Annotated in this window: 99 protein-coding genes, 5 pseudogenes and 5 riboswitches (1 of these 109 only partly in view); of the genes and pseudogenes, 62 read left to right on the forward strand and 42 right to left on the reverse strand. The window is 40.1% G+C overall.

Translation table 11 applies throughout. The features are described from left to right. Positions 1–355: pseudogene (locus ACZ9EE_RS17825) on the reverse strand (IS21 family transposase) (its annotated part extends 62 nt beyond the left edge of the window); the annotation flags it as partial. Positions 356–503: 148 nt separating this feature from the next. Between ACZ9EE_RS17825 and ACZ9EE_RS17830 the strand changes: the two are divergent. Both ACZ9EE_RS17830 and ACZ9EE_RS17835 read left to right on the forward strand, forming a co-directional pair. After that, positions 504–1,025, forward strand: a complete 522-nt coding sequence (locus ACZ9EE_RS17830) for a DUF6431 domain-containing protein (RefSeq protein ID WP_476029096.1) — start codon at positions 504–506, stop codon at positions 1,023–1,025. A 39-nt stretch (positions 1,026–1,064) separates the two neighbouring features. Then, a pseudogene (locus ACZ9EE_RS17835) lies at positions 1,065–1,976 on the forward strand (DDE-type integrase/transposase/recombinase); the annotation flags it as partial. 55 nt (positions 1,977–2,031) lie between these two features. On the opposite strand, the gene istB reads toward ACZ9EE_RS17835, so the two are convergent. Beyond that, positions 2,032–2,751: an IS21-like element helper ATPase IstB gene (gene istB / locus ACZ9EE_RS17840; RefSeq protein WP_476029098.1), complete on the reverse strand. Its 720-nt coding sequence runs from the start codon at positions 2,749–2,751 to the stop codon at positions 2,032–2,034. Beyond that, positions 2,748–4,253 (reverse strand): annotated as a pseudogene (istA, locus tag ACZ9EE_RS17845) (IS21 family transposase). The gene istB and the pseudogene istA overlap by 4 nt, the downstream one beginning before the upstream one ends. Positions 4,254–5,376: 1,123 nt before the next feature. On the opposite strand from istA, the gene ACZ9EE_RS17850 reads away from it, so the two are divergent. After that, positions 5,377–5,499, forward strand: a complete 123-nt coding sequence (locus tag ACZ9EE_RS17850; protein WP_476029100.1) for a hypothetical protein — start codon at positions 5,377–5,379, stop codon at positions 5,497–5,499. 94 nt (positions 5,500–5,593) lie between these two features. Here the strand turns inward: ACZ9EE_RS17850 and ACZ9EE_RS17855 are convergent, their stop codons facing one another. The 5 genes from ACZ9EE_RS17855 to ACZ9EE_RS17875 all read right to left on the reverse strand — a co-directional run bounded on the left by ACZ9EE_RS17855 (position 5,594) and on the right by ACZ9EE_RS17875 (position 9,733). After that, positions 5,594–5,857 (reverse strand): helix-turn-helix domain-containing protein, encoded by a 264-nt coding sequence (locus ACZ9EE_RS17855; protein ID WP_476029102.1) that lies wholly within the window; start codon positions 5,855–5,857, stop codon positions 5,594–5,596. 153 nt (positions 5,858–6,010) lie between these two features. Beyond that, entirely contained in the window at positions 6,011–6,238 is a 228-nt protein-coding gene (locus ACZ9EE_RS17860) for a helix-turn-helix domain-containing protein (protein ID WP_476029104.1), read from the reverse strand. Between the two features lie 274 nt (positions 6,239–6,512). Beyond that, positions 6,513–7,082, reverse strand: coding sequence for a competence protein ComK (locus tag ACZ9EE_RS17865; RefSeq protein WP_476029106.1), 570 nt, complete (start codon positions 7,080–7,082; stop codon positions 6,513–6,515). A gap of 457 nt (positions 7,083–7,539) precedes the next feature. Further along, a complete protein-coding gene (locus tag ACZ9EE_RS17870; RefSeq protein WP_476029107.1) occupies positions 7,540–8,892 on the reverse strand; it encodes a glycosyltransferase family 2 protein in 1,353 nt (450 codons plus the stop codon). A gap of 334 nt (positions 8,893–9,226) precedes the next feature. Next, a complete protein-coding gene (locus tag ACZ9EE_RS17875; RefSeq protein ID WP_476029109.1) occupies positions 9,227–9,733 on the reverse strand; it encodes a hypothetical protein in 507 nt (168 codons plus the stop codon). A gap of 472 nt (positions 9,734–10,205) precedes the next feature. Further along, positions 10,206–10,309: riboswitch (purine riboswitch) on the forward strand. 176 nt (positions 10,310–10,485) lie between these two features. On the opposite strand from ACZ9EE_RS17875, the gene ACZ9EE_RS17880 reads away from it, so the two are divergent. Continuing rightward, entirely contained in the window at positions 10,486–11,361 is an 876-nt protein-coding gene (locus ACZ9EE_RS17880; RefSeq protein ID WP_476029111.1) for a 5'-methylthioadenosine/S-adenosylhomocysteine nucleosidase, read from the forward strand. 256 nt (positions 11,362–11,617) lie between these two features. Here ACZ9EE_RS17880 and ACZ9EE_RS17885 read toward each other — a convergent pair whose 3' ends face one another. Both ACZ9EE_RS17885 and ACZ9EE_RS17890 read right to left on the reverse strand, forming a co-directional pair. Next, positions 11,618–11,803, reverse strand: a complete 186-nt coding sequence (locus tag ACZ9EE_RS17885; RefSeq protein WP_476029113.1) for a hypothetical protein — start codon at positions 11,801–11,803, stop codon at positions 11,618–11,620. A 349-nt stretch (positions 11,804–12,152) separates the two neighbouring features. After that, positions 12,153–12,806 carry a TerC family protein gene (locus ACZ9EE_RS17890; protein ID WP_476029114.1) on the reverse strand — a complete coding sequence of 218 codons (654 nt, stop codon included), beginning with the start codon at positions 12,804–12,806 and terminating at the stop codon, positions 12,153–12,155. A gap of 276 nt (positions 12,807–13,082) precedes the next feature. Between ACZ9EE_RS17890 and ACZ9EE_RS17895 the strand changes: the two genes are divergently transcribed. The 5 genes from ACZ9EE_RS17895 to ACZ9EE_RS17915 all read left to right on the forward strand — a co-directional run bounded on the left by ACZ9EE_RS17895 (position 13,083) and on the right by ACZ9EE_RS17915 (position 18,006). Continuing rightward, positions 13,083–13,832 (forward strand): IclR family transcriptional regulator, encoded by a 750-nt coding sequence (locus ACZ9EE_RS17895; RefSeq protein WP_476029116.1) that lies wholly within the window; start codon positions 13,083–13,085, stop codon positions 13,830–13,832. A gap of 17 nt (positions 13,833–13,849) precedes the next feature. Next, positions 13,850–14,809: a sugar kinase gene (locus ACZ9EE_RS17900; protein WP_476032997.1), complete on the forward strand. Its 960-nt coding sequence runs from the start codon at positions 13,850–13,852 to the stop codon at positions 14,807–14,809. A gap of 18 nt (positions 14,810–14,827) precedes the next feature. Then, positions 14,828–15,454: a bifunctional 4-hydroxy-2-oxoglutarate aldolase/2-dehydro-3-deoxy-phosphogluconate aldolase gene (locus ACZ9EE_RS17905; RefSeq protein ID WP_476029118.1), complete on the forward strand. Its 627-nt coding sequence runs from the start codon at positions 14,828–14,830 to the stop codon at positions 15,452–15,454. A gap of 23 nt (positions 15,455–15,477) precedes the next feature. Then, a complete protein-coding gene (gene dgoD / locus ACZ9EE_RS17910; protein ID WP_476029120.1) occupies positions 15,478–16,626 on the forward strand; it encodes a galactonate dehydratase in 1,149 nt (382 codons plus the stop codon). Positions 16,627–16,704: 78 nt separating this feature from the next. Beyond that, positions 16,705–18,006, forward strand: coding sequence for an MFS transporter (locus ACZ9EE_RS17915; RefSeq protein ID WP_476029122.1), 1,302 nt, complete (start codon positions 16,705–16,707; stop codon positions 18,004–18,006). A gap of 428 nt (positions 18,007–18,434) precedes the next feature. On the opposite strand, the gene ACZ9EE_RS17920 is transcribed toward ACZ9EE_RS17915, so the two are convergent. Together ACZ9EE_RS17920 and ACZ9EE_RS17925 are read right to left on the reverse strand one after the other, a co-directional pair. Further along, positions 18,435–18,713, reverse strand: coding sequence for a hypothetical protein (locus tag ACZ9EE_RS17920; RefSeq protein ID WP_476029124.1), 279 nt, complete (start codon positions 18,711–18,713; stop codon positions 18,435–18,437). Positions 18,714–18,934: 221 nt separating this feature from the next. Further along, entirely contained in the window at positions 18,935–19,123 is a 189-nt protein-coding gene (locus tag ACZ9EE_RS17925; protein WP_476032998.1) for a VanZ family protein, read from the reverse strand. A 515-nt stretch (positions 19,124–19,638) separates the two neighbouring features. Continuing rightward, positions 19,639–19,725, forward strand: a riboswitch (cyclic di-GMP riboswitch). A 549-nt stretch (positions 19,726–20,274) separates the two neighbouring features. On the opposite strand from ACZ9EE_RS17925, the gene ACZ9EE_RS17930 reads away from it, so the two are divergent. The 3 genes and pseudogenes from ACZ9EE_RS17930 (at position 20,275) to ACZ9EE_RS17940 (ending at position 21,296) form a co-directional block, all read left to right on the forward strand. Then, complete coding sequence (locus tag ACZ9EE_RS17930) at positions 20,275–20,802, forward strand: NUDIX domain-containing protein (RefSeq protein ID WP_476029126.1); 528 nt, start codon at positions 20,275–20,277, stop codon at positions 20,800–20,802. Between the two features lie 21 nt (positions 20,803–20,823). Further along, positions 20,824–20,961, forward strand: a pseudogene (locus ACZ9EE_RS17935) (type I phosphomannose isomerase catalytic subunit); the annotation flags it as partial. Positions 20,962–20,975: 14 nt separating this feature from the next. Next, a complete protein-coding gene (locus ACZ9EE_RS17940; RefSeq protein ID WP_476029128.1) occupies positions 20,976–21,296 on the forward strand; it encodes a hypothetical protein in 321 nt (106 codons plus the stop codon). Between the two features lie 192 nt (positions 21,297–21,488). Here the strand turns inward: ACZ9EE_RS17940 and ACZ9EE_RS17945 are convergent, their stop codons facing one another. Next, positions 21,489–21,629 (reverse strand): hypothetical protein, encoded by a 141-nt coding sequence (locus tag ACZ9EE_RS17945; protein WP_476029130.1) that lies wholly within the window; start codon positions 21,627–21,629, stop codon positions 21,489–21,491. Positions 21,630–21,666: 37 nt separating this feature from the next. After that, positions 21,667–21,751: riboswitch (cyclic di-GMP riboswitch) on the reverse strand. Between the two features lie 915 nt (positions 21,752–22,666). After that, positions 22,667–22,753, forward strand: a riboswitch (cyclic di-GMP riboswitch). A 22-nt stretch (positions 22,754–22,775) separates the two neighbouring features. Between ACZ9EE_RS17945 and ACZ9EE_RS17950 the strand changes: the two genes are divergently transcribed. From ACZ9EE_RS17950 to ACZ9EE_RS17960, 3 genes are all read left to right on the forward strand, one after another. Continuing rightward, a complete protein-coding gene (locus ACZ9EE_RS17950; protein WP_476029132.1) occupies positions 22,776–27,746 on the forward strand; it encodes a pectinesterase family protein in 4,971 nt (1,656 codons plus the stop codon). A 184-nt stretch (positions 27,747–27,930) separates the two neighbouring features. Next, positions 27,931–32,412, forward strand: coding sequence for a pectate lyase-like adhesive domain-containing protein (locus tag ACZ9EE_RS17955; protein ID WP_476029134.1), 4,482 nt, complete (start codon positions 27,931–27,933; stop codon positions 32,410–32,412). Positions 32,413–32,727: 315 nt separating this feature from the next. After that, positions 32,728–33,744: a DUF4236 domain-containing protein gene (locus tag ACZ9EE_RS17960; RefSeq protein WP_476029136.1), complete on the forward strand. Its 1,017-nt coding sequence runs from the start codon at positions 32,728–32,730 to the stop codon at positions 33,742–33,744. 91 nt (positions 33,745–33,835) lie between these two features. Here ACZ9EE_RS17960 and tagU read toward each other — a convergent pair whose 3' ends face one another. After that, entirely contained in the window at positions 33,836–34,768 is a 933-nt protein-coding gene (tagU, locus tag ACZ9EE_RS17965) for a polyisoprenyl-teichoic acid--peptidoglycan teichoic acid transferase TagU (protein ID WP_476029138.1), read from the reverse strand. Positions 34,769–35,015: 247 nt separating this feature from the next. Between tagU and ACZ9EE_RS17970 the strand changes: the two genes are divergently transcribed. The 4 genes from ACZ9EE_RS17970 (at position 35,016) to ACZ9EE_RS17985 (ending at position 37,846) form a co-directional block, all read left to right on the forward strand. After that, positions 35,016–35,546 (forward strand): hypothetical protein, encoded by a 531-nt coding sequence (locus tag ACZ9EE_RS17970; RefSeq protein WP_476029140.1) that lies wholly within the window; start codon positions 35,016–35,018, stop codon positions 35,544–35,546. Positions 35,547–35,752: 206 nt separating this feature from the next. Further along, on the forward strand, positions 35,753–35,899 hold the full coding sequence (locus ACZ9EE_RS17975; protein WP_476029142.1) for a YwzD family small protein: 147 nt from the start codon (positions 35,753–35,755) through the stop codon (positions 35,897–35,899). A gap of 242 nt (positions 35,900–36,141) precedes the next feature. Beyond that, entirely contained in the window at positions 36,142–37,551 is a 1,410-nt protein-coding gene (locus ACZ9EE_RS17980) for a fibronectin type III domain-containing protein (protein ID WP_476029144.1), read from the forward strand. Between the two features lie 139 nt (positions 37,552–37,690). Further along, complete coding sequence (locus ACZ9EE_RS17985) at positions 37,691–37,846, forward strand: hypothetical protein (RefSeq protein WP_476029146.1); 156 nt, start codon at positions 37,691–37,693, stop codon at positions 37,844–37,846. 173 nt (positions 37,847–38,019) lie between these two features. On the opposite strand, the gene ACZ9EE_RS17990 is transcribed toward ACZ9EE_RS17985, so the two are convergent. From ACZ9EE_RS17990 to yedE, 7 genes are all read right to left on the reverse strand, one after another. After that, complete coding sequence (locus ACZ9EE_RS17990) at positions 38,020–38,964, reverse strand: ABC transporter permease (RefSeq protein WP_476029148.1); 945 nt, start codon at positions 38,962–38,964, stop codon at positions 38,020–38,022. Further along, positions 38,957–39,889: an ABC transporter ATP-binding protein gene (locus ACZ9EE_RS17995; protein ID WP_476029150.1), complete on the reverse strand. Its 933-nt coding sequence runs from the start codon at positions 39,887–39,889 to the stop codon at positions 38,957–38,959. Before ACZ9EE_RS17995 ends, ACZ9EE_RS17990 begins: the two co-directional genes overlap by 8 nt. 136 nt (positions 39,890–40,025) lie before the next feature. Next, positions 40,026–40,409, reverse strand: coding sequence for a hypothetical protein (locus ACZ9EE_RS18000; RefSeq protein WP_476029152.1), 384 nt, complete (start codon positions 40,407–40,409; stop codon positions 40,026–40,028). A 100-nt stretch (positions 40,410–40,509) separates the two neighbouring features. Next, complete coding sequence (locus ACZ9EE_RS18005) at positions 40,510–40,731, reverse strand: helix-turn-helix domain-containing protein (RefSeq protein ID WP_476029154.1); 222 nt, start codon at positions 40,729–40,731, stop codon at positions 40,510–40,512. Between the two features lie 10 nt (positions 40,732–40,741). Next, positions 40,742–41,218, reverse strand: a complete 477-nt coding sequence (locus tag ACZ9EE_RS18010; protein ID WP_476029156.1) for a DUF2975 domain-containing protein — start codon at positions 41,216–41,218, stop codon at positions 40,742–40,744. A gap of 403 nt (positions 41,219–41,621) precedes the next feature. Then, positions 41,622–41,801 carry a sulfurtransferase TusA family protein gene (locus ACZ9EE_RS18015; RefSeq protein WP_476032999.1) on the reverse strand — a complete coding sequence of 60 codons (180 nt, stop codon included), beginning with the start codon at positions 41,799–41,801 and terminating at the stop codon, positions 41,622–41,624. Positions 41,802–41,870: 69 nt separating this feature from the next. Beyond that, a complete protein-coding gene (gene yedE / locus ACZ9EE_RS18020) occupies positions 41,871–43,091 on the reverse strand; it encodes a selenium metabolism membrane protein YedE/FdhT (RefSeq protein WP_476033000.1) in 1,221 nt (406 codons plus the stop codon). Positions 43,092–43,477: 386 nt separating this feature from the next. Between yedE and ACZ9EE_RS18025 the strand changes: the two genes are divergently transcribed. Continuing rightward, the gene (locus ACZ9EE_RS18025; protein ID WP_476029158.1) at positions 43,478–43,678 is read left to right on the forward strand and encodes a hypothetical protein; all 201 of its coding nucleotides are present in this window, start codon (positions 43,478–43,480) and stop codon (positions 43,676–43,678) included. A 589-nt stretch (positions 43,679–44,267) separates the two neighbouring features. On the opposite strand, the gene ACZ9EE_RS18030 is transcribed toward ACZ9EE_RS18025, so the two are convergent. After that, a complete protein-coding gene (locus ACZ9EE_RS18030) occupies positions 44,268–44,594 on the reverse strand; it encodes a winged helix-turn-helix transcriptional regulator (protein WP_476029160.1) in 327 nt (108 codons plus the stop codon). A 164-nt stretch (positions 44,595–44,758) separates the two neighbouring features. Here ACZ9EE_RS18030 and ACZ9EE_RS18035 point away from each other — a divergent pair, with 164 nt between their 5' ends. The 4 genes from ACZ9EE_RS18035 (at position 44,759) to ACZ9EE_RS18050 (ending at position 48,880) form a co-directional block, all read left to right on the forward strand. Beyond that, positions 44,759–45,685, forward strand: a complete 927-nt coding sequence (locus ACZ9EE_RS18035) for an aldo/keto reductase (RefSeq protein WP_476029162.1) — start codon at positions 44,759–44,761, stop codon at positions 45,683–45,685. Between the two features lie 57 nt (positions 45,686–45,742). Further along, positions 45,743–46,576 carry an aldo/keto reductase gene (locus tag ACZ9EE_RS18040; RefSeq protein WP_476029164.1) on the forward strand — a complete coding sequence of 278 codons (834 nt, stop codon included), beginning with the start codon at positions 45,743–45,745 and terminating at the stop codon, positions 46,574–46,576. Positions 46,577–46,658: 82 nt separating this feature from the next. After that, a complete protein-coding gene (locus tag ACZ9EE_RS18045) occupies positions 46,659–47,405 on the forward strand; it encodes an SDR family oxidoreductase (RefSeq protein WP_476029166.1) in 747 nt (248 codons plus the stop codon). Positions 47,406–47,662: 257 nt separating this feature from the next. Then, positions 47,663–48,880, forward strand: a complete 1,218-nt coding sequence (locus tag ACZ9EE_RS18050; RefSeq protein WP_476029168.1) for a DUF3298 and DUF4163 domain-containing protein — start codon at positions 47,663–47,665, stop codon at positions 48,878–48,880. A gap of 81 nt (positions 48,881–48,961) precedes the next feature. Here the strand turns inward: ACZ9EE_RS18050 and tatA are convergent, their stop codons facing one another. The 4 genes from tatA to ACZ9EE_RS18070 form a co-directional block, all read right to left on the reverse strand. After that, on the reverse strand, positions 48,962–49,174 hold the full coding sequence (gene tatA, locus ACZ9EE_RS18055) for a twin-arginine translocase TatA/TatE family subunit (protein ID WP_476033001.1): 213 nt from the start codon (positions 49,172–49,174) through the stop codon (positions 48,962–48,964). A gap of 162 nt (positions 49,175–49,336) precedes the next feature. After that, positions 49,337–51,046, reverse strand: a complete 1,710-nt coding sequence (locus ACZ9EE_RS18060) for a GMC family oxidoreductase (RefSeq protein WP_476029170.1) — start codon at positions 51,044–51,046, stop codon at positions 49,337–49,339. Positions 51,047–51,071: 25 nt separating this feature from the next. Then, positions 51,072–51,839, reverse strand: coding sequence for a gluconate 2-dehydrogenase subunit 3 family protein (locus ACZ9EE_RS18065; RefSeq protein WP_476029172.1), 768 nt, complete (start codon positions 51,837–51,839; stop codon positions 51,072–51,074). 607 nt (positions 51,840–52,446) lie between these two features. Then, on the reverse strand, positions 52,447–53,628 hold the full coding sequence (locus tag ACZ9EE_RS18070) for an N-acetylmuramoyl-L-alanine amidase (protein WP_476029174.1): 1,182 nt from the start codon (positions 53,626–53,628) through the stop codon (positions 52,447–52,449). Between the two features lie 291 nt (positions 53,629–53,919). On the opposite strand from ACZ9EE_RS18070, the gene ACZ9EE_RS18075 reads away from it, so the two are divergent. From ACZ9EE_RS18075 to ACZ9EE_RS18090, 4 genes are all read left to right on the forward strand, one after another. Continuing rightward, entirely contained in the window at positions 53,920–54,795 is an 876-nt protein-coding gene (locus tag ACZ9EE_RS18075) for an SH3 domain-containing protein (protein ID WP_476029176.1), read from the forward strand. Positions 54,796–54,931: 136 nt separating this feature from the next. Beyond that, on the forward strand, positions 54,932–55,594 hold the full coding sequence (locus tag ACZ9EE_RS18080) for a transglycosylase SLT domain-containing protein (RefSeq protein WP_476029178.1): 663 nt from the start codon (positions 54,932–54,934) through the stop codon (positions 55,592–55,594). Further along, positions 55,572–56,846 (forward strand): Ig-like domain-containing protein, encoded by a 1,275-nt coding sequence (locus tag ACZ9EE_RS18085; protein WP_476029180.1) that lies wholly within the window; start codon positions 55,572–55,574, stop codon positions 56,844–56,846. Before ACZ9EE_RS18080 ends, ACZ9EE_RS18085 begins: the two co-directional genes overlap by 23 nt. An 816-nt stretch (positions 56,847–57,662) precedes the next feature. Further along, positions 57,663–57,923, forward strand: a complete 261-nt coding sequence (locus ACZ9EE_RS18090; protein WP_476029182.1) for a hypothetical protein — start codon at positions 57,663–57,665, stop codon at positions 57,921–57,923. 163 nt (positions 57,924–58,086) lie between these two features. Here the strand turns inward: ACZ9EE_RS18090 and solA are convergent, their stop codons facing one another. The 4 genes from solA to ACZ9EE_RS18110 form a co-directional block, all read right to left on the reverse strand. Beyond that, on the reverse strand, positions 58,087–59,229 hold the full coding sequence (gene solA, locus ACZ9EE_RS18095; protein WP_476029184.1) for an N-methyl-L-tryptophan oxidase: 1,143 nt from the start codon (positions 59,227–59,229) through the stop codon (positions 58,087–58,089). A gap of 78 nt (positions 59,230–59,307) precedes the next feature. Further along, positions 59,308–60,144: a MetQ/NlpA family ABC transporter substrate-binding protein gene (locus ACZ9EE_RS18100; protein ID WP_476029185.1), complete on the reverse strand. Its 837-nt coding sequence runs from the start codon at positions 60,142–60,144 to the stop codon at positions 59,308–59,310. A gap of 81 nt (positions 60,145–60,225) precedes the next feature. Beyond that, on the reverse strand, positions 60,226–60,888 hold the full coding sequence (locus ACZ9EE_RS18105; RefSeq protein ID WP_476029187.1) for a methionine ABC transporter permease: 663 nt from the start codon (positions 60,886–60,888) through the stop codon (positions 60,226–60,228). Beyond that, the gene (locus ACZ9EE_RS18110) at positions 60,878–61,909 is read right to left on the reverse strand and encodes a methionine ABC transporter ATP-binding protein (RefSeq protein ID WP_476029189.1); all 1,032 of its coding nucleotides are present in this window, start codon (positions 61,907–61,909) and stop codon (positions 60,878–60,880) included. Before ACZ9EE_RS18110 ends, ACZ9EE_RS18105 begins: the two co-directional genes overlap by 11 nt. 76 nt (positions 61,910–61,985) lie before the next feature. Further along, positions 61,986–62,089, reverse strand: a riboswitch (SAM riboswitch). A gap of 654 nt (positions 62,090–62,743) precedes the next feature. Between ACZ9EE_RS18110 and ACZ9EE_RS18115 the strand changes: the two genes are divergently transcribed. From ACZ9EE_RS18115 to ACZ9EE_RS18135, 5 genes are read left to right on the forward strand one after another with little or no spacing between them, the layout of a single operon-like run. Beyond that, positions 62,744–63,322, forward strand: a complete 579-nt coding sequence (locus ACZ9EE_RS18115; RefSeq protein WP_476029191.1) for a biotin transporter BioY — start codon at positions 62,744–62,746, stop codon at positions 63,320–63,322. A gap of 44 nt (positions 63,323–63,366) precedes the next feature. After that, the gene (locus ACZ9EE_RS18120; protein WP_476029193.1) at positions 63,367–64,836 is read left to right on the forward strand and encodes an AMP-binding protein; all 1,470 of its coding nucleotides are present in this window, start codon (positions 63,367–63,369) and stop codon (positions 64,834–64,836) included. Continuing rightward, positions 64,832–65,926 (forward strand): acetyl-CoA C-acyltransferase, encoded by a 1,095-nt coding sequence (locus tag ACZ9EE_RS18125; RefSeq protein WP_476033002.1) that lies wholly within the window; start codon positions 64,832–64,834, stop codon positions 65,924–65,926. The genes ACZ9EE_RS18120 and ACZ9EE_RS18125 overlap by 5 nt, the downstream gene beginning before the upstream one ends. Continuing rightward, entirely contained in the window at positions 65,923–66,318 is a 396-nt protein-coding gene (locus ACZ9EE_RS18130) for a hypothetical protein (protein ID WP_476029195.1), read from the forward strand. The genes ACZ9EE_RS18125 and ACZ9EE_RS18130 overlap by 4 nt, the downstream gene beginning before the upstream one ends. After that, entirely contained in the window at positions 66,315–66,662 is a 348-nt protein-coding gene (locus ACZ9EE_RS18135) for a MaoC/PaaZ C-terminal domain-containing protein (protein ID WP_476029197.1), read from the forward strand. Before ACZ9EE_RS18130 ends, ACZ9EE_RS18135 begins: the two co-directional genes overlap by 4 nt. Before the next feature lie 285 nt (positions 66,663–66,947). On the opposite strand, the gene ACZ9EE_RS18140 is transcribed toward ACZ9EE_RS18135, so the two are convergent. Beyond that, positions 66,948–67,748, reverse strand: coding sequence for a 3D domain-containing protein (locus ACZ9EE_RS18140; RefSeq protein WP_476029199.1), 801 nt, complete (start codon positions 67,746–67,748; stop codon positions 66,948–66,950). 452 nt (positions 67,749–68,200) lie between these two features. After that, positions 68,201–68,395, reverse strand: coding sequence for a DUF2187 family protein (locus ACZ9EE_RS18145; RefSeq protein ID WP_476029201.1), 195 nt, complete (start codon positions 68,393–68,395; stop codon positions 68,201–68,203). A gap of 511 nt (positions 68,396–68,906) precedes the next feature. Between ACZ9EE_RS18145 and ACZ9EE_RS18150 the strand changes: the two genes are divergently transcribed. The 16 genes from ACZ9EE_RS18150 (at position 68,907) to kduD (ending at position 87,587) form a co-directional block, all read left to right on the forward strand. Further along, positions 68,907–70,175, forward strand: a complete 1,269-nt coding sequence (locus tag ACZ9EE_RS18150) for an ABC transporter substrate-binding protein (RefSeq protein ID WP_476029203.1) — start codon at positions 68,907–68,909, stop codon at positions 70,173–70,175. A gap of 62 nt (positions 70,176–70,237) precedes the next feature. Continuing rightward, positions 70,238–72,733, forward strand: coding sequence for a hypothetical protein (locus ACZ9EE_RS18155; protein WP_476029205.1), 2,496 nt, complete (start codon positions 70,238–70,240; stop codon positions 72,731–72,733). Continuing rightward, entirely contained in the window at positions 72,651–73,613 is a 963-nt protein-coding gene (locus ACZ9EE_RS18160) for a carbohydrate ABC transporter permease (RefSeq protein ID WP_476029207.1), read from the forward strand. The genes ACZ9EE_RS18155 and ACZ9EE_RS18160 overlap by 83 nt, the downstream gene beginning before the upstream one ends. Next, positions 73,610–74,437, forward strand: a complete 828-nt coding sequence (locus ACZ9EE_RS18165; protein ID WP_476029209.1) for a carbohydrate ABC transporter permease — start codon at positions 73,610–73,612, stop codon at positions 74,435–74,437. The genes ACZ9EE_RS18160 and ACZ9EE_RS18165 overlap by 4 nt, the downstream gene beginning before the upstream one ends. Before the next feature lie 15 nt (positions 74,438–74,452). Then, positions 74,453–75,571 carry a glycoside hydrolase family 88/105 protein gene (locus tag ACZ9EE_RS18170; protein WP_476029211.1) on the forward strand — a complete coding sequence of 373 codons (1,119 nt, stop codon included), beginning with the start codon at positions 74,453–74,455 and terminating at the stop codon, positions 75,569–75,571. Positions 75,572–75,627: 56 nt separating this feature from the next. Beyond that, on the forward strand, positions 75,628–76,632 hold the full coding sequence (locus ACZ9EE_RS18175; RefSeq protein WP_476029213.1) for a LacI family DNA-binding transcriptional regulator: 1,005 nt from the start codon (positions 75,628–75,630) through the stop codon (positions 76,630–76,632). 188 nt (positions 76,633–76,820) lie between these two features. Beyond that, a complete protein-coding gene (iolG, locus tag ACZ9EE_RS18180; protein WP_476029215.1) occupies positions 76,821–77,846 on the forward strand; it encodes an inositol 2-dehydrogenase in 1,026 nt (341 codons plus the stop codon). Between the two features lie 235 nt (positions 77,847–78,081). Continuing rightward, positions 78,082–79,083: a 5-dehydro-2-deoxygluconokinase gene (gene iolC / locus ACZ9EE_RS18185; protein WP_476033003.1), complete on the forward strand. Its 1,002-nt coding sequence runs from the start codon at positions 78,082–78,084 to the stop codon at positions 79,081–79,083. 27 nt (positions 79,084–79,110) lie between these two features. Next, positions 79,111–80,571: a CoA-acylating methylmalonate-semialdehyde dehydrogenase gene (locus ACZ9EE_RS18190; RefSeq protein WP_476029217.1), complete on the forward strand. Its 1,461-nt coding sequence runs from the start codon at positions 79,111–79,113 to the stop codon at positions 80,569–80,571. 517 nt (positions 80,572–81,088) lie between these two features. Further along, positions 81,089–83,008 carry a 3D-(3,5/4)-trihydroxycyclohexane-1,2-dione acylhydrolase (decyclizing) gene (gene iolD / locus ACZ9EE_RS18195; RefSeq protein WP_476033004.1) on the forward strand — a complete coding sequence of 640 codons (1,920 nt, stop codon included), beginning with the start codon at positions 81,089–81,091 and terminating at the stop codon, positions 83,006–83,008. An 18-nt stretch (positions 83,009–83,026) separates the two neighbouring features. After that, a complete protein-coding gene (gene iolE / locus ACZ9EE_RS18200) occupies positions 83,027–83,917 on the forward strand; it encodes a myo-inosose-2 dehydratase (RefSeq protein ID WP_476029219.1) in 891 nt (296 codons plus the stop codon). 15 nt (positions 83,918–83,932) lie between these two features. Next, positions 83,933–84,721, forward strand: coding sequence for a 5-deoxy-glucuronate isomerase (locus tag ACZ9EE_RS18205; protein ID WP_476029221.1), 789 nt, complete (start codon positions 83,933–83,935; stop codon positions 84,719–84,721). 68 nt (positions 84,722–84,789) lie between these two features. Next, on the forward strand, positions 84,790–84,984 hold the full coding sequence (locus ACZ9EE_RS18210) for a hypothetical protein (protein WP_476029223.1): 195 nt from the start codon (positions 84,790–84,792) through the stop codon (positions 84,982–84,984). A gap of 126 nt (positions 84,985–85,110) precedes the next feature. Beyond that, positions 85,111–85,941, forward strand: a complete 831-nt coding sequence (gene kduI, locus ACZ9EE_RS18215) for a 5-dehydro-4-deoxy-D-glucuronate isomerase (RefSeq protein ID WP_476029225.1) — start codon at positions 85,111–85,113, stop codon at positions 85,939–85,941. A gap of 32 nt (positions 85,942–85,973) precedes the next feature. After that, the gene (locus ACZ9EE_RS18220; protein WP_476029227.1) at positions 85,974–86,807 is read left to right on the forward strand and encodes a sugar phosphate isomerase/epimerase family protein; all 834 of its coding nucleotides are present in this window, start codon (positions 85,974–85,976) and stop codon (positions 86,805–86,807) included. Between the two features lie 24 nt (positions 86,808–86,831). Then, entirely contained in the window at positions 86,832–87,587 is a 756-nt protein-coding gene (gene kduD / locus ACZ9EE_RS18225; RefSeq protein ID WP_476029229.1) for a 2-dehydro-3-deoxy-D-gluconate 5-dehydrogenase KduD, read from the forward strand. Between the two features lie 64 nt (positions 87,588–87,651). Here the strand turns inward: kduD and ACZ9EE_RS18230 are convergent, their stop codons facing one another. Further along, on the reverse strand, positions 87,652–88,164 hold the full coding sequence (locus tag ACZ9EE_RS18230; protein WP_476029231.1) for a DinB family protein: 513 nt from the start codon (positions 88,162–88,164) through the stop codon (positions 87,652–87,654). A 955-nt stretch (positions 88,165–89,119) separates the two neighbouring features. Next, a complete protein-coding gene (locus ACZ9EE_RS18235) occupies positions 89,120–90,295 on the reverse strand; it encodes a glucose-1-phosphate adenylyltransferase (RefSeq protein WP_476029233.1) in 1,176 nt (391 codons plus the stop codon). A gap of 571 nt (positions 90,296–90,866) precedes the next feature. Between ACZ9EE_RS18235 and ACZ9EE_RS18240 the strand changes: the two genes are divergently transcribed. Both ACZ9EE_RS18240 and ACZ9EE_RS18245 read left to right on the forward strand, forming a co-directional pair. Further along, positions 90,867–91,400, forward strand: a complete 534-nt coding sequence (locus tag ACZ9EE_RS18240) for an NUDIX hydrolase (protein ID WP_476029235.1) — start codon at positions 90,867–90,869, stop codon at positions 91,398–91,400. A 15-nt stretch (positions 91,401–91,415) separates the two neighbouring features. Next, positions 91,416–91,722: pseudogene (locus tag ACZ9EE_RS18245) on the forward strand (type I phosphomannose isomerase catalytic subunit); the annotation flags it as partial. 125 nt (positions 91,723–91,847) lie between these two features. Here the strand turns inward: ACZ9EE_RS18245 and ACZ9EE_RS18250 are convergent. From ACZ9EE_RS18250 to ACZ9EE_RS18260, 3 genes are all read right to left on the reverse strand, one after another. Further along, positions 91,848–92,042, reverse strand: a complete 195-nt coding sequence (locus ACZ9EE_RS18250; RefSeq protein WP_476029237.1) for a DUF2187 family protein — start codon at positions 92,040–92,042, stop codon at positions 91,848–91,850. A gap of 162 nt (positions 92,043–92,204) precedes the next feature. Next, positions 92,205–92,342: a YjcZ family sporulation protein gene (locus tag ACZ9EE_RS18255; protein WP_215041678.1), complete on the reverse strand. Its 138-nt coding sequence runs from the start codon at positions 92,340–92,342 to the stop codon at positions 92,205–92,207. A 388-nt stretch (positions 92,343–92,730) separates the two neighbouring features. Further along, positions 92,731–92,862, reverse strand: coding sequence for a YjcZ family sporulation protein (locus ACZ9EE_RS18260; protein ID WP_476029239.1), 132 nt, complete (start codon positions 92,860–92,862; stop codon positions 92,731–92,733). Between the two features lie 303 nt (positions 92,863–93,165). Here ACZ9EE_RS18260 and ACZ9EE_RS18265 point away from each other — a divergent pair, with 303 nt between their 5' ends. Then, positions 93,166–93,690, forward strand: a complete 525-nt coding sequence (locus ACZ9EE_RS18265) for a type 1 glutamine amidotransferase domain-containing protein (RefSeq protein WP_476029241.1) — start codon at positions 93,166–93,168, stop codon at positions 93,688–93,690. A gap of 235 nt (positions 93,691–93,925) precedes the next feature. Next, positions 93,926–94,486, forward strand: coding sequence for an AAA family ATPase (locus tag ACZ9EE_RS18270; protein ID WP_476029243.1), 561 nt, complete (start codon positions 93,926–93,928; stop codon positions 94,484–94,486). A 60-nt stretch (positions 94,487–94,546) separates the two neighbouring features. On the opposite strand, the gene ACZ9EE_RS18275 is transcribed toward ACZ9EE_RS18270, so the two are convergent. The 3 genes from ACZ9EE_RS18275 to ACZ9EE_RS18285 form a co-directional block, all read right to left on the reverse strand. After that, positions 94,547–95,968 carry a LysM peptidoglycan-binding domain-containing protein gene (locus ACZ9EE_RS18275; protein WP_476029245.1) on the reverse strand — a complete coding sequence of 474 codons (1,422 nt, stop codon included), beginning with the start codon at positions 95,966–95,968 and terminating at the stop codon, positions 94,547–94,549. 196 nt (positions 95,969–96,164) lie between these two features. After that, positions 96,165–96,359 carry a hypothetical protein gene (locus tag ACZ9EE_RS18280; RefSeq protein WP_476029246.1) on the reverse strand — a complete coding sequence of 65 codons (195 nt, stop codon included), beginning with the start codon at positions 96,357–96,359 and terminating at the stop codon, positions 96,165–96,167. 575 nt (positions 96,360–96,934) lie between these two features. Then, the gene (locus tag ACZ9EE_RS18285) at positions 96,935–97,441 is read right to left on the reverse strand and encodes a hypothetical protein (RefSeq protein WP_476029247.1); all 507 of its coding nucleotides are present in this window, start codon (positions 97,439–97,441) and stop codon (positions 96,935–96,937) included. Positions 97,442–97,608: 167 nt separating this feature from the next. Between ACZ9EE_RS18285 and ACZ9EE_RS18290 the strand changes: the two genes are divergently transcribed. The 7 genes from ACZ9EE_RS18290 (at position 97,609) to ACZ9EE_RS18320 (ending at position 110,228) form a co-directional block, all read left to right on the forward strand. Next, positions 97,609–99,123 carry a response regulator gene (locus tag ACZ9EE_RS18290; protein ID WP_476029249.1) on the forward strand — a complete coding sequence of 505 codons (1,515 nt, stop codon included), beginning with the start codon at positions 97,609–97,611 and terminating at the stop codon, positions 99,121–99,123. Positions 99,124–99,140: 17 nt separating this feature from the next. After that, complete coding sequence (locus ACZ9EE_RS18295; protein ID WP_476029251.1) at positions 99,141–100,901, forward strand: sensor histidine kinase; 1,761 nt, start codon at positions 99,141–99,143, stop codon at positions 100,899–100,901. 176 nt (positions 100,902–101,077) lie between these two features. Continuing rightward, the gene (locus tag ACZ9EE_RS18300; protein ID WP_476029253.1) at positions 101,078–102,364 is read left to right on the forward strand and encodes an ABC transporter substrate-binding protein; all 1,287 of its coding nucleotides are present in this window, start codon (positions 101,078–101,080) and stop codon (positions 102,362–102,364) included. A gap of 307 nt (positions 102,365–102,671) precedes the next feature. Further along, entirely contained in the window at positions 102,672–103,601 is a 930-nt protein-coding gene (locus ACZ9EE_RS18305) for a carbohydrate ABC transporter permease (RefSeq protein WP_476029255.1), read from the forward strand. After that, the gene (locus tag ACZ9EE_RS18310; RefSeq protein WP_476029257.1) at positions 103,594–104,412 is read left to right on the forward strand and encodes a carbohydrate ABC transporter permease; all 819 of its coding nucleotides are present in this window, start codon (positions 103,594–103,596) and stop codon (positions 104,410–104,412) included. Before ACZ9EE_RS18305 ends, ACZ9EE_RS18310 begins: the two co-directional genes overlap by 8 nt. Before the next feature lie 486 nt (positions 104,413–104,898). After that, a complete protein-coding gene (lacZ, locus tag ACZ9EE_RS18315; RefSeq protein WP_476029259.1) occupies positions 104,899–107,919 on the forward strand; it encodes a beta-galactosidase, LacZ type in 3,021 nt (1,006 codons plus the stop codon). Between the two features lie 86 nt (positions 107,920–108,005). Then, positions 108,006–110,228, forward strand: a complete 2,223-nt coding sequence (locus tag ACZ9EE_RS18320; RefSeq protein ID WP_476029261.1) for an alpha-galactosidase — start codon at positions 108,006–108,008, stop codon at positions 110,226–110,228. Between the two features lie 352 nt (positions 110,229–110,580). On the opposite strand, the gene ACZ9EE_RS18325 is transcribed toward ACZ9EE_RS18320, so the two are convergent. Beyond that, entirely contained in the window at positions 110,581–112,014 is a 1,434-nt protein-coding gene (locus ACZ9EE_RS18325) for an MDR family MFS transporter (RefSeq protein ID WP_476029263.1), read from the reverse strand. A gap of 591 nt (positions 112,015–112,605) precedes the next feature. Beyond that, on the reverse strand, positions 112,606–113,172 hold the full coding sequence (locus tag ACZ9EE_RS18330) for an LOG family protein (protein WP_476029265.1): 567 nt from the start codon (positions 113,170–113,172) through the stop codon (positions 112,606–112,608). Positions 113,173–113,486: 314 nt separating this feature from the next. Here ACZ9EE_RS18330 and ACZ9EE_RS18335 point away from each other — a divergent pair, with 314 nt between their 5' ends. Beyond that, a complete protein-coding gene (locus ACZ9EE_RS18335) occupies positions 113,487–114,293 on the forward strand; it encodes an REP-associated tyrosine transposase (protein WP_476029267.1) in 807 nt (268 codons plus the stop codon). Positions 114,294–114,346: 53 nt separating this feature from the next. Then, the gene (locus tag ACZ9EE_RS18340) at positions 114,347–115,150 is read left to right on the forward strand and encodes a prohibitin family protein (RefSeq protein ID WP_476029269.1); all 804 of its coding nucleotides are present in this window, start codon (positions 114,347–114,349) and stop codon (positions 115,148–115,150) included. The last annotated feature ends 193 nt before the right edge of the window (positions 115,151–115,343 follow it).

Here is a 115,343-nt window from a genome sequence, read left to right on the forward strand (position 1 = left end):
TGATCTCCTTGTATTTCATTCTCGAATATCCAAGAACAATGACAAAAACTTAAAGTTTTTGCCTCTTACCATCGACCTCATGCTCTCCAAGTTCGCCCCAATCAATTTGAGCTTGCTTACCTGGAGGAGTTTCAAAATGAATACTGGACTGTTTATTTGGTTTTGCTCGGTAGGGGCTTATAAAAACTCCCTTAGGATAGTCATTTGTCCATCATAGCCCATTGCTTGAATCTCTTTCTAACAAAACAACACAATTAGTTTTTCCTTCTTTCAATCTCTTTTGTTTATGCCATCCCAAAATGACCAAAAGTTGACGGTGTTGCCTGTCCAGAATTAGACGGTTATAATGTCCATGTATACATATTTCGGAACATTTCGACATTTAATTCTGAAGAAAGGAAAAGACGTCTCCCAAAATGTATATTTGCGCCAACAGATATACGGGAGACGTCCCCTAAAAAACCATATGCTTATTGTATCAGATTATAAACTAATTGAAAATAATGGAGTTTTTGGTTAGAGGTGCGGGGAGGATTCCTTCGCCCTGTTGCGGGAAAAGCATGAGTGTAATTGGTACTAGAAAAAGAAAAGCAAAAGAAAATTCTGGAGACACAAAAATATATAATATTCGGCGATTAGGTTGTGATCAGTGCGGCCGGATTCATCATGAATTACCAGATTTCTTAGTTCCATATAAGAGATATAAGGCAGAGTGTATAGAGTCGGTTCTTTCGAACCCTTCTACACATGATGTTCCAGCTGATGAATCTACTTTATTTCGTTGGTTTGAATGGTTTAATTTTTTTGTAGATTACTGGGCTAATTGTCTCATATCTATTGTGCTTCGAACTAATCAGGATAAGGTCCCTTTGAATTTGGCGTCCGCAAATTCAGAGACTGCACTTCATAGAATAGGACGACTGGTGGGGAATGCCCCTAGATGGCTGGAGAGAATTGTCCGTCCGATTGTGAATATTAATTTATGGTTACATACCCGTTCTGCATTCTTGTCCGAAGAAAGCTGATTTACACTCATGATAATCACATATTGGAGGAGTGTTATCATGAGAGATCATAAAAAGGCAGAAGAAATCGCAGCACAAAGGTTCCAGCTCATTGCCCCTCTATTGGCGGAAGGGCTAGATGCTGGAAAAGCAAAGGAATTGAAAAACCATATATGTAAGACCAGCGGTCTTTCTGAAAGGACCATTAGACGTTACCTAGAGCAGTATCGTAATGAAAGTTTTGAAGGGCTAAAACCAAAAGGAATCACGGGAAAAATGAAAAAAGAAGGCATTCCCTCGCATTTATTAGAACAAGCCATTCTCCTTCGAAAAGAAGCTCCTACTAGAAGTGTTGCGCAAATTATTCAAATACTTGAGTGGGAGGGCTTGGCTAAACCTGGCCAGCTAAAACGTTCAACTCTTCAAGAAAAGTTAACTGAAAAAGGATACAGTTCTAGGCAAATGAGGCTCTACTCTCAAACAGGAATAGCAGCTAGACGGTTTCAAAAGCGGCATCGTAACCAACTGTGGCAATCGGATATTAAATTTGGACCTTATTTACCTATTGGACCAAATGGTACTAAGAAGCAGGTCTACTTAGTCGCTATAATAGACGACGCGACTCGATTTATTCTACATGGAGCATTCTATCCTACCCTTGATTCCAGGATTATAGAAGATGCATTTCGAAACGCCATACAAAAATACGGTGTCCCCGATGCCGTTTATTTTGATAACGGTAAACAATATCGAACCAAGTGGATGTCTCGTACCTGTTCCAAATTAGGGACGAGACTTATCTATGCAAAACCGTATGCGGCTGAATCAAAAGGCAAAGTTGAACGCTTTAATAGAGTTGTAGATTCTTTCTTAGGTGAAGCGGCCCTCGAAAAGCCAAAATCCTTAGATAGATTGAATGAGCTTTTCCAAGTATGGCTTTCAGAGTGTTATCAAAACAAACTGTATTTGGCAAGCTAAAAATGCATGTAACAGCAGCTAAAAATGTAACCACTCGCCAACTTTTTTCCTAGCTTTGTAATAATGATTCTTTATAGCGATGACTGTCACCGTTAAATACAACCAGATGAGAATGGTGAATCAGTCGGTCAATGACTGCCTCTGTCAAGATCGGATCACCGAAAACGTGGTTCCATTGACCGAACTGCAGGTTGGTGGTAATAATGATGCTTTTTGACTCATAACACATCGAAATGACTTGGAATAATAGCTCTCCACCTTGTTTATGCAAAGGGATATATCCCAGTTCATCTAGGATCAGTAAATCCAACTTTTCAATTTGCTTAAACAATTTGGGCAAAGTGCCTTTTTCGTTCGCATCAAGAAGCTTATTTACTAATCCTGCAACTGTAAAGAACTTAACGGACTTGCCAAACTTATGTATGGCATTTAAACCAATCAAAGTGGCTAAGTAGGTCTTTCCTGCACCTACTCCTCCATAGAAATTGTTATTCTCCTGCTTTTCTATGAATTCTCCATTCAACAGATACTCCTTTGTCATTCCTGCCGGAATTTGAACCTCGCTCCAGTCAAACGGCTTTCCTTTTACTTTCGGAAGTGTAGCCTGGTTTAACAGTAGGTTAACCTTGCGCTCTTCACGTTGCTGGATCTCTGCTTCAAAGAGCTTGAATAAATAATCCTGATTATTCGAGCCTTCTACTTCATGAAAATGTTCCTTAATCCAGCTCAACTTCAATCGCTTTGCATAGGTTTTAATTTGTTCATTCATTGTGCGCCCACTCCTTTATGGAGCTGGTCATAATGATTGAGACCTCGCGTCGCTTCCGGTAGTTTAGGTAGTGTTATGTTTGGCTTAATTTCACTTCGGATTCCGCGTCCGTTAATAAGTTGATAGAATACTTGTTTAATCGCATCCACGGAGGGATGCCCATGTTCTGAGGCAATTACCAGCGCTTTAGTAATAACACTGAAATCGTGGTCCTTCAAGATCACCGATAATAGTTTCAATGCCGCTGGTTTTTCGTCCACTGTTCAAGCCTCAAAAAAACTTTTCCATTCTTCCGGAAGCTGTTCATAGAAACTGGTATATTTAAGTGCCGTAGGCCGTTTGGCCATCAAATTCAGATACGGCTGCTATTTCATAGATTTTCTGTATTGGCCGTACAGTCTGGAATGGCTGACAACGAGTTGGTGATCATCGTTTAAAATTTCCACTTTACTATACGATATTTTCACTAGGACCTTGCTTAGCGCATATCTTGGCGAAGTTGAATATAGGTTAAGATCCAACTTTATATAACTGTATTTATGGGCTTTCAAGGTCTCATACCTTACACATTCATATTCTTTAGCTGGCAATAGGAGGAATGCTACCCGATCTTCTTCGAATAACTCTGAAATCGCCCAATCCTTTTGGTAATGCTTCCTTTCGCGATCTTTCTCCGCCTTGGCCCATAACTCTTTATTTAAATCATCTAGATTCAGGACTTGCAATCCTGGTAAGAGAAAGTTATTCCGGACATACTTGACCATCGCCTCTACATGACCTTTCTCGTTTCCGCTATTTGGATTGCAGAACTCACACTCGAAACCATAATGAAGAACGAAGTTCTGGAATTCCTCTGTTAAATGCCGTTCGCCATTTGGCAGTATTTTCTTAACGGCAGGTGATAGGTTGTCGAATCGTATGGCTTTTGGAACGCCCCCCATATGGTGGAACACTCTTCTCATCCCTTCAAGAAAACACTCTTTGTTTTGAGAAGGGAATACCTGAAAATAAAATGAATTACTAAATGGGAAGGAAACTACAAGGTATGGCAAAACGATATCTGTCCCTCCGTAAATAAATGGTGCCTCCCCGAAATCTACCTGTGCTGTCCTAGGGATAGATTCTAATGGAAGAGCAGCCTCATCTACCACGTTGAGGAACTCTTTTTTTCTCATAGAAACATACTCCCGAACCGTACGATCAGAGCCTTTAAAGCCATGGTTATCTTTTAACAAATCCCACATTCTCTTGGCAGTTCTACGAAACTTCTTTTTCTTTTTCATGTCCTCCTTGATCCATTCATCAATTATTTTCTTTACAGGCCCTAATACCGGAGCTATCCTAGTTTGCTTTTTCTTTGGCTCTTGGTTGAAATCCTCCATTTCTGCATACTTCTTTATAGTTCTTGGATCTCTTCCAGTTCTTTTTGCTACATCTGAATATGTACAGTCTTTATTGTTAACTTCATGTCTGATATAATTAATTTCGGCCACTGCCAACATCTCCTTAATACCTCCTGCGCTTGTTTGTCCCAACAGGAAGTGTATGTGTATTTTGGAATGTTGACAAGTGGTTTTTTTATTTGTTTAGCCCCTAGAAGCCAACACAAATTAGGTGCCATATCCTACATTTTTATGATGCCATAAACACATTGGTGGAATTAGGAAGTTTTTACCTTTCCCCAGGATCGACGACAGAGGAAATATTCTTGTTTGCTGCAGCCGGCTTAAAAGTTAGAGGATAGTGAACAAATTGAGCTGCATCATCTCACAATTAAAGAGTTGAAGGATCTGATCATTAAAGGTGAATTTAAGCACGGTGCAGGGCTTGTAGCCATTTTAAGATATAAGTTTATGACTAATTAATTCTTAAGATACAGCTGATGTAGGCTCTTGTATTTAGTATTTATTAAAAGAGTAGTGAATTCCTAGGACTTTTAGTGGGAGGAATTGTAAGATTAGGAAAGGCATAACCAAGCAGAACTTTTACTTAATTACGATTCTTTTAACGTGTTATAAAGGTTCATTTAAAACAAATAAAGGTAGAGTGCACTAATTAAATCTAAGTTCCCTTCTTAATTACCTTCAAAAAGATGTTTCAAAATCATATTTTGTGGTAATCAAAGATAGGGGGCGAGCTTATGCCATTAATATCTAAGATTCTATACCGTTGGCACTTAATAAAGAAAAACTATAATATATTGCTATTTGATAGTTGTATTGATCATCAATTTAAGGCTAAATTATTTCAAAAGGTTATATATCACGAAACTAAAATAAATAAGTGGATTAGATAAAGCCCTTCCTAGTTTTCTGGCACCCCTGTCAAGGACATATGAAGTTATGAAGCTAAAAGATGATTCGTAGTTCATTGAATAGGGGTATCTTTTTTTAATTTCATTGATAAATATAATTATTATAATAAATGAGTTTAATGGTTGCGGTCAAAAGAGGAGAACAAAATCTTACATACACACCACTGAATCTAGGGGTCAGACCCCCACTCAAAGGAGGAGGCCGTTAATCGTTTTTATATCAGAGCAGCTAAATCTGTGTTTTCATCTATACAGTTTTAATAGTATATCTTTTTTTAAAAGGTAAATATGATATCTATGGTACTTGAAGCATGGTTAATTTAATATTAACTATAGCAATTGGTATAGGTGTGCTTTATTTTGACTGGATTAGTAAAAAGGAAAAAAGTTTAAGTTGTGAAAGAACTTCTTCTCGTCAACTTCCTGAAGGATAAACATATTCCCTAATAATACCCTAATTCAGATATAACCATATTAGTAGTTCAGTCCCTCACTAATTTATAGCTATGAGGGACTGAACCAAGTTAGTTATTCGTCTTTTTCATCTCGAAATAAATCATCAATTAACCCCAGGTCTTCTATTTCTTTATAAAGCTCAGAGCCATCCATTCCTAGGGCTTGTGCAATTTTTTCGAACACAGGTAGACTTGGCAAGCTCTTTCCTGTTTCAATATTACTGATCGCTTTCCTTGTTTTCCTACAATTAAATGCCAGCTCATCCTGAGACATTTTTATGGCACGCCTTTTCTGTACGATTAATTCTCCAATGGACGATATATCATATTCATTCATGGGAAATTCCCCTTTTACCCCAATTACATAATTCGGGCAGGGAATTTGACACGTAGTGAACTACTCGGAAGTTGGCGTAATACAAAACGATAGACGAATTTGTCCACCTTTCTGAATCTATGAGTTCTTTTTTTAAATCAAAATACCTTTCATTTACATGTATTCTTCGATTGCTCTTACTAGCTCAGAGGCCTTTATATCAAGGCCGTCTGCAATTATGAAGATAGTGCTTAATTTTGGAATTTTCATATCGTTCTCTAGTAAACTGATATAGGAGGGATCGATGGAACAACGGTCCGCGAGTCCCCATTGTGTTAGATTCTTGTCATTTCTTAATTTCTTCAATGGAGCACCAAATAGAGCGATACGATTATTTTTCATATAATTCTCCTTAAGTTTATTAATGGCTTTATCCCTTTATTTGTTCATAACTTGTTCTTATTTGGAATTGCTAATGTTTGTTCAGTCTGTTTAGATGAACGTATGGTTGCGTTTACATATTTGTCTATTAAAGATTCATCACCTTTACTAGACAGCCTATTCAACATCAGACTAGTCATCTCTATCTCTATTAAATTGTGAAAAGGGCTTTATAACTATGGAATAGAGCAGGTAATACAACTATTTCGTCACATTTTAATGACATATAAGTCAGTTATCCGTTGAATTCTGATAAAGATTTAAACTTGTATTTACCTTCTTTTAGCTTGGTAGCCTGTTTCTGATTATCTGGTTCAGTAAAGTATGAGAGGGGATGCGGGTGGTTACCCCTTTCGCTGGTTAAGTTTTTCAACTGAAGAGCAGTTTGGATCTTGTTTATGAACAAGTGCCTCCTCAAATCAATAATGATGGAAACACCGTTGCTAAGTTCCACTTCCGTCTTGCTGCCGCGGACCTTGGTTTTGATAATATGATCAGGGTTAAACCATACACAATCTTCCTTACTGGAGGATTTATAGGGAAAAAGGCAAATGCCCTTATATGGGTTAATAATAATGGGATACATATAGATATTGCCAAGTATGTTTTTGGTTCCTTTAATAGCTCCTTTTAAATCGTATCCTATGTATTTCAATGTGTCATCCATCACTTGTAAGGGTGACCTGTTTATTAAAATGGTGTGCCCGCCAATCATCACTCTGGCACAAAGCTTTCCATATTGATTATATTCACCTGTCATTAAAACGACGTCCTCATCCAATAAATAAAACTGATCAATAGTCATAAAACATCTCCCGATTTGTTTTTTTGAAAAACTTAAATTAGATTAGCGCGAACTTGTTTGTGTGCAACTAAGTTGAGGTTTACTAGTATAGTTTTTGTACTCCACCTCTTTTGCTGCAGGTTCATCACCTGGTAGTATAGGTGCATTCGCCAATAGGATGATATGGAAATAGGATCGTAAACTTGGGAGTGACTTCCTCTAACATTATTTAAATATAATTAGAACCTTTAAGCCATGTACTAAAGTAAACAAAATTCGTCAAAGTTTGACATATTTGTTACAAAGTAGGGAGCACGGGGACGGTTCTCTTGCTTACTGTTACTGATTACGGCTAACTCATTACCAAACCGTTGAAAATTCCCATCACTATGCAGCTCGTGAGTTATATTCTTTTTTTTAGAATTAAAAATTAGCCCTACTCAATCGAGAGGGGCTTAAAATGGTAAGGGATTAATAATCACTTCCAGTTTCTTTCTAATTTAAAAATCTCTTGTATATATCCATAGACCGATACAGGAGACATAATCAATTGGTACCCAAGAATGAAAAATATAAAGCCTGAAAAATTTTTTCTAATTCTTAAGTCTAATCTCCTAAATACAACATTCCTTTGATAGAAATAAAGAATGCTATAACTGATAAGTGTTAAGGGCAATACAAGTAATGTCATGGGGCCCACAATCCAGTTATAACCGAAGAAGGCTAAAATAAGTCCCGGAATCCAGCATAGCGTATAGGTAAGGTCTAAATATGGCATGATCAGATTTATGCCTGTTAAATATTTAACGTAAACTTGAGGCTGTTTCCAAGGCTTTATTTCGTTCAATCCTTCAATCATGCCTCTTGCCCATCTGGCACGTTGTCGTACAAAGTGAATATACGTACTTGGAACTTCAGTAAACGAAACAGCCAATGGCTCAAAATACACTTTCCATTTTTTCTGAAGCAGACGCCAGGTTAACACAATATCTTCACCTATGGCATCAGGCCAACCGCCCACTTCTTTTATGCACTCAGTTTTATAAAGACTATAAGCTCCTTGGGCTACCAATGTCCCTTGGTACAAGCCTTGAAGCCTCTTAATGGATGCAATCCCTAAGAAGTAGTCCCATTCTTGAACTTTTGTCCATACATTCTCTCTGCTGTTTTTGGTTAGAACAGATCCTGCCACGGCACATACATCTTCAGGGCTGGATTTCATGCGAGCTACAAGATATCGGATAGAAGATGGATGTAGGAGAGTATCAGCATCAATCGTAATCACATAAGGAGTCTCAACCAATTCTAACGCGTGATTTAGGGCATTGAACTTTCCGGGTTTCTCTTCATTAAGTAACACAATTTCCATTGTTAATTCCCTTTTAGCCTTTACTACTTCAAGAACTGTTTTATCTGTGGAGCCATTATTGATAACAAATACCTTTAGTTTTCCTGAATAGTCTTGTTTATCAATGTAATGTAAGGTCTGAAAGATTTTGTCTTCTTCGTTATGTGCTGCTATGAGTATGGTAATCTCATCATTCGGATATTCATTCTTAAAGGCTGGTTGGCGATCAAGAATTAAGCTTATGACTAAAAAGGCATTCATATAGCCGGGGATGTAGGATATACCACCAATGATAAGCAAGGCTAGTGGAAACGACACGATTTTTGCAAGGTCTTCTAACCATGGAAGTGCTAGGTAGATAGAAAAACACATCCATATAAAAGCTGCTATGTGACTGATCCAAAACTTTGTTTTTATTGGTATATATTTTCTTTTGAACTCTTTCGGTACTTCGGAGCTAATAGGACTTAATATTGGTTTCATAGAACATTAACCTTTCTATTATGAAAAAGTAATAACATCCTATAATATCATTATTTTTACCAGAAGGAACGGAGGTTTTAATGTAAAATGAGGAGTAAATTGGAAGGAGCCATTATTTGTAATATGAAAAGTTTCTTTGGATAATTGTGTATTATTTGTTACATACCGATTTTTAATTGGACGTTTTCGGTGATACAAGATCAACAAGCAGTTATCACTCTGGCTCAAATTAATATTGAAAAATACAACGAGTAGATTATGATAGACCCATATAAGGACCGAACATCATAAAAAAAGCCATTATCTCTGTATCAGAAATAATGGGCTAATTATATTAAGGTATATATTGTTCTGTAATCTTTGTTACAACTCCATTTGTTATCTCTAGATGAAAAGGAATCTGATGGTGCTTATCCCGCTGATTCATGAAATTAATAAACTGACTTCTGGTTACTTTTTCATTCCATTTGATTTCGTATAAACTACGTGTTTGTAAGATATATTGGGCATTATTTGAAATGGTAAAGGTGCGTATCTTGGGATTAACGTTTCGTATCCAGTACCCGTCTGGGGCACCATCCATTTCTTTCTGGCATTTGCAATCCTTTAGGAATTCTCTATCAGCAGACTTGCCGAAATACCATTGGATATAATCAAATTTCCCTGCCCATTTCCCATTAATCTGTTGGAAGGAAGTTATGTAGGTGGTTGCTTTTTCCACCTTCGGGGGTTTTATAATGTTCGTTTTTGCATATGTTTGTGTACTCTGTGAGGGCAGTAATATCAATGTAAAAATCATTAATACAGGATAGAATATCTTCATTAATCTTTGTAACTTCATACAGATTTCCCCCTCGTATCACTTTTTCCTATAGTTTGATTGTAATAGGATTAAATTAAAACGTTGTCGATATTGGATACCCGGAAAATACTTTTTAAAACCAAAATCACTATATTGCGTTTTTACTACCGGCTTCCGAAACAAGCAGTAAATCAGATACTACAGCAGAAGCACAGCTAAATCGAGAGTTGACAGGAAAAGAAGTTAAATATATTCACCTGATGGCTGAAATGGATGCAGAAGCGTCCGAGGTATTTGAAAAACTATTCGAAGACATAGGTTCACAAGAAGGGGCCTGATGAATAAAGAACAAAGGTAATTGGTATAAAGAGCTAAAGAAGAATTAAATTACTGATAATGTACAAAAAGTGTTTTTTTAACCTTTAAAACACGAACATTATATTTATATTTTAAATTATTATTCACCTTTCCGCTTGTAAACCTATTGGATATTTGTTAGTCTAGTATAGTAATTATCTTAAATAGCATTACTCGTATATACTCAGAAATATGGTCTGAGCGTTTCTACCTGGTTCCCAATGTAAGAACTAGACTACGAGTTAAAGTATTGGCTGACACGCCATCTTTTTTATGGTTGCCAATGTATGTTTAGTAAGGAGTTATTTTAGCTAAACTATTGATACTTTGACTTTTCGTAGGTCTAGAAGGTAGAAGGGTTCTACTGCTCTAGACCTTTTTCTTTGGAAAGAACAACGAGTACATCCACAACAAGAGAAAAGGGGAAATACTTAATGAAAAAGGGATTCTTAAACAAATATGTTTCATGGGCAGCGATTGTGATCTTGCTCTTATCGATGCTCGCAGGCTGGAAGTCTTCGTTACTACATGAAACAAAAGTAGAAGGTGCGGCAAGACCGATTCTAATTGAAGGTCCAATGCCTATTGAGGCGGAGAATTTCGCAAAGAAATTAGAAAAAGTAAAAGTAGAAAAATCAGGAACCTTTGTATTCTATAAAGGAAAACTTGACGGTTACCCTGTTATTGTTGCAAAAACAGGCAAGGGAATGGAAAATACGGCAGCCGTTACAGCGCTGGCGATTGAAAAATATAAACCGATTGCGATTATCAATCAAGGAACATCAGGAGGACATGATCCGTCTTTAAACGTATTTGATATTGTATTAGGAAAAAGAGTAACGAACATCGGGTCATTAAAAACAGAAACGAAAAATGCTGGTGAGGGAATGGACCCTAGTCAATGGATTCCAATGGACTTAATGGCTTCTGAAGGAAGCGGAGCAGATGCGAATGCCGATAAGGTTCGTTACTATGAAGGGGATAAGGATCTACTTGCAGCGGCTAATGCGGTAGAGCACTTATATACGAAAGGTAAGGTTGTGGAAGGGACGATCGGGTCAGCAGACTTCTGGAACAATGAAGTGGACCGTATTAACTGGATTCATGAAAAGTACGGTACATCTGTAGAAGAGATGGAAGGTGCCGCGGCTGCACAAATTGCCGATGCGTATGATGTACCTTTCTTAGGTATTAGAATCCTCTCTAACAATAAAACAAACGGCGGGGCCTATAATCCTAATACTGCAGCAGCAAACCAAGAATATGTTTATGATGTTGTGAAACAATATATCTCAACAATAAAAAAATAAGGATGGGTGCTCCATTCTATAAAACGGCTTAGAGGTGAAACTCTAAGCTGTTTTCTTTTAAATGATGAAATACATCCAAATTTTTTACCATAATCCAGGGGAGTCTCATGCTTCTTTTTGTGACTAGAGGCGGATCTTGTTTCAAATCAGGTAACGCCCGGAGTTTGACGAACGGATGAGATTGTTTGCATATGTGTTGTATAGAGCAATAAATGAGAAAAGCACCCATATAGAGTGCTTCCCATCTGCTCCCTCTTTATTTTTGGAACAAACTTTTTACACCTTTATAAATTAAGACGAGTGAGAAGACAAGAACGGTTAGAATGCCAAGGACATTTGTTACAGGTGAAATACTTTCAAGAAATGAACCAGCTAAAGGAACCCTTATAAGTGCAAAACCAGATAAAATGGTAGCAAGAAACAAGAAAATCCGATTATCCATTGGTTCTTCCTCCTTCATAGGCGATTGATAAATAATATGACGTTGGGATTACAAATATGTCAACTTTGTAACAAGGGGATTGTTCATACAAATAAGGCCATAGGGACCGTTTATGTATTAATTTTTACCCAACAAAAAAGACAACAAATATTGTCGCCTTTTCTATAACTTTTAATTCCTCAAGAATATCTTCTCTTCCCAATAATAGGTTTTTGATTGTTTAAATGCATCAATAAATCTTTTAACTGTTTTTTCTCTTCTATTGAATTTGTCACTGTTCGGGGATCCATTAATTTAATTTTATATGAATAAAGCAAAGTTGAAAAAGATAAATTCAGTTCACTTTTTCTTAACTTTCTTTAGCTGTTTTTATCCTATTGGATAAGTATCCCCAACCGATAACAAGAAAGGTAATAGCAGTAGGAATCAATACATGTAAATCGTCTGGAAGAATATATTCGAACTTTGGTTCGCTAACGATCATTTCACCTGCTGTCCAAGCTACTATTCCAGCACCAGCATAAGAGATGATGGGGTACTTTTCCATTGCTTTTAATATGAATTGGCTGCCAAAAACAACAAGAGGAATACTAACAATAACTCCAATGATTATACCGGCTATATTTCCTTCAACCGCACCAGCAATAGCTAGGACATTATCAAGGGACATTATGGCATCAGCAGTAATAATGGTTTTAACAGCGGAAATTAAACTTGAACCGCCTTCCCTAAGATCGTTTTCATCATCACCAATTAGAAGTTTTATGGCAATATACACTAGAAGAAGACCGCCTATAAAAGTCACGAAAGGTAAGGCTAGTAGGTAAACAATGGCTGTTGCAAATAGTAACCGTAAAATAATAGCTCCAAATGTTCCCCAAAAGATTGCCTTCTTTTGTTGCTTTTTTGGAACATTACGTGATGCCATTGCGATTACAACGGCGTTATCCCCGCTTAATACAATATTGATTAAAATAACCTCCAAAAGAACCGCAAAAGACAAACCAAAAATCTCCAAAATGTTCACCTCTGAATATAAGCTAACTAAGTCATTATATTAATTTGGGGTTTAAAAAAGACCGCGATTTGAAAGAGCACAGGGACGGTTCTTGTGCTTCTAACCATGAGAAACCTCCCCTTAGCTATTTTTTGCTTATTTTCAAAAACGCTTCCAAAAGTAGTTGACGTTACGAACTCACGGTGCTATTATGTGTCTGTCTTAATCACATATGAGATTTTACATCACATATGTGATGTTGAATGTGTAAGGAGGGGGAGTATGTCGGTCAAGTCGGCTGAGCGTGTTCTTCAAATTTTTGAGTTATTGTCCCATAATCCTGAAGGACTGACGATTAAAGAAATTAGCGAAAATCTATCATTTCCACAAAGCAGTACTTCTAATCTAGCAGCGACGCTTATGGCAGCAGGTTATTTAAGTTTAGACCCAACGAAAAAATATAAGCTCGGCGCCAAGTTGATTCATATTGGAACGATGGCGATGGAAAACCTAGACATTTCGCTTGTTGCAAAACCGTATCTTGAAAAGCTGATGGAAAGTGTTCAAGAGACTGTATTTATGGCAACGTTGTCAGAAGAAGAATTAGTCTATCTTTTAAAGATTGATAGTAAACGATCGATTCGGACGACCGCACAGACTGGGTTCCGTAAGCCGCTTTATTGCACCGGGCTGGGCAAAACCTTTTTGGCTAACATGTCTGAACAAGAGCGGTTGAAGATTTTGGATCGAATTGAACTGGTACCGATTACGGCGAAAACAATTACCAACAGAGAAGAACTTGAAAAGGAACTCTATCAGTATTCGTTAATTGGGTACACCATCGATGATGAGGAAAACGAAGAAGGCTTATATTGTGTCGCGGCTCCTGTATTTGGTGCTGATCGAAAAATACATGCTGCGATTAGTGTAGCTGGTCCGAAGGAAAGAATGCTTGCGCAGCAGGCGGAGGTTGTCGAAAAGGTTCTAACGGCGTCCAAAAAAATCTCAGAAAGCATTGGATGCATTCTATAGAAGAAAAAGGTGAAGACATGGATGTTATTAGTATTGGGGAGACCATGGTATTATTCACCCCAAATACGATGGGTAAAATGCGTTATTCAAACCAGTTCACTTCCAGAATAGCGGGAGCGGAAACAAATACGCTCATCGGCTTATCTAGACTTGGGCATCGAACAGGATGGTTAAGCCAGCTTGGGAAGGATGAGTTTGGGGCACAGATTTTAACAACGGTCAAAGGGGAAGGGATAGACGTTAGTCAGGTTTCGATTAGTGAAAGTGCGCCTACAGGTGTGTTTTTTAAAGAAATTGTCAACCAGGATAATGTAAATATTTATTACTATCGTAAACAATCTGCCGCTAGCCAGCTCACACCTAATCAAATTAATAAAGACTATATCGCAAAGGCAAAGTTCTTGTATATCTCCGGGATCACTCCTGCTCTTAGCCTTTCTTGCAAGGACACCATTTACCATGCGATTGACCTTGCAAGGGAGACAGGAGTGAAGGTCGTTTTTGACCCCAATCTTCGCAGAAAGCTATGGTCTGAGACTGAAGCGCGGGAAACGTTGTTATCAATAGCTGCTAAGTCCGATATCGTGCTGCCTGGGATTGGTGAATGTGAGTTTTTATTTGGGACTCAAGATTATAAACAAGCAGCGGATGCCTTCCATGCTCTAGGGGCTGAAACGGTTGTTATCAAGCTTGGCGATAAAGGCGCCTACTATTCTACTAATGCAGGAGCAGATAAAGGACATGTAGATGGCTTTACCGTAAAAACAGTCGTTGACCCAGTCGGAGCAGGTGATGGGTTTGCCGCTGGCGTCCTATCGGGACTTCTCGATCAACTCACCGTTGGGGAAGCGATTAAAAGGGGCTGTGCCATCGGGGCCATGGTTTGTACCGTAAATGGAGATATTGAAGGCCTTCCTGATCGAGAGGAATTAAAGCATTTTACTAGTTCTAGTGCTGGAGATGAAGTAAAGCGCTAGCAAGGAGGAATGATACGAATGAACACGTTGCAAAAAATATTAGATAATAAATTAATTGCCATCGTTCGTGGGGCAAGACCAGAAGATACATTAAAAATTGTTCAATCGTTATATGAGGGTGGAATCCGAATAGTTGAAATTACCATGAATTCGCCGAAGGCTCTATCAGCTATTGAAATGGTTGCCGATGAATTCGGTGAAAGAATGGCAGTCGGTGCAGGAACTGTATTAGATTCAGAATCAGCTCGGAGTGCGCTGCTTGCGGGTGCACAGTTTATCTTATCACCTACATTTAAACCTGAGACTATTAAACTAACAAAAAGGTATGGAGCCGTCAGCATTCCTGCTGCTTTCACACCAACTGAAATTTTAAATGCCTATGAATTAGGCGGAGATATTATTAAAGTTTTTCCGGCCACGGCGTTAGGTCCGCAATTTGTTAAAGATATTCACGGACCTCTTCCTCATATCCCGTTGCTGCCAACCGGCGGAGTCGGCTTACATAATATTAAGAAATATCTTGAAGCAGGTGCAGCTGGCTTGGGAATTGGCAGTTCTTTGGTAAACACCAAACAAGAAGTGACAGAACAGTATTTAGTAGATTTAACCGAAAAAGCAAAGCAGTTCGTTCTTGCAGCACAATAATAAATCAAACGGAGTGAATTCTAATGAAAATTACAGGTTATGAATTGTTCCAAGTTCCACCACGTTGGTTATTTTTAAAGATAGAAACAGATGAAGGAATTGTTGGCTGGGGAGAGCCTGTCATTGAAGGTAAAGCCGCTACTGTAAAGGCAGCGGTTGAAGAGTTAATGACTTATTTAATTGGCAAGGATCCTTTGCGAATTGAAGATCATTGGAATGTAATGTATCGCGGCGGATTCTACCGTGGCGGCCCCATCCTGATGAGTGCGATTGCCGGGATTGACCAGGCGCTTTGGGATATAAAAGGAAAATTCTATAATGCCCCAGTCTTTCAAATGCTTGGCGGCGCCTGCCGTGATTCTATCAAGGTTTATTCCTGGATTGGCGGCGACCGTCCAAGTGATACAGCACGAATGGCTTTAGATTGTGTGGAAAGAGGATTCCAAGCGGTAAAAATGAATGGAACAGAAGAGTTACAGTACATTGATTCCTACGATAAGGTTGAGAGAGTAATCGAGAACGTAGCCGCAATTCGGGAAGCGGTCGGTAAACATATTGGAATCGGAATTGATTTCCACGGTCGTGTACATAAGCCAATGGCAAAGGTGTTAGTAAAAGAACTTGAACAGTTTAGACCGATGTTTATTGAAGAGCCTGTATTACCTGAGAATAATGAGGCGTTAAAGGAGATTGCTTCGTTAACCTCTACTCCAATTGCCACTGGTGAGCGGATGTTCTCAAGATGGGACTTTAAATCATTATTAGCTGGCGGCTATGTGGACATTATCCAGCCTGATTTATCCCATGCAGGCGGTATTACAGAATGCAAGAAAATCATTAGCATGGCAGAGGCCTATGATGTAGCTGCTGCGCCGCATTGCCCACTTGGACCTATTGCCCTTGCGGCATGCTTACAAGTAGATGCGACTGCACACAATGCCTTCATCCAAGAACAAAGCTTGGGAATTCACTATAACCAAGGCAGTGATTTATTAGATTATCTAATAGATCCGACCGTCTTCCATTATGAAAACGGTTATGTTAAGATTCCGCAGGGACCAGGACTAGGCATCGAAGTAAATGAAGAAAAGGTACGTGAAATGGCAAAAGTGGGCCATCAATGGCAAAACCCAGTATGGAGACATAAAGACGGCAGCGTCGCAGAGTGGTAAAAACAGTTCCGGGCGGTGACAGGCACCGCCCGAGTGATGTTACATTTTATAAATATATGATAAAGGGATTGAGGATCAATGAATAATAAAGCGACAAAGGTTCGTTATGGAATTGTTTTTATGTTGTTTATCACGGTAATTGTCAACTACATGGACCGAAGCAACATCTCAATTGCCGCTCCTTTTATAACAAAGGAACTGAATATTGATTCTGTTAAAATGGGATTAATCTTCTCTGCCTTCGGTTGGACATATTGTGTATTGCAAATTCCGGGCGGATGGCTGTTAGATAAGCTGGGTAACCGGAATACTCATACACTTGGGATCGCAGGATTCTCTCTTATGACTTTATTGCAGGGATTTGCAAGTGGTTTTTCAGGATTGATGTTCTTCCGCGTAGGCTTGGGTGTGTTTGAAGCTCCGGCATTTCCAACCAACAGCAAGGTGGCCGCTTCATGGTTCCCTGAGAATGAACGTGCTAGAGCGATTTCCATTTACACTTCAGGTCAGTTTATTGGCTTAGCATTTTTAACACCAACACTTATTTTCCTTGAGCAGACCTTTGGCTGGAGAGGATTGTTTATCATAGCTGGTATTATAGGACTTGCATGGTCTGTGCTTTGGTTCCTATTCTATCGTGATCCAGATAAGAGTAAAAAAGTGAATCAAGCAGAGCTTGATTATATCCGTGAAGGTGACGGTTTAGTTGCTGGTACTTCTGGGAAAGCGGTTACCTCTAAAATTAGTAAGAAGGATTTAGGACTTGTTTTATCAAGCAGAAAACTGTGGGGCATTTACATTGGACAGTTTGCGGTTAACTCCACATTATGGTTTTTCTTAACATGGTTCCCTACTTATCTAGTCGAATATAGAGGCATGGCGTTTATTAAAACTGGATTCTTGGCATCATTGCCATTTATTGCTGCGTTCGTAGGGGTGCTTGCTTCCGGATTTTTGTCTGATTTCTTAGTTAAAAAGGGTGTTTCCAAAAACAAGGCACGAAAAACTCCAATTATCACAGGTTTATTATTGGCGACTTCTATCATTGGAGCAAACTATGTAAATAGCCCGGCACTCATTGTATTATTCATGTCTATTGCATTCTTTGGAAACGGTTTCGCCTCTATTACGTGGGTGTTCGTTTCGCTGCTAGCTCCTAAACGCTTAATCGGTATTGCAGGCGGTGTGTTTAACTTTATCGGTGGTACGGCATCCATCATTATCCCTATTGTAATCGGTTATCTAGTTAAGGGAGGAAATTTTGCACCTGCACTTACATTTATTGCTTGTGTAACCCTACTAGGTGCATTATCTTACATCTTCCTAGTTGGAAAAGTAGAACGTGTTTCTGATCGTGATGATGTAAATAAGGCTGCTTAAGGAAGCATGGGAACGGTTCTTTTGCTTCATTTTTACAAAATGTAGGAAGACTAACTTGATTTATCTAGGTGTCTTATTAACTTCCAGTATAAAATACGAGCCATCCCATCAGGGGTGGCTATTTTTATTTCTCAATATGTTGGATGAATGGGGAGGGGGCTTTCCCTTCATATCTAATCTTTTACACAATGCGGAAAGATAATTTTGATTAACCTAGGCCCCAATCATTTTCATAATGCTAGCCACACCAAGGTGGGCTGTTTTAATGACTCAGGTTTGTTGATGAGGAAGTGTTTGAAATAAATCAAAACACCAATCCTCTATGGAATTGGTGTTTTAGCTCAAACCGGTTTTTTATGATTTTGCTGGATGATCACTTTAGAAGATTTTGATAATAGGAGTGATAAGATGATATAGGCAATTCCACTCTATAGTAAAGAAATAAAGGCTGTTGATAGGAAGGAAGCATAAAATTCAGTCAATAAACCCATCAAAGCTCCAAAGCCCCATGCAATAAAGACTTGCGCTCTAAAGGAAGAGGAGATATCGGCATTCTTCCGTAACCATAACTGATCCATAATGATGATGGCACCAATTGGCGGAACAATAATCCCTAATATATTTAGCCATTGAATGAAATGATTGTATGCTCCAGAAATCGCAATGATAATCCCAATAATTCCAAGGACTAAAGCCGTACTGCGCATTTTTTTACCAGTCAGGTTTGACCAGCAGACGGAGGCATTATATAAGCAATGAGAGCAAACACTCCCTAAATTTAAGAATAATAGAATGACTGAAATAATCGAAATGGCTCCACCTTTACCAGCAATATATTGAAAGAAATCAGCATTTTTATCATAAATTCAAGAAAAAAAAAGGCTTTTTTAGAACAATTGAGTAGCCTCAATTGCTTTTAATTTACCCTTTACTTAAACTTTTTAACTAACTTGCCCCCAATAAATGTACCCCAAGTATTTAAGATTACATCATTAATATCCGTCCATCGATTAGGGATAGTTAATTGGATACATTCAATCATGATGGATAAATAGAATCCAATGAAAGTGACTATGAAAGGGTTTCTTATTTTAGGAAACATAATGGGTAGGATGATTCTAAGAGGTTGATTTCTCCTTTACCCATTCCTATACCTAAGGAAGGTTCAGGCAGCATCGTATAACGGAATATAAAAACAAGTGACAAAATAAAAAGTAAACGAATAGGTATCTTTCTTTTCATAGGGGCTCCTAATAAGATTGTCTCAACTATTTGGAAGTTTTTGTCTTCTGTTATGACATAAAACCTACTCTGTTTGGTAGTATTATGAATCTATAAGCTCGTTTTTTTTTGGTTAGCCTAATTCCTTGAAGAAGTTAGTAAATGGAAGACTAGACGAAAAATGAAATATGCCGTTATCCATAAAGGAATCGATAAAAGGATACCCCATAGGCAGCCAAGACCAAAGTTTCTACCATCTGCATTTTCTTTCATTGATTACACTCCGCATCGATATCCATTTTATTAGAGAATTTAGATTTAGTACTGTTCACACAATAATTATATTTATTAGGTAAATATATCTATTAAATAGGAGAAAAGGATGGTACAATGACAAAAAACGACATAGTTCGTACGAACGGGCAAAGCCATTGAAAAGTGGTGGCGCAAAGCTAGAGGGGCTAAGGTTTTTATAAATGCTGCCAGCCAGTTACCGAATATGAATAGCCTTACGACGAATTAAGAATAATTTGGAGGTCCACTATGTTTATATTTATTGCAGGTTTATTAGTTGGCTCTTTTTCGATGCTTTTGATTATGAGTTTAATGGTTGCGGCCAAAAGAGGGGATCAAATCTTAAACACTCATCACTAAATGTATGCGCTTACCAAACAATCCTGTTTAATAGGATTGTTTTTTTAAAAGGAAGGATGTTACTGATTAAATAAGACGTACGATCATTTTAAGCCAGCCAAAGAAGGCAAACCACAATGGAATACTAAACGTTGTCCCCCATATTAAACCTATTAACAAGTTCCCTTGCTTTACCATGATATTCACCCCAAGAGATCCAACTAAATCATCTTTATCTCAATATGTAATAATCATATTATTCCCTAGTAGAGAGGAATTTAAGCTTATCTTTAAAATGGAAAAGATCTATTTTTATAAGACTATTCGGTAGTTTTACAAAAAATGTTATGATGGGAGTAAATTATCCTTTTAAGGAAGGATTTCGAATAAAAATGAATGTGGAGGGTGAATCAAATGGCTTGGAAGATTACGAATTCTAGTAAGAACAAGGTAGACCGTTTTGGCATTACAATCGATCAGGTGATTCTTCCGAACGGGGAAGAAAAGACTTTTTCCTATTTAGACTTTGCAAAGGGAGTTTGCATACTGCCTATTACGAACGATCATAAAGTGATCTGCCTAAGACAATACCGTCATGCGATTAAGAGTTGGGAATGGGAATTGCCTGCTGGGATGATTGATACAGAAGATGAGGGACCTATAGAGGTTGCAAAAAGGGAGCTGGAAGAAGAAACGGGAAATGTTGCCGAGCATTGGCTTGAGTTAGGAAGCTTTTATCCTTCTCCAGGTTCAACATCGGAGGAAATCTTCTTGTTTGCGGCAGCCGGTTTAACTCCGACTGAGCAAAAACTAGAGAATAGCGAGACACTTGAACTGCATGAGCTTACTATGGATGAGGTGAAAGACCTCGTCATTAAAGGGGAGTTTAAGCATGGTGCAGGGCTCGCAGCGATTTTAAGATATAAATTTATGACAGATTAACATTTTTGAGGGAGATTCCTTTTGGTACCGTTATTTTTAAAGCCCGTTTTTAAAGAGAGAATTTGGGGCGGGACAGCTTTACAGGACGTATTCTGGTATCAAATTCCAAACGAATACCCAGAGGAGTGCTGGGCAATCTCGGCTCATCCTCATGGGCCTTAAGGGCTCTTCATTTGGAGAAAGCCCTGGAAGTGACCACTGTTCCACATCAAGATGCGGTTAGTAGCTCAGTAGTGCAAGAGAATGGGAATACGAGAATAATTACCCATGTGGAATCTGAGTTTTTCTCCGTTTACAAATGGGAGGTCCGTGGTAGGTCTGGCTTCTCTTTTGATGATCGATACATGCTCTTTAGTATCATTAATGGGGAAGGAAAACTTTTTCTTAACCGGGTCGAATATGAATTCAAGAAGGGGGCTCATTTCATTATTCCTGTCGGTTTCGGTGAGTTTGAAGTGGACGGGAAATGCGAAATGATTGTGTGTCATACATAATTGGTTAAACGTTAAAGAGTTCCTATGTATTTTTAACTAAATTAAAGATAAAAAGAAGGGGTAAGGATAGTCTTTTTCTAACTATTCTTACCCCTTTTATTTATGTATAGTTAAATATGACCTTTATACTCTTTTTCTTTTTTGTAAATATAGTGAACGTAATAGTTCGTAGAGCGTATATCTACCAGTTATTTAATTGCTATTAATCCCTAAATCACTTAATTTTGCTTCTCTGCGCTTACTCTCATACCATTCAACAATTTTTCGTTCTTTAGCAGTCAAGTAACCTGATTTCACTCTTGGTGCATTTTTTCTCATGTTTTTTTTATTCATTTTTCTCCTCCACAAAGTGATCGTACGGAGGTTGGTATTCGGCAACTGGCAAGCATAGTCAAATGACCTTAGCCCCTATAGTTTTGCGTAACCATTTTTCAATGGTGCTGCCCTTTCGTACGATTGTATTTTTCTATAGTATAAAAGATTCCTGTCACTTTGTGAAGAATTATGTCTTATTTTATCGTTTTTTGTCGAATTTCATTTGCGTCGAATTCTAAGAAGTTATGAAATTGAGTGTTTGGCTTATCTTACATGATATTTATGAAAAAGTATTTCTACTACAAAACAAAATGTAATAGAAGTTTCATCCAACCGAAAACTGCAATCCATAACGGAACACTTAAAGACGTACCCCACAATAATCCAACTAATAGATTTCCTTGCTCGTCCATAATTATCCACTCCTATTAATAGTTGTAGACCTCCATTATGCATTTCCAATGTGTTTATACTACTATAAATGAAAACGGTTACAATATCAATGGGGTAAATTGTGGAATCTTGAAAATATTATTGTAGGATTTTGGGGAGCTAAGGGACGGTTCTCCTGCTTCTGAGCAGGAGAACCGTCCCTTAGCTTCGTAACTTAATTTGATTTTAATAGGAATTTAATAGTTTTTAATCTGTTAGTAATAGTTTGATAACATTCCTCCATTATGATTATTACCATAGCAATACGAGGAGGACTATTTGCAAATGATTAAATCTAAATTAATGGGGATAATTTGTTATCTCCGTAAACATCATAAATATAGCTACTATACAGATAAGTGTGTAACATGTGGAAAGACAAAAGATCATGAAATCCCACGAAACTAAACAAATTCAAATTCAAATAACTAGTACCACTGAGGTAAGTAATGTTAAAAGGAATTCCATTACTAAGTGGAATTAAAAAGCAGGCATAAAGGGTCGTTGAAATACGACTTTTTATGCCTGCTTTTTTTCAGTAGGTGTAAATTCTGCCAATTTCACATTCGACAAATCCCGACATGACAAATCTGTTAATATAACTTTGTTACTAGTACTAAAAGGTCGGAAAAAGGCAAACTATATCGAAAGATTGGGACGCAAAGTCACAGATCTAAGGTAATTTTTACTAGGATGGCTGGACTGCCCGGCAAGATAAGGGGAGACTTTTTAGTGTATAAGATTTTTAATGTTTTGTTGTGTGCACTGTTAGTAGTGCAGTTCATTCCTGGATTTGGAGGGACCATCGTTAAGGCATCTGCTGAAGCTGATCTCGTGAACGATGATTTTGAAGCTTCTGATTTGCCAAGCAGCCCAACCAATGTTGCAACAGGAAAAATTGGCAATTATAATGTGTCAATTACAAGTAACAAAGGGGCATCCTGGGTATTTAATCCTAGTGCCAACTATATACAGGTGGCAGATGACCCGCTGCAAGTGAACCACAAGGTTTTAAAGATAGTAGACAATCAAGGTAGTGCTTCCGACCAAGGTGGGTCCACCCGAATCTATAACAACAGTTTTACAAAGCAAACAACGGGAACTGTTGTGGTTGAATATGATTTTATGGGTGACACATTTGGTTCAGGTACTCCATCCAACCGTTTTAGATTGACAAACGCCGGTGTGAATACGGCGATGGTGTCACTTGAAACTTACGGAAACAAACTAATCTATCGTACGTCTGACTCTACTAATCAAACTCCGACTCTAGTAGAATCTTTACAGCCAAAAACTTGGTATCATGTAAAAATCCAGGCAGACCTGGATCAGCAAAAATATGATGTTTCAGTTAGCGGTGGTGCAAATGCTGAGCTTAAGGGCTTACCATTCTATCAATCTGTAACAGATTTTGGAAACTTCGATGTTAACACAGGAAATAGCTCTACATCGACGATCTACTTAGATAACGTTCATATTTATAATGTACCATCTATGACAGAAGTTTCGACTGTTCAAACTGTACCAGTTGCTCCAACCGGATTAGGCGCGTCTGCGGAAGATACAGCTGTTCATCTTTCGTGGAATCCCGTAAGCGATGCGGCTTCTTACAATGTGAAAAGAAGTACAAATGCAGCAGGTCCATTTGATACCATTCAATCAAATGTAACAGAAACGGCCTACCAGGATTCTAGTTTGGAAAATGATACTACTACTTATTATTATGTGGTTAGTGCTGTCAATGAAGCTGGTGAAGGAACAGAGTCGTCTGTCGCTTCTGTGAAGACCGGAACGGTGCCTGTTGAACCTCAACCGGAAGTAGCTCAGGAATATCTTGTCAATGATTCTTTTGATGGCTCTGAATGGCCTACTGCGCCAACGAGCACAACATCTGGGAATATTGGCAGCTATGCCGTTCAAATAACCAGTAATAAAGGTACTGCCTGGGTGTTTAATCCGAACGACAATTATGCACAAGTTGTAAGTGATCCACTAAAGTCTAGTAATCAAGCGTTGAAATTGGTTGACAAACAGGATGGTTCGACAACAAGTGGTGGTCAAACTCGAATCTCCAACAATAGCTTTCCAAAACAGACTCTGGATAAAACTGTGATTACCGAGTTTGACTTTATGGCACAATCCTTTGGTTCAAGTTCTCGATTCAGATTAACGAATTCGGGTGTGAACACAAGCTTGGTTTCTCTTGAAGTATCAGGGAATAAATTGATCTACCGAAATGCCGATGGTACTACTCCGGTGATCCTGGATTCGCTTCAACCAAACAAATGGTATCATGTAAAGGTTCAGACAGACTTATTGCTTGCTAAATACAATGTAACGATTAGCGGAGCTGATAACGCGGAAGTAAGAAATATTCCTTTTTATCAATCAGTCACAGACTATGGAAATTTTGATGTGAATACAGGGAACAGTACCACTTCGACTTTGTATTTGGATAATCTTCAAATTTATGTACCATCTATTGTTCCAGATGCTCCGGCCGGATTGAAGGCAGAGGCAGGTAATACACAAATTAAGCTTTCATGGAACCCAGTAGGCGGTGCCTCATCTTATAATATCAAAAGAAGCACTTCGCCTGAGGGTCCATTCACAAATGTACAAGGAAATGTCACAGACCTTACTTTTAAAGATTCTGGTTTAACGAATGAAACAACCTATTATTATGTTGTAAGTGGTGTTAACTCCGTTGGTGAGGGAAAGGATTCCACTCCATTAAGTGTGACTCCATCAAGTCAGATACCATTACCAAGTGCACCAACCGGAATAATTGCTCAAGAAAAGGATTCTTCAATTAGCTTGTCATGGGAACCGGTAGAGAGTGCTGATAGTTATACTGTTAAGCGCAGTACGTCAGAAGAAGGTTCTTTTGAAGTTGTTGCTTCCGGTGAAACTGATACCACGTTCTCAGATTTGAAGCTTAAGAATGGGACAACGTACTATTATCGTATTCAAGCTACTGGAATAGGAGGAGATGGTCCGGATTCAGTTGTGACTAGTGTACAGCCGAATGCTCCATTATCTAATCCTACTGACTTGGCTGCAGAAGCAGGTGACCATCAGGTTACATTAACATGGAGTAAGGTAGATGGTGCTGCATCTTATACTGTTAAGAGAAGTACAGTGAATGGCGGCCCATATACAGCGATTGCCTCTGATTTAACAGAAGCATCTTATACTGATACGCAAGCTGAAAATGGAACAACTTATTATTATGTTGTCACAGCAGTGAAGGAAAAAGCGGAGAGTATGATTTCTTCACAAGTGAAGGCTGTACCATCTTCATCTGTTGCAGGTACTCCTGTTGTACCAGCAGGCTTTGAAGCTAAGGCAAATGATGGTCAGGTTGACTTAAGCTGGAAGGCTTCCACCAATGCCAATTCTTATACTGTAAAGCGCAGTACTACAAGCGGTGGTTCTTATACGACAGTGGCAAAGGATGTAACTTCAACTTCCTATACTGATACGGATGTTGTTAATGGAACACACTATTATTATGTCGTGACAGCTTCAAACACCAATGGTGAAAGTCGTCCTTCTAATGAATTAGCAGTTATGCCTGCTATGTTGATTGTGGTTGCTCAGGATGGAACGGGGGATTTTGCATCTATTCAGGATGCAGTTGACTCAATTCCAACGGACAACAACACTCGAGTGGTCATTTTTATTAAAGATGGATTGTATAAGGAAAAGGTTTCTGTTACACAACCATATGTAAGTTTTGTAGGGGAAAGCCGTGAGAATACGGTTATTGAATGGGATGATTACGGCGGTACAGACGGTAAATCCGGCAACGTGGGCAGCACGTTTGCAAGCCAAACAGTGGGTGTTACGGGTAATTATTTCAATGCATCCAATCTTACCATCTCAAATAGCAGAGCTCCTCGCTCACAATACGGGACAGCCGTCGCGTTATCCGTAAAGAGCGACCAAGCTGTTTTTGAAAATGTAAAAATCTTAGGCCATCAGGATACTTTATATACCGGAACGGGCAGACAATACTACCACAACTCCTATATTGAAGGCGATGTAGATTTTATTTTTGGAGAAGCAACAGCTGTTGTCTTCGATAACAGTGAGATTCATAGTGTAGGAACAAACGGGTATGTAACAGCTGCGGCGCAGCCTAAAACATCAGATTACGGTTTTGTGTTCTTGAATTCAAAACTGACAAAAGATGATACTGCGACTAAGGTTTACTTGGGCAGACCATGGAAAAATTATGCGAAAACAACGTTTATTAACACATGGATGGATTCGCATATTGTCTCTGATGGCTGGTCCACATGGTCAGGAACGGATAATCATTTACGCGCAGGCTACGCGGAATATAACAGCTCAGGTCCTGGTGCGGATCCGCAAGATCGTGCGTCTTGGTCCAAGCAGTTAACGGCAGCGGAAGCAAGTGAATTCACGATTCCACGTATCTTTAACGGATGGGATCCATCTCAAACGGTGATTACACCAAATGCGTTAAAGCCTGTAGTGAATAAAGTGACAAAAGTCGATGTTAGTATGGATAAAGTGAGTCCCCAGCTAGCGGGAACCCCTATTACGATTAAAGCGAACTCTGAAGGAAGCAATAATCCAGAATATCGTTTCTTTGTTAGAGATAGTAACGGACATCTTACTACTCTACAGGAATATGGACCAAATGATACAGTCGTTTGGACTCCACAGGCAACCGGCAGCTATACCATCATTGTTCACGCCAAAGATAAGAGTCAACCAGGTACTAATAGCTTCTATGAAGCTCGGACTGAAACGACTTATAAAATCAACGGAGGAACGGTCACAAAGGTTAATGTCTCACTTGATAGTACTAGTCCTCGATTAGTAGGGTCGCCTATTACGATTAAAGCGACGTCCGAAGGCAGTGTGGAACCGGAATACCGTTTTATGGTTAAAAATTCTTTAGGCGAACTGATCACTTTGCAGGAATATGGTCCCAATGATATGATCACATGGGTTCCCTTAGAGAAGGGGAATTACACGATTATTGTCCATGCAAAGGATAAGAGTAAGTCGATTGTAGGTGCATACTTTAGCTATGAGGCACGCACTGAAGTCTCTTACCAAGCAGCAGCAGGGAAAGTGACAAAAGTGGATATGAGCATTGATCATGCTAGTCCTCAAACACTTGGTTCACCGATTTCCATTAAAGCAACATCTGAGGGCAGCAATCAACCAGAATATCGCTTTATGGTTAGAGATAGTAAAGGAAACCTTACCACCTTACAAGAATATGGATCCAATGACACGGTTACTTGGACTCCTTTTGTAGCTGATAATTATACGATTATAGTTCACGCCAAGGATAAGAATAAGAGTGGGGCAAACTATTCGTATGAAGCAAGAACGGAAATGTGGTATCAAATTACTGCAGGGAAAGTAACAAAAGTGGATGTAGCTCTTGGAAAAATCAGTCCACAAACCGTTGGAACTCCAATCACTATTAAGGCAGCATCTGAAGGAAGCCATGATCCTGAATATCGCTTCTTTGTGAGAGATAGTAAAGGAAACCTTCTTACTCTGCAGGAATATGGAGCTAATGATACGGTCACATGGACTCCATTGCTAAAAGGCAGTTATACCATTATCGTCCATGCGAGGGATAAGAGTAGATCAGGGACTAACTATTTTTACTATGATTCACGAACTGAATTGCCTTATTTGATAAATTAGTATGTAAAGAATGATCAAAAAAAGCGTCTCCCGCATGTGAGGCGCTTTTTTTCTAGGTTAAAAGTTCTTTATATTTGACTCTTCAATTGTGTTCAAGGGAGCTTTAAAATAGTAGTTAGTACAAAGTTACTGAAATCAAACATTATTAATCTATTGAGGGAAGTAAAAGGGAGAGTCATTCTACATGAAAAGGTTACTTTATAAAGGTTTAATGATTTGTATCATTTTATCCATTCAGTTAAGTGTTTCTGTGAAGGCAGCAGATATATCATCTGCTGTAGTAGTAAATACTGAAGATGAACTTGTTAAGGCATTGGCTGACGCTTCTATTCAATCAGTGGATATTGAATCTGATATTGAGATAACTAGTAGTTCTGCACTAGATATTAATGGTGATAATAAATTTATTAATGGAAATAGTCATGTATTACATTTCACGAATAGCGGAAGTATAACGAGTAATGTAAAAATAAAAGAGCTTACTGATTTAATCATTAACTCTAATAATGATATAAATTTGCTATTAAAATATGGTGGAAATATTGAAGGCTTAAAAGGGGAAAAGGTTAGTGTTACTAGTAATAGTAATGTAGACATATCTAAATCCAGTTTATTTTATGTCAAAGTTGAAAATGGATATGAGAGTAAAATAGTTGATTCGGAGATTAGTGGCCAAGGGATATATTTGAATAATTCCTCTAATACAATTATTGATAAGGTAAACATCGATTTAGGTGAAAGTTATGATGATGGAATCGTGTTATCTGGTAGGACAAGCTCTGATATTTCTAATACAACCATAAATGGTGGAGCATACGGAATATATTCATACATGAATGGCATGTCTTCCAACATAACGAATACCAAGATACAAGGAAGCAAGAATAATGGCATTTATAACAATGGTGATGTGAATGGAAGTGTATTAAATCTATCAAATGTTGAAATTTCTGAAACAGGCAGCTATGGAATCTATAACACAGGGACAAATTCTTCAGGGTTAATTACGATAGAATCAGGGACTGCTCTAACACTTAATACTGGAAATAACATTGGTATTTATCAGGAGTATGGATATTTAAACCTGTTGGGAGATGTTATTCATACTGGCGGTCAGTACACGCTTTTTAATAGTAGTAATTCTACACTTTACGATCCGAATGAAAAGATGAAATTGGTTTCACAGAATGGTTCCATTAGTTTATATAATTCCATTAATCGAACAGGTGATGATGTTGTCCAAACCTCTGTAAAAGTGGGAACAGAGGAAGAGTTGCGGAACGCATTAAAAGACGAGAAAGTAAATAACGTTCAGCTAACCAATAACATAGAAATTCTTAATTCATCCAATATTGAAGTGAATGGAATTCTTAAGAAGTTAAGTGGTGGAAATTTTAAACTGACATTCAGTGATAATATAAATCCACAAATTGTAGCAAACCAGTTTTTTGAAATTGAAGATCTAATGATTAATAATAATTTAACTGGGGGATTGACGCTTAATAAAGGTGGAACTCTTAGCAACTTTATTTCTCCGAAGATGGCGTTATATTCCGTTGGGGAAGCACATGTACTCAATAGTGAATTAGAAGGAACATCTATTAATAATGGTAACAATTCAAAAATAGTAAATTCTACTATTGGGATTTCTGGTATCTATTTAAGTCTTTGCCAGTACACAACGATAGACAAGGTAAATATAAATTTAGGTGACACCTCTAGTTATGGAATCATCTTATCTGGAAGAACAAGCGCTGATATTTCTAATACAACCATAAATGGTGGAGCATACGGAATATATTCATACATGAATGGCATGTCTTCCAACATAACGAATACCAAGATACAAGGAAGCAAGAATAATGGCATTTATAACTATGGTGATGTGAATGGAAGTGTATTAAATCTATCAAATGTTGAAATTTCTGAAACAGGCAGCTATGGAATCTATAACACAGGGACAAATTCTTCAGGGTTAATCACGATAGAATCAGGGACTGCTCTAACACTTAATACTGGAAATAACATTGGTATTTATCAGGAGTATGGATATTTAAACCTGTTGGGAGATGTTATTCATACTGGCGGTCAGTACACGCTTTTTAATAGTAGTAATTCTACACTTTACGATCCGAATGAAAAGATGAAATTGGTTTCACAGAATGGTTCCATTAGTTTATATAATTCCATTAATCGAACAGGTGATGATGTTGTCCAAACCTCTGTAAAAGTGGGAACAGAGGAAGAGTTGCGGAACGCATTAAAAGACGAGAAAGTAAATAACGTTCAGCTAACCAATAACATAGAAATTCTTAATTCATCCAATATTGAAGTGAATGGAATTCTTAAGAAGTTAAGTGGTGGAAATTTTAAACTGACATTCAGTGATAATATAAATCCACAAATTGTAGCAAACCAGTTTTTTGAAATTGAAGATCTAATGATTAATAATAATTTAACTGGGGGATTGACGCTTAATAAAGGTGGAACTCTTAGCAACTTTATTTCTCCGAAGATGGCGTTATATTCCGTTGGGGAAGCACATGTACTCAATAGTGAATTAGAAGGAACATCTATTAATAATGGTAACAATTCAAAAATAGTAAATTCTACTATTGGGATTTCTGGTATCTATTTAAGTCTTTGCCAGTACACAATGATAGACAAGGTAAATATAAATTTAGGTGACACCTCTAGTTATGGAATCATCTTATCTGGAAGAACAAGCGCTGATATTTCTAATACAACCATAAATGGTGGAGCATACGGAATATATTCATACATGAATGGCATGTCTTCCAACATAACGAATACCAAGATACAAGGAAGCAAGAATAATGGCATTTATAACAATGGTGATGTGAACGGAAGTGTATTAAATCTATCTAATGTTGAAATTTCCGATACAGGAAGCTATGGAATCTTTAACACAGGAGGGTATTCTCAAGGTTCTATTACTGTGGTTTCTGGGGCGTCCCTGAAACTTAATACTGGGAATAACATTGGAATTTTTCAGGAGAATGGAAACTTCAATTTGAATGGTACGATTAATAGTACAAAATATGGAACCATCATATCATCAGACTATAATTCGCAAACGAATGATTATAGTAATCAATTATTTTGCTTAAATCCTGATACAGACTCATACAAAAAATACGCACTTATAAATAATGGTATACCAGTGGTTTATGAGGTCAAAGTTACGGCCGATCTATCGGCTCCTCAAATAGCAGGCACATCAATTGTATTAACAGCAGCTTCCCAAGGAGGTACAGATCCCGAGTATCGATTCTATGCTCGAGATGAAAAAGGAAATTTAACCCTCCTACAGGAATATGGAAGTGCCAATACTACAACCTGGCAGCCGACTAAACCCGGGACTTACACCATCATTGTACATGCAAAGGACAAGAGTAAATCCGGTGCAAACTATTTCTATGAAGCAAAGGCGGAAATGGTGTATAAAGTAAATCCAGGGGTTGTCACGAGTGTGAATGTGCAGCCGGATCAGCCGTCACCTCAAGCAGCAGGTTCTACCATCACATTAAATGCGGCTTCCCAAGGAAGTGTAGAACCTGAATATCGTTTTTACGTTCGAGATGAAAAAGGTGTTCTGGCCCTTATACAGGAATATGGAAGTTCCAATACTGCAACCTGGAAGCCGACAAAGCCAGGTACTTATACCATCATTGTTCATGCAAAGGACAAAAATAAATCAGGTGCGAGCTATTTTTACGAAGTAAAGACAGAAAAGGTCTATAAAGTAAGTCCAGGAGTGGTAACAAGTGTGAATGTGCAATCGGATCAGCCGTCGCCTCAGGCAGCAGGTTCTACCATCACATTAAAAGCAACGTCCCAAGGAAGTGTAGAACCTGAATACAGATTTTATGTACGAGATGAAAAAGGTGGGTTGACCCTTCTACAGGAATATGGAAGTTCCAATACCTCTTCATGGAAACCGACAAAACCTGGAACTTATACAGTCATTGTTCATGCAAAGGATAAGAGTAAATCGGGTGCGAACTATTTTTATGAAGCGAAGACAGAAATGATCTATAAGGTGAGTCCAGGAGTGGTAACAAATGTGAATGTGCAGTCGGATCAGCCATCGTCTCAAACAGTCGGTTCTACCATCACATTAAAAGCAGCGTCACAAGGAAGTATCGAACCGGAGTACCGATTCTATGTACGAGATGAAAAAGGGGGCTTGACCCTCCTACAGGAATATGGAAGTTCCAATACAACTTCATGGAAACCGGCAAAACCAGGAACTTATACAGTCATTGTTCATGCAAAGGATAAGAGTAAATCGGGTGCGAACTATTTTTATGAATCAAAGACAGAAATGGTCTATAAAGTAAGTCCAGGAGTGGTAACAAGTGTGAATGTGCAGTCGGATTTGTCCTCACCACAGACAAATGGTTCAACTATTACATTCACAGCAGCGTCCCAAGGAAGTGTAGAACCGGAATATCGATTCTATGTTCGAGATGAAAAAGGGGATTTGACCCTCCTACAGGAATACGGAAGCTCTAATATTGCAACCTGGAAGCCGACAAAGACTGGGACCTACACCATTATTGTCCACGCAAAGGATAAAAATAAATCCGGACAAAATAACTTTTATGAAGCACGGGCAGACAGTATCTTTAAGATTAACTAACAAAGTAGAATTTGATAAATGTAATACCATGAATAACGGAGATAAATAGACAAAATTTAAAATATCAACCAGGTAGCATCTTACATGATAGATGAAGAGATAATTCTGATGGTTTTTTGAAGCAATCTTAGATCCTTTATCTTACTGGAATAAGGTTGCTTCTTTTCATGAAGTGCTCTTGATTACGAAATTAAATTTTTTGTAGGTATTGATAATAAATTAGGTCTTTGCAATAGACGACGGTTTTGTCTCATTCAAATAATGAGATCTACCAATTTATTGCGTTATATAATAGATAAAAGGGGTGGGGATATTATGGGATTTAAGTTTAGAAAAAGTATTAACCTTGGTGGCGGAGTTAGGATAAATGCTGGAAAAAACGGAATTGGTGTCTCTGCAGGAGTCAAAGGACTAAGAGTCAGTAAGGGAGCAGATGGGAAAACAAGAGTAACAGCTTCTATACCTGGTGCGGGGATTTCTTATCAAGAAACGATAGGGGGTACCAAGAAAATAGAACAAAAGAAAAAGCACAAGCCCACGGTTAACAAGAAATTGGATGAGAATAAAGTACTTTATTCGTTTCAAGGAATTATACGGGCAATACGTGAGGATGGAAGGCTAGTCTTTGATGAATTCAACCGTCATTTCTATAACGGAAACTTTACGGTTTTGTTTTATTTAGGTTCTGTTCATATGAAAGACCCTAATCGAGGAGAGCAGACACAATACACCTTTGTAGGGGATATTAAAATAAGTAAAAATATCGCCCTGACCGGTTTTTGGGTATTTAAAGGAAGTAGACCAGAATTAATAATTGAGTTAAATGGAGTAGAATATACATTTCAGGTCACTAGTGAAACCGTCGCAGACGGAGTGATTGCTTGGCACAGAGAATTTCTGAAACATTATCAGACATTAGTTGCCAGTAATATTGAGTTGGATGAATCGGAGAAACCTTCAACATATGGTTGGGATGAGGACAGAGAGGATGAACATCAGTTTGCTCAACTAAATGATGATGAGCCGCTTGTTATGTCGTGCGTGTATTGCTATACAAGGGATGAAGTCGAAGTATGGCAATTAAGAGTGGACGAAGAAACTAATGATACCATGATAGATTGTAAACATTGTGGTAAGGAATATGAATTCCAAGAATCTTTTGATTGGGAATCACAATTTCTTAACGATGAAGGTAATTATGCTTTCAATACAATGATGTGTGGTGATTGTTTTGAGGACATTTCACTAATTGGTGTGCCTTTTCAAGAAGGAATTGCCTATGTAAAATGTCCGAATTGTAAGTCAGAGATTATGATAACTCCTCCATCATAAACATATTCAGTTAGGTGGACTTAATAGTAATAGGTATATATATAAAACAGATAGAATAGAAAAAGCTGATTGATTTAATCAGCTTTTTCTTCTACTCACTTAATTCTAACTGAGTTTTCAATTCATTTTGTACTCTTTGCTTTTCAGCGTCAGATACTAAACCGTAATAAATACCACCGATTTTGGTTCCTGTTTCTTTGATCTCCATTTGGGTAATGTTAGATCCAGCAGATTTATAATTTTTTTGAATATCGATCATTTGATCAAAAGTAAGATTGGTTTTGACGTTTTTGCCAAGGGCATTGAAGATACTTTGATAGTTGGTTAAGCTTGATACGCTTGCTCCTTCTTTAATTACACCCTGAATGATTTGACGTTGCCTTGTTTGACGGCCAAAGTCCCCACGAGGGTCATCATATCTCATTCTTGTGTAAGCTAATGCTTTTTTACCATCTAAATCAAGTTGACCTTTAGTAAAGTGATAACCTTCATAAGTAAAATCTAAATCGTTTTGAACAGTAATTCCGCCAACTGCATCGACAATGTCCCTGAACCCTTCCATATTGACCTTCATGTAATAATCAAGTGGTATGTCCAAGAAGTTTTCAACTGTGTTAATTGACATTTCGACTCCACCGAAGGCATAGGCATGATTGATTTTATCTACCTTCCCTTTACCAACAATTTCAGTACGTGTGTCACGAGGAATGCTGAGCATCTTCACTGAATTGTTGTTTGGGTTAACGGTTAACACGATCATTGTATCGGAACGGCCTCTGTCGCCTTGTCGTTCATCGACACCAAGCATTAAGACTGAAAATGGATCTTTATTCGTTAAGGCAACCGGTTCCTGGCGTTTTTCTGACTGTTTTCGGGCGGTTGGCTCATGCATCGTTGTGACTGCACTTTTTAATGAACTATATACATTATATGCGTAAACTCCTACACCAATAACAAGGACTAGAAGAATAATACCTGTGACTTTCAACCATGTTCTCTTTTTCTTCGTTTTTTCAGACCTCATTCGAGAATACCTCCAAAAATTTGACAAATACTTCTCACTTTTATAAGAATATCAAAAATATAGGAAAATAGATACAAAAAAAATATGGGATTTTTATGGGAATTAGATTTTTATTAAAGAGAGGCAATTAGTTTAGCAACTGTTTCCATTTATAGGGACTAAATTACTAAAAAATGTAAAACGGAAGGAATTTAACCTAACTCTGTCGAAATTATAGCAATATATCACACTTAAGGGAGAGACCTCCATGAGAAGTAACCGGCCTTATAAATCCCCTTTAGCTGCCATGTTATGGTCACTCGTTCTTCCGGGATTTGGACAACTATACAATAAGGATTATTATATTGGTACTATATTGTTAGTACTAGAATTCTTGATCAATTTAAAATCACATTTAAATTTAGTTTTATTAAATAGCTTAACTGGAGACCTCCTGCAATCGCATGACTCGGTTAATTACAGTTGGGGGCTTTTCTATCCTTCTATCTATGGGTTTGCCCTTTGGCAGGCTTTTAATATGGCGATTTCAAAAACTAATAAATTAGAGGGAAATGTTGTTGAAAAACGAACCTATTTATCAGGGTTCTTTATCGGTCTTGTTATCGGAATGGACTTCGGCTTAATCTGGCATGATACCGATATTATTCAAAGATTTCCGTTTCTTGATTATCCCGTTTTTAACGGATTGTTCATCGGGCTGCTGCTTGGCTTGTTAGCCCATTTGGCCGAAATAAAAATATATCGAAGAAAACTAAAAAAACTGCTCTTTAAGAATTAAATCTTAATATAGCCAAACCACCGCTTACGTTATGAAAGCGGTGGTTTGTGTTTTGAGCTAAATGGGTATATTAATCTTCAAAACAATTAAAACTTTTATCTTTTCCACCAAAATACCACACTTTTCTATTGGGATTACGTTTACAATTGTCGGAATTGATAGTAAAATGTAGGCTTAGTAGATTAAGAGGAGGGAGAAATAGGAAATTGAATCTTAACGCAAAACAGAGTCTTGTCGACTTTTCACAAATTGTCAAAAAGGCCTATGAAAAAGGCGAAAATGAAACCGAAATCACACTTGAAAAATTGATAGAAGAATTAAAAGCGGACTTAAAACAACTGGTGATCTGCTAATAAATAAAATAGATATGGAAGCAAGGGGACGGTTCTCTTGCTTCTTTTTTTGTGGAATCATTGGGGAATCACGGGGACGGTTCTCATGCTTCGGACGCATGAGAACTGTCCCCGTGATTTTTCATGACTAAATTTGTCGAAAAATATTAAGTTAATTTATTGAAGGTATTTGATAAGATAGTACTGGTGCTAATTACCTATTTTATTCTTATTGTCTAAGATGACACAGAAGGGGGATTTATGTGAAAAAATATAGAATTTTGTCTTTATTAGTTTTATTGATTTTGATTTTATCAACTAAGATGGACACGGTATTTGCTGCAGCAGGAGATCGTGATACTCCTTATAATGCTTGGGAGAATCATAGATTTACATACCAGCAATACTTTTGGGATACTTCCAAGGTAGTAGAATTGCAATTAATACAAATGTACAAAGGTGAAGAGGCCAATTCGATAGTTGCTAGGGAAAATATGTTTAATGATGAACCAGCAGCGGATGAAGAATGGCTTTTAATGAAGTTTAACTTAAAATATGTATCGGGACCAGCAACAGAGTCTTTATATGCAAGCGATGTAATGTGGAGCGAAGATAGTTTTTTTACAGCTAGTGGACAGAAGATTTCCCCTATTTCTACAGCCTCATTCTCTGACCAATTCAATGGTTTTGGGGAATACGATGTTGAGCTATATCCTGGTGCTCAATCTGAAGTTTGGTACGGATTATTAGTTAAAAAGACAGTAGGATATCCTTACATAAGAATAGCAAATGACTATAACAGCTCTACTTATATATGGTTTAACACCGACCCAATGTACCACATGCAGCCAACCAATCCATCCAATCTAAAGGTGGCTGCCACTTCATACAATAATGTTAACTTAAATTGGACTGCCGGAAGTGGGGGATCTGGGTACGAGATATATAGTTCAACATCAAGCACTGGACCTTTTACAAAAGTAGCCTCTACAACGGGTACTTCCTATAACAATACAGGTTTAGCCACAGGTACAACTTATTTCTATAAAGTTAGATCCTATAAATCTGGGACACCTACGGTTTATAGTAACTTTACTCCTGTTGTTTCGGCGAAACCAACTCTTTCCACACCAACTTCAGCTAAGGCTGTTTCTTCATCTTATAATAGCATCAAGACAAGCTGGGGAGCAGTAAGTGGTGTAAGTGGTTATGAGGTCCACCGAGCAACATCCAGCACAGGTGCTTATTCACTTGTAGGTTCTACCACAGCAACAAGTCTGAATAACTCAGGGCTTACAACGAATAAACCATATTATTATAAAATCAGAGCTTACCGAATGGTCGGAACTAAGAAGGTTTATAGTAATTTTTCAGCAGTAGCTTCAGCAAAACCTGTACCATCTGTTCCAGCAAACTTTAAGGCAGCTAGATTAACTACAACCAGCTTTAAGTTGACATGGAGTGCTGTAGCAGGGGTAAATGGATATGAGCTTTATAGAGCCACATCTTATAGTGGAACCTATACTCAATTAAAAAACACAACAGCCCTTTATTACACCAATACGGGATTAATCAAGGGGAAAACTTATTATTATAAACTAAGAGCCTATAAAACAGTGGGCACAGCTAAAGTATATAGCGGCTGGAGCACGATTATTAGTGTAAGACCATAAGAATAAAGGGAGCATGGGGACGGTTCTCATGCTTCCGAAGGACGGTTAGTATAACCGTTCAGTTTTTAAAGGAAGGGACTATGTCCTTTCCTTTTCTTTTTGAGTTGGTAGGATGATCCCTTTATAGGAAGTCTTTTTGTTGGTTGGAGCCTTTCTCATTTTTAATAATGGGGTTGGCAAAAAGCAATCTGCAATTTTCAGGCATGTTTCAACAAGTTTTTTACGTATTGGGCAGGGATTTGCTTATTTTTCAAGGATAGATGCCATTTTAACTAAACGTTTGGTTAAAGGATAAATAGAGGGAAATGGTCGAGGTTTGTCATTTCTTTATGAAGATACTGACAATCTATTAATAGCGGGTTTAATAAAGTGTACAAAAAATCATGGGCATGCTCCCCTCCCTTAGGGAGAGGAGCGCGCCCATGAACAATGTTAAAAAATGTGTATTCGTCAGCTATGTCAGCAAGTTTAGGCAGCCACGTCCCTGCGTGTAAAAATGAGCCAGGAAATCAGATTGAACACGAGAAAATAGACTGCGAGCACGACGATGGAAAAGGACAATGTCATACCTTCTTGGAAAGGACGCCCGGTTAGGTACTGGGTGAGATCGGTGTTGGCGAACAACAGGTACTTACTCCAATCGAACCGCCGCAGTGCCTGCAAAACCATATTGCCTGCAAACAAAGCACCAATGGAAAACCCGATCGCCATCGCGCTGCTTCGAAAGGCGGATGAGATCATAAAGGCCATGGTTACGTACATAACTGTGGAAACACCGTTAAGCATATACGTTTTCCAGAGATTGAGGACCATGTTCCTTTCGACGATTTGCCCGGATGCATTCATGCTGATCAATGGTAGATCCATATATCCAAAGCCGTATAAAATTCCGTTCACTGCGACGGATATGACAAACAGAGTGAGTAACAACAGCATGCCGAACAACAGAAAAGAGATATACTTGGAAACAAGGATCTTGACCCGCCTAGCCGGCCTAATGAGCAGCAGCTTGATCGTACCGGATGAAAACTCGCCCGCCACACTGTCTCCTACAATGATGATGGTAAAAATGGTAATCATGATCATCAGACTGGCCGAACCGTTCACCCCATCCCACATCGTGCCGTCCGTCGAGCGAATATTGTGCTCCAAGTGATAGTCGTTGACGGCAATCTGCTGTTGATAGAAGGTTCGGTCCTCTTCATCCAGCTTGGGCTGCTTCAGAATTTCGCTCCATTGCCGATTCTCTTGCCGCAGTTCTGCCCGCCAGCCTTCACCTTTTGCCTTTTTTCCATCGGAATGCCATTCAATGATGTTAACAAAAAGTACAAAAGCGGCCATTAGTCCAACCAGGATCCACGTTCGCATCCGTCGGTAGATCTTCATATTTTCATTGAGTACTAGATTAACCAATTTGTCCACCCCCCGTTATTTCCAAGAATCGATCTTCAAGAGACTGTGAAACCATTTGGACACCATAGATACGGATATGATTCTGCATTAGCCCTGCCAGGATGTCCGGGATGTGTTCTCGCTCTGTTGTGACCTCGACGAACCCCTCCTGTACGAGCTTGACCTCGTGAACCCCATCCATCTGCCTCATGGTTTCCACTGCCTGTTCCGGTGGCTGTGCTTGGATTAGATACGTTTGAGATTGACCGTTCCCTTCGGTAAAATGCTGAACCGGCATCACATTGACAAGTTTGCCCTGCTGGAGGATGGCGACCCGGTCGCACATCAGCTCCATCTCGGACAAAAGATGACTGGAGACGATAACCGTGATTCCTTCCGTACGGGTCAAATGCCGCAAATAATCGCGCAGCTCGCGAATCCCTGCCGGATCAAGACCGTTCGTCGGTTCATCGAGAATCAGCAGGTCCGGCCGATGCAGTAGTGCCTGGGCGACTCCCAGACGCTGGCGCATGCCGAGTGAGTACTTTTTGACTTTGTCATGGATGCGTTTTTCCAGCTTGACCAGTGACACGACTTCGTCAATCCGTTCCTTCGTGACACCCGGCACCATGCGGGCGTAATGAACAAGGTTGTGGTACCCGCTCAGATATTTGTACATTTCGGGACTTTCCACGATGGCGCCGACGTGGCGGATTGCTTGCTCGAATTCGGTTTTGATATTTTTTCCCTTAATGAGTATCTGGCCCTTGGTAATCGACATTAGTCCGACGATCATGCGGATTGTCGTTGTTTTACCGGCTCCATTTGGACCCAGGAAACCGAAAATCTCGCCTCGTGGTACGTCAAATGTAAGATCGTCGATTAGGGTGGTCCGGCCAATACGTTTGGTCACATGACTTAAGCTGATGATAGGTTCGTGCTTCATACAAGTCCTCCTATAATGATGGATTTGGACATTTCGTCCTTGTATTTACAGGGTTAAATATCCCTGCTTTATGATTCTTGAGTATTTTCGTCACTCTTGAATTCTGAACTATCCTCTAGGCTGACATTTTAAAGCTTTAGAAATAGGACTTACTTTTATATTGAATTTCTCTTAAAGAAATAATTTCAATGTCTGTACAATAAAAGTGTAAGGTATCATCCTCGTAGTCTATTACTTCAAATTTCTTATTTTCCCAGCCTCTATCCCGTATATCATAAATCTCGATGGACAATTGATGATAGATACCCCCGCTTTCAAAGTCGATCTTATTAGGGTTGGAGAAGCGAAAGCAGGCAACATATTGTTTTTCTTTATCCTTAATCATAAAATCTATGTCGAGTATACAAGGGTCTTCAAAAGACCTATTTTGAAAGTTCAAAGAGAATCGATCAATAAACTTTATATTTTGTAATGAAAAATCTTTTATTTTATCAGTTATCAGGTTAATATTTTTTATCAACTTGAACCACTCCTCGGTGAACCTTTAAAGTTATAAAAATGGACTGTTACTTACCTAAGTGGAAATTTCCCCCTTAACCAGCTTTAACTTCGCTACTCTTTTAATCTTGGGTGTTATGGTCACTTCGGTATTCTAAAATATCCCCAGGTTGACATTCTAAAGCCTTACAAATGGCCTCTAGAGTGGAAAAGCGAATTGCTTTTGCCTTACCGTTTTTCAAAATGGAAAGATTCGCCATCGTGATTCCAACCCTCTCCGAAAGCTCTGTCACACTCATTTTCCTTTTTGCTAACATCACATCAATATTGATTATCATTGCCATAGTTATCACCTCAGACGATTAAGTCATTTTCTGATTTTATATCAATCGCTTCTTGTAAAAGCCTTTGAAGAGCAGCAGCGAATACGGCGATGACTAATGAAGCAAAGATAGGGACCATTCCGATAATCATGAGGCCTGGTGCATCGTCTAGATCTGCTACGAGATAAACAAATGGCAAAATTACCACATACAAACCGCTAATGGTTATTGCACAGATTTTGATAATATTTAGAGATTTTACAGATAATCCAGAGAAAGCTTGGTTCTTGTCAACATAGCTTAATAGTTTAAAAGCCTGAAACAATGCCGCGAAAAACGGTATCACTGATACATACATTCCGATTAAAAGGGGATATAGTATATGGTCATAATCTGGATTTACAGGATGATTAGGTAACCAAGACAGACCAAATATACCCAGAGCAAGAACAGGAATTCCCATAAGAATAACAGCCATTTTTAAAAAGAGTGTTGATCCTCGTTTCATAAAAAACACCTCACTAAGTTTTTTCAAATTGATTATAGAATAATATTTATTGAATATCAATAAATATTTTATCTTTTTTGATATGTTATTATCGTTTTGTTGAATTCATTCGATTTATTTTTCTATACTTAGTGGTTTGTTTTCATGAGGAAGAACCACGAAAAAAAGGCTGTGACAAGATTAGCACAGCCTAGATTTTGCTTCACTTTGGTCTTAATTAAATTCGAAAAGACAGTGCTTGCCACACGGTGAAGGAAGCAAAATCACTGAAAAGGATAAAAAACAAAGATAATTTAAACAAAAAAAGAGCATCGGTTTTTAATCCCCGATGTTCTTTTTGATGATCAGTGAGTTATGGTATTAGTGTTTCTTGTATAGAAGTAATTTGTAAAAAACGAGTCAGCTATTGAACAACTTTAATATAAAAATAGATATCATGCCTAACCTTTTTCGGCTTTGTGAGTAGCTGGTAGCCATGTTTAACTGCTTCTTCCGGGACACTACGAAAGGATTGTGGACAGTCGGCGATAACTTGTAATACTTCACCGATTTTCATGGTTTTTAGCGCATCCAGCGCATAAATAACAGGGTACGGTCAAGGCTCGCCGCGAATGTCTAATGTGTAGTTGACATCCATCACTTGGGACATAAATTACGCCTCCTTTGTTACATGAGAAATCCGTTCTAATTTTTGTTGTTTGATTCCTTTTCCGTAGCGGAACCGCTTTTCCCACCAATTTGATAGTATGAACCAAACAGCAAGCATGGCTATTGTTCCAAATAGGGCTCCCATAGGTCCCCATTGTTCGATTAAGTTTACTTTTGATCCTTTTTCCACAAGGGCATGGTAGATGCCGAGGTGATCCCAGCCATATGCGAGAGCCGTTGCTCCGACAATATTACCTGCGCCAACTACCCAATATAACAATTGACCTTCCATGGCCCGATACATCATGCCAGTCTCACAGCCTCCGGCAAGAACAATGCCAAATCCGAAAAGAAGTCCGCCGATCACCGTGCTGGGAGCAGCCATTTTGATAAGAGCGATAGAGCCATTTTGAATATAGATAAATGTGATGACCACGCTGATCATCATCCCAACCGCAATCGCTTTAGACATCACAGCCCGCCCGCTAATCCATAAATCACGGAAAGCGGAAGTGAAACAAATTTGGCCGCGTTCAATGAGAATCCCAAACAAGGCTCCGGCTATGCAGGCAACAGCGAGAAGTGATTTGCCTGTTGTGAAAAAGTAAAGAACAAGTGCGAGGTACAGAAGAGCAAAAATGACACCGATCAGCGGCTGAATTTGCCTTTTTTGGACAGGCTGGGCCACTACTGGGTTCATTGATCCTTTCATCAAAAGAGGTTTTCCTCGCCACCATTTGGTATTCACGACTTTGACGCCAAAATAGGTTCCAATCGCAGTGGTCAACATAAAGATCCAGGAATGGAACGAGAATTGAGGCACACCTGTGAAAAAGGCGGCCAAATTACAGCCAAGGGCAAGGCGTGCGCCAAACCCTGCGATGATCCCGCCCATAAATCCTTGGATTAAACGCCGTTTTTGTTTTGGCACGCGTATTTTGAAACTATTGCTTACTAAAATCGTAATCAAGGCACCAACAAGCATGCCAATGACAATCCAGCCATCGGTCCGGCTGATAGGTGTTCCTTCGAGCCCTACCAGTTGAAAATACGCCCATTGTGACACATCCACACCGAACCATTGTAAGATGTGTCCGCCTAATCGTGTGAATTCCCCTGTAACCGCCCAAACCGTACCTGTAATCCCAAAGTACAACGCACTGGCTAGTCCAGCTATACTAATGGCTATGTACGGATTCCAGTATTCTTTGAAAAATTTTTTGATAAAGCTTCATGTAATATAACGCTCCCTTTCTTGGGGACGGTTCTTGTGGCCCGCAACTTGAAAAACGTCCCAATGGAATTGTTTTAAATTGTTTATACACAAAAAAAAGCCCAGTAATTTCTAGGCATTCAAAAAGTTTTATGTATTTACAATGTAACGATTATTTGGCAGCAGAGCAATTTGATTTATCGATAAATCGAATGGATATTTATTGGAATAGTAGATGAGTAGTCGTATCTTGCAGGGAATCTATTTGGGGGCTATAGCTTGGTAGTAATAAGAGAGAATAATCTTTATGGATTGTCATAGTCTCCTATCTTATGAGTAATCTTGGGGTTTAATTTTATGGGATTTTGGACAAGATTGGGGTAGGGAGGAGATTAGAAATGATGACTAGAAAAGAGTACTTAGAAGCTATTACCTTTGTAAATGAAGATGAGGAAAGATATAAACGATTAGTTCGGTTAATTTCAAATCGCCTAGACAGGGATTTAACAGGAAAAGAAATCAAATATATTCATTGGATGGCTAGTATCGATACAGAAGCTTCCGAGGTGTTTGAAAAAATATTCGAAGATATTGGTTAAGAAAATGGGGCCAAATTTGGCCCTTTTGGTATGAAAGTTTGGGATAGGACCTTAATGAGCGGGAAAGACAGTGCACGATTTTTGTAGAATAATAGGATGATCATAACCTGATTTCCTCGGCAATTTTCTACACTCATTTTGAGGGAAATGCTTAAATAGCGGTCATGACACTGAATTTAATCAAACGTTTGATTAATGCCTTTTAAAGGGAATTTAGTCGAAATAAGAAGCATGGGGACGGTTCTCATGCTTCTTTTTAGTTGCTGCAGGAGCGTTTCTTGTATAGTGACGGACATTTTTCGTAATTAAGACGAGATCTATAAAATGGACAATGGATATTTATGTTAATAAAAAGGAAGGGGATTTTAAGGTACGTCGGGGCATATCGTTTCACGAAGATGAACAACCTTACATTTTTATTGTTCCGACATTGAAATTATCATTTTAAGGGAGACTCAATATATGAGTTAGTCCTATTTATCATTGAGAGGCAGACACTTCTGGGAGACCAGGTCTGCCTATTCAAGTTTAAAGCTTTAAATCGAGTCTATTATTATAAAGAATGGAAGCATGAGAACCGTCCCCATGCTTACGCCCAGTAAGACCCCCAGTATTTCATTTCTTTTATGATGGTATGTAAGGATTGTCCTTTTTCAGTAAGTGTATATTCAACTGTTACTGGTACTGTGGCGTGAACAGTCCGAATTAAAACACCGTTGGATTCTAAATGTCTTAGCGTATCGGTTAAGGCCTTTGGACTTATCTTTGAAATAGCCTTTTGTAGTTCTCCAAACCGTTTTTTTCCTTCGAATAACTCTTTTAATACGAGGAAAGACCACTTTCCCCCAATGACACTAAGTGCTTTTTCAATGGAACATTCTATCTCTAAGGTTGCCGTTTCCTTTACTTCACTCATAGACTACCTCTTTCTAATTTATAGTAACTATAAATTTCATAGTAATTAACATATAGGTTATTATATCAAAAATATTTCAGTGGTTGTTGTTCCAAATAAGAAAACGTATACTTTTTTTGTAAACGGTTTTTTTATACATATTGATAGAGAGGGAGATGAAACAAATGAAATACCGTAAGCTTGGAAAAACAGATTTAAACGTTTCGGTTGTAGGAATCGGTACCTGGCAATATGGCGGCGAATGGGGAAAGGATTTTACACAAAAAGAAGTGGATGAAATCTTAGATAAGGCCAAGGAAATGGGAATTAATTTGATTGATACAGCCGAATGTTACGGTGATCACCTTTCTGAAAAATTTATCGGCAATTACTTAAAAAACCAAAAAAGGGAGGATTGGATCGTCGCAACAAAGTTCGGCCACCATTTCCATGAATCCTTTACCCGTACCAATCATTGGTCTGCTGAGGAAGTAGTGAAGCAGTTAGACGATTCATTAAGAGCTCTTCAAACAGACTATGTAGACATCTATCAATTTCATTCCGGCGGTAATGACGTCTTTCAAAATGAAGAATTGTGGACGGCTTTGGACAAGCAGATCGAGGCAGGAAAAATCCGTCACCTAGGAATTTCAATCGGTTCGAATGAGAATATCTACCAAACTGACTTAGCAACGGAAGTAAATGCCAGTGTAATTCAGGTTGTGTATAACCGGTTAAACCGTAAACCGGAGGAACAAGTTTTTCCTTCCTGTGAACGGCAAAACCTTGGGGTCCTGGCACGGGTTCCGTTAGCAAGCGGTTATTTAAGCGGCAAATATAAGCCAGGTGCAGTATTTGATCAAAACGATGTTCGGAATAACCATGAACAAAGTGAAGTGTTCAAACAGCTTAAACTGGTTGAAGAAATTGGGCGGAATGAAGTCCCAGAAGGAGTCAATATGGCTCAATGGGCACTTGCATGGTGCCTCATGCATCCAGCTGTTACGAGTGTCATCCCTGGATGTAAAAATGTAGAGCAGGTTGAATTAAATGCACGGGCCGCAGACTTAGAATTGGTATCCAATCAGCATCCACAAGCTGTGGAAGTTTAAATAGTTATGTAGAGTTATAATAATCATTTTTTTTAAAATGTTAAGGAGGAGAGAGTTATGAATTTACTAAGTACTACTACATTAAATAATGGTGTAAAAATGCCTTGGCTTGGGTTTGGTGTTTTTAAAGTGCAAGAAGGTGAGGAAGTAGTTAATTCCGTAAAGACTGCCATTGAGGTCGGGTATAGAGCGATTGATACGGCTGCTATTTATGGAAATGAAGAGGGAGTAGGGAAGGCGATCGCTGAATCGAACGTGCCTCGTGAAGAGTTATTTGTGACAACTAAGGTCTGGAACGGCGACCAGGGCTATGAGTCTGCCTTGGCAGCTTTTGAAACAAGTTTGAACAAATTAGGACTAGACTATTTAGACCTTTATTTAATTCACTGGCCAGTACCTTCTAAAGGATTATATCTTGAGACATGGAAGGCACTTGAGAAACTTTATAAGGATGGGCGCGTTCGTGCCATTGGGGTCAGTAATTTTAATGTTAACCATCTCGAAGACCTTCTTGCCAACTGTGAAATTAAACCGATGGTCAACCAAGTAGAATACCATCCGGTCTTTAATCAAACGGAATTACATGATTTTTGTAAAAAGAATGAAATCCAGCTTGAAGCATGGTCTCCCCTTATGCAAGGCAGTCTGTTGAACGACCCAGTCTTAGTGGAGATTGCGAACAAGTACAATAAGTCTACTGCCCAAGTGATCCTGCGCTGGGATATCCAAACAGGTGTGGTGACGATTCCTAAATCCATCAAACCGCATCGTATTGCTGAGAATGCGGATATCTTTGATTTTGAACTTACACAAGAAGATCTGGATCAAATCAGCACGCTTAATCAGAATAAGCGTCAGTTCGGTGATCCTGAAGTGGTTGGCAGAGATTAATAGGAGGGACTCTAATTGGAAAAGCGAGTAGTTGTCATAACAGGTGCAACAAGAGGAATCGGCCGTAACACTGCTTTATTTTTTGCGGAAAAAGGATTTCACTGTGGTTGGAACGGGCAGAGATTCCGATAAATTAACAGAAGTTCAAGCAGAACTTGAGAAAGTTTCCCCAGATCATTCGATGCTCTCTATGGATGTCACAAAACCAGCGGATGTTCAACAAGTAGTAGAACAGGTTGTGGGGAAATATGGGCGTATTGATGTGTGGATTAATAATGCTGGTGCATTCATGGCCATTGGTCCTACTTGGGAAGTGAAACCAGAAGATTGGATTAATGATGTCTCTACGAACCTTTTTGGAACTTTTCACTGTATCCAAGCGGTGGTTCCGGTCATGTTAAACCAAGGATTTGGAAGGATTATTAATCTAGTTGGCGGCGGAACGATTGGTACCTTTAAATATGGTAATGGTTATGGAACCTCTAAAACAGCTATTGCCAGATTTACAGAAAACCTAGTGGAAGAATTAGCGGAAACTCCGGTCAAAGTGTTTGCATTAGACCCAGGTTTAAACGATACCGATATGACACGTTACCAGCGATATACAGGGGTAGGACAAACGTATTTAACTGGAATCGAGTCACTATTCGAGCAAAACATAGATGTACCGCCGCATCAAGCACCACAGTTTGCCTATTTTATGGCGGCAGGGGAACTAGATGAGTATGTCGGCCGCGTCGTATCCGTTTATGATGATTTCGAGCAATTAAAATCAGTTGCTGCAAACGCAAGTGATTCCGACTTCTATAAACTGCGGTTAAAGAAATAAGTTCGATAAAGAAGCATGGGGACGGTTCTCATGCTTCCTTTTAGGCAGTGGATAGTTTAATTAACAAATAAACAATGATTCCTTCTAGTATGCATTACTGGGAGGAATTTTTTTATATGGTTATTGACTACCTTGATGGTTCATAGTTGGATGCCAGTCGTCCATTATTCAGCAAACAAAATATAATAATTCCCTAATTCTAGAAATCTGGAACCTTACTATAATTATATGTGATGGATAATAAAGGGAGTGAGTGGATGAAACTGAAGTGGACAATGGCGATTGCACTTGCACTTGTTATTTTTATTGCTGCAGGATGTAGCGGTATGCAGGAAAAAAAGCCTGTTTCAAAACAACCAATCGTAACTGACGACAGTAAACCGGAAACAACCGGAGGACAACAGGATAAGCCAAGTGATGAAACGGAAAAGCCTGCCGTTGAACCTGGCAAAGCTACCGATGAACAAGTAAAACCAGATAATCAACCGGAAACCGCCCAGCAAACGATTAAAATCCACGATGAGTCCATTGTGAAAGACAATCCCATTATCAATATTATCTATCCACAAATTGATGGCATGAAAGATAAAAACGCACAAGCTCAAATTAATGATGTTTTGAAGAAAAAAGCAAACGCTGCTGACGAGAGCCAAATGACGAATGAAGATCCAAGTGCGCCGTCATCATTTTATTCGAAATACAAAATTACCTTTCAGAATGACCACCTGATCAGTTTTGTGTATGATCAATATGATTATCATAGCGGGGCGGCACATGGCATGCCGTTGACTGTTCCGATCTTGGTAGACTTGGATAATGGTAAGATTGTTCAGCCTAACGAATTGTTTAATGGATCGCCGCAAACGCAGCAGATCATTAGCGAACTCGTCCTAAAACAAGATGTTTTGCATACGCTTGAAGCAATGGAGGAGTTTAAGCAAATCAGTTCTGATGATTTACAACAGGTTTATTTAACGAAGGAGGGCTTAATGATGTATTTTCCCCCTTATGAATATGCCTCTTTTGCTGAAGGGACGCTTCTATATCATCTTTCTTTTTCCGATATTCAAAGTGTATTAAACGCTTCATTTTTCAACAGCCATGGGATTAATATCTCAAAACCGACTAATTCCACCTTGATTCATGTTTCTGAAGGCTATCATTTTTCGGTGCCAAAAGAGTGGATGGATCGTTTGGTATTTGAAAGAGCCGATTACTCGGGGAATCATAATTGGTTATCTGAAATCAATGTATTTCTCAATTCTGCTGATAAACCTTTATTGTTCAGTTTTCATATGTATGAAAAACAAAAGTGGGCCGCATTAAAAGCTGAAGCGGAAGTTAAACTTGCTGAGGAAAATAATCTAATTTATTCATATTCCGTTGCACAAATCCCGCAGAATAATTTGCAAGCCAATGATTTCATAAAGAATGTTGTTCCTGAAATGATGAAAACATTTCAAGTTGATTTTTAGACGCATGGGTAGACGCACAGGGACGGTTCTTATGCTTCGGAAGCATAAGAACCGTCCCCTTGTTTCCATTTAGCTTCCTTCTCACTCTTTTAGTAGACTTTGCTTGTCGTTATCGGCGCTTGAGACGGTGTCATTATCGTGATCGTCCATAATATCTTTGGCTGATTTTTTAAACTCTGATAATGTTTTTCCGAACGCTGAACCAATCTCCGGCAGCTTTTTTGGTCCAAATATAATCAGTGTAATAACGAGAATAATAATTAATCCTGGTACACCAATTCCTGAGAATCCCATCATTAATCCGCTCCTTTATTAATAGTGTTAGAAATTATATTTGCGGATAGCGCAAGCCAACTTGCGGAAAGCGCAAGCTAACTTGCGGAAAGCGCAAGCTAACTTGCGGAAAGCGCAAGCCAACTTGCGTAACGCTGTCCCGGGCGCCTCCGCTTTACTTCATTAAACTAACATTCCGCCTTGCTTGCTGTATTTGATAATCCCCTCTGAAGCCCGATAGGCAAGGGCGCCAACGGTATCGGTTGGATTGTATCCACTATTGTGTGGAAAGGCCGATGCGCCTACAACAAACACGTTCTCCGCATCCCACATTTGCAAATAAGTATTCACCGCTGACGTTCCTGGGTCGGCTCCCATGATGACACCGCCTGTATTATGCGTCGTCTGGTATGGGACAATATCATAATGTTCTAGCGTCTTGCGATCGTTGATTTTTGAAGCACCCATTTCCTTCATTATCTTGTCCGTTTGTTTTCCGATAAAATCGTACAGATTTTTATCCTGTTGCGTAAAATCATAAGTTAAACGTAATAGCGGCTGCCCATAGGCATCCTTATAGGTGGGATCTAAATCTAGATAATTCATTCTGGCAGGCATTGATGCTCCTTGTGCGCCAATATTGATGGAACGAGTAAAATATTTAAGCGAGGCTTGTTTAAATTCTTTTCCCCAGCTTGGCACGTCACTTGGAACCGGATTGTGTTGAATGGCCCGATAGCCCGATTGGTTCAAGGTGATCGATCCACCATGAATAAATTGAAGGTTGGAATGGTCAAAGTTATCGCCATTAAAATCATCAAGAGTTGCCCCTAGTGCACCCGCGCCCATGAAGGTATTAAACTCCTCATCCTCAAAGAAGCCTTGTGTTCCCGGGTTGATTTGATAACAATAGTTTTTGCCAATCACACCCTGACCGGTATTAGGATCGTATGGTCTTCCTAATTTAGAGGTTAATAGAAGACGGGCATTGTTCATGACATAACTGGTCAATACTACTATTTCTGCAGGCTGCTCGAACTCCTCATTCGTTTGTACATCTATGTAGCGGACACCTGTTGCTTTTTTACCATCATGAAGAATTTGGGTAACGTTGGAGTAAGTCTTGTATTCAAAGTTTCCTGTATTTTTTGCAAAAGGAATCACCGCAACCGTTGGATCCGCTTTTGCTCCATACTCACAGCCAAACCGCTCACAAAAACCGCAGTATTGGCATGGAGACATTTTGGCTCCATACGGGTTTTCATAAGCCTTTGTCATATTTGCTGATGGCATCTGGTAGGGATGAAGCTTCAGATTTTTTGCGGCTTTTTTAAAACGATCCGTTAAAGGTGTGTCCTTCATCGGCGGATTTGGGTAAGGATTGGAGCGTTTGCCTGCCAGTGGATTTTCTTCCCCGCCAATGCCAGCCGTTTTTTCATATTTGTCATAATAGGGTTCCAGTTCATCATAGGTAATTCCCCAATCTTGAATCTGTAAATCTTTTACTTTAGCTGCGCCGTATTTGTTGACCGTTTGTGTTTTAATTTCAAAATCATAAGGCAGGAAGCGGAAGGTATGTCCATTCCAGTGAACTCCTGCACCCCCAAGGCCTTCACCGAGCAGGAAGGATCCCAGCTGCCTCATGGGCAGTGCCTGTTCTTTTAGAGTGTTGCGGAATGTGACGGTTTCTTTTGATAAATCCTGCATTAATTCGTAGCGGATTCCATATCTGAGTTCATCGTGAATCATGGTATAGTCTTTGATGCTTCGTTCTCTCCCACGTTCTAAGCCGATTACTTTTAATCCTTGTTTTCCAAGCTCGGCCGCGAGGATTCCGCCTGCCCAGCCGACACCCACAATAACTACATCTGTTTTTGGTAATTGTTTCGCCATTTTTAATCCTCCGTCATCCATTTCATCATGAGTTAAAATGATTGTGTAAACTTTGTGGTTTGATGGTTTGGAATTTCTTTGATTCGATTTGTTGAATATAGGCCATTTGGCTGCCAGGGAACTTTTTCATTTTCCAGCCCTCCATGTTGCGGTTTCCACCATATAAAGGATCCGAATAGACCCCTTCTAGGGTAAGTGCCCGGAGAATATTGAAAAATGTTTTCGATGTTACCCCTTTTAGTTTGACCTTATCTTCGGAGAACGCCTTCAGGACAGTGTCCTTTTGGTCGTCTGTGATGTCTGGGAAGTCCTTTTTGTATTGACTTTGGCTGTAGGATTGTAATCCTGCGAGGCCTACGTCAAATACCTCATGACGTTTAAGTGGCGACTGATAGCCTTGGAAGTTGGAGCCCGGTGCAAAAGGACCTTGCATATATTCCCTTGCATTATGGCCGTAGGCCCCTGCGAGTTGATGGTCAATGAAGAAATGAACGCCAAGCCCGGTTGCACCAGGTCCGTTTTCATCTTCAGGATAGATTCGGTCGATGGCACTTTTGAGAACCTCGAATTGGGCTGGATTTGTGAAATACATAAAAGCGTGGTTGTAGGATTCGTCTGCAACGTTTTTGGGTTGGGCGGTGGTTGTGGTGGCCGTCTTTTTGCCAAAGATGTCTCTGCCAACGATTCCTCCCAGGCCCCCTAGGAGACCTCCTCCGATTAGCCCGCCTGCTACATAACTGGAATTTTGAATGAATTTCCGTCGAGACAATGAAGTTTTTGTCTTTTGTGACATTTGCGTCCTCCTCGGTAACTGAATTTTGCTCTCCTTTTTGTAGCTTCCACACTATCGATTTACTAAACCTATTTTCTAGAAAAATATTTATTTCTAATGGAATTCTAATGATGCTGCAGCAGTAAAAAGTTTGGGTTGTTGGTTCGAACATAGTTGGGAAATTGATAAAATAGATCTTCTTCATATAAACAGGCTTAGAGTTCTCTAAGCCATTTTTGTATGTGGTTTTCGACATTTCTTTCAAACAATTGGAGAAGGGTCTGCAGAATTGACACGTGTTTAACTGGCTATTAATCAAACGATTGTTTAATAGCGAATCAGGAGGAAAAGGGAAGAATGATGGAAGATTAAACGATTTCTATAGAATTTTCCGGGAAATTGTCATTTTATCTAAGAATGTTCGAAAATTTATTCGACATTCTTTTTTTAAGTTTGAAGGATAAATTCATGCTGAACAAATAGGTTTGATATTTTTAAACAAACGTTTGAATAGTATAACCTATAGGGAATTTGGTCGAAATCGTGTCGTATGATGGAAGATTGATTGATAGAGTGTCAGTTTTATTAATAATAAAAGAAGCACGAGAACCGTCCCCGTGCTTCCTTTTTACTTTGATTGAAAGTAATCTAGTAATCCAAGGTAGATTCCTTGGGCTACGTTATTACGGAATAGTGGGCTTTCAACGATGGAGTCATCTTGTTGGCTGGACAGGAAGCCGAGTTCGATTAGAGTGGCTGGTTGTTTGTTGTTTCGCAGAACATCTAAGTTGTTGAATCTTGTGCCAAGGTTCGTTAATTTTGTTTCTTTGGCCACTTGATTTAAGATAGCGGTTGCTAATGCGTTACTGGATTTTTGATAGTAAAAATCAGTTATGCCATTGACCGATGGCTCATTGGACCAGTTGTAATGAAAACTGATAAACGCAGCCGCTTGGTTTTGGTTAGAGACATAGGCACGTTGTTCTAAGGGGATATACGTATCGTTGGTTCGCGTCAAAATGACTTGGGCCCCTGCATTTTCAAGCTTTTGTTTCACGGCTTCCACTGTTGGTAAGTTCAGTGACTTTTCCGGTGTGCCGGCAATACTTTTTGTTCCCGGATCCTTCCCTCCGTGCCCTGGATCCAGTACAATCGTTTTTCCTTTCAACGGTTCTTGACTATTTGGCTTAAGCTCCGTTTTGGTGGATGAGTTAGTCATGGGAGCATCTGAAGCTTTGGCTACTTTCATGCCTGTTGAACTACCAGACTTCTTCTTTGCTGCTGGGGCCGCCTGTTGTGTTGGATGGCTGCTGGGTGTATCTTTATGGATGTATTTTTCGTTCACCCATCCGCTCACACCAGAAGAAGAGACAATTTTGGCCCATCCAGCTTGTTCCATGTGGATGGTTATTTTTGCTCCCGATTTTAAATACCCTACGACTCTACCGGAAACACTTGGTCGTTCCCGGACGTTTAAAGAAAAGGTATCTATCGTTCCAGCAATCTTTTCTGTCTGAGTTATATAGTCGTCGTATACCCAGCCAAGTTGGTTGTTTTCTAGTTTAATTTGATCCCAATCATTCCGATTTTGAATGATTTCAAGTGTATCTCCTCGATGGACCCGGCTAATTACCTTACTGGATAGATCGGCGGATTCCCGGACATTAAGCGTAGGTACAGTGACCGTGACCTGAGAAGAAGGCTTATCTGCATTCGCTGGCTGCTGATGATTCCATAAGGGGACTGTAATAGCGCTAAGAATCGTCAGAATTTTAAATAGGCCGTCGTTCCGTATTTTAAATAGTAGCATGTTAGCAACCTCCCTGTTTTTTAAACTCTAAAACTAGCATGGACAGATTTTGAACAAAAAATAATCAATTTTCAAAATAAATTTGGGAGCATGGGGACGGTTCTTATGCTTCTTTTTTCTTTATTAAGAATTCAATTTCTTAAAATGTTAATTTGTTGGAATAAAATCGGGAATACTGATAGCATCAAGCTGGCTAATGGTAGGGGTCATAATCCCTATTGAAATAGAGTCATATAATCGTTATATAATTAAAATGGAAAATAATATAACTAGAATGGGGAAGGTAAGTAGATGTTTAAAAAGGGATTGGCAATCTTTGTTGCCATGTTTATCTTATTTGCAGGGTTACTAGTAGTTAAACCGGTTCAAGCTGCGACAAGCGTAACAAAATATGTAACAGCGACCACCTTGAATGTCAGAACGGGTCCGGGAACAACTTACTCAATTGTCACAACGGTTAAGCAAAACCAAGCTGTAACTGTTTCACAGACTCAAGATTCTTGGGATAAAGTAACTGTTAGTGGTAAAACGGGATGGGCATCCAATCAATACTTAACCACTAAGAATTTGGCGGAAGGTTTAAAGACAGTAGGAGGCAACAAACAGTTAATACTTGTAACAGCTAATGGTTACAATTCCTCAAGTGCTGAAATTCGGACCTTTGAGAGAAATTCCCTTGGTAAATTGGTACCTGTATTAACCACAACAGGCTATATTGGTAAATACGGATTTGCCACTTACACCAATATGCGTGAAGGCGGTAAACGGTCTCCGATTGGGAAATATTCAATTGGAACTACATTTGGACGTTATGCTAATCCAGGCACCAAACTGCCTTACAGAAAAATTACAAGCGATGATGTTTGGGTAGATGATCCCACTTCAAAACTCTATAACACTTGGCAATCAAGAAGTAAAACACAAGGTCAATGGAAGAGTGCGGAAAACATGAATATTGCAGCCTATACCTACGGCTTCGTTATCAACTACAATGCCCAACGAACTCCGTATAAAGGAAGTGCGATCTTCTTCCACATTGGCAGCAGCTATACACTGGGTTGTACCGCCACATCCCAAACCAATGTTGTAAACATCCTAAAATGGTTGGACCCAAATAAGAGTCCAGTCATCATCCAAACTCCGATTCAGGAGCTAAACAAGTACTGAAGCATGGGGACGGTTCTCATGCTTCTTTTTTTGGAAGCAAAAGAACCGTCCCCATGCTTCCCTTCTTCTAGCAAATTATTAATCTATAAGATAAAATGGATTATATTGTAATTGAACTGGATGGGAGAAGGAATGAATGAAATCAATTTTATGGAGAGCGGGGGTTTTAAGTTGTTTAATACTCCTGGGGTTGTCGTGGTCTTATAAAGAAGCTTCTGCGGAAGCTTTATGGCCGTCCAAATGTGCAAAAGTGAGTCCGAATCAAAATCCAACCTTTCAGCAAATGAACTGCTTATTGACGAATGCGGCTTTAGAAGCAAATATTCCGCCTGAAGTAGTTAAGGCTGTGGCTACAAAAGAAAATGGCGGTTGGAGACAATTTCAAGACAATGGACAACCTGTTATTTCATCTGATGGCGGTATTGGTCTCATGCAAATTACCAATCAACCAAACTATGATCAATCGAAGTTGAAAAATGATATTTACTACAATATTCAGGCAGGTGTTGACATCCTAAAAAGCATGTACCAGCGGACCAATCTGCCTAAGATACAAGGGGCAGGACCTGAGGTCATTGAGAATTGGTACTTCCCAGTCATGGCCTACAACGGGATAAAACCTGTGAACAGTCCACTGAAACAGGCGGATGGGACTAAAAATACGGCAGCTTACCAAGAAAAAGTCTTTGCCTTTCTTCAACAAGAAAGCTTTCTGGGTGATACGAAATTAGCGCAGTACCCGTTTAGTACAGCTGACTTTAAATATGATCCTAACAGTGACGAAAATAATTGTATTTAACAAGCTGGTATATAAACTAACCGACCAGATCCATGCTTCTACAGCTCTTTTTCATACGGGGGATAAAGTAGTTGTAACCGAGGATAAGGCAAAGTTAAGGTCAGTGCCTACTAGTAGCACTACTTCCTTATTGAAGGAGTTACCACTAAATACGACGCTGATTATTTCAGGGAATTTTGTATTTGATCAAAACGCTTCCAGTGTAAACCAATTTGTATGGTACCCAGTTAAAACGGAAGATCAAAAACTAGCAGGTTATATTTCCTCTGCTTATCTTACAAAAAAGTTAGAAGTCAGCCCGGTAGATGATAATGATCTATTCGTATCTGGGAAAGCACCTGCGTATGGCCAGGTACAAGTAAAGAATGGAACAAACCAAGTTGCCACTGCAGTGGCTAATGCAAACGGATCTTTCAAAGCAGGGATTGCTCCTCAAAAAGCGGGGACAACATTAACGGTATCCTACGAGGATAAGCAGAATGCCGAAAGCTTCTCCACAACGGTAGCCGTAACAGATAAAACGGCGCCATCAAGCCCGGTAGTGAATGCTGTTACGAATAAGTCTGCTGATATAACCGGGAAAACAGAAGTAAATGCTACTCTGACAGCCACGATTGCAGGAAAAGTATATAGTATCAAAACGGACCAATATGGAAATTACAAAATAGCTATTCCAATCCAAAACGCAGGAATAAGTATTTCGGTAACATCAAAAGACAGCGCGGGTAATATAAGTGCGGCAAGGACCATTACAGTAGTAAAAGTGGCTCCGAATCTACCAGTTGTGAACACTGTTAATAATAAGGCCTTGAACGTAACAGGGAAAACCGAAGCAAATGCCATCGTGACCGTGGTCGTTCCAGGTAAAACTTATACCGCAAAGGCCAATGTGTATGGAAACTACAATGTAGCCATTACGCCGCAAAATACAGGAACCAAGCTATCCATCACAGCAAAAGATAGTGCAGGCCGTGTAAGTGCAGCAAGAGGCATCACAGTCATTCGCGTAGCACCGAACATGCCTACAGTGAACACGGTTCGTTCCTATTCCACGTCAGTGACAGGAAACACAGAGAAATATGCAACAGTAATCATCAAAATCGGATCAAAAACATACACAGCACAAGCCAATCTTTATGGGAACTACAAAGTATACATCCCAAAACAGCCAGCAGGAACAAAACTATATGTATCCGCAAAAGACGCAAAAGCGCAAACTAGCGCAGTAAGGACAGCTACAGTATCACAATAAAGGAAGCATAGGGACGGTTCTCGTGCTTCTATTTAAGGATTGAAAGAAGCATGGGGACGGTTCTCATGCTTCTTTTTATGGATTGCTGATCTCTTCATTGATTACGTCCTTCATAGGTTGGGCAGATTTTGTATCGATTGGACACTAGATCACAATCCAATAAAGGCTTGATTAGCATTTAGAGTACAATTTGTTCAATCATCTCTAAAACTTCATCAGTTGAGATAACTCTTCCTTCAAAAATGTCTTTTTTTACTTGTAATAACCTCTTTGTCTCAATACAGGGTCAAGTTCAGCATCCTCTTTTACAGAAGTTTCCGGATAATCTCTATTTCCATCAACTTCAAGAATTTTTTCAAATTGATGGATCATTTCCTTGATTACTTCTGCTGCTATCCATTTAGTTTTTTCATTTTCTTACCTGCAATCATTAAACTTATTTTGTAATGTATTTCTGGTACTTTAGGAATTATTTGTGTAGTAGTTATTAATATTTTGGAAAAAAAGATATATATATCTATATATATCAGCTAGTTTGGGCTGTTTAGTAACGGTGTTATAAATAGCACTTGGTTTTTTTATTGGCACCATCACTTGTAAGGTTTGTTTAAGGATATATGTCCTTTGATTACCACTATGATCCCTGATACTTTTTCCCTACTGTTACATGTGTTAACAATGCTTATTGGTTTCCTTCATGCTTTCATTATTTTTGGGATCTTGGGTCTTATTCGCGGTTGCCGATGGTTTAACTTTAGGCTTTAAAGACCATTGGAGCGACCAAAAAATAATAACATGTAAATAGGGAGTGATTGAATGGAACAACAAACACAAACAGAGCAACAGAAACAGCAGGGAACGGCATTTGTAGTATTAGGATGGATATTCTTCGCACTTTCCTTATTTATCGTTCCAATTCTTTTCGGAGCTGGAACGTTTATTATGGGCTTCCTAACATATAGAAATCGTAGTCAAGTTCATGGCACTATCCTAATGGTCTTTGCCGTTGTTGGCACAGTTTTAGGAATGCTAATTGGTTTTATTGTTGGTGCAATTGCCGCTACTGGCTATTTATAATGCCAATCTATAAACCTGCTTTACGGTGAGCCTTACTATAAATAAGTCGTTTTTTTAATAAAGTTTAGTCCAAATAATAAAAACCGAAGAATTGATTTCTTCGGTTTTTATTGATGTCTACCGTAACGTATTTCCGATCTAAAATAAAGCCATTGATTTTCTGTCACTTACTAAACCTCTTGAGAGAGAATATCGAAAGATCAAATTCGCTGTGACCCTTTATTGCTAGCTGGCTTAATACTTCGCCCATTACACTTCCAAATTTGAAGCCATGTCCAGAAAAGCCGCACGCGATGATGACATTGTTATTTTCAGGGTGATGATCGATGATGAAATCATGGTCACTCGACATTGTATATAAACAAGTTTTTCCTTCCCTAAAGGTCCCATTTGCTTCAGGCATATAGGTCTCTAGAAAATGACGAAGATCGCCTTCATCTGTTTCGTATTTTCCAAAGTTCTGTAAGTGCTGATCGGGATCGATTTCTTGTCCGCCATCTGTTCTTCCTACCTTAAGACCGGACCCGTTCAAGCTAGGGAATCCGTAAAACATTTTATCATTGTCGTCTACATAAAAGGATGGGAAATTGGCGGAGTCATATATGCCTTCAGGTGTTTCGAACCAGCCCACCACTTTACGGACTGGTTGAATAGGCAGCTTTAAATCCGGAAGCAGCTTGGCTGCCCAGGCGCCTACTGTAACAATGACCTTTTTAGCCCAAAAAACGTTGTCCGCCGTTACGATTTTCACTGCATCCGTACTGCTCATGTCGACTTGCTGAACGGGTGTATTAGTGACAAGCTGTGCCCCATTCCGGGTAGCGAGTTCCTTATAGGCCTGTATGGCCTTTTCACTATAGAGTAATCCTGATTCTGCTTCAAAGCAGCCTATAAAGTTATCCGGTATAGAAATGCCAGGCCATTTTTCTTTTATCTCATTTGCGTTAAGTACCTGTAATGGCAATTCATATTTTTTAGCAGCCTCAATCGTTTCATGGAGAAAGGGAGAATCGCTTGGGCCAAGTCCGAGGACCCCTGTTTTTTCAAAAACTTTATGGCCGCTTTCCCTCTCCAAATCTCCCCATAATTGTTGTGCACGTTTCACCAAGGTAACATACTGTCTGCCTTCACCATAGGCGTGACGAATCAAGCGGGTATCTCCGTGATGGCTTCCATGATTATGTGGCGGATCGAAGGCATCAATTAATAATGTCTTAACTTTTTGTTGTGCTAAAAAAGCACCAGCAGCCATTCCCATAGTCCCAGCGCCAATTATTGCTACATCAAAAACAGGTTCTCTGGTCATCTCATTTCTCTCCTACTCTTTATCATAATACTGGCCTGTTTAGAAGAAAACAGGCCAGTGGAAAAGTTAGTGCTTTTATTAATTTTGTTTGTAGTCATCAAGGAAAGAGACTGGTTTTATGACAGGAACAGCAGCGCCTTTGAAGTGTGATTTGATAAAGTCTGTAACTTCTTTGGAATGATAAATATCTACGATTTCTTTGAATGATTTGTCATCTTTGCGTGATGTCTTGGCAGCGATGATATTAACGTACGCTTTATTGTTAGCATCTTCTCTAAAAATTGAGCCAGTAGTAGGGTTTAAACCAGCATTGATAGCCATATCACTGTTGATAATGGAGGCAGCTGCATCATCTAAACCACGTGGTGTTTGAGCAGCATCAACAGGTGTAATGACCAAGTTTTTCGGATTCTTTTCAACGTTTTCTAATCCGCCAGCACCGGTAAAGCCTTGTTTTAAAGTAATTAATCCTGCTTTTTGCATTAATAGAAGGGCTCTTCCTAGATTAGTAGGGTCTTTTGGAATAATGACTTGGTCCCCATTTTTAATGTCATTGATAGTTTTTACTTTTTTAGAGTAGATTCCCATTGGCCAAATATTGGTTGTTCCAACTGCCGATAGTTTTAGATTGCGCTGTTTTTTAAAGTCATCAAAATATACGACTGTTTGGAAGGCATTAAGGTCAACTTCCCCACTATCAATCGCAAGGTTTGGCTGCACATAATCATCAAACTTAACAATTTGAACATCAATTCCTTTATCTTTCGCAAGCTTTTTAACAAGTTCCCATGTTGGTGCTTCCGCTGTTGTAGTTGCTACCTTAACTGTTTTGCTATCGCTGCTTTTGCTGGATTGTGAGCTGCATCCAGATAGTAAAAGCAGTAATCCAAATAAAATAATGGCAAATTTCTTCATTGATATGATTCCCCCATGTTTTTTTTATGATAAAAAGGACTACCTTTGATCAACATTCTTTAGATGATTTGAATAAATTGGCTATTTCCTTCTCATTTTTTTAGATAGAAGGTTCCCAAGTGATTGAACAAGTTGAACCATAATGACTAATGTAATAACAGTGATCACCATGACCTCTGTTTTGAACTGATTATACCCATATGTGATGGCTAAATCACCGATACCCCCGCCGCCAACTGCTCCTGCCATTGCGGAAGCACCTATTAATCCAATCGTTGCAATCGTTAATGCTAATACGATTGAGCCAAGGGCCTCAGGAAGGAGAAATCTCCAAATGATCTGCCAGGGTGTAGCACCCATTGCTTGTGCTAATTCAAGTGTGCCTTTATCGACTTCGAGGAGTGAGTTTTCCACTAACCTTCCTATATAAAAAGCGGTATATAGGACTAGCGGCACAATGGCAGCTGTAGTACCAATGGATGTCCCTATAATCAATCGTGTGAACGGTATAATTGCTACAACCAGGATAATAAATGGAATGGAACGAAAGATATTGATAATGACGTTCAAAATATTGAAAATAATGGAATTCTGTAAAATACCATTTTCTCTTGTAATGACTAAAACAACACCAATTGGTATTCCGATAATAACGGATATAATGAGAGCAACTATGACCATATAAAGAGTCTCGTTAATTGAACTAAAGAACTCAGGCCAAAACCAAGACCAATCAAATGGCATCTTCAGACACCTCCCTAATAACAGCATTATGTTCCCTTATATAGTGCACAGCACGCTGAATTTCTTCTTCATCACCTTTAAATTCAACCAGTAAGTTCCCAAATGGACTACCTTGAAGCTCCGTTACCATGCCATGAATTACATTTAAATCAATGGAAAAGTTCTTTGCAGTGTTGGAGATTAAAGGTATATTGGTTGAACTGCCTTTAAAGATGATTCGATAGATGTTCGTATGACCATTATTCATAATTAGTTGTTGAATCGACTTTGGGATGTTATCGTTTAGAACAGTCCGTACAAAGCTTCTGGCAATCTTAGTCTTTGGTTCGGTGAAGACGTCAATGACAGGCCCTTGTTCAACGATTATCCCATTTTCAATAACGGCCACTTTATCGCATACGTCACGGATCACATTCATTTCGTGGGTAATCATTAAAATGGTTACGCCGAATTCATCCCTAACTTTTCGTAATAACTCTAATACAGCCTCGGTGGTATTAGGGTCCAAGGCAGATGTTGCTTCATCGCATAATAGAATATCAGGGTCTGTGACTAACGCCCTTGCAATTCCAACCCGTTGCTTTTGACCTCCCGACAGCTGATCGGGATAATGATTCATCCTATCCTCTAAGCCAACGAAAGTGAGTACTTGTTCCACCTTTTTCCTGATTTCACCTTTGGGTCTGCCTTCCAAGATAAGTGGCATTGCTACGTTGTTAAAAATAGTTTTTGAATGCAATAGGTTATACTGTTGGAATATCATCCCAATCTTTTTTCTTTGTCTACGTAATTCCTTGGGAGTCTGGGATAAAAGATCTATACCATTTATAAGGACTTTCCCTGAAGTAGGGCGTTCCAATAAATTTACACAACGGATTAGCGTACTTTTTCCAGCACCACTAAAACCGACTACGCCAAATATTTCACCTTTATCAACCTGAAGACTTATTCCTTTCAATGCTTCCACTTTTTTCTCTTTGCCTTTTCCATAGCTTTTATGGACGTCTTCAAGTATTAGCAAGATAGTAATCTCCTTTCCGGAATTGTAAATTATACAAAATAGCCTCTTTCATCAGAAAGAGGCTATTTTTATCTAGACCTTATCTTTCAGAATGAAACATTCTGCAGGAATTAGCACCTTTCATTAAATGATGGTTGCTGGACGTCGTCGGGCCTGTCCCTCAGTCTCTCTGGATAAGTTATTTAATTTTAATATAATAATAATATTATGCAATATTAAGACTATTGTCAATATTTTTCTGCTATTTTCAAGTTGTAAACTATTTCTAGTATAGAAATAAAGTTATTAATAGAAAAGGAAGCAAGGGGACGGTTCTCTTGCTTCTAAGCGGGTAAACAAAAACAAATATTAAGATTAAGCCTGGTGAATTAATAAAGCCATCCATCCACGTGAGATACCATCATCTGTAGAATAGAATTAGCTGAGAATGAAGAATTGAAAGATCAGATTGTAATGGTTTCATCTCTTTAACATGGACAGAAAAAAGATTGGGATCGATTGTACTTAAGCCAACAGCTCAGTTTTGTTCAACAAGACTGAAAGGATTTGAATTAATCTTGATGAACCGTACCATAAGTAAATGAGGTCTTTTCTGAAAACAGATACAGCACCATTCCATCATAGTTTAGAAGGTGCTGATTTGCTTATATGAACAAAAGGGTTTGGCCTGCCAAGCCCTTTTTGTATTCTTTGATCAAATGAGCACAACTTAATTTATTTTTCAAAACAAACGCGAATTGTCAACCGCAGTTAATGTTTGGTTGACAATTAACATGAAATTGAATATTATCATAATTAAATTAATTACATATTTATTTTGAGGAGAATGTAAAAATGAAACTTAAAGAAATTACCTTTGTAGCGGTGTTTGCTGCGGTCATGGGTGCTCTAGGTATCGTTCCGCCTATTAATCTTTCGTTTACACCCGTACCTATTACATTGCAAACACTAGGTGTTCTTCTTGCAGGTGGAGTATTAGGGGCAAGATTAGGAGCAATGAGCCAAACTGTCTTTTTACTACTAGTTGCTGTTGGAGTACCTCTTTTATCGGGAGGTCGAGGCGGATTAAGTGTATTTGTTGGACCGAGTGTTGGTTATTTAATTTCTTGGCCCATTACAGCATTCGTTATTGGATATCTATTATCACGTATAGAAAATTTAAAACTACACCATGTTTTATTTATTAATCTGACAGTTGGAATCCTGCTTATCTATTTAATTGGTATCCCTGTTCAAGCATTGATCATGCACATTTCGGTATTAAATGCTGTAAAAGTAAGTTTAGTATACCTTCCTGGGGATGTGTTAAAGGCTGTACTAGCTTCGATTTTAGTTTACAGACTAAGAAAGCACCCCGTTTTTTCAAGATCACTAGCAGCGAGCTACTCTAATAATGTAACTAAAAATATTTAAATCTAAAGAGACACCTTGAAGTGTCTTTTTTTATAGAGGTGATAATGATGGGCAATATAACTGAATCATATGAAACTTCCGCTAAAATTTTCCCCAACAAATTAGCCATCCATACTAATCATCAACAAATCAATTATCAAAAATGGAGTGAATTGGTCAATCAAACGGCAAATTGGCTTTACTCACTACATTCAGAAAACAAAACAATAGGAATCCTTCTGCCTAATGGACTCCCTTTCTTGCAACTCTTTGCAGGTGCATCCAAGGCTGGTTGGATTGCAGTTCCCTATGATTTGAAATGGAAAACAACTGAATTAGAAAAGAGAATAAAACTTTTCAATCCTTCGATCATTGTCACAACAAGAGAAATTCACTATCAGATTAAACATATTATTCCAAATGTAATGAGTTTGGATGACAGTTTACGGGAAATCTCCCGGTTTGAAGTGAACATAATTAGGTATACTCAAGAAAATTTGCCTTTTTATATTGGCTTCACTTCTGGCACAACCGGAAATCCAAAAGCATTTGTTCGTTCCCAGGATTCATGGATGGCGAGCTTTGATTGTAACCGTTTCGATTTCGAAATAAATGAATATGATCATGTTTTAATTCCTGGATCCTTAATACATTCTCACTTTCTATATGGAGCTATTAGCACTTTGTATTTAGGGGGTACCGTTTATCTATTAGACAAATTTTCTCCTATTGAAGGGCATTCATGGATACAATCTTATCCCATTACAACGATGTATGTCGTTCCAACAATGGTAGAAGCATTTCTGAAACAAGGAATTCAAATCAATAAGTCTATAAAACTCCTTTCATCGGGTGCAAAGTGGTCTGAAAGAACGAAATTAGAAATCTATCATATATTTTCAAATATAACCATGTATGAGTTTTATGGGGCCAGTGAATTGAGTTTCATTTCTGTACTTTCTGATCGAGATGGTATGCAAAAGGCAGCAACCGTCGGGAAGCCTTGTTACGGCGTAGAGGTACAAATACGGCTGCAAGATCAGGTCTTAGCAAAGCCTAATGAGATTGGAAAGATCTATGTAAGAAGTGGACTGATAATAAATGGATACATGGATCACGATGGAAGCACAGTTCAATCGATTCAGGATGAAGAGGGATGGGCTACGGTCCATGATATGGGCCATTTTGACGAAGAGGGCTATTTATATATTACAGGCCGTGAGCAAAATATGATTTTATATGGAGGAATCAATATTTTTCCTGAAGAAATAGAGAAAGTGATTTCCTTACATCCGGATGTCGAGGAAGTTGCTGTAATTGGTCTGCCAGATTCGTATTGGGGTCAGGTTGTGGCTGCGGCAGTAAAAGGAAAGGGCAGCCCAGTAGAGTTAAAAAGACTTTGTAAGAAGTATTTGTCTTCTTATAAAATTCCACGCAAATGGTTTTTTCTATCTGAAATACCATATACAACGAGCGGAAAGATTGCTCGTGCTGAGCTAATAAAACAAATGGAAAGCAAGGTGACCAGTGATTAAAAGAGCAGTAATTGTCCATGCAAAACGTACACCAATTGGAAAAATGAGTGGGATTTTACGGGATATTCAGCCACATGAGCTTGCAGTTCCTCTTCTCCAGCATTTAGCGAATGGATTAGAAGAAAAGATTGATGACATCATTTTGGGGAATGTTGTTGGACCAGGTGGAAACGTAGCCAGGTTTGCTGCATTAGAAGCAGGATTACCTCTCTCTGTAACGGGACTTACAATTGACCGTCAATGCAGTGCAGGGTTAGAAGCGATTCGAATGGCATGTTACTATATTCAAGGTGGAGCTGGTCGTTGTTACATAGCTGGTGGTGTAGAAAGCACAAGCACCTCTCCGTTTCCATCAAGAGCGAAATTTTCTCCTGAAAAAATTGGCGACCCCGATATGGGCGTTGCCGCAGAATATGTGGCAGAAAAATATGCTATTTCAAAAGAAATGCAGGATGAATATGCACTATTAAGTTACAAGCGTAGCTTGGAGGCGTATGAAAAAGGGTATTTTACTCAAGAGATTATTCCGATTGGGGATTACCATCAGGATGAAGAACTGCTTAGGAAAAGAAAGCTGGAAGTACTATTAAAAAGAGCGAAGCCCATATTTAAAAGGAACGGTACGGTTACAGCAGCGAACAGTTGCGGTATTCATGACGGAGCTTCAGCTGTTCTTGTCATGGAAGAAAGTATAGCATTAAATAATGGTTTCCGGCCTATCCTGCGATTTTTGGATAGTGAAATCTCAGGTGTCCATCCCAATTATCCTGGGGCAGCCCCTATTCCGGCTATTCAAGCCTTATTAAAAAGAAACCGGTTAACTATTGCGGATATTGACTTAATTGAAATAAACGAAGCTTTCTCTTCGAAGATAGTCGCCTGTATGAAAGAACTTTCTATTCCTTGTGACAAAATAAATGTTCGCGGAGGAGCTTTAACGTTAGGACATCCTTATGGGGCTTCGGGAAGTATCCTGATAACGAGGCTTTTCTCCGAAGTTCAAAGACGAGAGAATGTCAAATATGTACTAGCGGCAATAGGCAGCGGTGGAGGAATCGGCTCAGCAGTCCTCTTCGAGGTGGCAATATGAAAACGAAGGAGTATGAAATTATTTTTACTCAAGAAGATGTACAACCATTTGTCCAATTAATTGATGAGCAAATTTCTATCTATCAGAGTCTTGGTGGGGCAAAAGACGATGGTCCCGAAACGATTCCTCTTCCTCCAACCATGCCAATGATGGCTTATAAATGGATTGAAACTCCTTTGGAGCTTCAACAGCCTATTATTCATCGAAAACAGAAATGTATCCAACATCAAAGAATGTATATGGATGAGAACTATAGAGCGATAGTTGAAGTCACAAATCCATTTCAACGTCAAAATCTTACTTTTATTAAACAAACTCTCTATTTATATCATAATGATGGACAACTTTGTTTTGAGGGAGTATCGGATTTGATTTTGGGAGGTTTGACATGAAAAAACTTGCCTTTAAAATTACCGAAGAAGAGGTTGAACAATATGCGGTCGTTTCAGGTGATAACAATCCCATTCATTTTGATATAGAAGCGGCGAAACAACAAGGATTTTCTAATAAAATTGTCCATGGAATGTTAACAGCGGCTAAAGTGTTAAGGATGGTTTCGAACGAAATTCTCACTCCTCAAGAGTGGGTGTGTCAGCATGAATTTACATTTACCTCACCAGTTTATTTGGGAGATCAAATAACTCTGACTATCAAACAAATGGAGCCTAAAATCAGAATAGAAGGTAAATGCGGGGAAAAAGTAGTCATAAAAGGATGGTTGATCGTAACCAGATGAAATCCTCAATGATCATAAAAAACAAATGACAAGTCGTGCGAACATATAGCATCGCACGATTTGTTTCGTAATGGAAAAATAAAAGTTACATAGCCTTGTTCTTAATAAGATGAATCCCATTTTGATGCGTTATGGTGAACCGTACCATAAATAGGTGTGGTTTTTTATTTTTATTCGATCGTTCTTAAAAGTACAATATTCCTTAATAAAGTTCATACAAAAAACACTGCAACCCACGGTAAGGGTTGCAGTGCGATATTTAGGTTAGGCCTGTATCTGGGCATGTTAGTTTATTATGGTTACCTTTACTTGTTTTACTCCAAAATTTATTGCATCATGTTCAGAAGGAATAAAGATATCAATTCGATTTCCTTTAATAGCTCCACCGGTATCTCCAGCGACTGCTTCACCGTATCCCTCGACATACACTTTACTGCCAAGCGGTATAACAGATGGATCAACTGCGATGACCTTTTCATTTGGGTTCTCTTTAAGGTTAATTCCAGTAGCGGTTGTACCGGAACATCCCTCACACGAAGCCGTGTAGGCAGTTGCTTTCATCGTAATTTCCTTTGAACTTGTATTACTCGTTGGTGGAACTGGTGCCACAGGTGCACTTTCCTCTGAACTTTTATTACTTGTTGAAGCGGCTGATGCCACAGGTGCACTTTCATTTGATGTTTGTGCAGCAGGCATAACATTTTTTGCTGTTACAGCGCTAGTAGTATTTAAACTATCAAAGATTAATAGATTTAATCCAGGATGAATGAGATCGGTATGTAATTCATTCCACTCTTTAAGTTGAGAAACAGTTATATGATTATTCATGGAGATGTCCCATAATGTGTCACCTTGTTTAACAATATATTGTTTATCCGGTGATATGGTTAGGATATCTCCGGGGTGTATAAGATCCGTAGTAAGTTGATTCCACTTTTGGATATTTTTCAAAGATGTATTATTTTCACGTGAGAGATCCCAAAGGGTATCCCCTTTTTGTACTGTAATCGTTGAAGCTTGTACGTTAGCACTTACAGTTACTGAGAGTACAGTAACTGCTATAATTGTTATCATTTTTTTAAGCATTCTTTTACCCTCCGTGTTCTTTGGCTGCCAATTTTCCATAATAGTAACATAGATATTTCTGAAACAAAGAACAGGGAGATGTTAAATCGTTTACATTCGTGGCGTTTATATTGCAATAATATTTCATAAATGTGTGAATATTCAAAAATATACTCACTAAAGTACCTTTCAAACATTTTGGTAAGAAGACAAGAAATCTTGCAGAATGCACTGGTTTTCAGTGGATCCAAATAGATTGATATTTCAGTTCCGCTTGAGGAAAATCATTTTGGAAGTAGAATATACAATAGAAGCATGGGGACGGTTCTTATGCTTCTTTTTATACAGGTTTGGTTCTATGTGGATTTTGAAGAAAAAAAGGGGAGCGGTACTTCATCAGGTTGTGCCATTTGTAGAACAAGAACCGTCCAGTGTGCATCTACACTTAGGGGAGAGCTTCATGAGAGGTTTCCTTATAGGACTACATATCTTTTATGAGAAACAACTGTCCTATTATTTTCAAAGTTACGACCAGAGCAATTTTCGAATATTTCAACTATGACCGAGTTCTCTCCAACTTTCTCCACCTTACCTTTAATACCATTAATCGTAACAATATTGTCTCCCACCATTGCTTTTTTCAAATACATGATCACCATTCCTTTCATGATTATATAGTGGAATTCTAAAAGAAATTATTAATTTATAGGCATTTTACCTGGAAAAAGGTGCTATGTCATAGAAACTGTAAGATTATCTTTCATAAAAATACGGGGACGGTTCTCATGCTTCCGAAGCATGAGAACCGTCCCCGTGCTTCTCTTGTCAATTTAAGTTAAGCGATTACCCATATAAAACATCCAAATTTGTACGGTACTAGATTACAAGTGACATAAATGAGCAAAATTTAAGATTTCCTTTCCTTTTTATAGAAGGGATCTTCGACGGCTTTTGCCATAGTCTATATGTTTAGAAGATTAATATAAATAGTATAACAACATAAGACAAAAAATTATTAGAATTTTAAAAATGTTGTTGAAAATGATTTGGGCTTGGAATATAATGGACACAAGGTAAGCGCTTTCCCGTAATAAAATGGGATTGATGGGAATTTAAGCAATTTTCTATTTACTTATGTATAAAGCGCTTACTCTACATAAATTTAAAGAGGTGGATGGAATGAAGAGGAAGATCAGATTAGGTTTGGCTTTATTGGTATCTTGCTTGCTTCTATTAGTTTCAGCTTGTTCTAATTCAAGTTCAGGACAAGCATCATCATCGGGGTCTAAAAAAATCCAGTTTTTTGTATCTGGCGATACGGTTGAAGGTGGGGCTTTAACTGAAATGGCCAAAGAATATAAAAAAGAAACTGGAGTAAACGTTCAAGTTGTTGATGTACCGTACAGTGACTTTGTTACAAGGATTACAAACATGGTGAAATCAGGAAACCCACCTGCATTAGCAAGGGTGACAGGATTTAGTCCAATTTGGAAAAATAAGCTGGCTGACTTAACCTCCACTTTGGACAGTAAAGGGGTAGACAAGAAATTGGCCATCACCTTAAATGATAAGGCTGTAGCCCTTCCAATCGATTTAACAGCTGTCGGTTTATATATTAATAAGGATTTATTTGATAAAGCCGGTGTAAAAGTTCCGACAAGTGAAAAAGATATTTGGACTTGGGACGAATTTATCAGTGATTTAAAGATCGTCCTAGATAAAACAGATGCGAAATATGGCCTAGTTATGGATCCGTCTTCTCATCGCTTAAGTTCATTCTTATACCAATTTGGAAGTAAAGGATTTGTGAATGAGAACGGAAAATACACCACAAATGCAGAAACCAAAAAAGGCTTGGAAACCTTCGTTAAGTTAAATGACAATAAAATGATGCCAACCTCTGTTTGGTTATCCGGCCAGGATGCATCAGCTATGTTCAAAAGCGGACAGGTTGCCGCCTATTACTCTGGTAACTGGCAGTTAAAAGATTTTGACAAAAATATTAAAAACTTCAAATGGCAATCTGTTTATATGCCATACGAAAAGGTTCGTTCTACTAACCTAGGTGGTAACTATGTTATTCAATTCAAAGGATCTGGGGTAGAAAAGGAAACCAAGAAATTTATTGATTGGTTATATACAAAAGAAAATTATGCAAAAATGGCAGGTTTAGGCGGCTATCTTCCAGTAGTTGATGGAGCCAATGTCGATTACCATGCAAGCGAGACCGCTACAAGTGCTTATGATGTTTACCGCAATGAAATCAGCTCTTCTGATCCAGTTGCCGCTGTAGCAAGATCGGTTAATGATAAATTACAGCTAACTTCTGATAAGCAAGCTGTAGATGCTCTAAAACAAGAGGTCATAAAAGTTCTAAATAAAGAAGAATCTATCGATCAAGCGATTAGTAACGTTGAAAAGACATTTACGGACCAATACGCAAAATAATAAATAATGAGAGGGAATATTGGATTTTCTTTTATTCCCTCCCTATTAAGTGAGGTATTAGAATGGAACGCTATACATATCAAGTTCAAACCAACCAAGCGATGAATCGTTGGATTTATACTGATTTAAACATCGAACCCTATGACTCTAAAAAAGATACGTTTGAGCAGCCTGTTAATTTGACGGAAGAATATGTACAAATTGAATATCCTGGCAGAAAGCAATTTTTAAAAGAGCGCTTAAGTAAAGATATTAAAATGACCGATTCAGCGTTCCAGCATATTTATTTTCCTTTTGAAAACACACGCTTTGAGTTTTCTTCATTTATTCCAACTCCACACCTGTTAAGTGTTTACGGTAAAACCTATATCGTTACAGAAAAGGAAGAAACCCTTCCTTTTACGCTCAGTACCTGCGGCAGTGTAGAGATTTGGGTCAACAATAGTAAACAAATTAGCTACACTCCTTATACAAGAAATCTAGCCTCCTATACACCCATTCAATTGAATCTAGAAAAGGGAACGAATGAGATCGTTATTTATATGGATGATCTGGCAGAAAGAGATGTCAATTATTTCATGGAACTGCGTTATACGGGTGAAAAGAAGTTAGATGCCTACATTCCTGTCAATGCGTCTCCGGAAAAAATAAAGAAGGCAGAAGAATTGTTGACCTCTTTTTATTTTTCAAAAGATCTCTATGATTCTGGCAGTCTGGAAATCTATCATGATTCAGCGCATATCGACTTGTTTCCCCATCTGTTTGTGAATGTCAATCGCAATCATTTATTAAATCCGGTCTTAGTAAAACAATCAGCTGACGATACCGAATCATCCTATGATTATTTCTTTCAAGTGAATAACCTGGATGAAAACAAGATTACGCTGATGCCAATCAGCGAACTTGCCTCCAATGGACTTGCCTATTTTAATATTGGCGTCGTTGTGGATGGTGAAGTGGAGATTAGCAGAAGATTGGTGACTTCTATTTTAGCAAATGATTATTCCTTCAGATCCTTCTCGGATGATTTGTCCGAAAGAAAGAAGGAGATATTGGAGTTCTTTGTGGAAAGGGATTCTCTTGACTTAAATGTAGGGATTGCTCTGACACACCTCAATGGTACGGTCGATGCCCGTGCGATTGAACATATTAAAAGTTGTTTTAACGAGATTGAGAAAAAGGGCGACTGTGCTGATTTCAGGCTCGCTCCATTGCTTGGGTTTACGATTAAGTATCAGGACATCATCCCAGCCGATTTTCATCATGAAATCGAGGAGCTTGCCGTTAATTTCAGATATTGGATTGATGAGCCTGGAAATGATGTGATGTGGTATTTCAGTGAAAATCATGCCTTGCTTTTCCATATTTCACAGTACCTTGCAGGACATATGTATCCAGAAAGACAGTTTACCGTCAGTAACAGAACCGGAATAGAACAATATGAAATCGGTAAAAAGCGCCTGGAAGAATGGTTTGACGTCTTTTTCAAGTATGGTTTTTCCGAATGGAACTCAACCACCTACCTTCCAATCGATTTAATTGGGTTCTTCAGTCTCTATGAATCTGCACCAGACGCCTCAATTAGGGATTTGGCGAAAAAAGCGTTAGATATCACCTTTGAAATTATTGCGATTAATCTTCAAGGCAAAACAATGTCCACGACCTACGGGCGGGTATATGAACATGATTTAAAGGCGATGGAGCTGGGTGAGGTAGCGAATCTTTCCTTTATCGCATGGAAGAAGGGGAATTTAAACCATGCGCTGAGATCAACCACCTTATTCTGTATCTCAGACTACACTCCACCTCAATTAGAGCAGAATTTTATCGAAGACGAATCAAAGGCGCTTGTTTCACAGTACTTACAAGGAATTAAGCAGGTTTATACCTATAATTACAAAACGAAAAATTATGTTATGAGTTCAGCCATTAACTTCAACGCTTTTAAACGAGGTCACCAGCAGCATGCCATGAATATCGCATTAGGTCAGGATAATACCCAAGTCTGGATTAATCATCCGGGAGAATCGGTGTATAGCGGGGAAAATCGGCCTAGCTTCTGGGCAGGGAATGGAATCAGCCCGAATATCCGTCAGTATAAGCAGTACATGCTGATGGAATACCGGTTAAAAGAACCTTTCCTTCCATTCGTTCATGCGTATCTCCCTTTCTGGAAGCTGGATGAGATCATTGAAAACGGCAATTGGCTGTTCGGAAGGAAGGACCAAACTTATCTAGGAATCTACTTCAGCCAGGGCTTTGAAAGAATAAAAGAAGGTGCAGTCGCTTATCGGGAAGTTCGGGCATACGGGACTTCGCACAAAATCGTGTGTATCTGTTCTTCGGAATATGAACATAACACCTTTATTGATTTCATTCAGGAACAAATGGGATCTGAAATTAACTTCACAAACGAGGAGTGGTCCTATCAGAATAAACAGGTTGGCACATTGACCATGAAGGAGGAGGAATTGTATGTCAATGATCAAAAAGTCGAGTATAACGCCGGATACCGATTTGACAGTGAATTACTCGAGTGTCAAACAAGTAAACGTTAAGAAAGCAGCATCGAGGAGAAAGGATCGAAATCAAAAATGGGCTCTGGCCTTTGTCATCGTGAACATGGTTTTATTTACTTTGTTCTTCGCCTGGCCGGCCATCCTGGGTATCTATTATTCTTTTACAGATTATGCCGGGGTAGAGGCACACTTTATTGGTTTGCAAAATTATATCAACCTCTTCCACGATTCTAGTTTTTACAAAGCACTTGGGCGGACGTTTACGTATACGATTATCGGTGTCCCAACATTGTACGTAAGTTCTTTATGCATCTCGCTGCTATTGGTCAGCAAATATACCAAAGGGAAGTCAGTGGCAAAAGTCATTTTCTTCCTTCCCTGGCTGATTTCACCGATTGTAGTAGGGGTTATTTTTCGCTGGATGTTTGGAGAAGATTTCGGGTTTATTAACTATATCATTCAACTGATGGGATTTGATCCTGTTCATTGGTCTACAGATGGTAATTTAGCGCTTTTAACCGTTTTGATTGCGTCAGCATGGGGAGGAACGGCTTTCAATATGCTGATCTTCATTTCCGCCCTGCTCAATATCTCTAAGTCCTATTACGAGGCAGCAGAAATTGATGGAGCGAATGGCTGGCAAAAGTTCTTCCATATTACCTTGCCGTCATTAAGGCCCACTTCGTTTATGGTCATCATGCTATCGTCGATCGGTTTTATGAAAGAATTCGCGTTAGTACAGTCACTGACAAACGGCGGACCAGGAAATGATAATACGTTTATCGTTCAATACATTTATCAGACAGGATTTAACAATCAGAATATCGGATATGCCAGTGCCGTATCCATGATATTATTTATCATCCTGCTGCTATTTGCCGTCATTAATCTAAAGGTTGAAGAGAGGGGTAAACAATGATATATCGAAATAGGCTCACAACCGTTCTCCTTACTACCATTATGGGGTTATTAGCACTCTTGTTCTTAGTTCCTGTTTTATGGTTCTTATTAAGTTCCTTTAAACCGGGAAGTGAATTGTTTTCCTATCCGCTTCATATTTTTCCAAAAAAGTTTTCATTTGAGAACTATGAATATGCTTGGAAAACCATGGAATTTACGAAATATGTGGGGAATACGCTGATTGTCACAGTGGCCACAACGGCCTTGACCATCCTTGCGAGTGCTTCCTGCGGGTTTGCCTTGGCAAAATACCGATACAAATGGCTGACGGTGTTCTTCCTCTGTATCCTAACTACGACCATGCTGCCGACGGAAGTGATCATGAATCCAACCTTCATGGTGATTCAAAAGCTACACCTTTATGATAGTTTATGGGGATTAATTATTCCTTCCATCAATACAGCAACCGGGATTTTCATGTTTAGACAGTATTTCATGACAGTACCTGATGATTTAATAGAAGCAGCCAGAATTGACGGAGCGAGCGAAGGCCGAATCTTTTTTAGACTGATGTTGCCGATCGCGAAGCCGATTGTCATTACCTTAGCAATTTTATCGTTCCAATGGCGCTGGAATGACTACATTTGGCCGTTAATCGTTATTAGCGATCCGAACAAGTATACGATTCAAGTCGCGTTAAGAAGTATCGTTGGGGCAAACAATATTGATTGGGTCTTGCTGCTATCCGCTTCCGTTATTTCGATTCTTCCGATGGCGATTTTATATGCCGTCTTCCAACGGTACATTATGGATACAGGAGCTAGTTCAGGATTAAAAGATTAAGTGAGGTGATGAAGGGTGACAAAAGTACTAGACGATGTGCGTGAAGCTGTGTTAAAAATAACGAACCAGCTGCTGCATTTAAAACGACCTTCCAATGAGGATTCTTTAAAAGAAGTGGGCGATGGCGAAAAAATCGGCTACTTCCCAAGGGACTTTGGAATGGAAGAGTGGGATTGGCCTCAAGGAGTTGGACTGCTGGGTTTGAAAAATCTAGCTGGGGATGATGCCTTTCCAGATTACAGTAAATATATTAGGAACTGGGCAGAAGATCAAATTCAGCGCGGTTTACCGCTTAAAAATATCAATACGACTGCCCCAATGTTAACTTTAATGGACTATGAAGAGAGGGAAGCCCTGGCTTTGGAATGGGTCGACTGGGTAATCAACCAGGCGCCAAGAACAAAAGAAAACGGGCTTCAGCATGTAACCTCTGGTGATACTAAACATGATTTGAAGCTGAATGAAGGACAAATCTGGATTGACACCTTGTTTATGGTGGTTTTGTTCTTAAGTAAAATGGGGATTAAATATGGTCAGCAAGCTTGGATCGATGAAGCGGCTTATCAGGTGAATCTTCATATTGACCATTTGTTTAATAGAGAAGATTCTCTTTTCTATCATGGATATGATTTTGAGAATGACCATCATTTTAGTGAGGCATATTGGTGCCGCGGGAACAGCTGGTATACCTTAGCTGCCCCGGAATTAATTGAAACATTAAAAGGCAAACTATCTTCTGAGGCTTATGAGAAGATGGCTGGTACCTTTAAAGCACAGGTGGACCGATTAGTGGCATTACAGTCTGAAAATGGGTTGTGGCATACGCTTCTTGATGATTCGGATAGCTATACCGAAGTTTCCGGTTCGAGCGCGATTGCGGCAGGAATTTTAAAAGGAATTCGTTTTGGCTTATTGGACTCCAGCTATCTTGAGGTTTGTCGAAAGGCAGTCGAAGCGGTCTTGGCTAACATCGCTGAGGATGGAACCGTCTTAAATGTTTCTGCCGGTACAGCGATTGGAAAGGAAAAGGAAGATTATAAGAAAATTATTATTGCACCGACTGCCTATGGGCAGGCATTGGCCATTGTGCTGCTTTCCGAGGTTCTTCAACATAAGGGTTTGTTGAACGGTTAAACAAAGTAGTATAATGATGAAAATGACTTCATATAGTGGGAGAGGAGGAGAATGCCATGAAACCTACTATTTATGATGTAGCAAAAGAGGCCAATGTGTCGATTGCTACGGTATCGAAAGTGTTAAATAATACAGGCCGGATCAGTGAAAAAACAAAAAATAAAGTTCTGGGAATTATGAAGGACCTAGATTACCAGCCAAGCAGTGTTGCTACCGCTTTAACAGGGAAAAAGACTTTCACGATTGGAGTACTGGTTCCTGATATCGCGAACCCATTCTTTGCGGAAGTAGCCAGGGCACTGGAAAATAATGCACGAGAATTGGGTTATTCGATTATTTTGTGCAGTACCGATTATCAGCTGGAGCGTGAGCAAGATTATCTTGATCTGCTAATCAAAAAACAAGTGGACGGAATTATCATTGCAACAGAGCCAAAGGATGTAAAAAAATTAAAAAACCTTCATGATCAAAACGTCCCTTGCGTTCTGTTCTCGGTCGACCACCTTGCGCTCGATTCACACGTTGTCACAACAGATGATATCAGGGGCGGATATTTAGCAGGACGTTACCTTTGTCAAAAGGGACACCGAGCTTTTGCCATTATTACCGAACCACAACGAGCAAGCGGCCGGCTGCGTGTAGAGGGGTTTAAAAAGGCTCTTGCTGACGAAGGGGTAAACCCTGCTGACGTTCAAGTGATCGAAGCCAAATCCAAAATAGAAGAAGCGAAATTGGCTGCCAATCAAATTTTTCAAATGGAAAAAAGACCAACAGCGGTTTTTGCTACCACGGATTTAATTGCTGCTGTTTTTATTAATGCGGCACGGAAAGCAGGCCTATCGGTTCCTAATGATATTTCGATTATTGGCTTTGATAATACCATCCACGCGGAAATATCTGATCCAGGTTTAACGACGATCGCTCAGCCAATTGCAAAATTAGCCAGTTATACCATGGAACAGTTGCTGGATTCGATTGAGGATCCTGGAATGCCTACAAATAGAATCATGCTAGCCCCGACACTAGTGGAGCGGGAGTCAGTGAAAGATTTAAGTTCATAATCAAGAAAGCTGACCGACAACTGTTTAGTCAGCTTTCATTTTAAAAGTAGGGTTAAGCGCTTAACTCTATTGTGGAATGATTATTCAAAATCAATCATAGAATTAGATAGTAGTAAAGCGGTTTTTTACCAAAAGAGTTAAGCGCTTAACCCGTTACACTGCAATCTATTAAAGGGAGGATGTTGAGAATGACATTGACAGTGGGGATTATTGGAGCAGGACGAATAGGAAAGATCCATGTTGATAATTTAAGAGGGATTTCTCAAGTAAGGTTGAAAAGTGTATCCGATGTAGCCATCGTTCATCTTGAAGAATGGGCAAAGGAAAAACAAATCGAAGTATTGACTACTAATTACCAGGATATTTTGAATGATCCTGAAATCAATGCTGTGTTTATCTGTTCACCGACCACTACCCATGCCAATTTAATCAAGGAAGCGGCTGCGGCCGGAAAACATATTTTTTGCGAAAAACCCGTTAGCTTTTCAGTGGAAGAAACAGAAGAAGCTCTTGCAGCAGTAGAAAAAGCAGGAGTCTTGCTGCAAGTAGGCTTTAACCGCCGCTTTGATCCCAACTTCCGTAAAATTCGTGAGCTTGTACAAACGGGCGACATTGGCACACCACATATTTTACGAATTACCTCACGTGACCCAGAACCACCAGGAATTGATTACATAAAAACATCAGGCGGACTCTTTATGGACATGGCGATTCACGACTTTGATATGGCGCGCTACATCATGGACAGTGAAGTGGTTGAAGTGTTTGCTAATGGAGCGGTGCTGGTTGATCCGGCGATTGGTGAAGCCGGCGATATTGATACCGCGATTGTTACTTTAAAATTTGCTAATGGCGCCCTCGGTGTTATTGATAACAGCCGTCGTGCTGCATATGGATACGACCAGCGCTTGGAAGTCTTTGGAGATAAAGGTGCCGCACAAGCAGATAACAACCGTGCGAATACCGTTGAGGTTTCCACTGCTCAAAATGTTTCAAAAGAAAAACCATTGTACTTTTTCTTAGAGCGTTATACGCAGGCTTATATTGATGAAGTGAATGAATTTGTAACGTCTATTTTGAAAAATAAACAGGTTATCTGCAGTGGTTATGATGGATTGCAGGCAGAACGAATTGCCAAAGCGGCCAAAAAATCGCTGGAAACCGGTGCACCGGTACAGCTGCAATCTACTGATCAATCGGCGGCTATCTATTAATTTGCTGATCTTTAGTTTGGCGGAATTAACGGAGGAATCAGTACGGGAGTTGGCGGAATTCTTTCAGAAATCGACGGAATAAATAAGAATATTAGCGGAATTATTGTGGAAACAGGCGGAATTAACGTTGGAATTGACGGAATTAATCCCCATTCATGCGGAAATCCACCGGAAATCTACAGAATCATCAAACTCTACCAAAATATCTAACTTTAGAAGGAAGGATGGAAGAAATATGAACCCTCTCCAATTTAATGAGAACAGGCCATTCGACCTGATTGCCATCGGTCGTCTGTGCATTGACCTAAATGCAAATGAGATCAACCGTCCGATGGAGGAGACACGTACTTTTACGAAATATGTTGGCGGTTCACCTGCCAATATTGCGATTGGTTCAGCGCGGCTCGGCCAGAAGACTGGTTTTATCGGCAAGGTATCCAATGACCAAATGGGCCGGTTTATTACTGAATACTTAGAACAAAACCAAATCGATACAACCGGTGTAAAAATTGATCAAACGGGAGCAGTCACCGGTCTTGCTTTTACCGAAATTAAAAGCCCGGAGGAATGCAGCATTTTAATGTACCGTGACAATGTGGCCGATTTGAAGCTCCATCCTTCGGAAATCGATGAAGATTATATTAAGCAATCCAAAGCATTGTTAGTTTCCGGCACTGCACTCGCCAAAAGCCCTTCCCGTGAAGCGGTATTCCTTGCACTTGAATATGCCGTGAAACACGATGTAACGATTTTCTTTGATTTGGATTACAGGCCCTATACTTGGACCGATCAGGCTGAAACGGCAGTCTATTACAATCTCGCTGCTGAAAAGTGTGACGTGATTATCGGGACGCGTGAAGAGTTCGACATGATGGAAAAACTATTAAACATTCAAGAGTCAAATGATAATTTTACGGCATCTCGCTGGTTTTCGTATCGTGCGAAATTGGTGGTGATCAAACATGGAGGATCCGGTTCGATTGCTTATACGAAAGACGGCGCCTCCCATCGAAGCGGCATTTTCCGTACAAACGTCTTGAAGACCTTTGGGGCAGGCGATTCCTATGCATCGGCGTTTATCTACGGACTGATGAACGGTGAAGCCGTATCCGAGGCGATGAAGATGGGCAGTGCCTCAGCCTCCCTAGTGATTTCACGTCATAGCTGTTCCGATGCCATGCCAACAAAGGAAGAACTATTACAACATATGGAAACCGCGGTTTATGAACTAGCCTAAATTTTACGAAGGAAAGGGAGAGTTAAGATGACTGTTACAACTGTAAAAACGTTAAAGAACTATATTGGCGGCGAATGGGTAGAATCAACATCGGAAAAAAGTGAAGTGGTGTATAATCCTGCAACCGGTGAAGAGCTGGCGATTGTTCCCCTCTCTACAAAAGAAGAGGTCGATCAAGCTGTTCAAGCGGCAAACGAAGCCTATAAGAAATGGTCCCAGGTACCAGTACCAAAGCGCGGGCGGATTCTGTTCAAATATCAGCAGCTGCTAGTGGAGCACTGGGATGAGCTTGCTAGATTAGTAACGGTTGAGAATGGAAAAAGTTTTGCTGAGGCACAGGGGGAAGTCCTTCGGGGAATCGAATGTGTTGAATTTGCGGCAGGTGTTCCAACATTAATGATGGGCAAACAGCTTCCGGATATTGCTTCAGGGCTGGAATCCGGTATGTACCGTTACCCAATTGGGGTCATCGGCGGGATTACACCATTTAACTTCCCGATGATGGTTCCATGCTGGATGTTCCCGTTGGCCATCGCTTGTGGAAATACGTTCGTGCTAAAGCCGTCTGAGCGCACACCATTGTTAGCAGCCCGTCTTGCAGAATTATTTGAAGAAGCGGGCCTTCCTAAGGGAGTATTTAACATCGTTAATGGGGCGCATGATGTCGTTAATGGTTTGTTAGAGCACAAGCTTGTGAAGGCGATCAGCTTTGTTGGTTCACAGCCGGTAGCCGAGTATGTGTACAAAACAGGTACAGCTAACTTGAAGCGTGTACAAGCACTTGCAGGTGCAAAAAATCACTCGATTGTTCTAAAGGATGCCAATCTCGATATCGCGGTTAATCAAATTACCGGTGCAGCCTTTGGTTCTGCTGGGGAAAGATGTATGGCTGCCGCGGTCGTAGCGGTGGAAGAATCGATTGCAGATGCCTTCATTGAAAAGCTTAAAAAGGCAGCTGATGAGATCGTCATCGGAAATGGATTGGATGAAGGGGTGTTCTTAGGACCGGTTATCCGTGAGAATGCCAAGCAACGGACCCTTGGCTACATCGAATCCGGCGTTGACCAGGGTGCAGCATTGCTGCGTGATGGACGCAAGGACGAAGCGGTGAACGGCAATGGCTACTTCGTTGGACCAACTATTTTTGATCACGTAACACAGGAAATGAAAATATGGCAGGATGAAATCTTTGCCCCTGTTTTATCAATCGTACGGGTAAAGGATTTAACAGAAGCGATTGAGCTGGCAAATGCCTCTTCTTTTGCAAATGGTGCTTGTCTATTTACGGATAGTGCATCCGCTGTTCGTCAGTTTCGCGAAACGATTGATGCAGGTATGCTTGGCGTGAACATCGGGGTCCCGGCTCCTATGGCGTTCTTCCCGTTCTCTGGATATAAGGATTCCTTTTACGGCGACCTTCATGCCAACGGTACGGATGGCGTCGAATTCTATACAAGAAAGAAAATGCTGACAGCTCGTTATGTTTAAAAATGGATGTGGATGGGGCTAATCCGCTGCATCCCCTTTTTGGGTTCATTGCCCACAGAAGAGTTTTTGCTCGGGGCGGTCAAAGAACCAGGATTTTATTGCCCGCACAGAAGAGTTTTTGCTCAGGACGGTCAAAGAACCAGAGTTTCATTGCCCCAGCAGAAGAGTTTTAGCTTATGAGGGTCAAAGAAACAGAGTTTCATTGCCAGAGCAGAAGAGTGTTACCTCTAGGACGGTCAAAGAACCAGGGTTTCATTGCCCGAGCAGAGGAGTTTTAGCTGAGGACGGTCAAAGAACCAGGGTTTCATTGCCCGAACAGAGGAGTTTTAGCTGAGGACGGTCAAAGAACCAGGGTTTCATTGCCCGAGCAGAAGAGTTTTAGCTTAGGACGGTCAAAGAACCAGAGTTTTATTGCCCGCAGAGGAGTTTTAGCTTAGGACGGTCAATGAAATCCATTATTATAGTTTACTAGAAAAGCTGTTCTGTTTTAAAAAAGGAAATGAGAGGAGTTTTGATGGTGGGTACGATTCGATTGACGACTTCGCAGGCGCTAGTGAAATTTTTGAATGAGCAATATGTTGAATTTGATGGCAAGCAGCAACGGTTTGTTAAAGGGGTCTTTACGATTTTTGGGCATGGGAATGTCCTTGGCCTTGGGCAGGCATTGGAGGAAGATCCAGGTGAACTGGAAGTCTTGCAAGGACGGAATGAGCAGGGGATGGCCAATGCGGCAATGGCGTTTGCCAAGCAAAAGCACCGTAAACAAATTATGGCGTGCACGGCTTCCGTTGGTCCGGGTTCCGCCAATATGATTACGTCAGCGGCGACGGCAACTGCCAATAATATTCCTGTATTGCTGCTCCCTGGAGATGTGTTCGCTACACGCCAGCCGGATCCTGTGCTGCAGCAAGTGGAGCAGACACATGATTTATCCATTTCCACAAATGATGCCTTTCGTGCGGTCAGTAAGTATTGGGACCGGGTCAATCGTCCAGAGCAATTGATGTCAGCGCTCTTGAACGCGATGCGCGTGTTAACCAACCCTGCCGATACAGGTGCCGTTACCATCGCTTTGCCGCAGGACGTCCAAGGGGAAGCGTGGGATTATCCTGAGTCCTTTTTCGCTAAACGGGTTCATCGCATTGAGCGCCGCATGCCGTCTGTCGAAAGTGTCCGTGATGCCGTGAATCTCATTCAATCTAAACAGAAGCCTCTGATGATTCTAGGCGGCGGTGTCCGCTATTCGGAAGCGGCTGAAACCTTTCTGCAATTTTCAAAGAAATTCAACATTCCTTTTGGTGAGACACAGGCTGGAAAAAGTGGTGTCGAGAGCTTTCATCCACTCAATCTCGGTGGAATTGGCGTTACAGGGAATTCAGCAGCCAATACAATTGCAAAGGATGCCGATTTAATCATTGCCGTCGGTACAAGGTTTACTGATTTTACAACAGCTTCCAAGCAATTATTTGCAGATGCCGACGTTCTTACGATTAACATTTCTGAGTTCCATGCTGCAAAACTGGACGCCGTGAAGGTAGTGGCAGATGCCAAGGCTGGGTTAGAAGCGATTGCCGCACAACTTGGTGACTATCGCACGGCCTATGGAGTTGAAATCGAGGAAGCTAAGCAGGGTTGGGAAGAAGAGTTAACTCGACTTACTAGTATTACATATGGAGAAGGATTTTCACCGGAGGTCGCTGGGCATTTAGATGACAAGCTTCCTGAATATAAGGAAGTATTTGGTTCTGACTTAACCCAAACAAGTGTCATCGGTAAGGTGAATGAACTAATTGATGACAACTCAATCGTTGTTGGGGCATCTGGAAGCCTGCCGGGCGATCTTCAGCGGATGTGGGTTTCGAAAGCTCGCAATACCTATCATATGGAATACGGATATTCCTGCATGGGGTACGAGATTGCTGGTGCATTTGGGGCAAAGCTTGCCGAACCAGACAAAGAAGTATATGCAATGTCAGGGGATGGAAGTTATTTAATGCTCCATACTGAGCTCGTTACAAGCGTTCAGGAAGGCAAAAAAATCAATGTTGTTCTTTTTGATAACTCCGGCTTCGGCTGTATAAATAACTTGCAAATGGAAAATGGCATGGGCAGCTTTGGTACGGAATTCCGCAAGCGAAATCCGGAAACAGGTAAACTTGACGGTCCAATCATGAAGATTGACTATGCGAAAGTGGCTGAAGGTTATGGGGTCAAAACCTATTCTGTTCGCACCATGGAGGAGTTAGAAGAGGCGATTCTTGACTCTAAAAAACAAGCTGTCAGCACGTTGATTGATATTAAAGTCCTTCCGAAAACAATGACTCATGGCTATGAGTCCTGGTGGAATGTTGGTGTTGCAGAAGTTTCTAAAAAGGAAAGCATTCAGTCTGCCTATCAAAATAAAGTATCGAATCTTGTAAAAGCACGTGCTTACTAAATAGGAGGGGGAAGGGAAATGTTTCAAGATGTGAAGCTGGCGATTGCGCCAATCGGTTGGACCAATGATGATATGCCAGAGTTAGGCGGGGAAATTACGTTCGAGCAATGTGTTAGTGAAATGGCACTTGCAGGCTTTTCCGGCAGTGAGGTAGGGAATAAATACCCGCGGGACACGGAAGTGTTAAAAAAGGCACTAGGATTACGGGGGCTTGAAATTGCCAGTGCCTGGTTTAGTGCCTTTTTAACTTCGAGGCGATTTGAGGAGACCACGAAGGCATTTATCGAACATCGAGACTTTTTATATGAAATGGGTGCGAAGGTTATTGTGGTTTCTGAACAAGGCAATAGCATTCAAGGTCAGATGGAGACCCCGTTGTTTGAGCAGAAACCGGTTTTTACGGAAGAAGAGTGGAAGCGTTTAGTCGAAGGGCTGCACCTTCTTGGCGACCTTGCAGCCGAAAAAGGGATGAAAATTGTCTATCACCACCATATGGGAACAGGCATCCAAACGGCTGAAGAAATTGACCGGCTGATGGCAGAAACTGACCCAGATAAGGTCTCACTTCTATATGATACAGGTCATCTTGTTTTTTCAGGGGAAAATCATTTGCAGGTACTAAATAAACATATGAACCGTATTAATCATGTGCATTTAAAGGACGTTCGTATCGATGTAGCGAACAAGGTCCGTGATGGGCAGTTGAGTTTCCTTCGAGCGGTTAAACAAGGAGTGTTTACCGTTCCTGGCGATGGAGTGATTGATTTCAAGCCAGTTTTCGAAGCGTTAGCTGCCTCTGGCTATAAAGGCTGGTTTGTGGTTGAGGCTGAACAGGACCCGGCTATCGCTAATCCTTTAGAATATGCTTTAAAAGCACGCAACTATATCCGTGAGCAATGCGGGCTATAAAGGAGGAAACAGTGAATGTATGAAAAACTTGGTGAACTAAAACCTGGGTATACAAGCATTACCGATATGGAAGGCAAACATCCTGATATGCTGCAGGATATTGGTATTTATTCATTAGCTGTAGGTGAAACAGTCGTCTTACTAGACGAGAAAAATGAGTCTGCGATTCTTCTGCTTGAAGGAGAAGTTCGGCTGGAGTGGAGCGGGAACGCTCAAGACATCAAGCGGGAGAGTGTTTTTGAAGAAGATCCGTGGTGTTTGCATGTTCCAAAAGAGGTGGAAGTAACGATTACAGCGCTCGCTGCCAGTGAAGTGCTTGTGCAAAAAACCGATAATGACACGGTCTTTGAAGCGAAGTTGTACACGCCGGAGGATTGCGAAAGTACTGTTGCCGGCGAAGGTGTATGGAACGGGACGGCCGAACGGGTGATTCGAACCATTTTTGATTATAACAATGCCCCTTATTCCAATCTAGTTATTGGAGAGGTCATATCCTATCCGGGCCGCTGGTCCAGTTTTCCGCCGCACCATCATGATCAGCCGGAGGTTTATTATTATCGGTTTAATAAACCACAAGGCTTTGGCTGCGCAATGGTCGGACCAGAAGCCTACCGTGTGGAACATAATAGCTACATCACCATCCCTGGGAAACTGGACCATCCCCAAGCAACCGCACCTGGTTATGCCATGTACTTCTGCTGGATGATACGCCATCTCCAAAACAACCCATGGACCGACCGCATCATGGAAGAAGAACACAAATGGCTGCTCGAGCCTGGTGCGAAAATCTGGCCAGAAAAGTAAGCATGGGGACGGTTCTTGTGCTTCCTTTCTGTCCATTCTTACCACTAGATTCTGGTTGTATCTTGAAAATGACGAAAACGTGGGTCATGCAGCAGGGTGACTACTTTTTGCAGATGTTAAAAGAAAAAACGATTCGCTATTTATATCCAAGTATGCAGCACCATCTTTTACTTACACCAGCTCAGTTAGGAACAAAAGCCGGCATCATCGGTGCGGCACTTTTGACTTTAGTTAGCTTGAGAGACCTAAATTTTGATATATAGATAGGATGCGTAAACGTTAATGACAGCGGTTGTAAAAATAATGCCAACAATAGACTGGCTTACGGATCTGAATGTGTTTTGCAAAAACTTTTGAATCAAGCAAACTTTATTAAGGGGGATTAAAAAATGGAAACACGTTATGCGAACCATCCTGAGGAAATCAAAAGATATACAACAGATGAATTGCGAAAGCATTTTTTAGTGGATACACTGTTTGAAGCCGATCAAGTGCATTTAACTTACACACATGTTGACCGGATGATCTTTGGCGGGGTAACCCCTGCAAAACAAGAATTGACTATTAAACTGGATAAAGAATTAGGGGTTAATTATTTCTTGGAACGGCGTGAAATGGGGATCATTAACATTGGCGGAGAGGGAGTTGTCACCCTTGACGGTGTGGAATATGATATGGTCCGCTATGACGGCTTATATGTTGGAAAAGGGACGGAGGAAGTCTTATTCCGTTCAAAGGACGCTGCTAATCCAGCAAAATTTTATATAAACTCAACCCCTGCCCATCATAAATATCCAACCGTGAAAATTGACATTAATGAAATTAAACCGCTTGAAGCAGGGGAGAATGGGACATTAAATGAACGGAAAATCCATCAATACATCCATCCGAATGTCTGTGAAAGCTGCCAGCTTCAAATGGGCTTGACGATGCTTTCTCCTGGAAGTGTGTGGAATACGATGCCTTGCCATACGCATGAGCGCCGCATGGAAGTATACCTCTATTTTGATATGGAGCCTGATACACGTGTGTTCCATTTTATGGGCAAGCCGGATGAAACGAGACATTTAGTGCTTAAAAATGAACAGGCGGTTATATCACCGAGCTGGTCGATTCATACTGGAACCGCAACAAGTAACTATACGTTTATTTGGGGAATGTGCGGTGAAAACATCACGTATGACGACATGGATCATGTGAAGATGGAAGACTTAAAATAATCGATTTTACTAAATGGATGCAGGTGAGAGACATGAATTTAGGCGTAAGAGGCCATGATTTTCAGAAACGCCCATTAGATGAGTTAGTGAAAGTAATCGCTGACAATGGGTTAAATTGTGTTCAGTTAGTCTTAAAAAAATCTCTTGATGTTAATACCGATTTGGGCAGCTTAAGTCCAGGTTTTGCTCATCATATTCGAAAGGCGTTTTCTGCTGAAAATATCGAAATTGCCGTGCTTGGCTGCTATTTTAATATGATTCATCCTGATCAAACGGAAGGAAGATATGGAATCGAGCGATTTAAGGAGCATATCCGCTATGCTAGGGATTTTGGCTGCAGTATTGTTGCGAGCGAAACGGGCAACGTCAATGCTGAAATTTTTTATACAGAGGAAAATTTCAAAGAAGAGCCGTTCCAAGAAGTAGTCACAAGTGTACGCGAGTTAGTGGAAGAAGCTGAAAAATTTGGAGTTATTGTAGGAATAGAGGCTGGGGTGAATCATCCGGTTTATTCCCCGAAGACACTGAAAAGACTGTTAGACAGCGTCCCTTCCAATAATCTTCAAGTCGTCTTTGATCCGGTTAATTTTTTAACTATCGATAACTACCAGCATCAAGAAGATGTTTTTCAAGAGGCACTTGAGCTGTTTGGGGATAGAATCGCTGTTTTTCATGCCAAGGATTTTATCGTTGAGGGTGACAGGGTCGTTACGACAGCTGTTGGCAAAGGGCTATTAAACTATGATTTCTTATTTCCCTTAGTTAAAGCTAAGAAACCATATATTCAGATCATTATGGAGGAAACCGAAGAGCGGTTTATTGAAAGTAGTTTAATGTATTTAAGAGAAAAATATGAACGGGCATGAATTGGTAAAGGGGATGGGACAAAGATGGAATCGTTATTTACCTTAAAAGGAAAAGTGGCGCTTGTTACGGGAGCCAGCCGCGGTTTGGGGCAGGGAATGGCTGTTGGGCTTGCAGAGGCAGGTGCAGTCGTTATTGGTGCAGGTATGAGTGATATGTCAGAAACCCGAACGCAAATCGAGACTGCTGGTGGAATCTTTCATGAACTAAAGGCCGATTTGTCAGCGGAAGGTGCGGCTTCCCAACTCGCAGCGGATGCTCTTTCTATTTTGGGCCGGATTGATGTTTTAGTTAATAATGCCGGGATCATTCGCCGTGCAGAAGCGGAAAATACTGAAGATCAAGATTGGTATGATGTTATAAATGTAAACCAGCATGCTGTTTTTCAATTGTGCCGGGAAGTGGGGAAACATATGATTGAAAAAGGATCTGGAAAAATTATTAATATTGCGTCAATGCTTTCGTTCCAAGGCGGATTGCGTGTTCCCGCTTATACGGCAAGCAAGCATGCCGTTGCCGGTTTAACAAAATCATTTGCCAATGAGTGGGCTGGTAAAGGGGTAAATGTTAATGCCATTGCACCAGGTTATTTTGAGACAGATAATACCGTGCCAATTCGAGAAAATGCCGATCGCCATGCGTCCATTACCGCCAGAATTCCTCAAGGCCGCTGGGGCCGACCGGAGGATTTAAAAGGGGCTGTGGTGTTTCTGGCATCAGATGCGTCGAACTATGTAAACGGCCATATATTATGCGTAGATGGCGGTTGGATGAGCAGCTGATTTCCAGAAGGGAGCGTGGGGACGGTTCTTATGCTTCGGAAGCATAAGAACCGTCCCCGTGCTTCTATAACTTCAACTGTTCCTTTACTTCTTCGATTTGTTTAATATGTCGTTGTTCATGGAACGGTGCTGCCGTAATCCATTGGTTGGTACTCAATTGCCCAAAGGCAGGATGAGGCATGGGTGGAGCGGTTTTATCAAGCAGGGAAACGTCCTTTATGCTGCTCAGTGCACTGAGAAATTTTGCCTGGCTATTTTGTAGAATTTCTTTTAACTGCTCTAGCGTTTTCGGTTCGGCTGAAGGATGTAAGCGTTCCGGCGCGTTCAATTTCTTCGAACGATCTAGAATAATCTCCTCAAGCGGAATGTCTCTAGGTACAAAGTTTGGTTCCTGGGCAAGTCCAAGTTGAATGATCTGTGCTGCGCCGCCCTCCACAGTTGCAATATGCTGTACAATTTGCGCAATACTCCATTTGTTTTCATTCGGTTTCCAGTTCAATTGACTATAGCTGAGTCCGTCTAGTACAGATAATAGGTACTTTCGATTGGTATTTAACTGTTCTTTAATCGCTAACATGGTGATTGATTTTCCCACCTTCCATATCAAGTGTATTACCAACTTAATTATACGAGATTTTATAAAAATGAAAACACATCGCGGTCAACTTTGAAGAAGGAGTTATCTTAAACATTGTACACGTGTAGGTGGAATTGCCACAGGAGAGGATCTTTTAAATATTTGTTCCCGTGCTTTGGAAGCAAGAGAACCGTCCCCGTGCTTCTAAAAACCAGTGAAAAAATAAAAAGTAGATTAATAGGTATCTTTTTTTATAGGAACTCCTGCTGAATCATTTATAGGAATATCTTAACATGTTTGTTGTATTTGTCGTCCTTTATGCACTTAGTTGTGTAGGTGAAAGGAAATGATTAATTTAGTACATGGCGAAATAGGAAATTGACGATCATCCATAAGGGGATGGATAAAAGGATACCCCCATAAACATCCTAAAACAAATTTCCCTCCATCATCATTCTCTTTCCTATTTTTCACTCCATTGTGTGCATGCTAATTAGCCTAATCATTAAACAAACCGAAGGATTAATTTTACCCAACCAAATAATACGAGCCATAAAGGAACACTTAGGGTAGCTCCCCACATTAAACCTACAAATAAATTCCCTTGCTTCTCCATAAGTCCTCCTATAGATAGTCTTTAATCTCCTATTTGTTTATTAAATAAGGTAGGAATTCAATTCCTCACCCTCAGACATAGTCCTTATTATTCCATGGAAGGAAGGTGTTTAGTCTCATATATTGGTGAATTGGGAGAGGGAAGTAAAACATCAGAAAGGAAAACGCCTTGGTATTACAATTGATCAAGTCATTCTTCTCGAACAGAAACGGAAATAGAGGAGCCTCGGTTTACAGGATTAATACAAAAAAACTCCTTTCACTTAAATGAAGGGAGTTTTTAATGTTATTCGTGGTTTGTGAATAATATTACTATTTTTTATATGTTAAGAATTATTATTTAAACAACGTTTACCTTAATTTTTTCATCAATGACTTTTTGAATAGTCTGGTTATCCCCAATTAAGGTAATCTCGCCAAACGGCTGATTTTCCCCTATTTTAACATTAGCTTCAATTACCGTTCCCGTACCAACAACGGCTCGGTTAATCACCGCATTTTCACCGATAATGGTATTGGGCAAAATAACGGAATCCTTAATAACAGCTCCCTTGCCTACAGTAACTCCATAAAAAAGAACTGAGTTTTCTACCTTTCCAAACACCTTACAGCCTTCACTTATCAAAGATTGGTGTGTACTAGCATTTCCGTCCAAATAGGTTGGCGGCTGGGAGGTTTCTTGAGTATAAATAGACCAGTCTTCATTTTGTAAGATGGGATTGCTTTTAAAGGAAAGTAGATCCATATTCGCTTCCCAGAGACTATCAATGGTTCCGACGTCCTTCCAATATCCTTTGAAACCATAGGCCTGTAATTTGCGATTATCATTGATCATCGCAGGGATAATGTCCTTACCAAAATCCTTAGTAGAGAGTGGGTTTTTTTCTTCTTTTTCTAAATATTTTTTTAACAGTTCCCATTTAAAAATGTAAATCCCCATAGAGGCGAGGTTTGATTTGGGGTTTTCTGGTTTTTCTTCAAAATCTAATATTTCTTTTGACTCGGGATTAATATTCATAATGCCAAATCTATTCGCCTCATTCCATGGTACGTTTATGACAGAAATGGTGGCGTCTGCTGATGTTTTTATATGCTGCTCTAGCATTTTACTATAATCCATCTTATAAATGTGATCTCCGGAAATAATGAGAACGTGCTCTGGATTGTAATTTTCAATGTATCTTAGGTTTTGATAAATGGCGTGTGCGGTGCCTTCATACCATCTTTCACCTGACTCACATTGATAAGGCGGAAGAATGGTAACGCCCCCACTTTTTCGATTTAAGTCCCAGTGCTTGCCATCACCGATGTAATTTTGAAGAGTGTGAGGTTGATACTGTGTTAAAACACCAACAGTATCAATACCAGAATTACTACAATTGCTCAATGTAAAATCAATGATTCGATATTTGCCACCAAATGGAACAGCAGGCTTTGCTATATATTTGGTCAATTCTTTTAATCGAGAACCTCTTCCCCCAGCTAATAGCATAGCAATACATTGTTTTTTCGTCATAGTTGCCTCCAGAATAAAGGATATATGTATTTATCTTAGTTATAAACGATCATCTTCCCATAACTTGTAATATAACTCTTCAGATTCTTGCTCATCCTCTTCATTTATGGTAAAAGTGTCTTCCAACTTTATTGTATCTAATAGACTCTGCATCCAATTTAGCTCCTCTCATGTTGTAAGTTTAGTGCAATCTGTTTTTCATTGTAGCAAACGAGGTAATAAGACAAAATCAAATAATTCCGACTTTTACAAACATAAATCGACATAATTTAAGTAATCTGATGTGTTACCAATAAATTATTTAAAATTAATAATAGAACCTTCACTTTTTCTGTCGAATTATAAGGGAAAAAATCCGAAAATTATAAAAATAAGTATACATAGTTTTTATAGGAAATTTCTTATTTTTTTACAATAAGAGCTATTCGCACAGGAAGTCCGGACACTTATTTTAGCAAAAGGTAAAAGGAAATTGACTCTGTCCTTCGCTCATGAATTATAGTATCCTAATATCTGGACATAATTTTAGTGGATTTTAATATAAAAGATTTGATAATTAGAGGTGAACAGAATGGATTGGAAAATAAAACACTCTACTAAGCAAAGGGTAGACCGGTTTGGAATTACGGTTGATGATATTATTCTTCCAAACGGGGACGAAAAGACGTTTTCTTATTTAGACTTTGCAAAGGGAGTCTGCATTCTTCCTATAACCAATGATCATAAAGTAATTTGTCTAAGACAATATCGCCATGCGATAAATAGCTGGCAATGGGAACTGCCTGCCGGAATGATTGATAAAGAAGATGAATTACCAATTGAAGTGGCCAAAAGGGAACTAGAGGAAGAGACAGGTCATGTTGCAGAGCATTGGCTTGAATTAGGCAGCTTTTATCCTTCTCCAGGCTCAACGACAGAGGAAATCTTCTTGTTTGCGGCAGCGGGCTTAACACCGACTGAGCAAAAGCTCGAGAATAGCGAAACACTTGAATTGCATTATCTCACAATGGAAGAGTTGAAAGATTTGGTCCTTCAAGATGAGTTTAAGCATGGAGCAGGTCTTGCCGCTATTTTAAGATATAAGTTTACAACGGATGAACAGTAATGAGGAGGACTTCTTTTGGAACCATTATTTTTAAAACCCGGTTTTTAAGGAAAGAATTTGGGGCGGGACAGCTTTACAGAAAGAATTCGGCTATGAGATCCCTAGCGAAAACACAGGGGAGTGCTGAGCGATTTCAGCTCACCCTAATGGTATGATTGAAAATGGTCCCTATAAGGGGATGACTCTAGTCAAGTTGTGGGAGGAATATCCTAAGCTCTTTGGAAACCCACAGGAAAAGGTTTTTCCATTATTAACAAAGATTTTAGATGCCAAAATGGACCTATCTGTCCAAGTAAATCCCGATGATTCTTATGCGATGGTTTGGTTTTATGATGATTTTATAGAAAAAAAGGAGGCAGTGCCTCATCAGGGGTTCATTGTGTCATTTTTAGAACAAGAACTGCCTCGTGCATATACACTAAGGGGAGAGCTTCATGAGAGGTTTCCCTATAGGACTACATATCTTTTATGAGAAACAACTGTCTTATTATTTTCAAAGTTTCGGCCTGAGCAATTTTCAAGAATTTCAACTATGACCGAGTTCTCTCCAACTTTCTCCACCTTACCTTTAATACCATTAATCGAAACAATATTGTCTCCCACCATTGCTTTTTTTAAATACATGGTCACCATTCCTTTCATGATTATATAGTGGATTTCTAAATGAAATTATTAATTAATAGGCATTTTACCTGGAAAAAGGTGTTATGTCTTAGAGACTGTAAGATTATCTTCCAAAAAAATCATGGGGACGGTTCTCATGCTTCCGAAGCAAGAGAACCGTCCCCGTGTTTCTAACATGGATTAATAGAATGATGCACCGACAATAATAAGAAGAATAAACAATACAACAATTAACACGAAAGTGCTGCCGCCGTAGCCATAACCGCCGTAGCCATAGCCACCGTAACCGCCAAATCCGTAACCTCCAAACCAGCCCATTATTTTCACCACCAATCATTTCAAATATCTGATTTCACTTTAGTATATTTTTAAAGGCAAAGATGGTTTGGACAAATGTCCTTGCAAGGCAAAATCAGGGATTTGCCTAAATGTAAAAAACGTCTGCTTGGCAGACGTTTTAGGGAGGAAGAAACAATATGTTTAGTGTTTGGTGTAGTAATAGCGTATGTATTAGAAGGAAAACGGAATGGACAAGAGCTGAGTTTCTTTAAAATAAAAATGAGGCTTAACCCCCTGGGGATTTATTTCATTAGCTGCATACTTTAAAGTGTAGCCAGCCAAAACATATTCAAAGCGTAGACTTCAATCCATAAAAGGTAAGTCTCCATTGAAAAAAGCCCTTATACAAGGGCTTTTTACGTGCATCTTAGAAACAGATTACTGCTCCTACGATAATTAACAAGATGAATAATACAACGATCAAAGCGAAGCCGCCGCCATATCCAAAACCACCGTAGCCATAGCCACCGTAACCACCAAAACCACCATAACCAAACATTGTATAGCCTCCTTATAAACTTATTCCTTATTAACATATGTCTAGAAATTTAAAATGGAAGGGCTCTTTACCTAATTTGTGAGCAGAGGGACGGTTCTTTTGCTTCCGCGCAGTTGAACCTTTTCCTTCTTGAATATCTTCTTCTCACACTTGCAACGCCTAGAACAAAAAGTGTTAGAATAAGTTGTCGGCCATTATTTAATACGCACGTCGGGATAAAACCAGTCTTGGTGCATAGGATTGACTTTTAAACAACCGAGAGCATGCATTTTCAATTTTTTTCTAAGGGAAGGGATCGGTTACATGAGATTACAAGGAAAGAAAGTTATCAGTTTAGTCCATCATGAATTTGAAGACTTAGAGCTTTGGTATCCTATTTTACGACTTCGAGAAGAGGGGGCCGTGGTCCATCTTGCCGGAGAGAAAGCAAATGAAAAATATATAGGAAAATATGGTGTCCCTGCAGAAAGTGATTTCGCCTATGGCGATGTGAAAGCAGCGGATTATGATGCGATTCTAGTTCCGGGTGGCTGGGCACCAGATAAGATCCGTCGTTTTCCTGAAGTTCTTACGCTGATTCAGGAGATGGATGCGAGCGAGAAGGCAATTGGACAAATTTGTCATGCGGGCTGGGTGTTGATTTCCGCTAAAATCCTAAAGGGGAAAAACGTTACGAGTACACCTGGTATAAGAGATGATATGGAAAATGCAGGGGCCATTTGGTATGACGAACCTGTCGTAACCGACGGACACCTCGTGTCAAGCCGCCGTCCACCAGATCTCCCTGACTATCTCCGGGAATTTATTCATGTAATAGAACGAAAGTAGTATTGAAAGGAGCCTAACTAATAATGGGCTCCTTTCATTTTTTCAGGAAGCTAAGGGGGAGCAAAGGGACGGTTCTCATGCTTCATTAGCTTTTTGATGATCGAGAACGGTGGAATAGGTAGAGAATGTTGTTTTGTAGGGGAATTTGAATGATAGATATGTTAGCAGAAATGAAAGATAAAATGGTACAGTGACAAATAAAGAAATTGAGCGATAATGGGGTGTCGGAGATATTATGAAACTTGTACTGATAGTTGGACCACAGGCAGTGGGTAAGATGACAGTGGGGCATGAATTGGAGAAAATAACCGACTTGAAACTATTTCATAATCATATGACGATTGAATTGGTTACTCCATTTTTTGAATATGGTACTAAAGAGGGAAATAGACTTGTTAGTCTATTCCGTCAGGAAATATTTGAGGCAGTTTCTAAGAGTAACTTGTATGGATTAATCTTTACCTTTGTTTGGGCGTTTGACCTTCAAGAAGATTGGGACTACATCGATCAAGTTTGTGAGATTTTTGAATCAAAGGGAGGGACTGTTTATTTTGTTGAACTTGAGGCAGATTTGAAGGAGCGAATCGAGCGAAATCGAAGCCCGCATCGCCTTGAGCATAAGCCAACCAAGAGAAATGTCGAGTGGTCTGAAGCAAACTTAAAAAGATCAATGGAGAAGTATCGATTGAATTCATTCGATGGGGAAATAACGAAGGAAAATTACGTGAAAATAAATAATAGTAAGGTAAGTGCCGTTGAGGTAGCGAACATGATTAAGGAGAGATTTCGGTTATAGATGAGGGGAAATAGGGGGACGGTTCTCATGCTTCGGAAGCATGAGAACCGTCCCTTTGCTTCATATTGCCGGACTCCCTTTTTTAATCGTAAAATTATCCGCCAGCAATGCCCAATTGGACGGAAATGGATACCCTAACGCCCAGTAACTGATTCCTCGAAGGTTAAATTCTTTGGCCAAGTCGAACTTCGCTTGTGCACTCCGAGCGTCTTCAAACCAGACTTCATGGCCGCGGCCTTGTTCATCTGTGTAACGGAAAAACGGTGATTGTGTAGTCGTATCATATTGAATCGCCGCCCCGTACTTGACGGCACGGGCAATGGCCTCTTGTGTACTAAATGTTTCGGCCTCTTGTCCTTGGACATGTGGAAGGAGCCAATCACGGGCATAAATTTGGAATCCTAAAAATATTTTTTCAGCCGGCATGACGCTTCTTGCATATTCCACGACACGCCTCATTTGGTCGATTGGTGAAATCGCCTGAGGCGGCCCGAGTCGGTATCCCCATTCATACGTCATCAAGACCACAAAATCTGTAATTCTTCCATGTGCTTCATAATCATGGGCTTCGTACAATAAACCGGCTTGCGTAGCACTCACTTTTGGAGCCAAGGCAGTCGAAACAAAATATCCCCTAGGATGCAGGCGGTCCACTGCTAGTTGAAGGAAAGTGTTGTAATTCTCGCGATCCGCTGGTAAAACATTTTCAAAATCGATGTTTGCGCCTCTATATCCCTTTTGGTCCATTATTTGAAGCATATTTGTTAGGACTTTTTCGCGTAAATTGGGGCTGGATAATAGGGTATGCGCTACATTGGATCCAGCCGCCGAAGAGGTGAAATTCGTAATCGACATCATCGGGACCACATTTTTCGATTTGGCAGCTTGAATGGTTAACTCATCATGGGCTGGGGTGAGGTCACCATTTTCATTGATCAAGTAAGCAAATGGGCTTATATAGGTAAGATAGGGGGCTAGTTCATTTACTGTATCTGCGGCTGCTTGATCGGGTTGATACGTATAGGCATTTACTTCAATCGTCGGTTTTCGGGCCGGTATTCTTAATGGGGTGCCCTGATAAATGACGTTTGGATTTTGAATCTGATTTTCAGTGATTAATGCTTGAACGGTAATCCCATAACGATTGGCAATTTGCCAGAGTGTTTCCCCGGCTTGCGTGATGTGAATCCTTGGAGGAATGATTAGCTTTGTACCTGGATATAAGACAGAGGGATTGGTGAGTTGATTGGCTTGAATGATAGAGTTAATTGATACACTATATTGTTGTGAAATCGCCCATAACGTGTCACCGTACTTAACAATGTGCGATGTTCCAGGAACAGGGATGACTAACGATTGGCCAATTACCAGCTGATTGGGGTTTTGAAGCCCATTTAATTGAACAATTTGATTGATATTGACTTTGTATTGATTGGCAATTTGCCAGAGTGTTTCTCCGCTGCGGACCACATGTATGACCACGAGCATCTCCTCCTGCTTTTTTTCAATAGTGTAGTATATGCACCTAATTTGGGTTTCGACCCATACTAGGCTAAAGTTTACAGCTGGACTACAGTGTCTTTGATAGTTTGAAACGGCCTGTCTCAGAAGAACGCGCAGAAATAGTAAAAACACGCTATGTTCAGCGTGTTTTGCGTAGGTCCTTTTATTATGTAAATTAATGTTGGACAGAAACTTTGGAGTATTTTTCTTCTAGTGGGTGGGGATAACGGAGTTGTACAGGTTTTCCCTCTGGAATTTCTGGTTTTACCACAACCGAATGGCAATTTTTTTGATTTTCTGCAATTCTTGCTGTTAGTTGGTCAAGGTTTCTTCCATCATAATATGGCAGGTGGTTTAGGTCTTGTTTCATACGTTTTTATCCCCTTATGTAAAAAAATAGTTGTTCTTCCTTCAATTTGGGCGATTGAATAATTGGACTTATTATTCAACTAACCGTTGTTGTCGCAATATTGGGATTACTACAACTATTATACTATAAATATGGTATAAATGGTAATAAAATTCAATTTTATAGTCATTTATAACTATTCTTATTAAAAATGGGCAAATAAAAAAGAGCTTTATAGCTCTAACCTAAAAAATAGTAGTATCAGCTCCGCCTACGCTGTATACCATGATGACCACGTTTGCCATCCGACCTATTTATATTATAATTGACAGCGCTTACAATTTCAAGGTTTTTTTGAGGGACCGGGAAGCAAGAGAACCGTCCCTACGCTTCTTTGTCACCGACACCACAGAAAGCGCAAAGAGAGCAGAGAAGTTAAAATGCTAAATCAACAAGTTTCTCAAATGTTGAGAAGGCTGGGTCCAGACAAGGTCAGAGAAGTACCTTTGAAGTGTCACAAGAAAAGAAAGTGTTGTAAAGATAGAGAGTAGTAGACAGTAGCAGGGAGACGGTTTTGAACCGTCCCCCTGCTTTTATTAAGGAATATATTGTTCGGTAATTTTAGTGATAACACCATTTTTTACTTCTATATGAAAAGGAATTTGGTGGTGCTTATCCCGCTGGTTCAAAAAGGTGATAAACTGACTTCTCGTTACATTTTCATTCCAGGTGATTTTGTATAAATTTCGTGTTTGTAATACATAGAGGGCAGTCTTTGAAATGGTAAAGGTACGTATTTTGGGATTAACGTTTCGAATCCAATATCCATCTGGGGCATGATCCATTTCCTTCGAGCATTTACAGTCCTTTATAAACTCTTTATCGGCAGCTTTGCCAAAATACCATTGGATATAATCAAATTTCCCGACCCATTTACCTTGAACCTCTCTGAAGGAAGTAATATAGGTGGCGGCATTTTCTGTTGTAGGAGGCTTTGCAATCTGAACTCTTGCATACGCTTTTGATAGGGATGAGGGCAGTAATAACAAAGTGAAAAGCATACATACAGGAAAGAAGAGTTTAATAAATTTTGGAAACTTCATTCATAATTCCCCCTATTTATAGTAGTCCTATAAATAGACTATAATTGGTATAACTTAAAAACAGTGTCGATATAGGGATATTGGGAAAAATTTTTTAAGCATAGGGACGGTTCTCATGCTTCCGAAGCGTGAGAACCGTCCCCATGCTTCCTATGGAGGGGTAGCTTTTGACAGCAGGGAAACGGGGCCGAGTCCTTATCGTAGATGACGAAATTTTAATCAGGCAAGGGATTAAGCATTATCTTAATTGGGAACAAGAAGGTTTTGAAGTGGTCGGAGAGGCATCACATGGTCAGGAAGCACTCGAATTAATCGAGGCTGTGAGACCGAATATTATGATTACCGATATCGCCATGCCGATCATGGATGGCGAAGAATTAACGAGAATGGTGAAGGAAAGGTATCCTGAAATTGAAGTGATCGTCTTAAGTAGTTTTGGAGATTTTGATTATGTACGGTCTACTTTTCAAAGTGGTGTGGTTGATTATATCTTAAAGCCGAAGCTTGACGCAGAAGGCCTATTAAACGTCCTCAAGAAGGCAGCTAGCAGAATTCCGGCGCTTAAATCGATGGACAAGCAGGTAGATGTGAATCCTTCTATAGTACAAATCATTCATAAACTGATTTCCGGCTTTCAAGCAGACTATGATTCTGCGCAACTATCTGCGGTCTTTCCTAAGCAAAGATTTTGCTTATTAGGTGTGGAACTTAAAAGCGGACAAACGGAACTGCCTCATGATTTAAAGAAAAAAATAACCACAGCTTTAACGGAGCAAAACTATTCCTTTTATTTTGAAAAAAATATCGTCGTTGTCAACGGTGATGATTTTTCTGGATTCAGTCCGTTTGTTAAAAACTTAGTGGAGTCCGAAATAGATCGTGGTTTTGTTCTCAGTGAGGAATTTGCGGAATTCTCAAAGATTGGTTCTGTCTACAAAGAGGAATTGTTAACTCTTTTAAACTATCGATTTTATTTTCCTGAGCAGCTGGTTTTAACAAAACAAGATTTGCCAATGCTTCCACCTAAATTTGAAAAGTTTAATTTAGATTGGTTTACTAGTGAATTTAAGCGAAAGCATTTTGAATCTGCGTTTGATTATTTACAGGAGCATGTAAACGTACTTTCTGCCTGCTATACAACGGATGTGTATGAATACAAGTCTTTTTTCGGCAACATTATCTTTAATATCATGATTCTGCTTAGCAATATGGAATACGATGTAAAGGAATTAGAGCAGGCCAAGTATACCTATTTTAAGGCCTTTGAGGATGTTCGATCAGCGGCAGAAGCTGTGGAACATTTGGCTGGCTTTATTGCTGAAGCGAAAAAAACAATCTACTCGAATGCCTTTCAACCGGAAAATGTTAATATCAAGAAAATATTAGATTATCTGAATGACCATTACGCCGAGCCGCTGACACTTACCGGAGTGGCCCAGTATTTTCATTTTAACCCTTCCTATCTGTCCAGTTATTTTTCGAGCCACCATGGTGAAGGTTTTATTGAATACCTGAATCGGATCCGGATTGAAGAAGCAACCAAGCTGCTCATTCAAGGTACTGCCCGCATTTCGGAAATCAGCGGGATGGTTGGGTATTCAGACCACAGTTATTTTTGCAAGGTATTTAAGAAGATAAAAGGACTGTCACCGAGCCAGTTCCGAAGAAAACAATTGATGTGAAAAGTGATGGTAGCCTTATGAGATTTATTCTGGAACGTTTTAGACATAACAATTTATTTATCACGATGTTTTTAATTACGGTCATGATGATTGTCACCGTTTCGATCACGATTACCTGGACAACGATTCGGATGTCGGAGCAGTTCTTTTTTGAAAAGTTCAGCATTACCAATGCGAAAGTGATGGATCAGGTACAGGACAGTTTTGAGAAGTATCATTACTCGGTGGTGATGGCTGCTAACAGCCTGCAGCAAAGTGTGGCGATCAAGGACGTTCTAACCGAGGAAGAGGAATCGAACGTCAATCGATTAACATCTATCTTTACCCTGAGTCAACTAACAAAACGGATTGAACCGATTTTGGCTTCTTATGAGGTTGGCATCATGGTTAGAGGGGAAAATGGCGTTAACTATGCAACCAATCAGCGCATCTATTGGCCGATCACCGATGAAGAGTTGAAGAAAAGCATTTTGACTAGGAATACAATGGAAAACCCGAAAAGATTGCTCTACCAATATGATCATCGTGCAGATACAGAGGAAGGAAATTACATTGTAACGTCCAAGGCATTAATGGACCGGTATGGAATCGTCTATGGATCCATGTATATTACCATCCGCGAGAGTGAATTTAGAAAATTTTACTCTAGTTACACCACTCCTGGTAATAATGTCTTTTTAATTAATAAGGAAGGCATGATCGTATCGAGTAATCTGTCTAACCTTATCGGCAAAAAATCAGCCGAGCTGCGGGATTACGCCGTCGAAATCGGGAAGAATGAAAAGGGTGAACCGATCACCGGAAATTTTATGGGTAAGGAACAAATCATTATGATGGAATATCTCCCATCCTTTGATATGTACATGCTTAACATCGTCGATAAGGAAACCGCGTTTGGAGATTTAATTGACAAGAAGAAAATCCTCCTTATTTCGATGGGGATCGTCTTGGTTGCTCTATTTTTCGTGCTCTTCGCCTCGAGGCGGTTAACAAATGCCTTGTCAAAGCTGGTCAAGCAAATAGAAAGTGCATCAGAACATGATTTTGACGAATACGTTGCGGTTTCTGGTACGTATGAAACCAGGCAGATCGGCACGGCGTTTAATTCGATGCTGGATGAACTTCACGAATATGTCGATCAGCTTGTATTATCACAAAAACAGCGCCGTAATGCCGAACTCGCCGCCCTGCAGCAGCAAATTAACCCGCATTTCTTATACAACACATTGGCCTCGATCAAATTTATGGCGGGTCAAGGAACTAAGGAAGAAACCGAATTGATGATTAATGCGTTAATCTCCTTATTGCAGAACACGCTTGGCAATGTCAGTGAAACGATTACGGTAAAGCAGGAAGTCGATAATCTAAGGAATTATGTCTTTATTAATCAAAAACGATACGGCGATCGGATTAAAGTCAACTACTTCGTTTCACCTGATTGTGTCGACCTGCAAATACCAAAACTGATTCTTCAGCCCTTTATGGAAAATGCCTTTTTTCACGGCTTCAACCATAAGCCTGAGGGGTATATTCATGTCCTCGTCTGGCAGGAGGGAAACAATTTGATTTGCGAGATCGTTGATAATGGCGATGGGATGGAGGTTTCAGAAGAAAGCCATTTGCCTGGTACAAAGCGAAAACAGGCATTCTCCGGTATCGGTGTCAGAAATGTTCAGGAGCGTATTCAACTAATCTATGGTGAATCCTACGGGGTAACCATCACCAGTGAGCTCGGCAAAGGGACAAAGGTGCGGGTTTCACTTCCGATGCAAAAATAATCCAAGAATCTAAAAATATTACTAGTTTTAAAATAGTAAGCGGATTCATTTTATAAAGATAGTACAAATTTATAAAAATATCGTCCTAACGAATTCCCCTAAGAGGGTGCTAACATAGTACTTGTAAGAGGGATAACGCTTACAAAGATACTGAATTATACTTGGGGGGAAATTAGATGAAAAAGATACTAGCACTACTTTTAGTCAGTATCCTGATGTTAACCGCCTGTTCTTCAGGTTCAAAAACAGAAGAGGCTTCAGGAAATTCAAAGGATACCAATAAAGTAACCGTATGGGCATGGGATCCTAATTTTAACATTAAAGCTATGAAACTAGCGAAAGATGCCTATAAGTCTGAAAATCCAGACGTTGATATTCAGGTTATTGAAAATGCCCAAGATGACATTATTCAAAAGTTGAATACAAGCTTAAGCTCTGGTACGACTAAGGGTCTGCCAAATATTGTTTTAATTGAAGATTATCGTGCACAAAGCTTCCTTCAGGCTTATCCTGATATGTTCTATGATTTAACTGGAAAGTTTAATGCAAAAGATTTTGCCCAGTATAAAATTGCTCCAACAAGCGTGGATGGTAAACACTATGGCCTTCCATTTGATACTGGTGTAGCAGGACTTTACGTAAGAACCGATTATTTAGAAAAAGCTGGTTACACAGTAGACGATTTAAAAGATATCGACTGGAAAAAGTACATTGAAATTGGTAAGAAAGTAAAAGCAGCAACTGGAAAAAATATGCTGACACAAGACCCTAACGACCTTGGTCTGATTCGGATGATGATTCAATCAGCTGGTTCTTGGTATACAAAAGAAGATGGCGTAACACCTAACTTAGCTGGAAACAAAGCATTGAAAGTCGCTTTTGAAACTTATAAAGAGCTTTTAGATTCTGATTTAGTAACACCTGTTTCTGACTGGAGTCAATTCTTAGCTGGATTTAACAATGGGGATGTCGCGACCGTTCCTACAGGTAACTGGATTACCCCGTCTGTAAAGGCAGAGGCAGCACAATCTGGTAAGTGGGCAGTTGTTCCTATGCCGCGTCTTGATATTGATGGTTCCGTTAACTATACAAACTTAGGCGGAAGCTCATGGTATGTTCTAAATGTTCCTGGAAAAGAAAAAGCAGCTGAATTCCTTGCCAAAACATTTGGCTCCAACGTTGATTTCTATCAGACATTAAACAAAGAAATGGGTGCTATCGGTACGTATGCACCTGCAGCTAAAGGAGAAGCATATCAAGCAGCTGACGAATTTTTTGGCGGCCAAAAAGTGATCTCTGATTTTGCGAAATGGACAGAGCAAATCCCGCAAATCAACTATGGCTTGCATACGTATGCGATTGAAGACCTTTTAGCGGTGGAAGCTCAAAACTATATTAAAGGCAAAAAGCTTGATAAAGCGTTAGATGATGCCCAAAAACAAGCTGAGGCGCAAATTAAATAAGCCGAATTTAATAAGAAATTAAGCCTCGGGAACTCACCGGCTTCTCCTAATTGGTTTAATGGAGCAATCAAAATACGTCAGGTGAGCTGGTTCCGGGGCTTTTTCTTGATAGAAAAGAAAGTATAAGAAAATGCATTGAGAATTGTCTAGCTCCAGCGTCCTAGCGGCGAGACGCCTTCGCGCTTTTCCCTACGATAAGTCAACATCGAAAAAGCTAACGCTCTTCGTGTTTCCTTTATCTCAGTCAAAGCACTCCAGGCCATACGCCGCTGACCAGGACGCTTACGCTTTTCTAATAAGGAGTTGAATGAATGTGATTACCGCAAAAACGAAGCAGAATATCCAGACTGTCCATTCTACCCGAAGCTTTCGGATCAAAAATACCGCGATTGGCTGGTCTTTTATTGTCATTGCCGCTGTAATGATTTGTTTATTTTATTTTTATCCGATGGTTCAGGCTTTTATCATGTCGCTGCAATCCGGCACCGGTACGAACCTTACCTTTGTTGGCTTTGAAAATTATACACGCTTATTGAAGGATCCAACGTTCCTTACAACCGTGAAGAATACGGTCATTTATTTAATTATTCAAGTACCGGTGATGATTCTTCTGGCCTTATTTATTTCCGTTATGCTGAATGATAAAACGATGAAACTGAAAGGCGTTTTCCGTACGGCGATCTTTTTGCCATGTGTCACCTCACTGGTTGCTTACTCGGTTATCTTTAAATATTTGTTTGGCCAGCAAGGGATTATTAACATATTCCTCCTGAAGTTTTCGCTCATTTCTGAGCCTATTCATTGGCTGACGGATCCTTTCTGGGCAAAGATCGCGATCATTGTGGCGATTACCTGGCGCTGGACCGGATATAACATGATTTTCTACCTTTCTGCCCTGCAAAATATTGATCAGTCGATTTATGAAGCGGCCAAGATTGATGGGGCATCAAGCTTTCAAACCTTTTTCAAAATTACCATCCCAATGTTGAAGCCGATCATTTTATTTACATCAATTACGTCAACGATCGGTACCCTTCAGTTGTTTGATGAGGTCATGAATATTACCCAAGGTGGACCCGGCAACGCGACGATGACGATTTCCCAGTACATCTACAACTTGTCCTTTAAATACACTCCTGACTTCGGGTATGCAGCAACTGTATCGTACGCAATTGTGATTATGATTGTGATCTTCTCGATCATCCAGTTCAAAGTGGCAGGTGATAAAAATGATTAAAAAAGTATTTAGCTATGGGTTTTTAGCCGTTTGTGCGATCGTTTCCGTTTTTCCTTTTTTATGGATGATTGTCAGTGCAACCAATAAATCAGTCGATGTTACGAAGGGCCGTCTATTGCCAGGCAGTCATTTTATGGAGAACTTACACAATCTGTTGGATACGGTCGACCTTGTACCAGCTTTAATGAATTCAGCCAAGATCTCCGTTACGACAACCGTGCTTTCTTTGCTGATTGCTTCCTTGGCGGGCTATGGATTTGAGATTTATCAAAGTAAAGCAAAAGACATGGTGTTCAATTTCTTGCTGCTGTCGATGATGATTCCGTTTGCGGCTCTTATGGTTCCTTTATTCAGAATGTTTGGAATGATATCTCAATCTGTACCGGTGTTAGGAATTGATACGTTCGCTTCTGTTATTTTACCAACGGTGACGACGGCGTTTTTGATCTTTTTCTTTCGCCAGAGTACGAAGATGTTCCCGAAGGATATTTTAGAAGCAGGGCGAATTGATGGTTTGACCGAGCTTGGCTGTTTTTTCCGAATTTATCTGCCAACGATGAAAACTACTTACGCTGCCGGTGCGATTATTACGTTCATGGCTAGCTGGAACAGTTATTTATGGCCGCTGGTTGTGCTGCAGTCTCCGGAACATCAGACGATTCCGTTATTGATTTCTGTTCTTGGGTCTAGTTATTCACCAGATTTCGGGATGATTATGACTGCGATCGTGATTGCCACCCTGCCGGCTGCGTTAATCTTCTTTATCATGCAGAAGCATTTCGTTGCAGGGATGATGGGATCTGTGAAATAGCACATTTTTCTGTAGTTTTTAATTAGGTTCATCGACGAAACTTGGAATATGAAGGCTGCATCGGTAAATGAAAAGGTGGTTCATTGCCCGAGAGCGGAATAAGAGGGCTGCATCGGTAAAAGAAGAGGCAGTTCATTGCCCGAGAGCGGATAATGAGCCCCGCATTGGTAAATGAAGAGGTGATTCATTTACCGAGAGCGGAATAAGAGGGCTGCATTGGTAAAAGAAGAGGCAGTTTATTGCCCGAGAGCGGAATAAGAGGGCTGCATCGGTAAAAGAAGAGGCGGTTCATTGCCCGAGAGCGGAATAAGAGGGCCGCATCGGTAAAAGAAGAGGCAGTTTATTGCCCGAGAGCGGAATAAGAGGGCTGCATCGGTAAAAGAAGAGGCGGTTCATTGCCCCAAAAGGGAATAAGAGCCCCACTTTGGTAAATGAAAAGCCGGTTTTATCGAACAGAACCAAAAAATAAAAGGAGTAAAAGATAAAATGATTCCAACAACTAAGTGGCTTACAGATTTAAATGTGTTTGCGGTCAATCGTCTTACAGCACATTCTGACCATCGATACTATGAAACAATGGAGGAAGCAAAAAGCGCGGCTCCAATGAAGCTGCGCCATTCGTTAAATGGCGACTGGAAATTTCATTATGCGGTGAATCCGGACAACCGTCCGGAAGATTTTTATAAACTTGATTTTAATTGTTCAGGATGGGGAAATATTACCGTTCCCGGCCATATTCAACTCCAGGGTTACGGTCAGCCGCAATATGTTAATACCATGTACCCTTGGGATGGACATAACGAGATCCGCCCGCCGGAAGTTCCGACAGACCATAATCCTGTTGGCAGCTATGTGAAAAGTATTACGATTCCAGCCAATATGGAAAATAAGCCGGTATATATTTCTTTTCAAGGTGTGGAGTCTGCTTTCTATGTATGGATGAACGGAGAATTTGTCGGCTACAGTGAGGACTCTTTTACTCCCGCAGAGTATGAGCTTACACCATTTTTAACCGAAGGAGAAAATAAGCTTGCGGTTGAAGTGTACCAAAGAAGCACCGGAAGCTGGCTGGAAGACCAGGATTTTTGGCGGTTTTCAGGAATCTTCCGTGATGTTTACCTTTACACTGTACCGGAAATTCATGTAGCCGATTTACATGTCCGCCCGGAATTAGACGCCACTTTTACAAAAGGTACATTAACGGCAGACTTAAAGCTGCAGGGTTCGGCTAGTTCAAGTGTCATTGCTGAATTATTTGATCAGAAGGGTGAATTGGTTGCTTTTGCGAATATCGAAGAGGCGGACGGCCAATGTTCATTCACCATGAATGTTGATAAACCAGAACTGTGGAGCGCTGAAAGCCCATATCTATACAAATTATATGTGCAGCTGTTTAATGAAGCTGGCCAGCTGGTGGAGGTCGTGCCGCAAAAGCTTGGTTTTAGAAGATTTGAAATGGTTGATAAGATTATGCGCCTTAATGGGGAGCGAATCGTTTTCAAAGGGGTTAACCGTCATGAATTTAACCCAAGAAGCGGACGCGCGATTACAAAGGAAGATATGCTATGGGATATTAAGACCTTAAAGAGCCATAACATTAATGCGGTGCGTACGTCTCATTATCCGAATCAGAGCTATTGGTACGAGCTGTGTGACGAGTACGGGGTTTATGTCATTGATGAAATGAACCTTGAATCTCACGGATCTTGGCAAAAGATGGGCGCAGTCGAACCTTCTTGGAATATTCCAGGGAATAAGCCTGAATGGCAAGATATTGTCATGGACCGTGCGATTTCTATGGTAGAGCGGGATAAGAACCATCCTTCCATATTAATTTGGTCTTGTGGTAACGAATCCTACGCAGGAGAGGTTATCCTGAATGTTTCTAACTATTTCAGAAAAGTAGATCCTAGCCGCCTGGTGCATTATGAAGGGGTATTCCATAACCGTGATTATAATGACACCAGTGATATGGAAAGCCGGATGTATGCAAAGCCGGCGGATATTGAGAAGTATTTAACCGAGAATCCGGAGAAGCCGTACATCAGCTGTGAGTACATGCATGCGATGGGGAATTCGCTTGGGGGTATGTATAAGTACACGGATTTAGAACAGAAGTACCCGATGTACCAAGGCGGATTTATTTGGGATTATATCGATCAGTCGATTTATAAAAAGGACCGCTATGGTCAGGAGTACCTTGCTTACGGCGGTGATTTCGGCGACCGTCCGACAGATTACGGTTTCTGTACCAATGGAATTGTGTATGCGAATCGTGAGCTATCACCAAAGATGCAGGAAGTGAAATATTTATATCAAGACTTTAAGCTGCTGCCAGATCAGACGGGTGTCACGATTAAAAATGAGAGTCTTTTCTCCAATACTGATGCCTATGAATTGGAGTATGTGCTCTTCCTTGAGGGCAGGGAAGTCTATCGAAACAGTCTATCAGCCAGTGTGGAACCGCAAAGCGAGGGTCGTTTCGAGTTTGAATTGCCTGAAGACATCACAGCGGTTTCCGGTGAATATTGTGTTCAAACTTCACTTAAGCTGAAAGAAAGCAATTTATGGGCAGAAGCAGGATATGCGATTGCGTTTGGACAATTTGTCTATCAAGTGGGTTCAAGAGAAACAGCTCCTGTAAAAGGCGAGCTGCGGGTCGCCCATGGTGATGTCAATATTGGCGTTCATGGCAAGGATTTCACTGTTATGTTTTCAAAAGCGGTGGGAAGTCTTGTTTCCTTGAACTATGCCGGAAGAGAAATGATTGCCCTTCCTCCGGCTCCATTATTCTGGAGAGCGACGACCGACAATGACCGCGGCTATTCGCAGAGCTTCCATTCCGGCCTTTGGTATGCGGCGAGCCTGGCACGGAAATGTGTCGATTTTCAAGTGGAAGAAAGCAGCAGTCAAGTCAGTGTTACGTTCACTTATCAATTCTCGATTAACAGCGAGATTGAGGTGAAGACAGTGTACACCGTCTATCCAGATGGAAATGTTCTAGTGAAGTCAGCTTATAAAGGAGCTGAGAATCTGCCGCAGCTGCCAATTTTTGCGGTGTCGTTCAAGGTTCCGACGGATTATAATCAGCTCGAGTGGTACGCGATGGGACCTGAGGAGAATTATTCTGACCGTGCGATGGGAGCAAGATTAGGCATATTTAAAAATCAAGTAACTGATAATCTATCAGGTTATGTTATGCCGCAGGAGTCCGGAAATCGGACTGGCGTCCGCAGAGTGAGCGTGACGAACGAAAACGGACGTGGTCTGCGAATTTCTTCTGTAGGCAAGCCATTGGAGTGCAATTTCTCACCATATACAGCCTTCGAACTTGAGAATGCGCAGCATGTCTATGAGCTTCCGAACGTTCATTATACCGTTGTCACGGTGGCCGGCCGGCAGATGGGTATTGGCGGTGACGACAGCTGGGGGGCACCTGTACACGATGAACACCTGATTAAAGCCAATGAAAATATCGAATTTGAGTTTCTGATTCAAAGAGTTTAACACGATGGAGAGTCCCACGGTCTGGGGCTCTTCTTGTTAGTAAATTAATAGATATGCAAACTATGTTTTGGAAAAGGAGATGCATTATGTTCATCCATACCAATCAGGAAAACAATCAATTTCATTTAACCAATGGCCAGGTCAGCTATATTTTTCATGTGATGAAAAATGGCCAGCTGGGCCATCTTTATTATGGGAAAGCATTAAGACACCGAAGTGATTTTTCCCATTTGCAAACGTATGATGTTCCAACCGCTGCCAGCTGTCATGTGTATGCTGATGATCCGGCGTTTAGTTTAGAAACACTGCGTCAAGAATATCCGGCTTACGGGAACTCCGATTTCCGGGAACCTGCGATAAGTGTCAGGAAAGAAGATGTCCCACATGTCCCCAATTTTATCTACGATTCTTTTAAAATCGTGGATGGGAAACCTAAGCTTGAAGGGCTGCCTTCCACCTATGTTAACGGGGATGAGGAAGCGAGCACGCTCCAAATTGTTTTGAAGGATGAATTTTTACAGGCGGATTTGACCCTTCATTATACGATTTTTCGAGACCATCCGGTGATCACTAGAAGTGCTTCTTTGAAAAATGAAGGAGCAGGGAGTTTGGTGATTGACCGATTAATGGGGGCATCTGTCGACCTGCCTGATAAAGATTTTATTTTTACTCATTTAGCCGGTACTTGGTCGCGGGAACGGCATGTGAAGGAGCGGAGCTTGGAAATGGGCATTCAATCGATTTCCAGTCTGCGCGGAGCCAGCTCGCACCATCATAATCCGTTTTTAGCGCTTAAACGGCCAGCTGCTACCGAGGAAACGGGAGAAGTATACGGCTTTAATTTTGTTTATAGCAGCAATTTTCTGATGCAGGTGGAAGTCGACCATTATGACATTGCCAGGTTGACGGTGGGAATTCACCCAATGGGATTCAAGTGGAATTTGCAGCCGGATGAGAGCTTCCAAACGCCGGAAGTGGTCATGGCTTACTCGGATCAAGGATTGAACGGAATGAGCCAGGCTTTCCATACGCTTTATCGTAAAAATCTGATTCCTAATCAGTGGAAAACGGAAGATCGTCCGATTTTGATTAACAACTGGGAAGCGACTTATTTTGATTTTAATGAGGAAAAACTCGTGAACATTGCCAAGTCAGCCGGTGAATTAGGGATCGAGTTGTTTGTCCTGGATGATGGCTGGTTTGGCAAACGAAATGATGATACTTCCTCATTAGGGGATTGGCACGTCGATTTCGATAAGCTGCCTGATGGTCTGGAAAGTTTGGCGGCGAAGATTTCGGAAACGGGGATGAAATTCGGGCTTTGGTTTGAGCCGGAGATGATTAGTCCAAACAGTGAGTTGTTTAGAGAGCATCCGGATTGGGCTGTGGGGATGCCGGGCCAGCCTTATACGCTTGGCCGGAACCAGCTTGTGCTTGATTTTTCGAGACCTGAGATTGTCGATTATATTTATGAGAGGATGTCCGATATCATGAAACGGACGAACCTTTCTTATATTAAGTGGGATATGAATCGAAATATTACCGAGGCCTTTTCGCAGGCATTATCTGCCCAGCAGCAGGGGGAGTTTTTCCACCGCTATATTTTAGGGGTATACCGTCTTTACGAGCGCCTGACTAGTGTGTTCCCGCACGTGTTATTTGAATCCTGTGCCGGCGGAGGGGGGCGTTTTGACCCTGGGATGATGTATTACGCACCGCAGGCCTGGACAAGTGATGATACGGATGCTGTGGAAAGATTGAAGATTCAGTATGGTACATCTTTTGCTTATCCAATCTATAGTATGGGTTCTCATGTTTCCGCTGTTCCGAATCACCAAACCTTAAGGGAAACCCCTTTATCGACGAGGGCCAATACTGCTTATTTTGGTACCTTTGGCTATGAATTAAATCCGCTCATGTTAACAGAAGAAGAACGGGCGGAAATTAAAGAGCAGGTCGCTTTTTATAAAGAACACCGCAGCTTAATCCGTGAGGGACAGTTTTATCGTCTGTTGAGCCCGTTTGAGGGGAATGAGACGGCTTGGATGGTGGTAAGTCCCGATCAATCAGAGGCATTGGTCGGATACTATAAAGTTTTGGCTACTCCAAATGGACGGAAACACCAGACCTTACGACTAAGCGGATTAGACGAAGGGAGAGTCTATCAAGCAGAAGGAAGAGACTATTATGGAGATGAGCTAATGCAAGTTGGTCTGCCGCTCCCAACCGAATTTAATGGTGTCAATAGCAAACAAGCAATACGCGGCGGAGACTTCCAATCACAGGTTTTTTATATAAAGAGTAGCTAGAAGGAAGCAGAGGGACGGTTCTTGTGCTTCCGAAGCAAGAGAACCGTCCCCATGATTACTAAAAGCCTATGAATAAGATATTCATAGGCTTTCTGCATCTATTAAATAGTTAACCGATTATTTGTACTGTAAAAAAAGAGCCAAAAAGCTCTTGCTTCATTTTGTATCAGCCCCACCTACGCTAAATACAGTGATGTACACATTTACCATCCAACCCAGAATAATTATACAAAAAAATGTTTATATATTCAATATCTGTGTGTAGACCAATTTTATCCATTTTTAGCGGAAGCAAGAGAACCGTCCCCTTGATTCCAAAAAAGGGGGCCCTGGCAAAAGGCTCCTTTTGATATTAATGCATCGAATTCATCGCCGCATGGCTGACGATGACGCGGCGGATAAAGAACGCAAGGACTAGACTTATCAGCGTCACGATCATTGCAAACAAGAACACATTCTGTGAGCCCAACGTCATGGCATTAGCTATCTCCGTTGATTTGGTTGGAGCAGAGGAGGTATGCATATACTTCTCCATACCACTTGTTAGAATGAGTATCGCAATCGTTGTTCCGATCGCACCCGCAACCTGTTGCAACGTGTTCATGACTGCTGTACCATGTGGGTAAAGCTCCGGCGGCAGCTGGTTCAGGCCGTTCGTCTGAGCCGGCATCCAGACCATGGAGATGCCAACCATTAGTCCGATATGCAAGGCGACGATAAATGCAATCGAAGAGGAGGGCGTTATGCTGGAGAAACACCATAACATGACGGCGACAACGACGAGGCCGGAAATAACAAGCCACTTTGGCCCATATTTGTCGAACAGACGCCCCATGCGCGGCGACAGTATGCCATTAAGCGCGCTTCCCGGCAACAACATAAGCCCAGCAGTAAACGCTGATAGTTTCATACCGTTTTGAAGAAACATTGGCAGAATAATCATGCTTGACAAGATAATCATCATACAAGACAGCACCATAAGCAGTCCCACGTTATACATGGGGTACTTAAAGACGCCAAGGTCCATCATCGGCTCATGCATAAACACCTGCCGTAGAATAAATAGCACGAGTGCAGCCAACCCGATAACGATGGAAGAGACCATGACCGGGCTGGTCCAGCTTGCCGCCCCTTCGCTTGCCTTGCTAAAACCAAAGACAACGCCGCCGAAGCCGATCGTTGATAATATGATAGACAGTAGATCGATGTGAGGCTTCGTGACCTCGGTAACGTTCTCCAAAAATTTTAGCCCTACCAACAGACCTATCACTAAAAACGGCAGTGAGAGCCAGAAGATGTAGTGCCATGTAAAATATTCGATTAGAAGACCTGCCACGGTCGGACCAATTGCTGGTGCGAACATAATCACGAGTCCGACGAAACCCATCGCCGCCCCGCGCTTTTCCGGTGGATAAACAACGAGAATCGTATTGAACATGAGCGGAATCAGTAGGCCCATTCCGGCCGCCTGAAGAACACGAGCGACCATAAGCATTTCGAAATTGAATGCGAGCGCCGCAATCAATGTGCCTACGATTGAGCTCGCAAGCGAACCGATAAATAATTGCCTCGTCGTGAACCATTGCAGGAGCAACCCAGTCATCGGCATCAAAATGCCGAGAGTAAGTAGGAACCCAGTCGTCAACCACTGTGCGGTAGCGGCCGAAATATGGAATACCACCATTAAATTACTAATCGCAATGTTGAGAGCCGTCTCACTGAACATTCCAACGAAACCGCAGATGAGCAGCGACGCCATGATGGCACGGGTATTATATTGTTTCATTTTCTGGCTTCACTTCCCTCTGATATCTATTTTTACACTCCTATAAGTGTGTTATCTGTTACATTTTAGTGTCCATAATTATCCAAGTCAATAAAAAGAATAACTAGCAAATTGTAGGAGTAGGAAAATAAAATAATCACGGGGACGGTTCTCTTGCTTATTTTTGTGCAGGGAGTAAAGAGTAGAGACTGTAGAAAATGATATGGATTTATACGAAGACAAAAGAATTTTCCGGGAAATTGTTCTTTTTTCTGCGAATGATTTTAGCTTTATTCGACAATCTTTTCTACTAGTTTAGAAGAGAAAATAAGCGGAATGGACCTTTCAGCTTTTTTAACCAAACGTTTGAATAGTATAGATTAAATGGAAATTGGTCGAAAGCTTGTCGTTTGAAGACCAGTATAGCCTGACGAACTAAATTTCCAATTTCCGGCTAACACAAACAGAATTTCTACTAATTAATTGTTTTATAAACTAAATTCAATTCATTTAAGGATTATTAACTCACATATATATTTGTTAGCTCTGATAATCGGAGGTTCTATGAAATTTGATTGGGTGAGGGAAGCATGAGAACCGTCCCCATGCTTCTTAATCATATGATTTTAGTGTCGGTGCTGTGTAATGGTTGAATCGGTCGATTAGTGCAGCTGGTTTTTCTTCGATTAACAGCATGGAGCGGAATTTTTCTTGGAGAAATTTCTGGTCGAACATGTGGTCAAATAAACTGATGAGCGGGTCATAATAGTGCTGAATGTTTAGCAAGCCACATGGTTTTTGATGCAATCCAATTTGACCCCATGTGAATACTTCAAAGAATTCTTCTAACGTTCCAGTCCCTCCAGGCAGGACTACAAAGCCATCGGCTAATTCAGCCATTTTTGCTTTTCGCTCATGCATGGTGTCAACGGTAAATAATTGTGTTAACCCAGTATGTGAAAGTTCACGATCACCGAGCACTTTAGGAATAACCCCAATGACTTGCCCGCCTTCATGTAATACCGTATCAGCTACAGCCCCCATCAAGCCATTGCTAGAACCGCCGTAAACCAACGTAATCTTCCGTTTCGCTAACTCTTTCCCTAATTCAATCGCTCCAGCCTTATAATCCTCTGAAGCCCCAAAACTCGAACCGCAATAAACAGCTAATCGTTTCATGAACGGACTCCTTTTCGAAGCAAAGGGACGGTTCTTTTGCTTCTTTTTTTATCTTAAATTAATGATGAAAGGTCTGATAATATAGTATATGATAGATTTGTATAATTATCCTTATAAAACCTGAAACCTTGTCAAGTCCTCTTACATCCTTCTATCTTTGCTTCACTCTAGTTTCAAGTAAACTTCACAATGATTCGAAAAACAAACAGCCTCCATTATTAACCATTAGTTTTGTTACCCATGATTCTCAATTTTTAATCCCTTTCTTTTTTTAAATGTTATAAAAAATTTATATTGGATAAGTGGTGATCGATATGCCTCGAGTTGCGCGCGAGAAGAGTCGCAGCGGTATTTACCATGTCATCTTGAGAGGAGCGAATCGACAGGAAATATTCCATGATGACGAAGATTGCCTAAGATTTCTTAGTATTGTCGAGAAATATAAAATGAAAGCGGAAGTGGAACTATATGCTTGGTGCTTAATGGGGAACCATGTGCATCTCCTTGTGAAAGAAGGAAATGAATCACTTTCCACTACCATGAAGCGGATTGGTGTAAGCTTTGTTTTTTATTATAACGAGAAATACCAAACAACCGGCCACCTTTTTCAGGATCGATTTAGAAGTATATGTGTAATTAGTTTTTTGAATTTATTAAATGTGGTTCGATATATTCATCAAAACCCAGTAAAAGCGGGAATCGTGAACAGAGTCGATGACTGGAGGTGGAGCAGCTGTCGTGGGTACTACGGTAAACAGCCTTTTTTCCGAAAACTGTACGATGGCGATTATATACTCAAGTTGTTTTCAGATGATCCAATAAAAGCCAAAGCACGATTCATAGATTTCAATGAGAAAGAGTTGGAGGAACAATTTCTGGATGAACAAGAGATTTATAAAAGAAGATTCACAGATGAAGAGGCAAGAATGGAAATTAAGGAAATACTCGGTACAATCGAGATCGCCCAAGTAAAGAGCTTGCCTAGATTGCAAAGAGATGATGTGTTACGAGAAGTAAAAAAAATCAGAGGTTTGTCACAAAGGCAGGCAGCTAGAATTTTAGGTGTCTCGGCCAGTTTGATATTCAAGGTGCGGGGGGACGGTTCTCATGCTTCGAAATAAGCATGAGAACCGTCCCCTTGCTCATATATTCTTAAGAGGAGGGGGGAGGCAACATGAGAAACAGCAAATTAATGATAAGCGGCTTGATTGTAATTGTGGTGGTCGTGCTTTTTATTTTTTCTGGGACTACGGTGGCATCTGGTTATAGAGGGGTCTTGTTGCAATTAGGGGCAGTTAAGCCAACGATCTTAACGGAGGGCTTTCATTTTAAAATTCCGTTCATTCAAAATGTCGAACAGGTTGAGGTTCGGGTTCAAAAAGAAGAAAGTTCCCAGACAGCCGCATCCAAGGATTTACAAATGGTCACAGCCAATGTGGCTGTTAACTTTTCGGTTGATCCAGGTGCCGTCAATAAGCTATACCAAGAAATCGGCCCCGATTATCGTGCCCGTATCGTCGACCCTGCCACCGCTGAGTCTTTAAAGGCAGTGACAGCTCAATATACTGCCGAGGAGTTAATTTCCAAACGTCCTGAAGTATCTGCTAAAGTGAAGGAGATGCTTTCCACAAAGTTAACCAAGTATTATATGATCCTTGAGGATATCAATATTAAAGAGTTCGCCTTTAGTGAGGAATTCAATAAAGCGATAGAATTGAAACAAACAGCCGAACAAAATGCGTTAAAGGCTCAAAGGGATTTAGAAAGAATCAAGATTGAAGCGCAGCAGCAAGTCACCCAGGCGGGTGCAGAAGCAGAGGCCTTAAGGTTGAAAAAGCAGGAAGTAACACCGGAGTTGATCCAATTAAAACAGATTGAGGTTCAAGAAAAGGCCCTGGAAAAGTGGGATGGACGCCTGCCGAGTGTCACTGGAGGAGCTACTCCTTTTATTGACTTGAGCGGGATTGAGAAGAAATAAAATTTAATTAAACCTCTATTCGGGTGATAGAGGTTTTTTAACCTTTGTTTAGTTCTCCCACCTGAGAGACTATTAACGGGAGTGCTTTTTTCAAGAACTCTACGCTCATTCCCCGCTTGGCATCCCTCCAAGGATAATCCGGAACACCCCTATTCTAAAAGGTGAAAGCAGTTACCGATAAATGGTAAAATAG

The organism is Bacillus sp. URHA0034 (assembly GCF_056280405.1).

Coding starts and splice junctions, on each gene's coding strand:
- ACZ9EE_RS18145 (WP_476029201.1), bottom strand. CDS start 68,395: ATGAAAGGAATGGTGATCATGTATTTGAAAAAAGCAATGGTGGGAGAC.
- ACZ9EE_RS18175 (WP_476029213.1), top strand. CDS start 75,628: ATGAAACCTACTATTTATGATGTAGCAAAAGAGGCCAATGTGTCGATT.
- istB (WP_476029098.1), bottom strand. CDS start 2,751: ATGAATGAACAAATTAAAACCTATGCAAAGCGATTGAAGTTGAGCTGG.
- ACZ9EE_RS17860 (WP_476029104.1), bottom strand. CDS start 6,238: ATGAAAAATAATCGTATCGCTCTATTTGGTGCTCCATTGAAGAAATTA.
- ACZ9EE_RS18305 (WP_476029255.1), top strand. CDS start 102,672: ATGAATGTGATTACCGCAAAAACGAAGCAGAATATCCAGACTGTCCAT.
- ACZ9EE_RS17880 (WP_476029111.1), top strand. CDS start 10,486: ATGAAAAAGGGATTCTTAAACAAATATGTTTCATGGGCAGCGATTGTG.
- ACZ9EE_RS18075 (WP_476029176.1), top strand. CDS start 53,920: ATGTTTAAAAAGGGATTGGCAATCTTTGTTGCCATGTTTATCTTATTT.
- iolG (WP_476029215.1), top strand. CDS start 76,821: ATGACATTGACAGTGGGGATTATTGGAGCAGGACGAATAGGAAAGATC.
- ACZ9EE_RS18150 (WP_476029203.1), top strand. CDS start 68,907: ATGAAGAGGAAGATCAGATTAGGTTTGGCTTTATTGGTATCTTGCTTG.
- ACZ9EE_RS18090 (WP_476029182.1), top strand. CDS start 57,663: ATGGAACAACAAACACAAACAGAGCAACAGAAACAGCAGGGAACGGCA.
- ACZ9EE_RS18285 (WP_476029247.1), bottom strand. CDS start 97,441: ATGAAGTTTCCAAAATTTATTAAACTCTTCTTTCCTGTATGTATGCTT.
- ACZ9EE_RS18205 (WP_476029221.1), top strand. CDS start 83,933: ATGTATGAAAAACTTGGTGAACTAAAACCTGGGTATACAAGCATTACC.
- iolE (WP_476029219.1), top strand. CDS start 83,027: ATGTTTCAAGATGTGAAGCTGGCGATTGCGCCAATCGGTTGGACCAAT.
- ACZ9EE_RS18330 (WP_476029265.1), bottom strand. CDS start 113,172: ATGAAACGATTAGCTGTTTATTGCGGTTCGAGTTTTGGGGCTTCAGAG.
- ACZ9EE_RS18040 (WP_476029164.1), top strand. CDS start 45,743: ATGAATTTACTAAGTACTACTACATTAAATAATGGTGTAAAAATGCCT.
- ACZ9EE_RS18310 (WP_476029257.1), top strand. CDS start 103,594: ATGATTAAAAAAGTATTTAGCTATGGGTTTTTAGCCGTTTGTGCGATC.
- ACZ9EE_RS17875 (WP_476029109.1), bottom strand. CDS start 9,733: ATGAAGTTACAAAGATTAATGAAGATATTCTATCCTGTATTAATGATT.
- lacZ (WP_476029259.1), top strand. CDS start 104,899: ATGATTCCAACAACTAAGTGGCTTACAGATTTAAATGTGTTTGCGGTC.
- ACZ9EE_RS18250 (WP_476029237.1), bottom strand. CDS start 92,042: ATGAAAGGAATGGTGACCATGTATTTAAAAAAAGCAATGGTGGGAGAC.
- ACZ9EE_RS18155 (WP_476029205.1), top strand. CDS start 70,238: ATGGAACGCTATACATATCAAGTTCAAACCAACCAAGCGATGAATCGT.
- ACZ9EE_RS18280 (WP_476029246.1), bottom strand. CDS start 96,359: ATGAAACAAGACCTAAACCACCTGCCATATTATGATGGAAGAAACCTT.
- ACZ9EE_RS18050 (WP_476029168.1), top strand. CDS start 47,663: ATGAAACTGAAGTGGACAATGGCGATTGCACTTGCACTTGTTATTTTT.
- dgoD (WP_476029120.1), top strand. CDS start 15,478: ATGAAAATTACAGGTTATGAATTGTTCCAAGTTCCACCACGTTGGTTA.
- ACZ9EE_RS18220 (WP_476029227.1), top strand. CDS start 85,974: ATGAATTTAGGCGTAAGAGGCCATGATTTTCAGAAACGCCCATTAGAT.
- ACZ9EE_RS18135 (WP_476029197.1), top strand. CDS start 66,315: ATGAAAAAACTTGCCTTTAAAATTACCGAAGAAGAGGTTGAACAATAT.
- ACZ9EE_RS18100 (WP_476029185.1), bottom strand. CDS start 60,144: ATGAAGAAATTTGCCATTATTTTATTTGGATTACTGCTTTTACTATCT.
- ACZ9EE_RS17850 (WP_476029100.1), top strand. CDS start 5,377: ATGGTTAATTTAATATTAACTATAGCAATTGGTATAGGTGTGCTTTAT.
- ACZ9EE_RS18065 (WP_476029172.1), bottom strand. CDS start 51,839: ATGTCACAAAAGACAAAAACTTCATTGTCTCGACGGAAATTCATTCAA.
- ACZ9EE_RS17865 (WP_476029106.1), bottom strand. CDS start 7,082: ATGACTATTGATCAGTTTTATTTATTGGATGAGGACGTCGTTTTAATG.
- ACZ9EE_RS18165 (WP_476029209.1), top strand. CDS start 73,610: ATGATATATCGAAATAGGCTCACAACCGTTCTCCTTACTACCATTATG.
- ACZ9EE_RS18140 (WP_476029199.1), bottom strand. CDS start 67,748: ATGCTTAAAAAAATGATAACAATTATAGCAGTTACTGTACTCTCAGTA.
- ACZ9EE_RS17900 (WP_476032997.1), top strand. CDS start 13,850: ATGGATGTTATTAGTATTGGGGAGACCATGGTATTATTCACCCCAAAT.
- ACZ9EE_RS18060 (WP_476029170.1), bottom strand. CDS start 51,046: ATGGCGAAACAATTACCAAAAACAGATGTAGTTATTGTGGGTGTCGGC.
- ACZ9EE_RS18005 (WP_476029154.1), bottom strand. CDS start 40,731: ATGGCAATGATAATCAATATTGATGTGATGTTAGCAAAAAGGAAAATG.
- ACZ9EE_RS18270 (WP_476029243.1), top strand. CDS start 93,926: ATGAAACTTGTACTGATAGTTGGACCACAGGCAGTGGGTAAGATGACA.
- ACZ9EE_RS18255 (WP_215041678.1), bottom strand. CDS start 92,342: ATGGGCTGGTTTGGAGGTTACGGATTTGGCGGTTACGGTGGCTATGGC.
- tagU (WP_476029138.1), bottom strand. CDS start 34,768: ATGAGGTCTGAAAAAACGAAGAAAAAGAGAACATGGTTGAAAGTCACA.
- ACZ9EE_RS18240 (WP_476029235.1), top strand. CDS start 90,867: ATGGATTGGAAAATAAAACACTCTACTAAGCAAAGGGTAGACCGGTTT.
- ACZ9EE_RS17955 (WP_476029134.1), top strand. CDS start 27,931: ATGAAAAGGTTACTTTATAAAGGTTTAATGATTTGTATCATTTTATCC.
- kduI (WP_476029225.1), top strand. CDS start 85,111: ATGGAAACACGTTATGCGAACCATCCTGAGGAAATCAAAAGATATACA.
- tatA (WP_476033001.1), bottom strand. CDS start 49,174: ATGGGATTCTCAGGAATTGGTGTACCAGGATTAATTATTATTCTCGTT.
- ACZ9EE_RS18080 (WP_476029178.1), top strand. CDS start 54,932: ATGAAATCAATTTTATGGAGAGCGGGGGTTTTAAGTTGTTTAATACTC.
- kduD (WP_476029229.1), top strand. CDS start 86,832: ATGGAATCGTTATTTACCTTAAAAGGAAAAGTGGCGCTTGTTACGGGA.
- ACZ9EE_RS18320 (WP_476029261.1), top strand. CDS start 108,006: ATGTTCATCCATACCAATCAGGAAAACAATCAATTTCATTTAACCAAT.
- ACZ9EE_RS18010 (WP_476029156.1), bottom strand. CDS start 41,218: ATGAAACGAGGATCAACACTCTTTTTAAAAATGGCTGTTATTCTTATG.
- ACZ9EE_RS18035 (WP_476029162.1), top strand. CDS start 44,759: ATGAAATACCGTAAGCTTGGAAAAACAGATTTAAACGTTTCGGTTGTA.
- ACZ9EE_RS17870 (WP_476029107.1), bottom strand. CDS start 8,892: ATGAAACCAATATTAAGTCCTATTAGCTCCGAAGTACCGAAAGAGTTC.
- ACZ9EE_RS17895 (WP_476029116.1), top strand. CDS start 13,083: ATGTCGGTCAAGTCGGCTGAGCGTGTTCTTCAAATTTTTGAGTTATTG.
- ACZ9EE_RS17930 (WP_476029126.1), top strand. CDS start 20,275: ATGGCTTGGAAGATTACGAATTCTAGTAAGAACAAGGTAGACCGTTTT.
- ACZ9EE_RS18210 (WP_476029223.1), top strand. CDS start 84,790: ATGACGAAAACGTGGGTCATGCAGCAGGGTGACTACTTTTTGCAGATG.
- ACZ9EE_RS17885 (WP_476029113.1), bottom strand. CDS start 11,803: ATGGATAATCGGATTTTCTTGTTTCTTGCTACCATTTTATCTGGTTTT.
- ACZ9EE_RS17830 (WP_476029096.1), top strand. CDS start 504: ATGGAGTTTTTGGTTAGAGGTGCGGGGAGGATTCCTTCGCCCTGTTGC.
- ACZ9EE_RS18190 (WP_476029217.1), top strand. CDS start 79,111: ATGACTGTTACAACTGTAAAAACGTTAAAGAACTATATTGGCGGCGAA.
- ACZ9EE_RS18105 (WP_476029187.1), bottom strand. CDS start 60,888: ATGCCATTTGATTGGTCTTGGTTTTGGCCTGAGTTCTTTAGTTCAATT.
- ACZ9EE_RS17920 (WP_476029124.1), bottom strand. CDS start 18,713: ATGCGCAGTACGGCTTTAGTCCTTGGAATTATTGGGATTATCATTGCG.
- ACZ9EE_RS18235 (WP_476029233.1), bottom strand. CDS start 90,295: ATGACGAAAAAACAATGTATTGCTATGCTATTAGCTGGGGGAAGAGGT.
- ACZ9EE_RS18300 (WP_476029253.1), top strand. CDS start 101,078: ATGAAAAAGATACTAGCACTACTTTTAGTCAGTATCCTGATGTTAACC.
- ACZ9EE_RS17995 (WP_476029150.1), bottom strand. CDS start 39,889: ATGAAGCACGAACCTATCATCAGCTTAAGTCATGTGACCAAACGTATT.
- ACZ9EE_RS17915 (WP_476029122.1), top strand. CDS start 16,705: ATGAATAATAAAGCGACAAAGGTTCGTTATGGAATTGTTTTTATGTTG.
- ACZ9EE_RS18230 (WP_476029231.1), bottom strand. CDS start 88,164: ATGTTAGCGATTAAAGAACAGTTAAATACCAATCGAAAGTACCTATTA.
- ACZ9EE_RS18160 (WP_476029207.1), top strand. CDS start 72,651: ATGTCAATGATCAAAAAGTCGAGTATAACGCCGGATACCGATTTGACA.
- ACZ9EE_RS18115 (WP_476029191.1), top strand. CDS start 62,744: ATGAAACTTAAAGAAATTACCTTTGTAGCGGTGTTTGCTGCGGTCATG.
- ACZ9EE_RS18340 (WP_476029269.1), top strand. CDS start 114,347: ATGAGAAACAGCAAATTAATGATAAGCGGCTTGATTGTAATTGTGGTG.
- ACZ9EE_RS17905 (WP_476029118.1), top strand. CDS start 14,828: ATGAACACGTTGCAAAAAATATTAGATAATAAATTAATTGCCATCGTT.
- ACZ9EE_RS18260 (WP_476029239.1), bottom strand. CDS start 92,862: ATGTTTGGTTATGGTGGTTTTGGTGGTTACGGTGGCTATGGCTACGGT.
- ACZ9EE_RS18325 (WP_476029263.1), bottom strand. CDS start 112,014: ATGAAACAATATAATACCCGTGCCATCATGGCGTCGCTGCTCATCTGC.
- ACZ9EE_RS17960 (WP_476029136.1), top strand. CDS start 32,728: ATGGGATTTAAGTTTAGAAAAAGTATTAACCTTGGTGGCGGAGTTAGG.
- ACZ9EE_RS18335 (WP_476029267.1), top strand. CDS start 113,487: ATGCCTCGAGTTGCGCGCGAGAAGAGTCGCAGCGGTATTTACCATGTC.
- ACZ9EE_RS18295 (WP_476029251.1), top strand. CDS start 99,141: ATGAGATTTATTCTGGAACGTTTTAGACATAACAATTTATTTATCACG.
- ACZ9EE_RS17855 (WP_476029102.1), bottom strand. CDS start 5,857: ATGAATGAATATGATATATCGTCCATTGGAGAATTAATCGTACAGAAA.
- ACZ9EE_RS17945 (WP_476029130.1), bottom strand. CDS start 21,629: ATGAATAAAAAAAACATGAGAAAAAATGCACCAAGAGTGAAATCAGGT.
- ACZ9EE_RS18025 (WP_476029158.1), top strand. CDS start 43,478: ATGATGACTAGAAAAGAGTACTTAGAAGCTATTACCTTTGTAAATGAA.
- ACZ9EE_RS18130 (WP_476029195.1), top strand. CDS start 65,923: ATGAAAACGAAGGAGTATGAAATTATTTTTACTCAAGAAGATGTACAA.
- ACZ9EE_RS18265 (WP_476029241.1), top strand. CDS start 93,166: ATGAGATTACAAGGAAAGAAAGTTATCAGTTTAGTCCATCATGAATTT.
- ACZ9EE_RS17970 (WP_476029140.1), top strand. CDS start 35,016: ATGAGAAGTAACCGGCCTTATAAATCCCCTTTAGCTGCCATGTTATGG.
- ACZ9EE_RS18070 (WP_476029174.1), bottom strand. CDS start 53,628: ATGCTACTATTTAAAATACGGAACGACGGCCTATTTAAAATTCTGACG.
- ACZ9EE_RS18030 (WP_476029160.1), bottom strand. CDS start 44,594: ATGAGTGAAGTAAAGGAAACGGCAACCTTAGAGATAGAATGTTCCATT.
- iolC (WP_476033003.1), top strand. CDS start 78,082: ATGAACCCTCTCCAATTTAATGAGAACAGGCCATTCGACCTGATTGCC.
- solA (WP_476029184.1), bottom strand. CDS start 59,229: ATGACCAGAGAACCTGTTTTTGATGTAGCAATAATTGGCGCTGGGACT.
- ACZ9EE_RS18120 (WP_476029193.1), top strand. CDS start 63,367: ATGATGGGCAATATAACTGAATCATATGAAACTTCCGCTAAAATTTTC.